This is a genomic window from Bradyrhizobium sp. 26S5, assembly GCF_036923295.1.
GTDB classification, from domain to species: Bacteria; Pseudomonadota; Alphaproteobacteria; order Rhizobiales; family Xanthobacteraceae; genus Bradyrhizobium; species Bradyrhizobium septentrionale.
Window position 1 is genome coordinate 3,604,532 of record NZ_CP145948.1, and the last position, 115,343, is coordinate 3,719,874.

General features: G+C 60.8%; 73 protein-coding genes and 6 pseudogenes (2 of these 79 running past the window's edge). 56 read left to right on the forward strand and 23 right to left on the reverse strand.

All coding sequences use genetic code 11. The annotated features are described in order from the left end of the window. Window positions 1-8,582: the 3' portion of a DUF5801 repeats-in-toxin domain-containing protein gene (locus tag V5279_RS16620; protein WP_338699106.1), read on the forward strand. The gene continues 1,153 nt to the left of window position 1, outside the view; the window shows 8,582 of its 9,735 coding nt (coding positions 1,154-9,735); its start codon lies beyond the left edge, outside the window; its stop codon occupies window positions 8,580-8,582. A 109-nt stretch (window positions 8,583-8,691) separates the two neighbouring features. On the opposite strand, the gene V5279_RS16625 is transcribed toward V5279_RS16620, so the two are convergent. The 5 genes from V5279_RS16625 to V5279_RS16645 form a co-directional block, all read right to left on the reverse strand. After that, window positions 8,692-9,705: a transglutaminase-like cysteine peptidase gene (locus V5279_RS16625; protein ID WP_338699108.1), complete on the reverse strand. Its 1,014-nt coding sequence runs from the start codon at window positions 9,703-9,705 to the stop codon at window positions 8,692-8,694. Window positions 9,706-9,925: 220 nt separating this feature from the next. Then, window positions 9,926-11,176, reverse strand: coding sequence for an HlyD family type I secretion periplasmic adaptor subunit (locus V5279_RS16630; protein WP_166294181.1), 1,251 nt, complete (start codon window positions 11,174-11,176; stop codon window positions 9,926-9,928). A gap of 12 nt (window positions 11,177-11,188) precedes the next feature. Next, complete coding sequence (locus V5279_RS16635; RefSeq protein WP_338699112.1) at window positions 11,189-13,342, reverse strand: type I secretion system permease/ATPase; 2,154 nt, start codon at window positions 13,340-13,342, stop codon at window positions 11,189-11,191. A 270-nt stretch (window positions 13,343-13,612) separates the two neighbouring features. Continuing rightward, window positions 13,613-15,325: a TolC family outer membrane protein gene (locus V5279_RS16640; protein WP_338831728.1), complete on the reverse strand. Its 1,713-nt coding sequence runs from the start codon at window positions 15,323-15,325 to the stop codon at window positions 13,613-13,615. Window positions 15,326-15,839: 514 nt separating this feature from the next. Beyond that, window positions 15,840-16,376 (reverse strand): NYN domain-containing protein, encoded by a 537-nt coding sequence (locus V5279_RS16645; RefSeq protein ID WP_338699114.1) that lies wholly within the window; start codon window positions 16,374-16,376, stop codon window positions 15,840-15,842. 778 nt (window positions 16,377-17,154) lie between these two features. Between V5279_RS16645 and V5279_RS16650 the strand changes: the two genes are divergently transcribed. The 5 genes from V5279_RS16650 to V5279_RS16670 all read left to right on the forward strand — a co-directional run bounded on the left by V5279_RS16650 (window position 17,155) and on the right by V5279_RS16670 (window position 32,067). Then, the gene (locus V5279_RS16650; RefSeq protein ID WP_338699116.1) at window positions 17,155-17,958 is read left to right on the forward strand and encodes a hypothetical protein; all 804 of its coding nucleotides are present in this window, start codon (window positions 17,155-17,157) and stop codon (window positions 17,956-17,958) included. A 376-nt stretch (window positions 17,959-18,334) separates the two neighbouring features. Further along, window positions 18,335-27,940, forward strand: a complete 9,606-nt coding sequence (locus V5279_RS16655) for a VCBS domain-containing protein (RefSeq protein ID WP_338699118.1) — start codon at window positions 18,335-18,337, stop codon at window positions 27,938-27,940. 195 nt (window positions 27,941-28,135) lie between these two features. Beyond that, window positions 28,136-29,869, forward strand: coding sequence for a type I secretion system permease/ATPase (locus tag V5279_RS16660; protein WP_338699120.1), 1,734 nt, complete (start codon window positions 28,136-28,138; stop codon window positions 29,867-29,869). Window positions 29,870-29,877: 8 nt separating this feature from the next. Further along, window positions 29,878-31,248, forward strand: a complete 1,371-nt coding sequence (locus tag V5279_RS16665) for an HlyD family type I secretion periplasmic adaptor subunit (protein WP_338699122.1) — start codon at window positions 29,878-29,880, stop codon at window positions 31,246-31,248. Window positions 31,249-31,572: 324 nt separating this feature from the next. After that, window positions 31,573-32,067: a pilus assembly protein N-terminal domain-containing protein gene (locus V5279_RS16670; protein ID WP_338699124.1), complete on the forward strand. Its 495-nt coding sequence runs from the start codon at window positions 31,573-31,575 to the stop codon at window positions 32,065-32,067. A gap of 180 nt (window positions 32,068-32,247) precedes the next feature. Here V5279_RS16670 and V5279_RS16675 read toward each other — a convergent pair whose 3' ends face one another. Next, window positions 32,248-33,591 carry a glycosyltransferase family 87 protein gene (locus V5279_RS16675; protein WP_338699126.1) on the reverse strand — a complete coding sequence of 448 codons (1,344 nt, stop codon included), beginning with the start codon at window positions 33,589-33,591 and terminating at the stop codon, window positions 32,248-32,250. Window positions 33,592-33,874: 283 nt separating this feature from the next. Between V5279_RS16675 and V5279_RS16680 the strand changes: the two genes are divergently transcribed. From V5279_RS16680 to V5279_RS16755, 16 genes are all read left to right on the forward strand, one after another. Then, entirely contained in the window at window positions 33,875-35,380 is a 1,506-nt protein-coding gene (locus V5279_RS16680; RefSeq protein ID WP_338699128.1) for a hypothetical protein, read from the forward strand. An 839-nt stretch (window positions 35,381-36,219) separates the two neighbouring features. Then, window positions 36,220-36,432 carry a hypothetical protein gene (locus V5279_RS16685; protein WP_338699130.1) on the forward strand — a complete coding sequence of 71 codons (213 nt, stop codon included), beginning with the start codon at window positions 36,220-36,222 and terminating at the stop codon, window positions 36,430-36,432. Window positions 36,433-36,522: 90 nt separating this feature from the next. Continuing rightward, a complete protein-coding gene (locus tag V5279_RS16690) occupies window positions 36,523-36,735 on the forward strand; it encodes a hypothetical protein (protein WP_338699132.1) in 213 nt (70 codons plus the stop codon). A gap of 285 nt (window positions 36,736-37,020) precedes the next feature. Next, window positions 37,021-37,527 (forward strand): A24 family peptidase, encoded by a 507-nt coding sequence (locus V5279_RS16695; protein WP_338699134.1) that lies wholly within the window; start codon window positions 37,021-37,023, stop codon window positions 37,525-37,527. Between the two features lie 15 nt (window positions 37,528-37,542). Continuing rightward, window positions 37,543-38,511 (forward strand): Flp pilus assembly protein CpaB, encoded by a 969-nt coding sequence (gene cpaB, locus V5279_RS16700; RefSeq protein WP_338699136.1) that lies wholly within the window; start codon window positions 37,543-37,545, stop codon window positions 38,509-38,511. Next, window positions 38,511-39,704, forward strand: a complete 1,194-nt coding sequence (locus V5279_RS16705) for an AAA family ATPase (RefSeq protein WP_338699138.1) — start codon at window positions 38,511-38,513, stop codon at window positions 39,702-39,704. The genes cpaB and V5279_RS16705 overlap by 1 nt, the downstream gene beginning before the upstream one ends. Continuing rightward, entirely contained in the window at window positions 39,701-41,143 is a 1,443-nt protein-coding gene (locus tag V5279_RS16710; protein ID WP_338699139.1) for a CpaF family protein, read from the forward strand. Before V5279_RS16705 ends, V5279_RS16710 begins: the two co-directional genes overlap by 4 nt. Next, complete coding sequence (locus V5279_RS16715) at window positions 41,140-42,075, forward strand: type II secretion system F family protein (RefSeq protein WP_338699142.1); 936 nt, start codon at window positions 41,140-41,142, stop codon at window positions 42,073-42,075. Before V5279_RS16710 ends, V5279_RS16715 begins: the two co-directional genes overlap by 4 nt. Further along, a complete protein-coding gene (locus tag V5279_RS16720; RefSeq protein WP_338699144.1) occupies window positions 42,072-42,977 on the forward strand; it encodes a type II secretion system F family protein in 906 nt (301 codons plus the stop codon). The genes V5279_RS16715 and V5279_RS16720 overlap by 4 nt, the downstream gene beginning before the upstream one ends. Window positions 42,978-42,995: 18 nt before the next feature. Then, window positions 42,996-43,466, forward strand: a complete 471-nt coding sequence (locus tag V5279_RS16725; protein ID WP_338699146.1) for a hypothetical protein — start codon at window positions 42,996-42,998, stop codon at window positions 43,464-43,466. A gap of 9 nt (window positions 43,467-43,475) precedes the next feature. Further along, on the forward strand, window positions 43,476-44,810 hold the full coding sequence (locus V5279_RS16730) for a pilus assembly protein TadG-related protein (RefSeq protein ID WP_338699148.1): 1,335 nt from the start codon (window positions 43,476-43,478) through the stop codon (window positions 44,808-44,810). Then, window positions 44,810-45,217, forward strand: a complete 408-nt coding sequence (locus V5279_RS16735) for a TadE family protein (RefSeq protein ID WP_338699150.1) — start codon at window positions 44,810-44,812, stop codon at window positions 45,215-45,217. The genes V5279_RS16730 and V5279_RS16735 overlap by 1 nt, the downstream gene beginning before the upstream one ends. Before the next feature lie 603 nt (window positions 45,218-45,820). Next, entirely contained in the window at window positions 45,821-47,488 is a 1,668-nt protein-coding gene (locus V5279_RS16740; protein WP_338699152.1) for a type II and III secretion system protein family protein, read from the forward strand. 11 nt (window positions 47,489-47,499) lie between these two features. Continuing rightward, on the forward strand, window positions 47,500-47,898 hold the full coding sequence (locus V5279_RS16745; protein ID WP_338699154.1) for a hypothetical protein: 399 nt from the start codon (window positions 47,500-47,502) through the stop codon (window positions 47,896-47,898). A gap of 80 nt (window positions 47,899-47,978) precedes the next feature. After that, entirely contained in the window at window positions 47,979-48,515 is a 537-nt protein-coding gene (locus tag V5279_RS16750; protein WP_414645949.1) for a tetratricopeptide repeat protein, read from the forward strand. 138 nt (window positions 48,516-48,653) lie between these two features. Next, window positions 48,654-49,190 carry a hypothetical protein gene (locus tag V5279_RS16755; RefSeq protein ID WP_338699158.1) on the forward strand — a complete coding sequence of 179 codons (537 nt, stop codon included), beginning with the start codon at window positions 48,654-48,656 and terminating at the stop codon, window positions 49,188-49,190. Window positions 49,191-49,724: 534 nt separating this feature from the next. On the opposite strand, the gene istB (V5279_RS16760) is transcribed toward V5279_RS16755, so the two are convergent. The 6 genes from istB (V5279_RS16760) to V5279_RS16785 form a co-directional block, all read right to left on the reverse strand. Next, window positions 49,725-50,567: an IS21-like element helper ATPase IstB gene (gene istB / locus V5279_RS16760; RefSeq protein ID WP_176535476.1), complete on the reverse strand. Its 843-nt coding sequence runs from the start codon at window positions 50,565-50,567 to the stop codon at window positions 49,725-49,727. Next, complete coding sequence (istA, locus tag V5279_RS16765; protein WP_422653177.1) at window positions 50,564-52,102, reverse strand: IS21 family transposase; 1,539 nt, start codon at window positions 52,100-52,102, stop codon at window positions 50,564-50,566. Before istA (V5279_RS16765) ends, istB (V5279_RS16760) begins: the two co-directional genes overlap by 4 nt. Before the next feature lie 808 nt (window positions 52,103-52,910). After that, window positions 52,911-53,348, reverse strand: coding sequence for a DUF5658 family protein (locus tag V5279_RS16770; RefSeq protein WP_338699160.1), 438 nt, complete (start codon window positions 53,346-53,348; stop codon window positions 52,911-52,913). Between the two features lie 372 nt (window positions 53,349-53,720). Further along, on the reverse strand, window positions 53,721-54,719 hold the full coding sequence (locus tag V5279_RS16775) for an acyltransferase (RefSeq protein ID WP_338699162.1): 999 nt from the start codon (window positions 54,717-54,719) through the stop codon (window positions 53,721-53,723). A 471-nt stretch (window positions 54,720-55,190) separates the two neighbouring features. Then, window positions 55,191-56,321 (reverse strand): ERF family protein, encoded by a 1,131-nt coding sequence (locus V5279_RS16780; protein ID WP_338699164.1) that lies wholly within the window; start codon window positions 56,319-56,321, stop codon window positions 55,191-55,193. Beyond that, window positions 56,308-57,138, reverse strand: coding sequence for a YqaJ viral recombinase family protein (locus tag V5279_RS16785; RefSeq protein WP_338699166.1), 831 nt, complete (start codon window positions 57,136-57,138; stop codon window positions 56,308-56,310). The genes V5279_RS16780 and V5279_RS16785 overlap by 14 nt, the downstream gene beginning before the upstream one ends. 73 nt (window positions 57,139-57,211) lie before the next feature. Here V5279_RS16785 and V5279_RS16790 point away from each other — a divergent pair, with 73 nt between their 5' ends. From V5279_RS16790 to V5279_RS16870, 17 genes and pseudogenes are all read left to right on the forward strand, one after another. Next, window positions 57,212-57,472: a helix-turn-helix transcriptional regulator gene (locus tag V5279_RS16790; protein ID WP_338699169.1), complete on the forward strand. Its 261-nt coding sequence runs from the start codon at window positions 57,212-57,214 to the stop codon at window positions 57,470-57,472. A gap of 235 nt (window positions 57,473-57,707) precedes the next feature. Further along, window positions 57,708-57,854, forward strand: a complete 147-nt coding sequence (locus V5279_RS16795) for a hypothetical protein (protein WP_338699171.1) — start codon at window positions 57,708-57,710, stop codon at window positions 57,852-57,854. 1,128 nt (window positions 57,855-58,982) lie between these two features. Next, a complete protein-coding gene (locus V5279_RS16800) occupies window positions 58,983-59,747 on the forward strand; it encodes a hypothetical protein (protein WP_338699173.1) in 765 nt (254 codons plus the stop codon). Between the two features lie 285 nt (window positions 59,748-60,032). After that, entirely contained in the window at window positions 60,033-60,284 is a 252-nt protein-coding gene (locus V5279_RS16805) for a helix-turn-helix transcriptional regulator (protein WP_338701228.1), read from the forward strand. Between the two features lie 330 nt (window positions 60,285-60,614). Beyond that, window positions 60,615-60,980: a transposase gene (locus V5279_RS16810; protein ID WP_338699175.1), complete on the forward strand. Its 366-nt coding sequence runs from the start codon at window positions 60,615-60,617 to the stop codon at window positions 60,978-60,980. Window positions 60,981-61,052: 72 nt separating this feature from the next. Continuing rightward, a pseudogene (gene istA, locus V5279_RS16815) lies at window positions 61,053-61,703 on the forward strand (IS21 family transposase); the annotation flags it as partial. 180 nt (window positions 61,704-61,883) lie between these two features. Then, window positions 61,884-63,416 (forward strand): IS21 family transposase, encoded by a 1,533-nt coding sequence (gene istA / locus V5279_RS16820; RefSeq protein ID WP_422389058.1) that lies wholly within the window; start codon window positions 61,884-61,886, stop codon window positions 63,414-63,416. Beyond that, on the forward strand, window positions 63,413-64,255 hold the full coding sequence (gene istB, locus V5279_RS16825; protein ID WP_176535476.1) for an IS21-like element helper ATPase IstB: 843 nt from the start codon (window positions 63,413-63,415) through the stop codon (window positions 64,253-64,255). Before istA (V5279_RS16820) ends, istB (V5279_RS16825) begins: the two co-directional genes overlap by 4 nt. A 118-nt stretch (window positions 64,256-64,373) precedes the next feature. Further along, window positions 64,374-65,243: pseudogene (locus V5279_RS16830) on the forward strand (Mu transposase domain-containing protein); the annotation flags it as partial. Further along, entirely contained in the window at window positions 65,243-66,106 is an 864-nt protein-coding gene (istB, locus tag V5279_RS16835) for an IS21-like element helper ATPase IstB (RefSeq protein ID WP_166107168.1), read from the forward strand. The pseudogene V5279_RS16830 and the gene istB (V5279_RS16835), both read left to right, overlap by 1 nt. A gap of 92 nt (window positions 66,107-66,198) precedes the next feature. Further along, a complete protein-coding gene (locus V5279_RS16840) occupies window positions 66,199-67,053 on the forward strand; it encodes a transposase (protein WP_338699177.1) in 855 nt (284 codons plus the stop codon). A 195-nt stretch (window positions 67,054-67,248) separates the two neighbouring features. Further along, complete coding sequence (locus V5279_RS16845; RefSeq protein WP_338699179.1) at window positions 67,249-68,013, forward strand: hypothetical protein; 765 nt, start codon at window positions 67,249-67,251, stop codon at window positions 68,011-68,013. A gap of 525 nt (window positions 68,014-68,538) precedes the next feature. Then, window positions 68,539-68,793, forward strand: coding sequence for an acyl carrier protein (locus V5279_RS16850; protein ID WP_176540020.1), 255 nt, complete (start codon window positions 68,539-68,541; stop codon window positions 68,791-68,793). Between the two features lie 74 nt (window positions 68,794-68,867). Next, the gene (locus V5279_RS16855) at window positions 68,868-70,730 is read left to right on the forward strand and encodes an HAD-IIIC family phosphatase (protein ID WP_338699183.1); all 1,863 of its coding nucleotides are present in this window, start codon (window positions 68,868-68,870) and stop codon (window positions 70,728-70,730) included. 90 nt (window positions 70,731-70,820) lie between these two features. After that, the gene (locus V5279_RS16860; RefSeq protein ID WP_338699185.1) at window positions 70,821-72,521 is read left to right on the forward strand and encodes an SGNH/GDSL hydrolase family protein; all 1,701 of its coding nucleotides are present in this window, start codon (window positions 70,821-70,823) and stop codon (window positions 72,519-72,521) included. A 44-nt stretch (window positions 72,522-72,565) separates the two neighbouring features. Next, window positions 72,566-73,744: an MBOAT family O-acyltransferase gene (locus V5279_RS16865; protein ID WP_338699187.1), complete on the forward strand. Its 1,179-nt coding sequence runs from the start codon at window positions 72,566-72,568 to the stop codon at window positions 73,742-73,744. Window positions 73,745-73,874: 130 nt separating this feature from the next. Then, window positions 73,875-77,057: a hypothetical protein gene (locus V5279_RS16870; protein WP_338699189.1), complete on the forward strand. Its 3,183-nt coding sequence runs from the start codon at window positions 73,875-73,877 to the stop codon at window positions 77,055-77,057. Here V5279_RS16870 and V5279_RS16875 read toward each other — a convergent pair. The 4 genes and pseudogenes from V5279_RS16875 to V5279_RS16890 all read right to left on the reverse strand — a co-directional run. Continuing rightward, window positions 77,047-77,844, reverse strand: a complete 798-nt coding sequence (locus V5279_RS16875) for an FkbM family methyltransferase (RefSeq protein WP_338699191.1) — start codon at window positions 77,842-77,844, stop codon at window positions 77,047-77,049. The two genes, V5279_RS16870 and V5279_RS16875, sit on opposite strands and share 11 nt — an antisense overlap. After that, the gene (locus V5279_RS16880) at window positions 77,841-78,293 is read right to left on the reverse strand and encodes a VOC family protein (RefSeq protein WP_176540026.1); all 453 of its coding nucleotides are present in this window, start codon (window positions 78,291-78,293) and stop codon (window positions 77,841-77,843) included. Before V5279_RS16880 ends, V5279_RS16875 begins: the two co-directional genes overlap by 4 nt. Before the next feature lie 33 nt (window positions 78,294-78,326). Further along, a complete protein-coding gene (locus V5279_RS16885; RefSeq protein WP_176540027.1) occupies window positions 78,327-79,127 on the reverse strand; it encodes a class I SAM-dependent methyltransferase in 801 nt (266 codons plus the stop codon). Between the two features lie 561 nt (window positions 79,128-79,688). After that, window positions 79,689-79,904, reverse strand: a pseudogene (locus tag V5279_RS16890) (YqaJ viral recombinase family protein); the annotation flags it as partial. A gap of 102 nt (window positions 79,905-80,006) precedes the next feature. On the opposite strand from V5279_RS16890, the gene V5279_RS16895 reads away from it, so the two are divergent. The 4 genes from V5279_RS16895 to V5279_RS16910 all read left to right on the forward strand — a co-directional run bounded on the left by V5279_RS16895 (window position 80,007) and on the right by V5279_RS16910 (window position 83,797). Further along, a complete protein-coding gene (locus V5279_RS16895; protein WP_224741691.1) occupies window positions 80,007-80,258 on the forward strand; it encodes a helix-turn-helix domain-containing protein in 252 nt (83 codons plus the stop codon). A 622-nt stretch (window positions 80,259-80,880) separates the two neighbouring features. After that, window positions 80,881-81,693: a hypothetical protein gene (locus tag V5279_RS16900; RefSeq protein ID WP_176540028.1), complete on the forward strand. Its 813-nt coding sequence runs from the start codon at window positions 80,881-80,883 to the stop codon at window positions 81,691-81,693. A 175-nt stretch (window positions 81,694-81,868) separates the two neighbouring features. Continuing rightward, on the forward strand, window positions 81,869-82,486 hold the full coding sequence (locus tag V5279_RS16905) for a hypothetical protein (protein WP_338699198.1): 618 nt from the start codon (window positions 81,869-81,871) through the stop codon (window positions 82,484-82,486). 807 nt (window positions 82,487-83,293) lie between these two features. Beyond that, the gene (locus V5279_RS16910; RefSeq protein WP_338699200.1) at window positions 83,294-83,797 is read left to right on the forward strand and encodes a hypothetical protein; all 504 of its coding nucleotides are present in this window, start codon (window positions 83,294-83,296) and stop codon (window positions 83,795-83,797) included. A 389-nt stretch (window positions 83,798-84,186) separates the two neighbouring features. Here the strand turns inward: V5279_RS16910 and V5279_RS16915 are convergent, their stop codons facing one another. The 3 genes from V5279_RS16915 to V5279_RS16925 form a co-directional block, all read right to left on the reverse strand. After that, window positions 84,187-85,308 carry a calcium-binding protein gene (locus V5279_RS16915; protein WP_338699202.1) on the reverse strand — a complete coding sequence of 374 codons (1,122 nt, stop codon included), beginning with the start codon at window positions 85,306-85,308 and terminating at the stop codon, window positions 84,187-84,189. A gap of 713 nt (window positions 85,309-86,021) precedes the next feature. Continuing rightward, window positions 86,022-86,570, reverse strand: a complete 549-nt coding sequence (locus V5279_RS16920) for a hypothetical protein (protein ID WP_338699204.1) — start codon at window positions 86,568-86,570, stop codon at window positions 86,022-86,024. 84 nt (window positions 86,571-86,654) lie between these two features. Further along, window positions 86,655-92,303, reverse strand: a complete 5,649-nt coding sequence (locus tag V5279_RS16925) for a glycosyltransferase (protein ID WP_338699206.1) — start codon at window positions 92,301-92,303, stop codon at window positions 86,655-86,657. A 533-nt stretch (window positions 92,304-92,836) separates the two neighbouring features. Between V5279_RS16925 and V5279_RS16930 the strand changes: the two genes are divergently transcribed. The 12 genes and pseudogenes from V5279_RS16930 to V5279_RS16985 all read left to right on the forward strand — a co-directional run. Then, complete coding sequence (locus V5279_RS16930) at window positions 92,837-93,238, forward strand: hypothetical protein (RefSeq protein ID WP_338699208.1); 402 nt, start codon at window positions 92,837-92,839, stop codon at window positions 93,236-93,238. Between the two features lie 99 nt (window positions 93,239-93,337). Further along, window positions 93,338-93,784, forward strand: a pseudogene (locus tag V5279_RS16935) (DUF4347 domain-containing protein); the annotation flags it as partial. Window positions 93,785-98,764: 4,980 nt separating this feature from the next. Next, a complete protein-coding gene (locus V5279_RS16940) occupies window positions 98,765-99,013 on the forward strand; it encodes a hypothetical protein (protein ID WP_245284994.1) in 249 nt (82 codons plus the stop codon). An 84-nt stretch (window positions 99,014-99,097) separates the two neighbouring features. Beyond that, window positions 99,098-99,985 (forward strand): hypothetical protein, encoded by an 888-nt coding sequence (locus V5279_RS16945; protein ID WP_338699210.1) that lies wholly within the window; start codon window positions 99,098-99,100, stop codon window positions 99,983-99,985. 183 nt (window positions 99,986-100,168) lie between these two features. Then, window positions 100,169-102,925 (forward strand): peptidase domain-containing ABC transporter, encoded by a 2,757-nt coding sequence (locus tag V5279_RS16950; protein WP_224741688.1) that lies wholly within the window; start codon window positions 100,169-100,171, stop codon window positions 102,923-102,925. Next, on the forward strand, window positions 102,922-104,319 hold the full coding sequence (locus V5279_RS16955) for an HlyD family type I secretion periplasmic adaptor subunit (protein ID WP_338699213.1): 1,398 nt from the start codon (window positions 102,922-102,924) through the stop codon (window positions 104,317-104,319). The genes V5279_RS16950 and V5279_RS16955 overlap by 4 nt, the downstream gene beginning before the upstream one ends. Before the next feature lie 34 nt (window positions 104,320-104,353). Further along, complete coding sequence (locus V5279_RS16960; protein WP_338699215.1) at window positions 104,354-106,120, forward strand: tetratricopeptide repeat protein; 1,767 nt, start codon at window positions 104,354-104,356, stop codon at window positions 106,118-106,120. Window positions 106,121-106,338: 218 nt separating this feature from the next. Next, entirely contained in the window at window positions 106,339-106,764 is a 426-nt protein-coding gene (gene tnpA, locus V5279_RS16965) for an IS66-like element accessory protein TnpA (RefSeq protein ID WP_224924235.1), read from the forward strand. Next, the gene (gene tnpB / locus V5279_RS16970) at window positions 106,761-107,117 is read left to right on the forward strand and encodes an IS66 family insertion sequence element accessory protein TnpB (protein WP_176529066.1); all 357 of its coding nucleotides are present in this window, start codon (window positions 106,761-106,763) and stop codon (window positions 107,115-107,117) included. Before tnpA ends, tnpB begins: the two co-directional genes overlap by 4 nt. Window positions 107,118-107,239: 122 nt before the next feature. After that, window positions 107,240-108,718, forward strand: a complete 1,479-nt coding sequence (gene tnpC / locus V5279_RS16975; protein WP_338701230.1) for an IS66 family transposase — start codon at window positions 107,240-107,242, stop codon at window positions 108,716-108,718. A 65-nt stretch (window positions 108,719-108,783) separates the two neighbouring features. Further along, on the forward strand, window positions 108,784-110,316 hold the full coding sequence (istA, locus tag V5279_RS16980) for an IS21 family transposase (RefSeq protein ID WP_422389058.1): 1,533 nt from the start codon (window positions 108,784-108,786) through the stop codon (window positions 110,314-110,316). After that, window positions 110,313-110,660 (forward strand): annotated as a pseudogene (locus V5279_RS16985) (ATP-binding protein); the annotation flags it as partial. The gene istA (V5279_RS16980) and the pseudogene V5279_RS16985, both read left to right, overlap by 4 nt. 34 nt (window positions 110,661-110,694) lie before the next feature. Here the strand turns inward: V5279_RS16985 and V5279_RS16990 are convergent. Beyond that, window positions 110,695-112,764 carry a recombinase family protein gene (locus V5279_RS16990; protein ID WP_173640842.1) on the reverse strand — a complete coding sequence of 690 codons (2,070 nt, stop codon included), beginning with the start codon at window positions 112,762-112,764 and terminating at the stop codon, window positions 110,695-110,697. Next, a complete protein-coding gene (locus V5279_RS16995) occupies window positions 112,745-112,933 on the reverse strand; it encodes a hypothetical protein (protein ID WP_207835012.1) in 189 nt (62 codons plus the stop codon). Before V5279_RS16995 ends, V5279_RS16990 begins: the two co-directional genes overlap by 20 nt. A 306-nt stretch (window positions 112,934-113,239) precedes the next feature. Here V5279_RS16995 and V5279_RS17000 point away from each other — a divergent pair. Next, a pseudogene (locus V5279_RS17000) lies at window positions 113,240-113,743 on the forward strand (ATP-binding protein); the annotation flags it as partial. A 333-nt stretch (window positions 113,744-114,076) separates the two neighbouring features. Here V5279_RS17000 and V5279_RS17005 read toward each other — a convergent pair. Continuing rightward, window positions 114,077-114,751, reverse strand: coding sequence for a class I SAM-dependent methyltransferase (locus V5279_RS17005; RefSeq protein WP_338699217.1), 675 nt, complete (start codon window positions 114,749-114,751; stop codon window positions 114,077-114,079). Window positions 114,752-115,013: 262 nt separating this feature from the next. Further along, window positions 115,014-115,343, reverse strand: partial view of a hypothetical protein gene (locus V5279_RS17010; protein WP_338699219.1) — the 3' portion only. The gene runs 477 nt beyond the window's last position; 330 of the gene's 807 nt are visible here — the last part of the coding sequence; the start codon falls outside the window, past its right edge; its stop codon occupies window positions 115,014-115,016.

The window sequence follows — 115,343 nt, forward strand, 5'->3', positions numbered from 1 at the left end:
CCGGCGGCAACTTCGTCGGCCCCCAGGATTCGCACGACACCAACGCTTCTCCGACCGTTGCTTCCGTGAGCTTTGCCGGCGCATTCACATTCGGCAATCTGAACGAGGCCGGTGCCGACGGCGGCGCAACGACGATCACATATGCGCTGCAGTTCCATGCCGGGTTCAGCGAAGGCGGCGCTTCCGGCCTGACGTCCGGCGGCCTGGCGATCCATCTGTACGAGAACGGCGGTGTCATCACCGGCTCGACGGCGCTCACGGAAGGCGGAATCACGGCGGCCAACACGGTGTTCACGTTGAGCGTAGACGCTGCGGGCGATGTGACGCTGACGCAGACGCATGCGATCGATCATACGCAGACGGACACCTACAGCGGCTCCTACATCAACGACATCAAGCAGCTCGCCGCGAACCTGATCGATCTGAAGGCAAGTGCGGTCACCACCGACGGCGACGGCGATTCGTCCCCCACAGTCACGGCGCTGCTTGATCTGGGTGGCAATATCCAATTCGGCGACGACGGTCCGCGAGCCCCGACGGTGACGGTGACGCCGACGGACTCGGAGTCGATGTCATCGGGAGAACTGCTGACGTTCGACGGCGGCCTGGCCGGCGGCAACTTCACCGGCTTCCAGGACTGGCACGACACCAACCCGTCGGCGACGATCGCGACGGAGGACTTCTCCGGTGTGTTCACCGTCAGCAATACCAATCTGTACGGTGCCGACGGCGCCGGCGCGACCATCGTCAACTACACGCTGGGCTTCCACACTGGCGTTGCCGACGGCAGCGCCAGCGGTCTGACCCATGCCGGCAGCACGATCTTCCTGTACGACGTCGGCGGTGTGATCACCGGCTCGACCTCGGCGACGGCAGGCGGCATCAACGCCGGCAACACGGTGTTCACGCTGAGCGTCGGTCTGACCACCGGCATCGTGACGCTGACGCAGCTCGAGTCGATCGACCATTCGCAGACCGATACCTACAACGGCTCGTATCTTTACGATGTCAAGCAGCTGGCTGCGAACCTGATCGACCTGAAGGCGAGTGCGTTCACGACCGACAGCGAAGGCGACAAGACGGTCCCGGTCTCGGCTTCGATCGACGTCGGCCACCAGATCCAGTTCGGCGACGATGGCCCGCAGACCCCGACGGTGACGCTTGCCGCGTTCACCGCACCGGTGCTGCTGACGTTCGACGGCGGCCTGGCCGGCGGCAACTTCACCGGCACCCAGGACTCGCACGACACCAATGCGTCGGCGACGGTCGCGACGGAGGACTTCTCCGGCGCGTTCACCATCAGCAATACCAATTTGTACGGCGCCGACGGTGCCGGTGCGACCACGATCAATTACGCGCTCGGCCTGCACAGCGGCGTTGCCGACGGCGTCGACAGCGGGCTGACCCATGCCGGCAGCGCGATCTTCCTGTACGACGTCGGCGGTGTGATCACCGGCTCGACCTCGGCGACGGCAGGCGGCATCAACGCCGGCAACACGGTGTTCACGCTGAGCGTCGGTCTGACCACCGGCATCGTAACGCTGACACAGCTCGAGTCGATCGATCACTCGCAGATCGACACCTACAACGGCTCCTATATCAATGATGTGAAGCAGCTGGCGGCAAACCTCGTCGATCTAACGGCGAGCGCGTTTACCACCGACAGCGAGGGCGACAAGACGGTGACGGCTTCGGCCTCGGTCGATGTCGGCCACCAGATCCAGTTCGGCGATGACGGCCCGCAGACCCCGACGGTGACGCTGGCCGCGTTCACGGCACCGGTGCTGCTGACGTTCGACGGCGGCCTGGCCGGCGGCAACTTCACCGGCACCCAGGACTCGCACGACACCAATGCGTCGGCGACGGTCGCGACGGAGGACTTCTCCGGCGCGTTCACGATCGGCAACACCAACCTGTACGGCGCCGACGGCGCCGGGGCGACCACGATCAACTACGCGCTTGGTTTGCACAGCGGCGTGGCCGACGGCAGCGCAAGTGGGCTGACCCATGCCGGCAGCACGATCTTCCTGTACGACGTCGGCGGTGTGATCACCGGTTCGACGTCGGCGACGGCGGGCGGCATCAACGCCGGCAACACGGTGTTCACGCTGAGCGTCGGTCTGACGACCGGCGTCGTGACGCTGACGCAGCTCGAGTCGATCGACCACTCGCAGACCGACACCTACAGCGGCTCGTACATCAACGACATCAAGCAGCTGGCGGCGAACCTCGTCGACCTGACGGCAAGTGCTTTCACGACCGACAGCGAGGGCGACACGACGGTGACGGCCTCGGCTTCTGTCGATGTCGGCCACCAGATCCAGTTCGGCGATGACGGTCCGCAGACCCCGACGGTGACGCTTGCCGCGTTCACCGCACCGGTGCTGCTGACGTTCGACGGCGGCCTGGCCGGCGGCAACTTCACCGGTACCCAGGACTCGCACGACACCAATGCGTCGGCAACGATAGCGACGGAGGACTTCTCCGGCGCCTTCACCATCAGCAACACGAATCTCTACGGTGCCGACGGTGCCGGCGCGACCACGATCAACTACACGCTGGGCTTCCACTCTGGCGTTGCCGACGGCGTCGACAGCGGTCTGATCCATGCCGGCAGCACGATCTTCCTGTACGACGTCGGCGGTGTGATCACCGGTTCGACGTCGGCGACGGCGGGCGGCATCAACGCGGGCAACACGGTGTTCACGCTGAGCGTCGGTCTGACGACCGGCATCGTGACGCTGACCCAGTTCGAGACGATCGACCACTCGCAGATCGATACCTACAGCGGCTCCTACATCAATGATGTCAAGCAGCTGGCGGCGAACCTCGTCGACCTGACGGCGAGCGCGTTCACGACCGACAGCGAGGGCGACACGACGGTGACGGCCTCGGCCGCGGTCGATGTCGGCCACCAGATCCAGTTCGGCGACGACGGCCCGCAGACCCCGACGGTGACGCTTGTCGCGTTCACCGCGCCGGTGCTGCTGACGTTCGACGGCGGCCTGGCCGGCGGCAACTTCACAGGCACCCAGGACTCGCACGACACCAACCCGTCGGCGACCGTCGCGACCGAGGACTTCTCCGCCGCATTCACGATCGGCAACGGCAGTCTGTACGGTGCTGACGGTGCCGGGTCCACGACCATCAGTTACACGCTCGGCCTGCACGCCGGCGTTGCCGACGGCAGCGCCAGCGGGCTGACCCATGCCGGCAGCACGATCTTCCTGTACGACGTCGGCGGTGTGATCACCGGCTCGACTTCGGCGACGGTAGGCGGCATCAACGCCGGCAACACGGTGTTCACGCTGAGTGTCGGTCTGACCACCGGCATCGTGACCCTGACGCAGCTCGAGTCGATCGATCATTCGCAGACCGATACCTACAACGGCTCCTACATCAATGATGTGAAGCAGCTGGCGGCGAACCTCGTCGACCTCACGGCGAGCGGATTCACCACAGACAGCGAGGGCGACAAGTCTGTCACGGCTTCGGCCACGATCGATGTCGGCCACCAGATCCAGTTCGGCGATGACGGCCCGCAGACCCCGACGGTGACGCTGGCGGCGTTCACGGCGCCGGTGCTGCTGACGTTCGACGGCGGCCTGGCCGGCGGCAACTTCACCGGCTCCCAGGACTCGCACGACACCAACCCGTCGGCGAAGATTGCGACGGAGAATTTCTCCGGCGCCTTCACCATCAGCAATGCCAATCTGTACGGCGCCGACAGCGCCGGTGCGACCACCATCAACTACACGCTCGGCCTGCATGCCGGCGTGGCCAATGGCAGCGCCAGCGGTCTGACCCATGCCGGCGGCACGATCTTCCTCTATCTCGACAGCGTGACCGGTGTGGTGACCGGCTCGACCTCGGCGACGGTCGGCGGCATCAACGCGGGCAACACGGTGTTCACGCTGAGCGTCGGTCTGACCACCGGCATCGTGACGCTGACGCAGTTCGAGACGATCGACCATGCGCAGACCGATACCTACAGCGGCTCGTACATCAATGATGTCAAGCAGCTGGCGGCGAACCTGATCGACTTGAAGGCGAGCGCCTTCACCACCGACAGCGAGGGCGACAAGACGGTGACGGCCTCGGCCTTGGTCGACGTCGGCCACCAGATCCAGTTCGGCGACGACGGCCCGCAGACCCCGACGGTGACGCTGGCCGCGTTCACCGCGCCGGCGCTGCTGACGTTCGACGGCGGCCTAGCCGGCGGCAACTTCACCGGCACCCAGGACTCGCACGACACCAATGCGTCGGCGACGATCGCAACGGAGAACTTCTCCGGCGCGTTCACCATCGGCAATACCAATTTGTACGGTGCCGATGGCGCCGGCGCGACCACGATCAACTATGCGCTCGGCCTGCACGCCGGCGTGGCCAATGGCAGCGCCAGCGGGCTGACCCATGCGGGCAGCACGATCTTCCTGTATTTCGACAGCGTGTCCGGCGTGGTGACCGGCTCGACCTCGGGGACGGTCGGCGGCATCAACGCGGGCAACACGGTGTTCACGCTGAGCGTCGGTCTGACCACCGGCATCGTGACGCTGACGCAGTTCGAGACGATCGATCACTCGCAGACCGACACCTACAGCGGCTCGTATATCAACGACGTCAAGCAGCTGGCGGCGAACCTGATCGATCTGACGGCGAGTGCGTTCACGACGGATCATGAAGGCGACAAGACGGTCACTGCCTCGGCCTCGATCGACATCGGCCACCAGATCGAGTTTGGCGACGACGGCCCGAAGGCGCCGACGGTGACGCTCTCGGGGTGTCCGGAGCCAGTGCTGCTGACGTTCGACGGCGGCCTGGCCGGCGGTAACTTCACCGGCGTCCAGGACTCGCAGGACACAAACCCGTCAAAGACGATCGCAACGGAGGATTTCTCCGGTGCGTTCACGATCGGCAATACCAATCTGTACGGCGCCGACGGCGCCGGTGCGACAACGGTCAACTACACGCTCGGCCTGCACAGCGGTGTGGCCAATGGCAGCGCCAGCGGGCTGACCCATGCCGGCAGCGCGATCTTCCTGTATCTCGACAGCGTGACCGGCGTGGTGACCGGCTCGACCTCGGCGACGCAGGTCGGCATCAACGCGGGCAACACAGTGTTCACGCTGAGCGTCGGTCTGACCACCGGCATCGTGACGCTGACACAGCTCGAGTCGATCGATCATACGCAGACCAACACCTACAGCGGCTCGTACATCAACGACATCAAGCAGCTGGCGGCGAACCTGATCGATCTGAAGGCAAGTGCGTTCACGACCGATCATGAAGGCGACAAGACGGTCACGGCTTCGGCCTCGATCGACGTCGGCCACCAGATCCAGTTCGGCGATGACGGCCCGAAGACGCCGACGGTGACGCTGGCCGCGTTCACCGCACCGGTGCTGCTGACGTTCGACGGCGGCCTGGCCGGCGGCAACTTCACCGGTATCCAGGACTCGCACGACACCAATGCGTCGGCGACGGTCGCGACGGAGGACTTCTCCGGCGCGTTCACGATCAGCAATGCCAACCTGTACGGCGCCGACGGCGCCGGCGCGACGACGATCAACTACACGCTTGGTCTGCACAGCGGTGTGGCCAATGGCAGCGCAAGCGGTCTGACCCATGCCGGCAGCACGATCTTCCTCTATCTCGACAGCGTGACCGGTGTGGTGACCGGCTCGACCTCGGCGACGCAGGTCGGCATCAACGCGGGCAACACGGTGTTCACGCTGAGCGTCGGTCTGACCACCGGCATCGTGACGCTGACGCAGCTCGAGTCGATCGACCACTCGCAGACCAACACTTACAGCGGCTCGTACATCAATGATGTCAAGCAGCTGGCCGCGAACCTGATCGACTTGAAGGCGAGCGCCTTCACCACCGACAGCGAGGGCGACAAGACGGTGACGGCCTCGGCCTTGGTCGACGTCGGCCACCAGATCCAGTTCGGCGACGACGGCCCGCAGACCCCGACGGTGACGCTGGCCGCGTTCACCGCGCCGGCGCTGCTGACGTTCGACGGCGGCCTAGCCGGCGGCAACTTCACCGGCACCCAGGACTCGCACGACACCAATGCGTCGGCGACGATCGCAACGGAGAACTTCTCCGGCGCGTTCACCATCGGCAATACCAATTTGTACGGTGCCGATGGCGCCGGCGCGACCACGATCAACTATGCGCTCGGCCTGCACGCCGGCGTGGCCAATGGCAGCGCCAGCGGGCTGACCCATGCGGGCAGCACGATCTTCCTGTATTTCGACAGCGTGTCCGGCGTGGTGACCGGCTCGACCTCGGGGACGGTCGGCGGCATCAACGCGGGCAACACGGTGTTCACGCTGAGCGTCGGTCTGACCACCGGCATCGTGACGCTGACGCAGTTCGAGACGATCGATCACTCGCAGATCGATACCTACAGCGGCTCGTACATCAACGATGTGAAGCAGCTTGCGGCGAACCTGATCGATCTGACGGCGAGTGCGTTCACGACGGATCATGAAGGCGACAAGACGGTCACGGCCTCGGCCAAGATCGACATCGGCCACCAGATCGAGTTTGGCGACGACGGCCCGAAGGCGCCGACGGTAGCGGTGAGCGCAGCGACAGTCGGTGTCGACGAAACGCCCGGCGTTCAGACCACCGGCGGTGCAAGCGACGTCCTTGGCTCGACCGCGATCACGTTCAACGGTGCGGCGAACACGGTTGCCGGACTGTTTACGACCGTCGCGAGCAAGGGCAATGACACCGATGTGCCGGCGGCTTCGCTGGACAACGGTGCGCTCAGCTTTGCCTCCACGGGGGTCAGCAGCATCCTGACGGTGACCGGAGGCAGCTACGGCGCCGACGGCGCCGGAACGACAACCTACGGGCTGTCCGTGCTCAATGCTGCGTCTGGTCTGACGTTGACGGACGGCACCGCCATCACGCTGTCACTCGATGGCAGCGGCCGGATCATCGGCACAGTCGGCACCGACGTCGCCAACCCGAGCCTGACCGGCATGGTGGCGTTTGCCATCGCCATCGACCCGGCAACCGGTCGGCTCTATGTGGCGGAGTACCTCTCGCTCCACCAGAACGACACCACCAACCCCAACGACATCGTCGCGCTGGCGGCTGGAAAGGTGGGTGCGACGGTCACGGTGACCGACTCGGATGGTGATCATGCGGTAGCCACCGCCGACATCAGCACGCACATCAGCTTCCTCGACGATGGCCCGGCCTGGGTGTCGGCAGAACACGGTGTGATTGCCAATCAGGCAGGCTTTAGCCTCGTTGGAGATCTGCAATACACGCTTGGCGCGGATGGCTTGGGGTCGCTCTATTTCGCGGGCGTATCCACCGATCCGCTACATCCCACAGCCACGACGCTCCAGGCGGGCGGATTTGCGGTCTCGGAATATGTGGATGCAAGTGGCGTCCTCCACGGTGTTGCCAATGGGGCGGACGCCTTCACCGTATCGCTCGATCCGACCACATCGACTTACGTGTTCAACCTGTTCCATACCCTCGATTCATATACACAGCAGTCCATCAACACCTCTGGTGCCGTGCACGGTTCTGGTCCGGCTTCGTACGCCGTATTGTCAGACACCAGCGCCAATCCTGTAACCATATTGACGGGCTACCACACAACCGGGGCATTCAATGTAGGGAGCTGGTTTGGTGAAACGCACGATACGTTGACGAGTGCGGCGCTGACCCAGGACACCATCAACGCAAGTTCGTCAGGCGAGGGCGTCCACAGCAACAACTTCAATCAGGGCGATTTCATGCGCTTTGATCTTGGGAGTGTCGGCGATAACAGCAATGGCGATACCTGGACGTACGGCCAGGCGCCGGGTGCATCGGCCGTGGGGACGGGAAATCAGATTTCATTCACCGTCAACGCCATCGGTGGTTCGACAATTATCGACTATGTCGTGCACAGCGTCGATGGCACGGTGACCTCCCATGTCTATAATTCGGCTACCGATGGGACCACCATTACGGCCACCGGGCATGGGAATATCGACTATGTTGAGTTGTATGACGTTTCCGGCAAGTCGAAGATCCTGCTGGCTGGAATATCCGAACTCGTCAACGATGGCGCCACCGACGTACCCTTTACCGTAGGCGTCAAGGACGGTGACGGAGACGCCGCTACGGGGTCGTTCGCTGTGAACGTGAACGGCGGAACGACGCTTTTAGGGACCGCTGGTAATGATGTCATTGTCGCCGGATCAACCAGTGAAACGCTCACTGGTGCCGGCGGGAGCGACAAGTTCGTTCTCAATCTCAGCGCCCACGACATCATCAGTGATTTTAGCAGCAATGATTTGGTCCTTCTCGACGTGGCCGGCCTGAGTCTCCCGACGGGCGCTTCAAACGCCGTCACAGCCAGTCAGTTCACGTCATCGGCAGCCACCGGCGGGACCGAGAACAACGCGAGCGCCTGGAACGAGAGCGGAAGCACGAACAAGTTCTTCTTCAACAATACGACGCATGAGCTCTGGTACTCGGCAAATGGCACGGGCACCGACAAGGTGGATCTTGCTCACGTGAGCACCGGCGTTCCGGCGGCCGCGAACGTTCATCTTTTCTAGGCCTGGCTTGCAGCAAAAGCGAAAATCCGCGGAGACCGCTCCGCGGATTTTTTCTTTGGATTTCGTCTGGGATTCTTTCTCGATTGAACGCGCCCTTACTCGGGCGCGATCACATCAGCACGGGCAGGAAGCCTGCGAGGGGGCTCGCTGCATCTAGCGGCTCCACCCCGGTCCACTCGGCGTCCGCCGCATTGGCGGCCGCCGGCGCCGCGTCGGCCTCGCCATCGAGCGGGAGACGCTTGGCGTAGGGCGCCGCAAACAGCTGCACGCCGCGGTCGTTGATCGCAAACATCGGCGTGAAGTTGCCGAGCTCGCCGTCGTCGATCAGCTCGGAGCGGCGGCTGTCGAGGATCAGCCAATGGCCATCCAGGCGCGCCGCCAGCACGGCATGATCCTGGCGGATGGCGCGATCGCGGCCCAGCACCAGGCGCAGATCCTCGCGCGGGAAGCCGGCTTCGCTGAGCGCGATCAATTTTGCGATCGCGTAGTCCTCGCAATCGCCCTTGCCGGTTGCAAAGGTGGCAAGCGGGGCGGTCCAGCGGTCGGCCTCGCCGTGCTGGGCGAAGTCGCTGACATAGCGGATCGTCTGGTTGACGGCGCGGTTGGCCTCATCCAGCCCGTCGCGTCCGGACTTGGATTTGACCGCGCCGATCAGGCGGAGGAATTGCGCGGCATGCGACGGGCAGCCGGCGGCGTTCTCGCGGCACTGCTCGAGGATGGTCCGCTCCCTGGCGAGATCGGATTCGAGGCCGCGCCATTTGTGCCAGAGACTGTTCTCCGGTGCGCGGAAGGTGAACAGGCCGAACGGCTCGGTGCCAACAGGCGGAAGCGGCTTCGCCGCAGGCATTGCGTCGGTCGCGGTATCCAGCGGGGTGAGCGAAGCGGTGCGGATCGCGTTCGGACCACGGCCGCGCTGCCGGTCGAGCTTGGCCAGAACGTCGCTGATGGTGAAGAAGGTGGCCGGTGGGCGGTTTGATGCTGCGTCCGAAGCCGGCGGGGGCTCGCCGGCGCCGTTGCCGAGCGTGAGCTCGTCCGCAGCAAACGCTGATGGCGCCGCGCAAAGACCTATCGACAGTGCAGCCACGGCGATGACCGCCGACGCGGCAGACTTCAGCGACTTCATATGACGTCCCCACTATCGGGGACCGTCAACGTCTATGCGTCGATCTGCGTCCCCGCTGTTATCGGGACGTAGACTGGCGCGCGCGCCGCTTAAGCGGGGTTAAGTGGAGGGGGCCGGTGCCGGGAATGTCGGAAAAGCGGTCAATCCAGGGTTTGCCCGTTCGTTCGAAATTGAACGATCGAAAGTCACGATCGGTTAACCACGCAAGCCGCAAGGCCGATCAGCGTTCGCGCAGGGCCTCGTCACGCAGCAGGCGCGCGGGCTTCACGATGTAGTCCAGCACCGACTTCTCGCCGGTCAGCACCTCGACCGTGGCCACCATTCCCGGAATGATCGGATGCGGATTCTGCTCGGTGCCGAGATGGTTTTTGTCGGTGCGCACCATGACCCGATAGAAGGTCTCCGGACGTTCGGTCTTTTCCGCCTTGTCGTCGACGATGGTGTCGGCGCTGATGCGTTCAACCTTGCCCTTCAGCGATCCGTAGACCGAGGAATCATAGGCGCTGATCTTCACCACCGCGTCCTGGTTGGGGCGAATGAACGCGATGTCCTGGGGACGAATCCGCCCCTCGACCAGGAGCGTGTCGTCCAGCGGCACGATATCCATCAGATTGGCGCCCGGCTGCACGACGGCACCGACCGTGCTGACGTTCAGTTTGTTGACGATGCCGTGGACCGGTGCCTTCAGGTCGGTGCGGCGCACCCGGTCCTGGGCGGACTTGATGTTCTCGTCGAGCACGGCGAGATCGCCGCGCGATTTGGCCAGATCCTCGTCGGCCTGCGAGCGGAAGGAGGCGGTGATGTTCGCGATCTTCGATTGCGCTTCGGCGAGCTGTCCCTTCATCTCGGTGGCCTGCCGGTCCAGCCGCAGCATCTCGATCTCGGGCACGACCTTCTGCTCATAGAGCTTGCGCGTCAGGCTCTGCTCGCGTTCCAGAAGCTTGAGGGAGCCGGAGAGGCGGGTGACCTGCTGATTGAGGACATCGATGTCCTGCGCGACCTTCTGGGCCCGCATCTTGAACACGCTGGCCTCGGTCGCAACGGCGGCCGGAGCCACCGTGTCGACTTGATCCGGAAAGGTGATCTCGCTTCGCCCGCGCGCCTCGGTTTCGAGCCGGGCCACCCGCGCCGCCATCGCCGCGCGGCGCTCGCGGATTTCGCCGAACTCGGAAGCGAACTTCGTGTCGTCGATGCGCATCAGGGACTGGCCCTGCTGAACGATGTCGCCTTCCCGCACCAGGATATCGCCGACGATGCCACCTTCGAGCGACTGCACCACCTGCATCTGCCGCGACGGCACGACGCGCCCGCTGCCGCGCTTGACCTCGTCGAGCACGGCAAAGTGCGCCCAGGTCAGGAACGTCACAAGCAGCGCGCAGGACGTCCACAGCAGCATGCGGGAGGTGCGGGGCGTGCGCAGCAACGCCGCGGACCGGATATCATTTGCAAACGCAAAATCGGAAGACGCCATAATATTTGCTCGTTATGCAGATTTCGGCTGGATCGTATTCTCCGGCGACGGAGCCGCGGACGCAGGCCTTCCCTGCAGCAGGGCGAGCACCTTGTCGCGCGGGCCGTCGGCAACCAAATGGCCATTGTCAAACAGCAGCAGCCGATCGACCATGTTCAGCAATGACAAACGATGGGTCGAGATGATGATGGTCATGCGATCGTCCTGGAGCCCTTTGAGCCGCTCAAGGAATTCCTGTTCGCTGCGAATGTCGAAATGCGCGGTCGGCTCGTCGAGGAAGAGCACGCGAGGCTTGCGGATCAAGACGCGCGCGAGCCCGATGGCCTGCTTCTGGCCGCCCGACAGGCTGCGGCCACCTTCCGAGATCGGCATGTCATAGCCCATCGGATGGCCGGCGATGAAGCTCTCGACGCCGGAGAGCCGCGCGGCAATCAGGACTTCCTCGTCGGTCGCTTCCGGTTTGCCGAGGGCGATGTTGTCGCGCAGCTTGCCGAAGAACAGGTCGGTATCCTGCATCGCAAAGCCGATGCCGGCGCGCAGGTCCGAAGGATCGTATTGCCGGGAGTCGACGCCGTCGACCAGGATACGGCCTTCCTTCGGCTCGTAGAATCCGAGCAGCAATCTGCCGACCGTGGTCTTGCCCGATCCCACCCGGCCGATGATGCCGACCCTTTCGCCGCCCTCGATCTTGAAGCTGACCTTTTCGAGCGCGTTGCCCGGCGCGTTGGGGTAGGCGAACGACACGTTCTCGAAGGCGACCTTGCCGTCTTCGATCCGTCTCGCGACATAGGATCGGGTCGGCGAACGTTCCCGCTCGATCGACATGATGCGGTCGATCGCCTTGAGGGCCGATATCGTCTGCGTTCCCTTGGTGATCACGGAGGCGATCCCGGCGATCGGCGCCAGGACGCGGGCGGCGAGCATGTTCGCTGCGACCAGCGCGCCGACGCTGAGCTTGCCGTCGAGGATCAGGAAGATGCCGACGATGACGAGCAGCAGGCTGGTGATCTGCTGGGCGGTGCTCGCACTCGTCAGCGACAGCGACGACCAGAAGTGAACGTCCTCACCGGATCGGGCGGTCGCTGCAACCGAACGCTCCCACAGGGTCTGCATGCGCGCCTCGGCGCCGGTCGCGCGGACGGTTTCGAGACCCGACAGGGACTCGACGAGCACGCCGTGACGCGCGGCGGATTCGGCCTGCAGGCGCTTCATGGCGCGATCGAGCGGGCGTTGCAGCAGGAAGCCGATCAGCATGACGAGCGGGAGCATGAGCAGCGGGATCCACGCCAACGGCCCGGCAATGAGGAACAGCACCCCGACAAAGAGCACAGCAAACAGCAGGTCGGTCGCGGAAACCACGCTTCCGGACGTGAAGAATTCACGCACCGAGTCAAAGTCCCGGAGCTGGTTGGCGAGGATGCCGACGGAGGTCGGCCGTTGCGCCATCTTCACCGCCATCACATGCTCGAAGATGTTGGCGGCCAGCACGACGTCGATGGTCTTGCCGGTCACGTCGATCATGCGACTGCGGACCATGCGGAAGATGAAATCGAACAGGATACCGAGCCCCATGCCGATCGACAGCGCGATCAGGGAGGGGATCGCGCCGTTGGGGATGACGCGGTCATAGACGCTCATCGTGAACAGCGGCGTCGCCAGCGCGAGGATGTTGGTCAGAAACGCGGCGATCGCGATGTGGCCGTAACTGGGCCAATGCGTCTTGACCACCGACCAGAACCAGTGGCTCCTCGGGATGTCGCCGGCGGCGACGGTGCGCGCATCGGCGTGCGCAGCACTTCTCACCAGGAACGCGTAGCCGGTGTAGTCGGCGGCGAGCGAGGCGAGTTCGACGATGCGCGGGCTGTTCGGCGTCTCAGGATCGACGATCTTGATGGTCTTGTTCGCCGTGTCCACGCCCAGAAGGATGAGCGCCGTTCCGTTCTTCATGATGAGGACAGCCGGCAAGACAAGCGCGGGAATTTCCGAAATGTCGCGCTTGACGGCCTCGGTCTCCAGGCCCGCGCGTCTGGCCGCACGGTCGTAGAGCGAGACGGACAGGCGTCCGTCCGTGATCGGCAGTCCGCCGAGCAGAGCTTCGCGGCTCACCGCGCGGCCGTGATAGGCCGCAAGATAGGTCAACGACGCGCTGAGGGGATCGTCGCCCAATGCGCTCGGCCGACCTATCGCGGCAGGCTTTGAAGTTGATTCATCCGGCGAGAGGCGGCCGGCGTCAGCCGCCGGGCTGGGAGTTCGCAATAACAATTCGAAACCTCGACAACCAAAATGGAAATGCAGAAATCGCGCATTCAAAGATTTCGCGCAGGCTACAACAAACGGCGAACAAAATCAGCGAAACTTGCTTTAAGTATTAATACGGAATCGAAAGGGCCCCGTTTGGGGCCCTTCCGGCAGTCCTGATTTTGGTTGGCGGGCCTTCTACCGAGCGGAGCTCGGGAAGGCCGACAGCAGCCAGTGGGGCTTGGTCGAGGCATAGGAACTCGCATTCGCCGAGACCGATGGATCCGCGTAGATGACGTTCGGGCCGTCGCTCGCACTCTTCTGCTGCTGCATCCATTCCGAGGAACCGGGCACGGCCGCGGTCGTCGTCGAGCCGGTCCAACGGTCGGCAAAACCGACATCTTTGCCGACCTCCTTGGGCTGGGCCGCCGCATAGGTCTTGCCGGGACGGGCTACGGGGGCCGGAACGCCGACGTGCAGCGGTTCGGACCCCGTTTGCGGCGCGTTCACGCGCAGTGTGGGAAACGAGTAGCGGGGCAGGCCAATCGAAAGCATGTCCGTGGGGGCAGCATCGACCGGCGGGGGAGCCTTCAGATACTCGATCAGGGTCCCCATCGCGGCCAGCAGCTGATAGTCGGCGAACACGACGACGCTGCGGGCAGAGGTGAGCGAGACCGACGCGTTGAAGAACTGGTTCTGCGCGTTCAGGAGGTCGATCAGCGAACGCTGGCCGAGCTCGTACTCCTTCTGGAAGGCCGCGATGGTCTTGCGGTCCGCTTCCAGCTGGCGCGCCAAGGCCGCGATGCGCGTGGCCGTAATCGTACGGGCATTCCACGCCTTGTCGATCGACTCATACGCGTCGCGCTGCAGGCGCGCGTGGCGCATGGTGGCTTCGGTAAAGCGCTCGGCCTTCTCCGACCTGTTCCAGGCATCCTGGCCGCCGCGGAAGATGTCCCAGGACATCACCACCTTGCCACTATAGTCCTCATGCGTAATGGCGGGAGTTCCGGTGGCCGCCACGTAGGGGTACGAGTTGTCGTAGTGGGTTGCCCGTCCCTCGAGATAAAACTTCGGGCCGAACGTTCCGTCCGTGGCCTTGAACGCATGCTTGGCGGCGTCGGCGTCGGACTGTGCTGCCGCAATCGTCGAATTGAACCGCAGGGTGGTCGCGAGCGCCTCGTCGCGGCTGTTCGGCAATCCCGCGAGAGGAGCGGGGAAGCGAACATTGATTGGCTCGAGGCCGACCGTCTTGCGGTACTTCGCCCTGGCATCCTCGAGGCTGCGCTGGAATTCGGCGAGTGCCGCACGGGCGGCTTCGACGCGCTCCCGGGCTTGCTCGAGGTCGCCTTCGCCGGCGCGGCCACCCGAGAAGCGGGAATTCACGTTTGCAAAGATCTTCTCGTGATTGGCGACGTTCTGCTGGGCAAGGCTGACCAGCCGGATGTAGCGCACGACGTCCATGTAACCTTCGGCGGCGTCGAGGGCCAGCAGCTCGGTTCTTTCCTTGACGCGGGAGGCCGCGGCATTCACGCGCGCCGTCTGGCGCCAGACGTCATAGATCGACGAAAAGCCATCCCACAGCAGCTGGCGCACCACCACCGATTCCTGGCTGCCATTGCGCCACGGTCCTGCACCCACAACCGGTGCCGCCTGAATGTTCGGGCTGATGAAGCCCGGCGGCTGATCGAACTTTTCCGGTCCGTAGCTGGCGTCAATCCGCACCTGCGGCAGCAGCGTGCTCTGGGTTTGCCTCAGTTCGCTTTCCGTCGCTCGACGATTTGCCGAAGCCTCGCCAACGCCCGGGTTGGTCTGCATCGCCTGGCGCAATGCATCGTTAATGGAGAAAACCTCGGCACATGCTGGCGTTGCCGCCAGGCAAAGGCACGCGACGACCGTGTATGCCGACCTCATCAATTCCGCCCCCAACTCACAAAAATATTACGTAGAATCTGCGAAGCGTAACGTACGGCGGTTCCGTAACCTATGACATTTCGGCCACACAACGGCCCTATGTGGAGCGGAGCCATCGGGCGCGGGCAAACAAAAATCTAAGATTTTGATTAAAATCCAATGTTTTGCTGCCATTGCGCTGGGATCCGGACTGGTACTAACCAGCAACACCAGGGTCCCTGAACAGGAAGGTCAGTTAAGTTTCTCTTACTGGGCGCCAGACCCTGCTTCTGTTCGCGACAGGCCGCCAGATCGGCTGCAACGAGGGCGGAGCGCTGGAATCTGACAAAGGCCGCCAAGCGGCTCGTTTACTCGGGTCGCAAGGATCGACGGAGCTGCCCCTTCCGGGCCGCAAAGACATCTGTCGTCAGCTCGGTTCCCTTGCCCTTCATCGCAACCGACGTTCCTCCCGTGACCGAGAAGGTTTGGTCATCGATCCGGTCTCGGTAGACAATGTCGGGAGGGGGCCGCGACTTCACTCTGGCGCAATCGGATGCGGCGGACGTTCGATCGATGCCCTGAGGCCCTCGAGTTCGACGAAGACATCAGCTTGCCTGCGAAGCTCGTCGGCGATCATGGGAGGTTTCGTTCGAATGCTGGAAACGACCGTGACACGCACGCCCTTCCGCCTGACGGCTTCGACAACGGCCCGCAAATCACCATCACCGGAGAACAGGAATGCGTGGTCGATGCGGTGCGCAATTTCCATTGCGTCGACCGCGAGGTCGATGCCGATGCTGCGCTTCATCCGTCGCCGTCCCTCGCCGTCGTCGTGCTGCTTGGCTGCCTTTCTTCGGACCGAATAGCCGTTGTAGTCGAGCCAATCCACCAGCGGCCGAAGGCTGCTGAACTCGTCATCGTCTCGCACGACGGTGTAGAAATATGCACGGACGAGCTGCCCATGCTTGCTGAATTCCGCAAGCAGTCGCCGGAAATCAATCTCAAAACCGAGGTGCTTGACGGTGGTGTGGAGATTCGCGCCGTCGATAAAAAGTGCAATGCGATCGGTCATCTCAAATCCCCATGACGCCCGGATCTGTCGCTGTATGCTTTTGGTTCTGGAAATGCCTCGGGTGCGTGGCGGGCGTCCTGATTGAAATGACCGATCCTAGAGCAATGACTCGGTCGGGAAAAAGCTGAAATTTTCGACACGGCGGGTGTCATGTTGATCGTGCGCTTATTGATAAGATTGCAATCGACGCGACACGGCCGGCCGTAGCGACAAATGAAACGGTCGTCGTTGAAAGGACGCCAACGTTCGCACCCGCGCTTGGACGAAGGCGCTCGGGCAGCGACGAAGAATTGTCAGCTATGGCGCTTCGTTTGTGGCGCTTCGTTGGCATCGGCCGCAATAACCGCGCGCGCAATTCCAATTCCAATCCTGATATCCGTGGACTATCAAAACAAATGAGTGCTTACGTCGTCGGGCGAGCGCCGCCGTCGACGCCAGCCAATGGTGCAGCGCACCGGTGCCGACGAGCCCGTGTGCACAAGGTGACGATTGCGTCAGATGCAAGATTACATTTAAAATTGATCACGTGTAGCGGCGCCGTTTCGCGCCGGTGCGATATTTCGAGATACCACCTTTTTGCAGACACAAGTTTTCTCGCCTCTCGGGGAGAGGACGGTTTTATTGCACTGACAGTTTGTTTTGCTGGCGGTGTGGCGGCGGCGTGTCTGCTGCGCCGCGTCGATAAGTCTTGTCGCGCTGACAGCAGCAGCGAGGACCGACGGAGCGGCATGGCTCGACGGGCAGGCAGAGGAAGTGGGCTCGCAAGGGCGAGCCCGCCGTGACCTCGCCAACCGGACGACCGATCGAGGACCGGGGTCGCGGGACTTGGCCGAAGCGTGTGAGATGCCTCGTCGTCTTTTCGCTCTGCATCCTGCTAGCCTGTTGCGGGGCGGCGCGCCCGGCCATTGAGGAGGAGGCTGAGCCGGCAGCGATCAACCCGACGCCGGTCAGCCTGAATGGCGCGCTCGCGGATTGCCGCAGCGCCTTCCCGGATCAGATCGCACAGGCGGAGGCGAGGGCGTCCTGCGTGATCAAGGCGACGGACCTCGCACGGGCGCTGCTTCCGTTTCCCGAATTGCTCGATCGGGAGAATGCCCTGCGCAAGGCGTTGGCAGGGCAGGTTCAGGCAAAGACAATGTCCCTGCTCGAGCGAAACGTGCAGATCCAGAAGCTTCATTCGCAGCTCCTCGAGGAAGAGCGCAGCAGGCAATCGGCAGCGCCGGCCGACGCCGGCAAGCCGCCGCTGGCGGTCGCGCAGTGGCGACAATCGAACCCGGAGAGTTGCGGGCGGCTCGGAGGGGAGTTTGGGGGCTGCTTTCAAGACGGACGCAAAGTCCGTCAAGGGCCTGGCTTCTTCAAAACGAGCGGTCAGATCTGGATCGCCATCGTCGTTGTCATGCAGCGGCGCCGATCGCGCCTGGAAGTCCGGCGCTGCCTTCTGGCCGTTCTTTACAGATGGATGGTTCGACAGAATGACCGTAGTTTCACGGGCGCGCGTACGACCACCGCTTGTCGTGGCTTCCCCGTAAAGCCACGGATACCACGTGTGGTGCGAGGGAACCCCTTATCGGTTCGACATTAATCTTAAAGGCGGGGATTTTGTGCGGCGCTAGACGGCCGCGCAGATTTGCGGCAAATTGCATTTAAATTAGGTTTTGGGATGCTTGCTCGCATTTTTTGCGGACACAGAGTGCAAGCCTTCCCACGACGAACGAATTTAAAGACAAGAAATTTTCATGCGTGCGGAGTTCCGAGCCGCACCGAAGCGGGCAGGGTAGTGCGTTCGAGGTCTTTCACAGCGCGGCGGACGAGCAAATAACATAAAAAAGCCTGGCAATTGCTTGTCGGTCGAAACGCTCGCAGTTTTTTTTAGACGAGCGTTTGGGTAGTTTGATGAATTGATTTTCGGCTGCAATCACACCTGCTCTGCGTCGGCAGAGTTATTAGGAGTGTGTGTATTGCGTCGCGTAAATTGCATCCCGAATGCTAAGCCATCGATCAAGTGGGCCGAGGTTGAAGCGCATTTCCACGAGCGTTCGAGCTCAAACTCTTCGACGTCAATCGATCTTCCGATCGAGCCCTTGCTTTCCACAGCGAACGATCCGCCAGTGCTGATTGATCAGCCGGCGTCGAGGGGGTCCATCGCCCTGACAGAGCGCCGCCAATCGCCGCGCGCGACCCGTTTAAAGCGCTGTCGTTCCGGCAGCAATCTCATCCGTATAGACGTTTTTTTTAGCACCAGCCGATTGCAGGACAGCATCATGCTCGCTCAATCCAAAGTTGCGTCGACCTCTTCGAACATTTCGGCCATCGCGGGGTTCCGGCTCAATCATTGCCAATGGGGAGTGTTCACGGGTGTAAGCTTTAAACGCGAGGTCGCCTTCATCGATCGCGGCATCGATGACCTCGAAACTCTACTTGCGGGCATCCGGCCAGATGTTGAAGCAATCCTGCTCTCTGATGATGAACCGGCTGTCCGCCAGATGGCGCGGGCGGTCAAAGGCAGGAGCGGACTGGAAGCAATCCACATTGTCGCCCACGGACAACCGGGAGAGATAGCTTTTTCAGCAGGGCTGCTATCGCTTGACACCATGGATCGTGTCGAGCGTGATCTGGCGCATCTGGGCAGCGCGATCACACAGGGCGGCGAACTACGGTTGTGGAGCTGCGCAGTCGCGCAGGGTGAGTACGGCGCGGCCTTCATCGACGCGATCGCGGCCGCAACCGCCGCCAAGGTGGTGGCGTCGGCCCAGCGCGTCGGTGCCGCCGTACGTGGCGGCAGCTGGGCCCTTTCGTCGCTCGACGGCTCAACTCTTGCTCCGCCGCCGATTACGACCACCGGGTTGAGGGCCTATGCGGGCGTGCTGGACACCAACAACACCACGATCTCCGGCAACAACAGCACCAACACGCTGACTGTGACCGGAAGCAACGATAGGGTCAGCGATGGCAACGGAACCAACTCGGTCACGGTCACCGGAAACAACAACACCGTCTCTGACGGAAACGGCACTAACACCGTTACGGTAAGCGGAAACAATAATACCGTTAGCGATGGCAACGGCACCAATACCATCACGGTCTCGGGCAACAACAACACCGTCAGCGACGGCAACGGCTCCAACACCATCATCGTCAGTGGCAGCAACGCGACCATCAGCGATGGCAATGGCGGCAACCTGATCTATGCGGCCAACACCACCGGCACCAACAGCATCAGCGACGGCAACGGCAGCAACGTCATCGTTGGTGGCAACGGGACCGATACCATCAATGCGGGCAACGGCAGCAATATCATCTATGGCGGCGCCGGGAACGACACCATCAATGTCGGCAACGGCAGCGACGTCATCATGGCGGGAGCCGGCAGCGACACCGTCACCTCTGGCAACGGCAACGACCTCTTTATTTATGCGCTCTCGGACCATTACACGGTCACCGGCAGCGGCGCGACCGCGACGCTGCATAGCATCGCCAACGACGTTGACACCTATGTCGCCGGCGGCGGCACCGATACGCTTCGCATCGTCGTAACCGCCGATGAATACGCGGTAATACAGTCCCAGCTTACCGCCTATGCCACCTGGCTCTCCACGCATAAGGGGAGCAGTGCGAGCTATTCGTTCAACTTCGCTGCCGCAGGCGGCCTATCCGTCAACGGCTTTGAGGCGCTCCAGGTTCAGGTCGTCAACACCGGCACGGTCAACCTGGCGCTGAATGCGACTTCGAGCAGCGGGTCGCTCAACAGCCTCAATCTCTTCAGCAACACGGTCGGCACGAGCTCGACCAACTTCACCGACACGTTCAAAATCGTCGGCCTCGCTGCCGGCAACAGCGGCTCGGGCGCCACGACGCTAGACCCGTCGCTCACCGTCGCGCAGTACCTCGACGGCACCGCGACCCTGCCGACCTCCTATACGGTGACCGGTGCGGACGGAACGCTAACTGTCAATGCCAATGGCACTTACAGCTACACGGTGACGTCCCACGTCTCTCTCACTGACACGTTCACGCTGACGACGCTCGACCAGAACGGCTTCGTTACCACGACGACGCTGACTTTCGGGGTGCCCAACCACGCGCCTGTCCTTTCGGGCGTTACCGCAACCGATCCGACCACGGTTGCCGAACTCACCGACGCATCCGCCCAGAACCTTGCGCCCATTCACGGCACGTTGACGGTGACCGATCTGGATGCCGGCAACACGCTGACTGCATCCGTAGTTGGCTCGCCGTCCGTCACGGTTAGTGGCGGTGGCACGGCACCCGCAGCGGTCGTGACCGCCTTGACCTCGGGCGCGCTGTCGCTCGGATCGGTGGTTGCCGACGGCGGCACCAAGACCATCGCCTGGACCTATGACGCCGCGACGGCCAACCTCGACTTCCTGAAAGCGGGCCAGACGCTCACGGTGGATTATACCGTAAAGGTCAATGACGGCTTCGCCGACAGCGGCACGCAGCACATCATCATCACGATCACCGGCACCAACGATCAGACGGTGCTGACCTCCGTGAACACCGGCTTGGTGTCAACTGCAGTTGGAGAGTCGACCGGTGATTCCTCAACGCAGGATATCGCCCCGATCGCCGGCAGCCTGGCCTTCAGCGACAAGGATGTCGGCGACAGCCTGACGGCATCGGCGGGCGCGCCGACGATCGCGCTCAATGGCGGCGCGTTGCCGGCAGGGGTCGATGCGACAGCGCTTAAGTCAGCGCTCGATCACCTGAGTTTCGGCGCCGGCGTAACCTCGAACGGCGGGGGCACCCAGAACATATCCTGGACCTGGGATCCGACTGCAGCCAACCTCGACTTCCTCAAGGCCGGCGACCAGCTCACCGTGACGTATGCGATCAAGGTCGGGGACTCCACGACCCAGAACCTGACCTTCACCATTACCGGCACCAACGACCAGACGACGCTGACGTCAGTGAACAGCACGGCGGTGTCGACGACGATTGCGGAATCGACCGGTGATTCCTCGGCGCAGGACGTCGCCCCGATCGCCGGCAGCCTGGCCTTCAGCGACAAGGACATCGGCGACAGCCTGACGGCGTCGGCCGTCAGCCCGACCGTGCTGATCAATGGCAATGCACTGAGCAGCGAGCTCAGTGCCTCTGCGGCAAGCGCGTTAAAGGCGGCGCTCGACCACCTGAGCTTCGGCGCGGGCGTCACGTCGAACGGCGGTGGCACCCAGAACATCTCCTGGACCTGGGATCCGACTGCAGCCAACCTCGACTTCCTAAAGGCCGGCGACCAGCTCACGGTGACGTATGCGGTCAAGGTCGGCGATTCCGCGACGCAGGACCTGACCTTTACTATCACCGGCTCGAACGACAACGCCACCATCACCGCCTCGGCGGCCGAGGACACCTCGGTCACCGAAGCCGGCGGCCTGGCCAATGCCAGCGCCGGCGATCCGAGCGCATCGGGTCAGCTGACCGTGCACGACGTCGACACCGGCGAGGATCATTTCGCAACCCCGGCCTCGCTCGCCGGCACCTACGGCACCTTCACCTTCAACCCCACCACGGGGGCCTGGACCTACACGCTCGACCAGGGTCTCGCCGACCACCTGACCGACGGCCAGCACGTCACCGACACGCTCACCGTGAGCTCGTTCGACGGCACCGCCTCGCAGGACATCGTCGTCAACATCACCGGCTCGAACGACAACGCCACCATCACCGCCTCGGCGGCCGAGGACACCTCGGTCACCGAAGCCGGCGGCCTGGCCAATGCCAGCGCCGGCGATCCGAGCGCATCGGGTCAGCTGACCGTGCACGACGTCGACACCGGCGAGGATCATTTCGCAACCCCGGCCTCGCTCGCCGGCACCTACGGCACCTTCACCTTCAACCCCACCACGGGGGCCTGGACCTACACGCTCGACCAGGGTCTCGCCGACCACCTGACCGACGGCCAGCACGTCACCGACACGCTCACCGTGAGCTCGTTCGACGGCACCGCCTCGCAGGACATCGTCGTCAACATCACCGGCTCGAACGACAACGCCACCATCACCGCCTCGGCGGCCGAGGACACCTCGGTCACCGAAGCCGGCGGCCTGGCCAATGCCAGCGCCGGCGATCCGAGCGCATCGGGTCAGCTGACCGTGCACGACGTCGACACCGGCGAGGATCATTTCGCAACCCCGGCCTCGCTCGCCGGCACCTACGGCACCTTCACCTTCAACCCCACCACGGGGGCCTGGACCTACACGCTCGACCAGGGTCTCGCCGACCACCTGACCGACGGCCAGCACGTCACCGACACGCTCACCGTGAGCTCGTTCGACGGCACCGCCTCGCAGGACATCGTCGTCAACATCACCGGCTCGAACGACGCGCCGGTCGTCAACGCCAATGGCGGCTCGCTGTCCTACACCGAGAACCAGGCGGCGACCGCGATCGACACGGCCCTGCTGGTATCCGACGTCGACAGCACGAATCTGACCGGCGCGACGATATCGATTACGACCAATTTCACCGCTGGCCAAGATGTCCTTGGCTTCACCAGCCAGAACGGCATCACCGGCAGCTACAACGCCTCGACCGGCGTCTTGACGCTGAGCGGCGCGGCGACGGTTGCCCAGTATCAGGCCGCGCTGGAGTCGGTGACCTATTTCAACTCGAGCGACAATCCGTCGGGCGCGACCCGCACCATCAGCTACCAGGTCGATGACGGTTCGGCGTCGAACCATGCCAGCAACGTCGCAAATACGACCATCACAGTAACACCAGTTGATGACGCGCCCGTGGTCAGCAACGTCACGATTAGTGCAAACTCGATCAGTTTTGTTGCCAGCGACGTAGACAATCCGACACTTTCGTTGGCCACTCCCTTCGCGGCGGCATTCGGAAACCCGACGATCACGGGTGGCAGTACAACTACCCTGACGCCAACGGCTCAAACTACGGCGGTTTCGGGAATACTGCAGGTCACCGACGGTGTGCTTTCGGCCTCTGTCACCGGTCTCTTCCTAGGCACGAGCGGAGACGATGGTTTCACCGCGGGCGGTTCGGACACCGCGATCTATGGTCTCGACGGAAATGACGTCTTGAGAGGTGGAGTAGGTGCCGACTGGATCTTCGGTGGTAATGGTAACGACACCATTATCGGCGGGTCAAACGATCATCTGCTCGATGGTGGCGCCGGTACCGACACGCTGCAGGAAGATCAAAATTTCACCAGCGCGAGCGATGCTCAGATCGTGAACATAGAGAAGGTCCTGCTCACGAATCCGGTGACAATAAATCTTTCAAACCAAACCGAGGGCTTCACGATAACTGGGTCGACCGGCGCGGATAGCATTACCGCTGGTTCCGGTAATGACACGATCGTGGGGGCACAGAACGATACGCTGCTCGATGGCGGCGCCGGCACTGACACCTTGCAGGTAGGAGCGAACTTCACCAGCACCAGCGATTCGCAAATCGTGAACATTGAGAACGTAACGCTGACATCGGCTGCGACGCTCAATCTAGCCAACCAATCAGAAGGTTTCACGATAACCGGATCAACGGGAGCGGATACCATCATCGGTGGCTCTGGTGCCGACACGCTGACTGGCGGAGCCGGCAACGACACGCTGACCGGCGGCGCGGGTGCTGACACGTTCAATGTCGATGCGGGCACCGACACCATTACTGACCTCGGCGCCGGTGGCACCGACATCCTGGTGGTGTCGTCGGGTGCGACGGCGAATGCGACGGCAGCGGCGGCCTGGACGGCGAGCGCAGCGACCAGCAATGCGGGTACAGCTTCGATCACGGCATCGGGCTTCAACATCAATGTGTCAGCGGCCACCGGGGCCAACGGGTGGACTGTGACCAATGCCGGCAATGCGACTGCGGTGACGCTCACCGGCTCGGCTCAGGCCGACACCATCATTGGCGGCTCTGGTGCCGACACGCTGACTGGCGGTGGCGGCAACGACACGCTGACCGGCGGGTCTGGTGCAGACACGTTCAATGTGGATGCGGGCACCGACACCATTACCGACCTCGGCGCCGGCGGCACCGACATCCTGGTGGTGTCGTCGGGTGCGACGGCGAATGCGACGGCAGCGGCAGCCTGGACAGCGAGTGCAGCGACCAGCAATGCAGGTACGGCGTCGATCACGGCATCGGGCTTCAACATCAATGTGTCAGCGGCCACCGGAGCCAACGGGTGGACTCTGACCAACGCCGGCAATGCGACCGGGGTAACGCTCATCGGATCGGGCCAGGCCGACACCATCATCGGTGGCTCTGGCGCCGACACGCTGACCGGCGGAGCCGGCAACGACACGCTGACCGGCGGCGCGGGTGCTGACACATTCAATGTCAATTCGGGCACCGACATCATTACCGACCTCGGCGCCGGCGGCACCGACATCCTGGTGGTGTCATCAGGTGCGACGGCGAATGCGACGGCAGCGGCCGCCTGGACGGCGACGTCAGCCAGTAGCAACGGTGGCGCTAATGCCGGAAGTGCGACGGTAAACGCAGGAGGCTTCAACCTCAATGTATCGGCAGCGACTGCAGGCATATTTGGCTGGACTTTGACAAATGCCGGCAATTCAACTGGCGTGACACTGACGGGCTCAGCTGGGGCCGATCTACTGACAGGTGGAACGGGCAACGACACTCTGATTGGGGGCGTTGGGAACGACGTTCTGACCGGGGGGGCGGGCAACGACACAATGACCGGGGGGGCCAATATCGACTCGTTCGTCGTCGACGCGGGCACCGACACCATCACGGACCTTGGCGCCGGCGGCTCTGATTCGTTGCAGGTGTCGTCAGGCGCTACGGCGAACGCCACGGCAGCAGCCAATTGGACTGCAGCAGCCACTATCAATCAAGGCACCGCGGTGGTCACGGCATCAGGCTTCAACATTGACGTCTCGGGTGCCCTAGGCACCAACGGCTGGAATCTAACCAATGCCGGCAACGCAACTGGCGTAATCCTTACCGGCTCGAATTTTGCTGACACGATTTCGGGCGGCTCTGGTTCCGATACGCTCAGTGGTGGCTCTGGTGCCGACACGCTGACTGGCGGAGCCGGCAACGACACGCTGACCGGCGGCGCGGGTGCTGACACGTTCAATGTCGATGCGGGCACCGACACCATTACTGACCTCGGCGCCGGTGGCACCGACATCCTGGTGGTGTCGTCGGGTGCGACGGCGAATGCGACGGCAGCGGCGGCCTGGACGGCGAGCGCAGCGACCAGCAATGCGGGTACAGCTTCGATCACGGCATCGGGCTTCAACATCAATGTGTCAGCGGCCACCGGGGCCAACGGGTGGACTGTGACCAATGCCGGCAATGCGACTGCGGTGACGCTCACCGGCTCGGCTCAGGCCGACACCATCATTGGCGGCTCTGGTGCCGACACGCTGACTGGCGGTGGCGGCAACGACACGCTGACCGGCGGGTCTGGTGCAGACACGTTCAATGTGGATGCGGGCACCGACACCATTACCGACCTCGGCGCCGGCGGCACCGACATCCTGGTGGTGTCGTCGGGTGCGACGGCGAATGCGACGGCAGCGGCAGCCTGGACAGCGAGTGCAGCGACCAGCAATGCAGGTACGGCGTCGATCACGGCATCGGGCTTCAACATCAATGTGTCAGCGGCCACCGGAGCCAACGGGTGGACTCTGACCAACGCTGGCAATGCGACCGGGGTAACGCTCATCGGATCGGGCCAGGCCGACACCATCATCGGTGGCTCTGGCGCCGACACGCTGACCGGTGGAGCCGGCAACGACACGCTGACCGGTGGCGCGGGTGCCGACACTCTTGATGGCGGATCGGGGCAGGATACGTTCCGTTATGCCTCCGCAAACGATTCAAGTGCTGGTTCGCTCGATATCATCAATAACTTCACTACCGGCACCGGCGCTACACATGATTTTCTAAGTTTCGCTTCGGCATTGGGGCTAACAACCTTCCAAACGTCAGACGCTGGTAATGGGAATTTCACGATCGCAGCAAAGAACGTTGTGTTCCATGTGTCTGGCGGAAATACGTTTGTCTACGCAAACACGGACACCTCCAGTCATAAGGTGAACGACAATGATTCTCACGTAATCGTCGTGGAACTTGCAGGTACGACAGGGCTGGTTACCCAGGACGTTGTTCTTTCCGGTTTCCCTGCGGGGGTTGTCGGCAGTCCGATGAACTTGGGGCTGACCACGACAATTAATCCGAATGGCCTTGCCTCCGTAACAATAACTGATGTCCCGACTACGATATCCCTTAATGGCGGGACCCAGTTGGACGCATCAACGTGGACCTTGCAAGACGTCGATCTAGCTTCTGTAGCAGTGACTTCGCAGGCGGTTGGAGCCGAGCTGTTGCATGTGACTGTTAATTGGACCGATCCCACTGGTGCGGCAGTCACGCAATTCATCGCCAGTAATCTTGAGACATTTAATCCCGGTTCACCCATCTTCGCATGGTCCGGCGACGACACGCTAACCGGTTCGAGCGGCCACGACACGTTCGTGTTCTCGCAACCGATCGGCAATGACGTCGTGCACAACTTCGAAGTGTCATCGGACGTCATCGACCTGATCAGCTACGGTTGGCAGAGCTTCAGCGACGTTCAGGCCCATACCGCCGACGACGCCAACGGAAACGCCGTGGTTACGCTTGCTGATGGCCAGACAATCACCCTGGACGGGGTCCACACGGCAGACCTGACCGCAGCAAACTTCGAATTCGACGTGACGCCGACGGTCGAAAATCCGGGCGCGATGACGATCGGCGACGGCGCGATGCTGCCGCTGTCGGGCGTCATCCACAACACCGGCGAGATCGACCTGCAGGCCTCCGGCGACGACACGCTGCTGCAACTGATCCAGACCGGGATCACGCTCAACGGCGGCGGTCATGTGGTCCTGTCCGACGATGACCACAACGTCATCGCCGGAACGGTCTCGAACGTTACGCTCGACAACGTCGACAACGTGATCTCCGGCGCAGGCCAGATCGGGCAGGGCAGCCTGACGCTGAGCAACGAGGGCATCATCGATGCCACGGGCAGCCATGCCCTGGTGATCGATACCGGTACCAACGTGATCGCAAACGCCGGTACGCTGGAGGCGACCGGTACGGGTGGGCTGGTGCTCGCCAGCGCGGTGGCCAACAGCGGACTGATCTGGGCCAATGGCGGCACGGTCACAGCAGAGGGCGAGGTTACCGGGATTGGCAACGCTTTGATCAGCGGGGCTGGCACCATCGAGTTCGGGTCAGCCTCGGCGGCAGGCGTCACCTTCGACACGACCGCCGCTGGCCACCTGATCCTGGATGATGCGTTCCACTTCTCCGGCACGGTGAGCGGCCTCGATGGCAATGACGACATCGACATCAAGGGCATCAGCTTCGGTGCTGGCACGACGTTGAGCTTCACGGAGAACCAGGCGGGGACCGGCGGCACTCTGACGGTGTCGGATGGCGTCCACACGGCCAACATCGTCCTGCTCGGTCAATACGATCCGACCGGCTTTGCCGAGAAGGCCGACGCCACGAACGGCACGGTGATCACCTATGATCCGCACCACATCGCCTGAGAGACGTGAACTTCACGGGGCAAGAGAAATGATCGGGGGAGAAGCCGAACCCCGTAAGTTTACCCTCCTGCCGTTTTTGCGCCGGCAGCGGCTTTGGCGCGGCCGCCGGCTATGCTAAGCAGGATAGATTGGATGATTGATTTACTTGGACCTTTTGGCTGCCGCCTAATGGCTGCCGCTCATCATTTTTAGGGGATGGCTTCGGCCAGGTTCCGCGTGAGTACCCTACGTAAAAGAGCGGACGAATTCCGGCAGGCGCTGCGGGCCTGCCAGGGCTATTTTGTGACTGCAGCCATATTCAGCCTGGCCATCAACCTGCTCTATCTGGCCGGCCCGCTGTACATGCTGCAGGTCTACGACCGCGTGATCTCGAGCGCCAGCGAGATCACGCTGCTGATGCTGACGCTGGCGCTGTTGCTGGCGTTCATGGCGCTCGCGGGTCTCGATGCGGTACGCGCTCGTGTGCTGACGCGCACCAGCATCCGGCTCGATCGGAAGATCGCGCCGCGGGTGATGACCGCCATCATCGACCATTCGACAAAGATCGGCGGTGCCCGCAGCCAGCTGCTGCGCGATTTCGATACTTTCCGGCAGTTCATCACCGGGTCCGGAATTCACGCGATCTTCGACCTGCCCTGGGCGCCGATCTATATCGCGGTGATTTTCGCTCTGCACCCGTTCCTGGGCGCATTTGCGCTGGGGTGCACGATCATCCTGGTGCTGATGGCCCTTTTTAGCGAATGGATCGTCAAGCCTCCGCTTTCCGAATCCAGCGAGGCGGCAAATCGAAATTACAGTTTCACCGAGATGAGCCTGCGCAACACCGAAGTGGTGCGCGCAATGGGGATGACCGCCGGCCTCCTCAAGCGCTGGGGCCGGGACCGCGACCGTATGCTCGAGCGCCAGGTCGCCGCAAGCGATCGCGCGGCCACGATGCAGAGCTTCATTCGCTTCCTGCGTCTTTCGATGCAATCCCTGATTCTCGGTCTCGGCGCCTATCTCGTGATCGAGCGGCTCACCACCGCTGGCGCCATGTTTGCCGCCAGCATCTTGCTTGGCCGCGCCCTGCAGCCGGTCGAACAGATCGTTGGGTCATGGCGCAGCCTCAACTCCGCCCGCGGTGCATTCCTGCGGGTGCGCGAGCTGTTGGCCGCCAATCCACCGCGTCAATCGGGACTGATCCTGCCGCGGCCCGAGGGCCGCGTGTCGGTCGAAGGGCTGTCCTTTGCCGCGCCCGGAACATCGAGGCCCATTCTGCGCGGGGTTACCTTCCAGGTCGAACCGGGTGAGGTCCTCGGGATCATCGGCCCCTCCGGAGCCGGCAAATCCACGCTGGCGCGCCATATCGTCGGCGTTCAGGCGCCGTCCGCAGGTGCCGTTCGCCTCGACGGATCTGATGTTTCGACCTGGATCAGATCGTCACTCGGCGAGCATCTCGGCTATCTTCCGCAGGATATCGAGCTATTTTCCGATACGGTGGCCGCCAATATCTGCCGGTTCAAGGACGGAGACGACAAGGCCATCATTCTGGCTGCGCAAATGGCCGATGTGCACGAGATGATCCTGCGGCTCGCTGACGGCTACGATACCCAGGTCGGGGAGGGGGGCGCGATCCTGTCAGGCGGCTACCGTCAACGCATCGGTCTCGCACGCGCGGTCTACGGCCATCCGAGCCTGGTTGTGCTGGATGAGCCGAGCTCGAACCTTGATGCCGAGGGCGACGCAGCGCTGGCCGACTGCATCACGCAGCTGAAGAAGCGCGGGACCACGGTGGTGATCATTTCCCATCGGCCGGCCACAATCGGCGTGGTCGACAAGATATTGGTGTTGCGCGAAGGCGTGGCCGAGATGTTCGGACCGCGGAGCGAAATCCTGGCGCGCCTCACGCGGCCTGTGCCGGTTCCTGCAGTTCGGGGAGCGACCGGTTAGGAGAAATCATGACGTTGCTTGATGTCACAGACCTGTCGATGCGCCCCGGAGCCGCGCCGCGCGGGACAAAGGGCACGAACAATGCTGGCATGCCAAACGACTCCATTCGCAATGTCGCCGGAGCGGGGTGGTTGATCATTGCCATCTTCTTCGGCGGCATCGGCGCCTGGGCGGTGACGGCGCCGCTCAACGGGGCGGTGGTCGCCAATGCGGTCGTGAAGGTCGATGGCAACCGCAAGAGCCTCCAGCACCTCGACGGCGGTATCGTCAAGGAATTGCACGTCAGGGAAGGTGACAGGGTGCTCGCCGGTGATCTGCTGATCGTGCTGGACGAGACCCAGGCTCGCGCAGAGCACGAGGTGCTAACGCAGCAATATGCCGTGCTTCGTGCGTCGGAAGTCCGGCTGCTGACCGAACTTGACCATGGCTCCCAGCTTGTCATGCCGCCGGATCTGAAGGCGCGCTCCGACGATCCGTATTTCAAGAGCGTCTGGAACGGACAGCTCAGCCAGTTTGACACCCGCAGGGCGTCGCTCGAAGGGCAAAGAAGCGTCGTCCGCGAAAAGATCAACCAACTGGGATCGCAGATCGTTGGTGCGGAAGCGCAGGTGAAGTCCTTCACCAACCAGATCGACTCAGTTCGCAAGGAGGCCAAGGACGTCGCTCCGCTCGTGGAGCGAGGGTTGATCGCCCGTCCCCGCATCCTGCAGCTGGAGCGGACGGCGTACGGTCTCGAGGGCCAGATCGCTGATGCAAACGCCAACATCGCCAAGGCCCGCCAGGCGATCGCGGAACAGGAGCAGCAGATCGCCCAATTCGATAACGACCGGATGACCGACGTCACCAAGGACTTGCGCGACACCCAAGCCAGACTCCTGGAGGTCATCCCGAAGGCGATGAACGCCAAAGCGGTGCTGGGCCGGATGGAAATTCGCGCTCCCTATACCGGGCGGGTGGTTGGCCTTAGCGTGTTTTCGATGGGAGGCGTGATTCAGCGCGGCGACAAGATTTTGGACATCGTGCCTGACGAAGATTCGCTGACAATCGAAGCCCAGGTCGCGGTCGAGGACATCAGCGACGTGCACCCGAACACACGTGCCGAAGTTCACCTGACGGCCTACAAGCAGCGGATCGTTCCGATCATTCACGGCGACGTCATTCAGGTCTCGGCGGACCGCTTGACGGATCCCAAGACCAACAATCCCTATTACACGGCCTACGTTCGGATCGACCAGGACGAACTGGCGACCATGCCCAACATCCACCTTTATCCGGGAATGCCGGCAACTGTGATGATCCCGACGATTCAGCGAACCGCGTTTGATTACATCGTGGGACCGCTGGTCATGTCGTTCAATCACGCGTTCCGGCAGAAATGATTGCCTCCAATTGGCGCTCCGCTCAGGAACTGCGGAAACCAGCGCGTTCGGCGTCCTCAATGCTTTGTCCGATTATCTCAAAGGTGGCGGTCGCCCGGTTCGATCTGGGCCCCGTGACGTCTTGGCCCTGACGAAGAAGCTTGAGGCCGCCCCAAGAACCAAGCGGTGTGCTGGATCGACAGGAAAGCTTTGGCGAACTCCGTGGGGCCGCTGCAGCCTGCTGCAAGTCGGCATGGGGCGGAGTTCTTTCGGGGATTGAATTTGGACCCGTCCTCAAGTACCGTCCTAAGATTCGTAAATTGCTATAATTTTGGATAGACCAAAATGCGTAGTTTGGTGCTCGGCTGGGCCATCAGCGCCGCTCTTCTCATTGGCAGTTCGAATGCGCAGCCCCCGCAGGAGATTATTGCGGTCGACACGATTGAACTTAAGGCCGGCCAAGCGCGGTCCTTCAGTTTCGACCAGGCGGTTGGCAAGATAACCACCGGCGCCGAGGGCGTTGCGGAAGTCATCCCGGACACCGATCGTACGTTCACCATCAAGGGATTGGCGCCCGGCCAGGTTATGATGACGGCCTATGCCCCAGACGGCAAGGTCATCCACCGATCGAATATCGCTGTCTCGGCAAACTCGACCGTCATCAAAATCTTCGGCGACAAGACCGCCGTAGGGGGCTACTCCACCTATTATTGCAGCATTCCCGGCGGTTGCAGCCGCGCCAATCCGGAGATTGCGCCGCTGCCGTTCTCGACATCGATCTCCGAGACCCGGAGCAAGGGCGATGGGGCCAGTGAATCGAGGGTACGGGAATATCGATAACCTAGTCATCCTGATGACAGACAGGATGCAAGTCATATTTGACGTCTAGAGTTAGCTTGGTGTTTTCGCAACGTTCGCGGCCGAAGCTTTGATTCCCGTCCGTAGGACTATGGGATCGGGATCAAAGCACGCATCCGCACCGAGCGGTTCTGGCATAAGCCAAGAGCCTTGTTCTTATCTTCATGACCGGCTGGCTCCCGCGCTTGCCGCAGCTCCGACTGGCTCACGCCGCCACCACGAACCGGCGCGACTGAGTACGAGGATTGAAACGATCAACGTGACGCCGAGCCCCGTCGGTATGGCGGCGAAGTAGCAGGCAATGAGAACGAGCACGCCGCCCAGTGCCGGAAGTTCGTAGCTGTAAAAGCCGGTCCTTAATCCGATGCGAACCAGGAAGGCGACGGGAATGGCGAGCACCACCATGTCGTAGATGGCGACATAGGGTGTGGCCAGCAACGTCCCTGTGGCAAGAGCGGCGGCCTTCAAGGTATAGGGCACGCGGCTCCGCCACATCAGCGCCAGCCCCACCGCAAGTACCGCGGTGAGGACAAACTGGAATGCCCAAGCCAGTTGCTCAGGGCCGCCGAAATAACGCACCATCGAGTAGACGCTCTGCAACTTCCACCATGTCGCCTTGCCCTCGGTCAATATCGCTTGCGAGGATTTGGTCATCCATTGGAAGAACGCGAGCCAGCTCTCACTGCCGAAGGCGAGCCACGAAAGGGCGAACATCGCGATCGCGGTGACGGTGGCGCTGACGAATACGCGCCATTGTCCATCCGCAATCAGGACAAGCGGAAACAGCAGCCCGTATTGCGGCTTGTACGTCAATAGTCCTAGGCAGATGCCGGCAAGCACCGGGCGGATCGGAATCAGATAGAGAGTGCCGCCGATCAGCGCTGCAGTGAGGAAGCCCGTCTGCCCGACCAGCGCATTGATGGAAACAAATGGAGCGGCGAGTGCGAGCAGAACACCGAAGTTGTGGCCGACGATCGCGCGCACGACGGCAAGATAAGGCACGATGCTGGCGAGAATCCAGCCGAGATGCGCCACCGAATAAGGCAACAGCGCCAGCACGGACGCGACGAAGAGGAATGGCGGCGGGTAATGCCAGGGAAAATCGCCGCTAAAGTCCTGACCGAGCTTGGTGACCTCGATCCGCTTCAGGATGTCCCAGTCAAAGGCCTGTGCCGGAAAGCCATCGAGTGCGAGACGCCCAGCAGCCCAGAAGCTGACAAAGTCCGTCGGGATGCCGAGACCGTTCTTATCGTAAATCCACGCCCGCGAGAGATACGCCATTAGGCAAAGCGTCAAGTTCATCGCGCAAAGTGCAAAACATGCCTTCCGCAGCCGCGCGGGAATTTCGATTTGGCCTGGGGCAATTTCTACGGGAGCGCGGGAGGCGGCCATGCGAGATCCTTGCTCGGAAACGCTTCCTGTTGGAAAGCGCACGCGCCAAGCAATAAGGGGCGCAGAAAGAAGTGTCCAGAATTCGCAGAAAGAAGCATCAAGAATCTTGGACATTTTCGATCCATGGCCTCGACCTCGCCTCCGGTGCGCCGCCTGTCTATCATCAGCCACTTTCGCGCATAGCTCGGGTCAGGAGCTGCCGCTGATCTGTTTGGCGCTCACGCGGTGATGTTCTGCAGGAGAAAGCCTCCACCGCGGTTCAGTCAGCCACCGCCAGAGCCAATGAGAAGCCACCGCCGCTATCGTTAATGCTGGCGTCGGCATTAAGCAGCTTGAGAACTTTCCGTTGCGCAGATAGGCCGAAATTGACAATGGTGGGCATCCCGGGACAGAGGCCATGCCCTCAGGCAATAATTCGTTTCAAGCAAGTTCGGAAACCAGGCTCGGCGTGTCGCCTATGCGCAGCGATCATCTTCGGGCTTGGCTACCACTCATATTCGGGGCCACGGCCTATCTGACGCTCATCGGCAGGATCGACAGCCTGTTGAGGGATACGGACATCTATTGGCACATCGCGGTCGGCCAGTGGATTATTGATCATCGTGCCGTGCCTCACGTCGATCCTTTCTCCTTCACGATGCGCGATGCGCCTTGGATAACCAGTGGGTGGTTATCGGAAGTGCTGTATTTCGCAGCGTTCAAACTGGCCGGGTGGCCGGGAGCTGCGTTCCTTGCCGCACTGTCGGCGTCGGTCGCGTTCTTCCTGCTGACACACCTGTTGCTGAAACGGCTGCCGAACACACCGGTCATGATCCTCGTTGGCGGCGGACTCGTCATGACGGCGTTCCACATGCTAGCCCGGCCGCATGTCCTGATCTTTCCCCTCATGGTGGTGTGGGCTAATGCGCTGGTTCAGGCGAGCGAAGAGCGACGTGCACCTTCGTTCGTCTATCTCCCGCTCATCACGCTGTGGGCGAACCTACACGGAAGTTTTACGCTGGGCCTGGCGTTGATTGCGCCATTCGCCCTGGAAGCGATTTGGACTGCAGACAAGTCTGCCCGTGTGGCGATCGCACTGCGCTGGCTTGGATTTGGCGCACTGGCACTCGTCGCCGCCTGCATCACTCCGTATGGACCGGAGTCGATCCTGGTTACATTCCGCATTTTGGACCTTGGCCCAATTCTTTCTACGATCGGCGAATGGAAGCCGGCGCTGGACTTCGGCACGCTTAATCCCATTACGATATGCTTCATCGCCGGGATGGCCTATGTGCTGTACAGCGGCCTTAAGTTGCCTCCGATCAGGATTGCTGCGCTGCTGGCCGTGGTTTCCCAGACGCTTGCCCACGTGCGTTATGTTGACGTTTGCGCGCTGGTTGCGCCGTTCTTTACTGCAGGTCCCTTAGCGCAGCATCTCGGCTGGCCGCAATTGCAGCACAACCGCAAAATCGTCCCCGTGTCACGGACAGCGCTTGTCATCGCGATCGCTGGCCTGGCGATCGTGACCGGCGTGATCTTGGGGACGGGGGACCACACGCCACCACGTGCTCCGCGCGTTGCCGTGGAAAAACTCAGGCAGTTAAATGCAGGCCGAATATTGAACGACTACTCTTTCGGAGGGTATCTGATTTCCCAGGGCAGTCCGACGTTCATCGATTCACGTGCCGAGTTGTATGGGCCAGTTTTTCTCAATCGCTATTTGCGTACCGTGTCGCTCGATGATCTGGCCGATTTTGTCAAATTGCTCGATGAGTACAAAATCGACGCAACGCTGCTGTTTCCGTCGACTCCGGCCATAGCTCTGCTTGACCGAATGCCAGAATGGGAGCGGACCTATGCCGATGACATAGCCGTCGTCCACGTTCGGAGAATGCGTGCAGGACGCGCGGATTCCCTGAACTAGCCCGCTTGTCCGACGTTTTCTGACATGCTGCCGGCGGATTGCGAGCGGCGGCGTACGCGCGAGCTTAAGCGGGCGAGGGTTGACCGACGTTCAGCAAGGTTCTTTCGACCGACGCCAAGCTCCTCCACGCGACGATCACGACCATCGCGGGGCGACGCCCGATTAGCTGGGTTCTTTTCGATCCCTTAGCTCGCAGCGCTGCACCGGGTACGCAAACTACCGACAGCGTCGCTGTCGTACTCCCGGATCGTTGCTCCGTATTTGTACGGGAGGATGAGCTTCAAGTCCGGAAGGTCGCTAGAAATTCCGAGTTACCCCCAGTGCCGCATCCCTGATAGCCATTCGCGCGTCTGCATTGACCCAATCTGGGAGACGGTTCTTTCGTGATAAGCAACCCGTGAGTGTCAGTGTTTGTCGAGGGGGATGTCGCTTCGAAAGAGAGCGTCCGCGTCCGGCAGATTAAAGGTAGTCCTTAGCCCAAAAAGATACGGCGGCGCAGTGGCTTATATCACGACTTGACCTGCAAGTCACTGGCCGACTCGCGCGCTGTCGTGCACCCAAAGGTTGATGAAACATATTGCCGCTTCTTCCCGGAATTGTGGACCGGCCACATAAGCATGCTGGCAGTTTCAACCCTCAGGTTTTTACGGCCCAACTTGCCGTCGCGCGCCGCTTATTTTTCCAGTATTTCCACGGGGGAAGCGCGACTTTGCGGGTAAGGTTAAGAAACGATTACCGAGTGACAGCTTTCGGGGGCGAGATTATAAACGTTTTCAGTTGGCACCGGATTAGTCCGCCAACCTTTTAGTCCATTTCATCATCAAAAGGGATTTTCTCCTATGTTGAAGTATTACATCGCGACCACGGAAGCCCTGAAGCGTCTGCGCAACAATGAGGACGGCGTTGTGTCGTTCGAGTACGTCATCGTTGCGGCTTGCATCGTCGCCGCCGTTGCCGCTGCGTTCGGCAGTGGTGGTACCGGCCCGATCTTTACCGCGCTGAGTGGTGCGATCTCGAGTGTCGCCAGCAAGGTCACTGCTGCCGTCGCATAACACGGCCGCCTGACTCGGGCAGGGGGGCCATTCGCCTGTGCTCCCCCGCCTCATTTTACAACATTCCATAGTTCAACGAGAGGGATTCCTATGTTGAAGTATTTCATCAAGGCTACGGACGCTATTGCGCGTCTGCGCGCGGACCAGGATGGCGTTGTGTCGTTCGAGTACGTGATTGTTGCCGCCTGCATCGTCGCTGCCGTTGCCGCTGCGTTCGGCACTGGTGGTACTGGTCCGATTGTCGACGCTCTGAGCGGTGCGATCTCGAGTATCGCCAGTAAGGTCACTGCAGCGGTCGCGTAACACGGCTGTCTCGCTCCGGGTGGGGCATCGAACTGTGCCCCGCTCCGGCGCTCCGATAAAGTCGGCGCGGTGTCTCCGAAATGCGTGACTGTAGCGGGCGCCGGATTCAATGCCGAGCCCGGTGGTCCCGACAAGCAGACGTCGACGACTGCGGCGAACAGCAGGATCGGCACCGTCGAGGCGAGTGCAGTCTGAAGAACCTGCGGCCAGCTGATTTAGGGAGCACGGGGATTTGCCATCTGCCTTTTAAACGCGTGCATTTGATTTTTTAAAGGCGTGCATTTGATGAGTTGGATTATTCCCATAACCTGGTTTCTGGAAATCCTGTTGCTGCTATATGTTGCAACGACCGATATCGCGGCACGGTTGATCCGAAACGAAATTTGTCTAGCGCTCGTAATCCTCGGGATCGCTAGGCAACTGGCCGATCCAATGCAAGTTGCCCAGTCGCTGATCATTGCTGCGATCCTGTTGCTGCTGCTGCTCGTCATCTACCAGCGGGGAAAGATCGGCGGCGGCGACGTCAAGCTGCTGGTAGCTCTGGCAGTTGGTCTACCGCTGACGGGCGTGGTGCAGCTGTTGACTATCACCGCGCTGGCCGGTGGCGTTCTTGGCCTGGTGCATCTAATGATGCGCGCCCTGCCATATCCCAGGTTGGCGCCTGCCGGATCGTCGCTCGTGCGCCGGGTTTATGCAGTCGAGCGCTGGCGGCATTTGCGACACGCACCGTTGCCTTATGGGGTCGCCATCGCGTGTGGTGGTATTTGGACGATTTTGAGCAAAGCATTTTGAGCAAAGGATTTTGATATGTCATCCGCCTTGCGTCTTTCGATTATCATGGTGCTATTGCTGGCAACGACTGCGCTCGGACTTATTGCCTATAACATGAACTTACCGAAGCACGCTCCGGTGGACGTCACTGCGACGGCGCCTACGCCTACGCCGGCGCCTGCGACTGTCGGGTACTTTGTTGCGACACGTCCCCTCCCGCGAGGTACGCTCGCGCGAGACGAAGACTTCACGGTACGCTCGGCGCCGCCGGAACGCGTTCCAGCAGGGGCGATCCTTGAAACGCCCGACTCCAAGGCCGGGCTTCCCGGTTCTCTGGTTCGCAAATTCGTTGAAGCCGGCAGTCCCATCACATTGCACGACATACTGCGCCCGAAGGATCGGGGATTCCTCGCCAGCGTCCTGGCCCCGGATAGCCGGGCCATCAGCATCAAGGTTGACGAGGAGACTGGCGTCTCGGGCCTGATCAGGCCGGGCGACAATGTCGACGTAGTGTTGACCCAGGTTTTCGAGAAGGCAGATCCCGCGCGTCGCGCCCTGAGCGAGACCGTTCTGCGCAATGTTCGGATCATTGCGATCGACCAGGAGATTGCACAAGGCGGGCGAGCCATTAGCGCCGCGGTGGGCAAGATAGCCCAAACTGTTTCGTTGGAGCTTTCGCCGGAGCAGGTCAAGAAGGTCACGGTCGCAAAACAGCTCGGAACGCTCTCTCTCGCCGTTCGTTCAGCAATCGATCAGTGGGAGAAAGCAGACGCCGGCGCGATGTCGAGCTGCGATGTGTCGCCGGAACTTGCCCGTCAGAACGCTATTGCCGGCCAGAGTGCGGCGGTGGTGGTTCATTCTGGTGGTGAAGTCAAGCAATACCAGGTCAGGAAACAAGACGCGGACGAGAGCGACATTGCCGTTAGCTGCGACGGCTCGCCGGAGGCCGCCCGCCGTGGCGCAACAATGGTGGTTCAGGCAGTCAAGGCATCGGAGAAGCGTTGATGAACATCGCCATGGTCAGTCCGCCTGAAGCGACATCTGTTGTAACGCGAGACCGAATCGTCTGTTTCGTAGATGACGAGCTCAGTGCTGCGGCTCTGCGCAAGGGCCTCGAAGGTGGCAATCTATCGATCAGGCGCGGCACGATCCGCAATGCCATCCGGATGCTCGAGACCGACACCGATCTATCCGCGCTGGTGACTGATATCAGTGGAATCGAAGATCCATTTGCCGAGCTCGAAAGACTGGCCGGCGTCTGCCCACCCGATGTCCGGGTGGCTCTGATCGGCGAGAGCAGGGAGATCACATTCTACCGCGAGTTGATGGATATCGGCCTGACCGAGTACCTTCCCAGGCCGCTCACGCGGGACATGGTGCTGGACCAGCTGCGTCCGAAGCTGATCGGCGATGTGGCGCACAGCCAGCCCGACCGCGGTGGCCATGTGATCTCGATCTGCGGTGCGCAGGGGGGGGCCGGTGCAACGAGTATCGCCATCAATCTCGCGCTGCAACTGGCCGAGACCACCAAAGCCAAGGTCGCGCTTCTCGACCTTCATCTCCAAAACGGCGAGACGGCCGTCATGCTCGGTGTCCGGCCCGGGCCGGGGCTGCGCATCGCTCTGGAAAACCCGATGCGCGCCGACACCTTGTTCATCGAGCGCGCCGCAATCGATGTCAACGAGCGGGTTTGCCTGGTTTCCGCCGATGAGGAGCTGGATGCGCAACTCGACATCACGGAAGCGGGCGTGAGACACGTTCTGAGTCTGCTCCGGCAACGGTTCAATTACATCGTCGTCGATGTCCCGGTCCCGTTCCCGCCATCCATCCATCCGGTACTCACTGTTTCCCGTCACGTGCTGGTGTTGCTGGAAGCCGAGGTAACCGGACTTCGCAACGCCCATGCACTCCGCACCGCCGTCACTAATATCGCCGGCAAGGATCGGGTCTTTACATTACTCAACCGTGCCGATCGGGCCGGGGGTCTTCCCAGGGCGACGATCGTCAAGGCCCTGGGCGCGGAGCCGGACATGGTGATCCCTGATCTCGGAAAGGGGATGACCCAGGCGGTCAATCTGGGAATTCCCGCGCTGAAGCACGTGTCGGCACTGCGGCGTTACCTCGCTCCGATTGTACGGGAGATCACGGGTGTTGGCGCCGAGCCGAAGGGACGGTTGAGGAGGCTGCTCGGGCTATGAAGAAATTTGGTAGGCGCGAAGACGACGCGGATCGTTTACCCGCATTGATGCCAAGCTTGCCTGCAGCTGCGCCAAGCTTGGTCACAGCTGCATCAAGCCTGATTACAGCTGCGCCAAGCGCGCCTGCGCCCGAGCCGAGCCCGGTCGCACCTGCGATGAGGCGGCCCGAACCCTCGAGCCAGCACTCCGCTCTCGCGGCTTCGCTGCGCGAACGCGTCATCGAGCAGATCGAGCCCGCGGCAGCCGCAACGGTCTCACGCGACGTGCTTCGACGGCAGATCGAGGAGATCATCCACGGAATAGCCAACCAGGAGCGGCTCGAACTGTCAGGACGCGAGCAGCTTTATCTGGCGGAAGAAATTGCCGACGACATGACCGGCTACGGGCCGCTCCGTCCGCTTCTGCTGGATGAAACGATCAACGACATCATGGTCAACGGACCGAGCAATATTTACGTCGAGCGACGCGGCAAGCTGGAGCGGGTCGCGGTTCGTTTCCGTGACAACGAACATATTGCATCCGTGGCACAGAAGATTGCGGCGCAGGTCGGCCGGCGCGTCGACGAGTCCAGCCCGATGGTGGATTGCCGCCTTCCGGACGGCAGCCGCGTCAATATCATCTTCCCGCCGCTTTCGATCCACAGTCCCTGCATCTCCATCCGCAAGTTTCCGAGCCACCGCTTGGACATAGCCGGAATGATCGCAAACGGCTCAATGACCGCGGCGATGGGACAGTTGCTGGAAATTGCCGCTCGGTCCCGGCTCAATGTTCTGGTCTCGGGTGGTACCGGCTCGGGCAAGACGACGCTGCTGAACGCGCTGAGCCAATTCATTGATCACAGCGAACGCATTGTTACGATCGAGGATGCGGCGGAGCTGCAACTTCAGCAGCCGCATGTGATCAGCCTGGAGACGCGGCCTGCCAGCATCGAGGGTACGGGGCAGGTGACGCAACGCGATCTCTTGTGGAATGCCCTGCGCATGCGCCCTGACCGCATTATCGTAGGCGAAGTACGCAGCGTTGAAGCGTTTGACATGCTGCAGGCGATGAACACCGGCCATGACGGCTCGATCTCCACGGTGCATGCCAATAGCGCCCGCGATGCGCTGACCCGCGTCGAAAACATGGTGCAGATGGGACAGGTCAACCTGCCACCACGGGCGATTCGAGCTCAGATGGTCGCTGCGCTGGATATCATCGTGCAAGTCGAGCGCATGAGGGACGGACAGCGTCGCATCATCCAGATCACCGAGGTGATCGGTCTGGAAGGCGAGGTGATCACCACCAATGACATCGCCGTGTTCCAGTACCAGGAGGAGGATGTTCACGGCCGGATATCGGGCACCTACAGGTCTACCCAAGCAATCCCGAAATTCAAGAGCCGTCTTGTCTATTATGGGCTTGATCGTGCCTGGGCCGAGGCCATGAGGCAGATATGATACCGTCGTATGTGATCGCCACTGTCCTGTTACTGCTGCTGTGCGCATCGGGCATATCGTTGTGGCTCGACGCCCGGGAACGACGCATGGATCGTCATCTGACGATAGCTTTGCCAGCCTCGCACTCGGCCAGCCTGATTTCTATTCGTCGCTCGGAGACAGGGTCCCGCTCGCAGCTGCTGCATCGGCTGGCCAATTACAGCCCCGAGGTCGTTTACGCCTGGCAGCCGGTCTACACGCTGCTTGCCGGTGTCCTCGCAGCAGCGGCAATCTTTTATGTTAATAACCGGCTGCTGCAGTTGCCGACCCTCAACGTGTCCATCGCGGCCGCAATCGTGGCCTTCCTAATGGTGCGCGGCCTGTTTGGATGGCAGCAACGTCGGTTCGCCAATCAGCTTTTCCGACAGTTGCCTGACACGATCCAACTGGTGACGAGCACCGTCCGGTCGGGGCTGCCCGTGAACGAGGCATTTCGCACCATCGCGCGCGAGATGCCGCAGCCGACCGCCGGACAGTTTGCGATGGTATGCAGCGAATTGAATCTAGGGAGACCTCCGGAAGAGGCGGTGGAAGCCATCTATCGGCGGACGCAGGTCGCCGAGTACGCGATGTTTGCGGTGACGCTGGCCGTCCAGTTGAAGTCGGGCGGCAGCCTGGCCGAAACCTTGCAGACACTTGGAGAGACCGTTAGTCAGCGTGTTGCGCTGGCTGCGCGCGCCAAGGCTCTGGCAGGAGAGGTAATCTTCTCTTCGCGCGCGCTTTCGCTCTCGCCCCTCATCATCGGTGGGTTGCTGTACTGGATCAATCCGAAAACAGTCGATCTGCTGTTCCACGATCCGACCGGAAACATGCTGCTGGCTTACGCGGCAGGGTCAGTGCTCGTCGGGCACCTGGTGATACGCTGGATGATCAGAAGGGAAACCGCGCTATGAGTGCCGGTCTCGGTTTGGTGACCCTCGCGATCGCGGCTGCAACCGCGACCCTTCTGTTGATCATCCGCGAAGTACACCTTCGTACATTGGACGTGCGGGTGTCGAAAGCCGTGTTGGGCCTTCCTGGCGAGGCGGCATCGTCGCAGGACATGATCGGCTGGTTTTCGTCGATCGGCACGCGGTATCGGCGCTTTTATGCCGAGGAGAACCTGGAGCAACTTCGGACCATCCTCCAGTCGTCGGGCTTCATCAATTATCGTCGCACCTTGCCGATCTGGATCGGCGTCAAAACCGTCAGCATGTTCTTGTTTCCGATCCTTGCCATGCTTCTCGCGCAGCTTTCGGGGATGCAGCCGATGGATGTGCTGATCTACGGGCTGTTCGGCGTGGTGTTCGGAATTATGGGGCCTCGGTTCATTTTGTGGGTGCTGAAGCGACGGTTTGACGCGGCGGTTCGGCTCGGCACGCCGGATACCATCGATTTGCTGGTTGTGTGCAGCGAGGCCGGAATGGGTCTTGAGAGCGGATTGCAACGCGTGGCGGAAGAGATGGGCACGTCCAATCCCGCAATGGCGCGGGTCTTGCGTGGTCTTCTTGACGATCTCCGGATAACGCCGAATCGTGCAGAGGCATTCGAGAGATTGGGATCCGTGTCCGACGGACTTCGCCGGTTCGGCACCATGGTGAGCCAAAGCCTGCAATATGGCACGCCGCTGGCCCAGGCACTGCGCAGTATTGCCGTGGACCTGCGTCAGGAACGCATCACCAAGCTGGAAGAAAGAGCGCACAAGCTCGGCGCCAAGCTGACCATTCCGATGGTTCTGTTCCTACTTCCAGCCATGTTCGTGATCTTGGGAGCAAGTCCGTTTCTGCATCTCATTCGTTCGTTCAAGGGCATCTAGGTAACGGGGATAGGAGCCATGAGCAGGGTTCACGCCTGTCGAGGTCGGCCAATCAACCGCAAAGGGTCTTTGCTCAGGGATCAGCGCGGCGCCGTCGCGTTCGAGATGCCCATTGTCTATCTCTTTCTGATCATGACCCTGCTCCTGCCGATGGCCGATCTTGCGATCGCCGGCTTTCAGTACATATCCGCGTGGGAGGCGTTGCGGGCCTTCGGGCAATCGATCCAGTACTCGCCGCCACCGGACGTCACCAGCGCCTCGACTTGGAAGACGGCCGCGGCCGCCAAGGCTGATTCCAAGTATCCGATCTCCAATTTCCAGATCATTTGCGGTGAGGGCGGCGCCGCCTGCGCCCCAGGCAATGATATTCCCCCCAGGTACTATTCGTACACGACATCGGTCACCCTGAATCCCATGGTGCTGACGTCCATATTGTGCACGGGCGGCTCGTGTACGTACACGCTGCCTTACTCGGAACGGTTTCAATAGGGGTATTCCATGCGCAATTTCCTCCGCAGCCGTCGAGGTTCAGTCGCATTCGCAACCGTCGTCGCCCTGGTGCCGCTGATCGGAGCGCTTGCACTCGGAGGCGAGGCGGGGACGTGGTACGTCACCAAGCAACACGCGCAGAACGCCGCCGATGCGGCCGCTTATTCGGGCGCTGTCCAGCAGGCATGCCTGAACTCGCCGCCTTGTCTGGTCACGAATACGGTGGACTATCGCGCCAAGCAGTTTGCGGCACAGCACTCTTTCTGCAACACCGGCGACGGCACCGCCTATCCAGGCTCGCGGTGTCTTAGCAGCCTTCCGAGCGGGACGACGCAGACCGTCACGATTGCATCGCTCACCTCGTGGCCCGGGGCCAGCGGAACAAATTTCGTTCAGGCCACAATCACACAGCAACAGCCGGTATACCTCGCAACAGTACTTGGTATGTCCAATGTCAACATAGGCGCGACAGCCGTCGCCGCAGTGCAAGGACTTCCGAAGTCGCCATGCGCCCTGTCATTGACAACTATCAGCTTCCAGGGCAGTCCGAACATCAATGCGCCGAATTGCGGCATGGCCGCGAATGGCACGGCCGCCAACGCACTGAACTTCACCGGCGGCGGGATGACCATGAACCTTGGGTCGCTATCGGCTGCCGGCGGCTGCACGGGTGCCTCGCAATTCTGTAATTCCGCGTACACTTATATGCCGCCGGTCAATAATCCGTTCTCCGTGCTGGATGCGGTTACGCTGCCGACGCTAGCGAATTGCTCAACCCTCGGCTTCAGCGATGGAAGCCTAACCGCTTATAGTGCAACGAAAACTGCGACCACGGGACCATGCACGAACAACAATCTGGACCTGAAGGGAAACAACACGATCACGCTGACGGGCGGTGTCTACTTCATCTCCGGCACGATGAGCCTCAAGGGTACCACCGCAATCGCGGGAACCGCGCTGTTCATCCTGTTGCCCGGGGCAAGCTTCAGCATGAAGGGCACTGGCAACATCACCGTCACCGGTAACGCGTCGGTGTCGACCTCGCAGCTCCCAACTGTGCTTCAGCCCTACGCCAACCTGTTCGCCAACATGGTGCTCTATTATCGGAGCAGCACTGCCGTCCAGATCGGAGGTAACAGCAACATCACGCTTAATGGCAATATGTATTTGCCGAATGCGGACGTGACATTCCAGGGCAATCCGACAGTTGCCTTGAGCGGCGGCGCCTGTGGCGAATTGATCGCCAAATCGATCGCGTTCAATGGCAATGCCACCTTCGACAGCACGGGGTGCTCTTCGGCTACGAAGCTGCCTAGCACCCAGTACGTCAGATTGGTGCAGTGATGAGACGGCTCGATCAGCGCGGCATGGCGGCGCTGGAGTTCTGCCTCGTCTCCGTGCCGATTTTCATGTTGATGTTCGCCATTTTCGACTTCGGTCGATATGCGATCACCATGCAATCGCTGCGGAGGCTTGCCGACGCCGGTGCCCGGTCAATCATGATTAACTGCTATGCCACCGCCGTAATCCAAAAGACCACTCCCAGCTGCAGCGGCGACCCCCTGTCCGATACTCAGAAACGAGATGCCGCCCCTTACCTGTATATCAACGGCAGCTCCACACCGTCGGTGAATGCGACAGCGGGCCCACCTATCACCGTGACCGCATCTCAATCCGGCTTCTCGATGATCATGCCGATCTGGGGCACGACATTGAACGCGCCGAGCGCGTCCACCAAAATTCCCTACTAGCTGACATCATCCCGGTCGCTTTGAGCGACGGCGGGCACAGCCGTTGCCGGCCGTCGAGACCGATCGTCCTACCGGTGATGCAGTCTCTGCCAGCGCATGGCTGCAGAGCGGAGGGCAGGCGGCCCAAACCGGCTGCGGATTGGCAATGCAGGCTCCAATTGGCAGGAGCGCTGGACCATGCAAGCCGGTGGCGCGATTCGATCCTGTGGTTGATCGGGGCTTGTCATCTGTCGGTTGCAGCCACCGCCAGGGTGGTCGCGTTGCGGTCTTCCGGGCAGTCGGGAAAAAGTGGTGCTCGTCAGCAACATCCGCATATTTTCGGAGGGCTTGCGACCTCCCGGCAAGGGTCTCGCCTTGCCAACGCGGCGCGTAGCGGATGATGATCTCCGGACCGCGTTTTGCGGCCGGCGGGAGAGGTGTCCCCAGCGGAGCCCGTGCTGACTTTGTGCGATAGATCAGCGCACGCCGGATATGGAATTGCAAAGTAACGATTTTATAGTGGGACAATAGTAATCTCGACGGCGTGGTGCGTGCAGGGGAGTTGCCAGGGTGCCGAGGCCGTAAATTTACGGGATGAAATTGGATCGCGGCGAGGGGAAGCGAATGAGTGGCGGTCGCGTTTCGGGCAGGGGAAGTGGAAAGCTTGTCGCCTTCAGCGCGATAGCGCTTGGCGCGACGCTCGCGTCATTTGGGGCAGGCGACCGCGCAGCCGCTGCTGACCGGCGGACATCGAGCGGCGTCTTCGTCAGCGACATGAACGACGTCCAGCGCGTCAAGTTGACCCTCAACAAGTCGCGCACTTTCAAGGTCGATCAGGCTTTTGCGACAATTGTCGCGGGCTCCCCCGAGATCATCGATGTGAAGTCGCTGAGTGACCACCTGATCTACATCCAGGGCAAGCAGACCGGCACCACCAACGTTATCCTGTTCGATTCCTCGATGAAGCAGATCGGCATCCTCGACGTTGAGGTTGCGATCGATACCGGCAATTTGCAGCAGAATATCCGTACCAGCACCGGCATGCAGGGGATTCGCGTCTCTTCCTCCGAGGGGCAGGTGGTGCTCAGCGGAACGGCCGCCGACGCGGTGGCGGCGGAGCGGGCCATGGCGATCGCCACCAGCACCGTTGCGAAGGGCGCAGTCGTCGTCAATGCGATGAACGTCGCGGCGCCGCAGCAGGTCATGCTCGAGGTGCGCTTCCTCGAGGTCAACCGGGCGGCGGGACGCGACCTCGGCGTGAACCTCTATGCGGCGAATGCCAACGGGACCAATGTCGCGAATTCGGGAGCCGGCGGTGTAGCCATCGCTGGTCGATCGCCGATTGGTGGTATCAATACCACTCCCGGTCTCATTGGTACTGGAGGATCTCCTGCCACTGCTGCATCCGTCGGCGCGGCTCCCACAGGCAGCCTTCCCCTGCTTGGAACGATCGGGACGCTTGTCGGTTCGGCCGGCGGCGTATCTCCGACCCCGTTCGGCAGCCTGCTGACCAGCATCTTGAGGACCAGCAACGGAAGTTCGGTGGACCTGCTGATTACTGCACTGGAAACGAAGGGACTCGCCCGTCGACTGGCGGAGCCGAATTTGACCACGCTTTCCGGCGATGCCGCGCGCTTCCTGGCCGGCGGCGAATTTCCCGTTCCGATCCCCAACACGACGACGAATGGTTTTCCTACCGTGACGATCGAATACAAGAAGTTCGGTGTTGAGCTGGCTTTTGTTCCCACCGTGCTCTCGCGGGGCGTAATCAACCTCCGCGTCGAGCCTTCGGTCAGCGAGCTTGACTTCGCCAACGCGATCACGATCCAGGGCACGAGCGTTCCCTCGCTGACCCGCCGCGACGCGCGCACCACGGTCGAATTGCGCGACGGCCAGAGCTTTGCCATCGCTGGCCTGCTGCAAACCCGCAACCAGCAGGACATTTCGCAATTGCCCTGGATTGGCTCGGTGCCTGTGATTGGAACCTTATTCAGCAGCAAGTCGTACCAGCAGCAGGAAACGGATCTCGTCATTATCGTAACGCCGCGCCTGGTTGCGCCGGCAGCACCCGGCCAGCAACTGGCATCGCCGCTCGATTCCCGCCTGCCGGCCAACGACGTCGACTTCTTCCTCAATGGCCAGATGGAAGTTCGCAAGCGTTACAACGATTACGTCAATTCCGGCGGCGAGGTGAAGGGACCCTATGGTCACATCATCGCGCCGGACGCGATTGCGCCCGCCCCACCACCGGCCGTTGGTGCAAACCAGCCGGTCGTGAAGACCCTGAACTAGAGGAGGCGAGGATGACCATCAGGTATCTGGCTCTGCTCGCACCCGTCCTGCTCGGCGGCTGCTACGGCGTCTACGGGCATGACGAAATGGACCGCTATGTCCAGCGCTCCGACACCATCACAATGAGCGCGGGCAACGCCAAAGAGGTCAACGCCGTTACCCATACGATCCATCCATGGCCGCGATACGTCGGCGATCGCCGGCTCGCCTACGATGCCCGGCGTGTCGGTAGTGCCGTGACACGCTACAGCACTCAGCAAAGGCCGCTGGACCAGCTTCCCAATATGGGCCAGCCGACGGAAGCGATGGGCCAGCCGCCACCTCAGACCTCGACCGTCAACGTGAATGGATTGCCGCCTGGAACGTCTTCGGGAGTATCGGTGCCGGTCGGCGGGATAGGGGGCAGGTAGCGGTTCTTGGTTAGTAAGAGTAGCGATGATATTTACGAACGGTTGCAGTGAGTCCGCTGGGCCGCACGGGGGCAAAGATTATGCGGCGTGCAATTCTGATGCTGACCTATTGCTGGCTAGGGACCGGCCTAGCGGCATGTGACTATACGACGAGGGAGGCCGCGATCGTGGCCCCCGTGGATCCGCCGGGCGGAGACCCCGTGCAGGAGCCGACCGACGTCAAGTATTACCCGTCGGACGAGTCTGTGCGGCTGGGGCTGGAGCAATTCAACCGCGGCAGCTACGGAATAGCCCAGCGCTATTTCAAGAATGCGGTCGAGAAATCGCCGAAGGACGTGACGGCCTGGGTCGGGCTGGCGGCGAGCTATGACCGGTTGCGCCGCTTCGATCTCGCCGACCAAGCCTATGCGCAGGCGATTCGGCTGGGCGGCGAAACCGTTCAGATCCTCAACGATCAGGGCTATTCGTACATGCTGCGCGGCAATCTAAGCGGGGCGCGGCGGAAGTTCGAGAAGGCCTATTCGCTCGATCCGGGCAACCCGGTGATCGCGAACAACCTCGAGCTTCTCAATGGAAGCCGGCAGTTCATCGAAAGGCCGCCGAATAATCAGCCTTGAATTAAAGGCCTAGCTACCTGATTTTGTTTGGCTTTTAATTGGCGCCGGAAGGCGCCCTTTAGTGCGAGGAACCCTTAAGGGAAGTTCAACGTTTTTGACGTAAGCCAACTGGCATTTCCTAACCAATGGCTTCGTCTCATGGACCGTTTTTTTAAGCTGCAGTTCCTCGGACCACTAGCGCTTTTTGTTGCCACGCTTGGGGCCGAGTTGGCTGCACGCGCCCTTCAATATGCACCCAGTTCCGAGCTTCTCTGGTTCATCAATCTAAGGATGTTCGGCATCTTTCAGCGAAGCTACGCGCAGCTGAGCGACCTGGTTGCGTTTGACGGATTTCAGCTCTTCGGGATTGCGCTTCCGATCTTCGCGCTGGCCTGCTTCGGGCTAGTGGCGAAGTCCAGGTTGCCGTTCACGGTCGCAACCCACTTGAGCGCTGCCTATGCCGGCTTTCTGGTCATCTCCTGGCAGGCTGGCGTGCCCGAACTCTCACAGCAGGCTTCGCTTGTACCCGTTGCGGTCCCGTCGGGTGCCGGTCTGTATGTGATGGCGACCATTTTCGGGACTTGCCTACTGTCTTTTGCAGTCACGCACCTGCTGTATTTCAGCGCGGTGCGCAAGGAATTATTCGCTTTGGCAGGTTGGCTGCGAACTGTCCTGTCTCGTCCAACGACTGCATAGTCGCCTCGGATTGTGTGATCGGATCAGCATTCCTCCGTTGAAGGGGATGCCGCAATTGGCGGGCTCTATAACCTACGCTCAATATCCTACGGTCTATGGCAAGAGGTCTACGTTGCCGGCCTCGCCGACGGGAAATTCCTTATGCCTTGAACGATGCCGTCGACGACGAGTTCACGGAACGGCCGGTCGTTCGGATCTGGTCGACGATCTTCGTTGTCATCTCATCTACTCGCAGGCGCTGGTGTTCCTTTTTCCATTCGTGCTCCTCGCTGCGACAGATCAGCCTCGGTGACATCGCGCCTGCTGGGATCGAGGGGGCTGCACTTTCTCGGCATCATTTCCTACTCGATCTATATGACGCACGGCATCCTTTTGTCCTGTTCATCCGTGCGTTTCGAACGCCGGACGCTTGGCTATAGCGCGACAATCAGGATGAGAGCGGCGCGTCAATCAAGATGAGACGAGGCGGCCGAGTCAGGAGATAATTGACGCTGGCCGCCTACTTGGCAAGCGTTGATTGACGCTGCGCGACAATCAAGCGGCGCTGCCAGCGTCAATCACAGTCTTGTCGAGTTCGTTGGGGGTCGTGTGAACAGGTGGCCGGCCTGGACCGCGCTTGCGATCGAGGGCAACTTTTCGACGGTAACTTTCGACGTTCATCTCGAGGATCGTGGCGTGGTGGACCAAACGATCGATGGCAGCCAACGTCATTGCCTGGTCCGGGAAGATACGCCCCCATTCGCCAAATGGCTGATTGGCCGTGATCAGCAGCGAGCGTCGTTCGTAGCGGGCGGCGATCAACTCGAACAGCACACTGGTTTCCGCCTGATCCTTGCTCACATATGTGATGTCGTCGAGGATCAGGAGGTCATAGCGATCGAGTTTGGCGATCGCGGACTCCAGCGCCAGCTCGCGCCGCGCGACCTGCAGCCGTTGCACCAGATCAGTGGTGCGCGCGAAGAGAACGCGCCAACCGTTCTCGACGAGAGCCAGGCCGATCGCCGTGCCGAGATGGGTCTTGCCGCCGCCCGGTGGACCGAACAAGAGCAAATTGGCGCCGGCCTTCAACCAGGCGTCGCCAGCGGCGAGCGCCATCGCCTGTGCCTTTGATAGCATCGGCACGCTTTCGAAGTCGAAGGTGGCGAGCGTCTTGCCGGCGGGCAAACGCGCTTCCACCATGTGTCGCTCGATCCGACGGCGGGTGCGATCGGCCGCCTCGTGCTCGGCAAGGGCGGCGAGGAAGCGGGCGGCAGGCCACCCTTCCTTGTCCGACTGTGCGGCGAGCTTCGGCCAGATCGCCTTGACGCCCGGCAGGCGGAGCTCATTGAGAAGCAGCTCGACACGGGCAGCATCGACGGAGGTAGCGATACCGGTCATGCTGCCTCTCCCAGGTTCGAGCGGCCCGACATGACGCTGACGGAGGCGAGTTCATCGTAGACGTCGAGCGGCGCCAGCTTGACGGCGACACGCGGGATCGAGGCCGCCTCGGGTCGGAAGCGGTCGCGCAGCGCGGCAAGATCGGGTAACTGTCCGGCGTCCAGATCCATCGCGATCACCTCGGCGAGTTCTGCTTCGCAGGCGCGCTCGTGAGCCAGCGCCAGAAGCTCGACCGTCACCTTGCAGGCGCGCCGGTCATCACCATGCTCCCGCAAGGTCTCGAACAGACGTTTGTAAGCTGCACGCGGGAAGAGTTGGTCGCGATAAACGAGATTGAGGAGCGCCATCGGCTTGCGCCGCAGGGCATGGATGACGTGCCGGTAATCCACAACATGACCGCCCTGGCTCTCGGACACAGGCCGACCGCGCCGCAGCGTCACGACCGGCGTGACGCCAAGGAAGCATTCGAGCCGGTCGTCGAAGATGCGCACACGCAGGCGATGGCCGATCAATCTTGAAGGCACGGTGTAGAATACGCGCCGCAGGATGAAGCCGCCTGACGACGTCACCGGGATCACTTTCTCCTCGAAGTCGGTCGTGCGGCCTTTTGGCAGCGGCGCCAAGGCCTCCTTCTCGAGCGCGATCGGCTTGGCGAGGTTGGCGTTGCGCCGGCCGACAATCTCGTCGACAAAAGCCCGGTACGCATCGAGACTGGCGAACTCGCGCGTCCCCCGCAGCAACAGCGCATCTTCCAGTGCCCGCTTGAGATGGCCGTGCGCGCTCTCGATCGAGCCGTTCTCATGTGCGATGCCCGCATTGTTGCGCGTTGGCGCCATGCCATAGTGGCCCATCAGCCCGGCGTAGCGCTGCGTCAGATCCCCCCGTGCGTCGGCGGCCAGATTGCGGAATGCTGCCGACAGGCTGTCGCTGCGATGCTCCCGCGGCACGCCGCCAAGCGCCCACAGCGCGTTCTGCAAGCCCTCCGCCAGGGCGACGAAGCTTTCGCCGCCGAGCACGACATGGACATGCTCGAAGCCGGAGAACGCCAACCGGAAGTGATAGAGCCGGTGATCGAGCGGCTCACCCGCGATGGTAATACCGAGCGCGCTCACGTCGGTGAAGTCGGACAGACCCAGGCGGCCGGGCTCGTGCTGCTGGCGGAAGATCACGTCCTGTTCGGGGCCGTTGAGCGCCCGCCAGGCGTTGATGCGCCGCTCCAGCGTGCGGCGGATGTTCGGGTTCAAGTCATGATGCCGTCGGCGCAGCTCGTCCAGCACGCCGATCACGCGGATGCCGGGCGCAGCCTTCAGGATCGGAACGATCTCGGCGTCCCAATACTGCCCGAGCGGATCGGACCGGCGCCGGCCCCTCGGCGTCTTCTTCTGCGATGGCGGGCGACAATCGCCCTCGATTCGATACGCGCTTGCCTTCGAGAACCCCGCCTTGGCCGCGGCGGCCTCGGGGGACAGTGTCAGTCGGTACGTCATGTACAGCCTCATCTGGTGGTCGGTGATGTGGGAGGCCAGGCAAGGCATCGATTCCCTCTTGTCGAGACGAACCAACAGCTTGCACCAGCCGCACCCGGCCGCCAGACGGGTCCAAAAACGCGCGACGCCGATGGGGACGGTCCTCCGGTCGGGCTGCGCCCTCCCTTCGGTCCGTCCCCATCGGCGCAGTCTCACCTTGATTGTCGCTGGAGTCTCACCCTGATCGCCGCCGCGCACTTGGCCATTGTCAATTTACCTTCTGCTGGTCGCGACAACATTTGTCGTCTCAATCGGCACCTATTTTGCGATCCAGATGCCGGTGCGCAACGCTATACGGGGCCTCCCGTGCGTGCGCCTCGTTGGGAGAAACACGTAGCGTTGTCTGTGACACCTTAGTCCATTGGATCCTACGGGCCGCAACGGGTGCGGTCGTATCGAGAGCAGTTTGAATCCGCTTGCCCATCGCTATGAGAACGCAGGCGCACGATGGGCAACTCGCTATTGGCGTGGGATTGTGAAAATCGTCTTCCCGTCATCGTTCGATTTACACGGATGGCCGAACAGCCGGAGAGATTGCGCTGAAACCAGGGGGCTAATTCCGAGCCTTTGCTCCAGCTGATCACTTTATCTGCATGATGCAGCTCGCAGAAGAAGTAGGCTTTGTGGCGGACTGGCTTTGCGTTTGGGGCCGGAATACGACGACCGTCTTCGCCGCAGTCTCGTTCGAAGCCGGGGTTCTTTATGACCACGACGGCCGCGTCATTTCGTACGTGGCAACGCGGCAGTCGCGCGATTTTAGTAACGTTGGTTCGTTTGATGTTACACGAGATGGCTTCAGTGCACTGTTGCTAGCGCTTCAGTGCGAGCTGGCGATGATAACGAGATTGTTTAATACCGGCGTACAGCAGAATGCCACCACGATTGCGATGTTGTAAGGGTTGTTGCTGCGCCAAAGCAACCACATCATGAAATAAGTCAGGCCTAGCTTCGGGATAAGCCACCAGGGGCCGAGCCACGTCTGAGCGACGTGCATGAACGGGTTCAGCTCGCCGAGACCGAGATTCAGGATCGTGTTCGTGGTGTAGAGGTCGGCGACTCCGAGAAGCAGGACGGAAAGTACCAGGAATGTCTTAGCCAAATAACGCCGCCCTAAAATGATCTCGTAAGCAAACGCGACGCCTACGTGGTCGGTTTCGTCAAACCAAGCCCGAGCGGCCTCGTTGGTCGCGAAAACCTTCAGGTGCTCTGGGTCGCCAACGGCTTTGCTCTTATCAGTGAAAATCCAGACCTTCATCGCATCATCTCGACCAGCTCCGTCACCTCGCTAACCGTAGTTTAGCGCCGAGCGGCAGCTAGTCTACGGCTGATCGAGGTTGCTTCTTGCAAATCCAGCCCGTGTCGTGGCTGAGGACGCAGCGGTTCGCTCATAGATCCTCTCGCACACACCGGAAGAATGGATGCCGCACGCGCACCTACAGAGCAAATTGGGATGTGAGGTCGTCCTAGCAGCCTGATGGCCGCCCGTTTCTGGCCTAGGTTCCTTCGTCAGTGCCGAGCGCCGGATTTTGTCGAGGCAGCTTCAGGCGCCCGAAGTGTCGCACCGCGCTGCGCGCCGGCCGCTCGATCGCAAAATAGGTGCATGTCGATACGATCAGTATTGACCCAGTCAGCAGGATGTAAATCGATATCGGCCAGCTATCGATCGCTGGCCATGTCCACAAGAACAGGGTGAGGACATAGGAAATGTGTCAGATAGATTGAATAAGAGATGACGCCGAGGAAGTGAGGCACTTTCGATCCGAGCAGGCGTGATGTCGGCGCCGCCGAATTCGTCGCGGCGAGTACCACGAAAGGAAAAAGAAACACCAGCGCTTGCGAGTGGACGAAGCCGGCGTACCATAGGATCAAGATCGCAGTGAAGCTCAGCCAGATCGGCGTGGCATGCCTTGTCGCGCTGCTCGTAGCTGGCGAAGGCGAGCCATCCAGCAATGAAGCCGCACATACCACGGATCAGACTTACCCAATAGCTCCATTGGCTTTTTGCCGTGTAGAGCTCCGGGCTCGTAATGTGCTCATCGAAGTAGGCCATAAACAGACGATAGGAGACAATCGAGAGCGCGATGATGCAGATCAGCCGTGCTGCTGTCGAGCGAGGGGCATTTTGCGTGAGCAGCAGCGGAAATAGCACGAGGTAGCAAAACCACTCGATCGAGATCGACCATGCTGGGAAATTCCAGTGCACGCCGGAACCGACGATCGGCCGCGCATTCAACATGAGCGCTTGCCGAAAAAAATCGGATAGTGCTGTTCCGGCTGGATAGGTTAGCGGATTGATCATCAAGGGCCAAACATAGAGCGCGCCGGCAGCGATCAGGGTGACGAGATAAAGCGGGTAGACCCTGGCGATACGAGCCGTCAGGTAGCCTGAAAACCGAAATGTCCTGCGCTTGTAGACGTAGGACAGAGTGAAGCCGCTCAGGCAGAAGAATAGATCGACGGCCGCATTCTGCCACAACAGGAAAACAGCGAGGTCGTAGGGAAGGGGCGGCCGGAAGTGCGCCAGGGCGACGACGGTCGCGGCCACGCCGCGAAGGCCTGTTAGCGCTCTCAGCTCTTGATGTGGATTTTGATTAGGGCTGCCGCGGCCAATATGCTGAACGTCCACTCTGCCGGCCCCCGCCCGAGACTAGGATAGGTATCACTGCGAGCGGGGGCGCACAACGGGACCGGGTCCATTAGCCCCAGCTCAAACCCCGAGCTCGGGCGACGGCTTTTTGACTCCTCTCGGATTGGGCAACCTGTCAACCCATACTGATCCGGAAATCCGTTTGCTCCAGTTTTTTCAAGCAACGGCGGTGGCGTCTGGGGGCGCTTAGTGGGTGATGGGGCGGGCCCCGGCGATGATGCGTATCGCCGGGGCTCCAATTCGCGGTGCCGCAGCAATTGCAGATCACATACTTTATATCCGAAACCAATAGAGCAGGACAAACTGGCAATAGCGTGCCTGTGCCCACCATCGCGGCTGCTGCTGCTTCCAAGTACCCCTTGCGCCCAGCTCCACGCCCTTGGAGCAGGGGCTCTTCTTTCGATCATGTGAAACTGGGGCTCGGCCGAAAGTAGGGCCTCGCCGAGCCGTTCATCGTGGGGAAGTCTCCGACCCCCGGCGTGAGGGAGCAGTCGCGCCGACGACGGCGGCGGTGAGCGGACTGTGGATCGAACTTGTCGCCCACAAGTCATGCGCCACCCGCAATGGCTCGATCTTCAGGTTCGCCCACCAGGCCCTTTCATTTCCCTGTCGATGCAGCTCGTGGTGATGGGCGCGACATAACGGAACGGTGAACTCGTCGCTGACCTTGCGGCCGAGAGCCCTGGATTGAGCGAACTTCAAATGATGGGCATCGCACGGACTTTGCCGGCAAACGAGACAAGGCTGTTCCCGGACAAAAAGCAGGTGAGCCTTGCTGCGCTTGCGCACGGATTCTTTGGGAAATGCGAGATTAGCCGTCGCATCGCTTGGGGTGTCCTCGACGGACGCATCCGGTTTTAAGCTATCGCTTGTGTCAGGAAGCACCTGCTGCACGGCCGCCAGCTTCTCGAGATAGGCAGACTCAAGGGCGCGGGCATCTGGCACCAAGAGGGTGTTCTTTCTGGGCAGCCCGACTTGGGCCCATGCGAGAAGGTCGTCCTCGCTCGTTAAGCAGTTGAGCTCCGCCAACATCTGCTCCCTCGTTTGGGCTGATCGATCCAGGCTGAGTAGCGGAGGCCGTTGCGTGGCGCCTTTGTTTCCTTTGACGTCGGGCCGATTGCCGGCCCGAAACTCGGGGGGCGGCGGGGCCGCTGTGGCGTCCGGCGCATCCAAGTCGTCCTCGCCCGCGATACCCACAAGGGCAAAGAGAGCGTATCGCCGGGCATAAGTAAGGGCAGATCCCATTCGGTGGGGAGCGTTAATTTCGCTGACGGCACACACCGGCCACTCCGAAGACATCCATTCTCCGGACGAATGCGCGAGGACCGTTGTCAAACGAACAAGGTTCGTGGCTTGGTCTATACTTGTCGTTTGAACCGTTGCAATCTCATGGTTCCCTAAGCACTTGCGAACCAGATCCAGTCCGCTCGCTAGAGAGGCGTATCTGAAGCTGCGAGCCTCCTCGCGCGGAAAGACTGCAGGGATGGTCGCGGTCAGCGCCTTTTCGGGGTTGGAAAGTTCGAGTTGGGCCTTGGCCAGTGCGCCGGCGATCGCGCCGATCGTTTCGCTAGACTGCTGCATGACCGGCCTCCTGAATAACATGAAAGCTGATTGAACCGGATTTCGAGCGGGTGGCCCTAAGGCCGTGGCCAGCCGCTTCTTTTGCGTCTTCTGGCATCAACTTCTTCAGCTCAGATTTTGCCGTATCGTGCTCGAGATGGGCGGAGCGCGTCCGATGAAAGACCCCGGCAAACTCCGCCCAGGCATTGGAGGCGCTCATATCGACCGTTCGGACCGCTTCAATCCGAGGTCGCGGGGGTTCAATGCCGAACAGCCGAGGGGCCTCGCCGGTCTCGGCGCAGCGCCAGAATTTCTTTTCCGCCGTCAGCAGAAGGTGTTGATACAAGGGATCGGCCGGAATGGTGATCTCTACCCATTTGCCGCCGCCGGTGATGATCGAGAGCACCGCGGTCCTCGAAGCCGTGACCCACATGTTGTGCTGCAGTTGGGCCATGTGTTTTTCAGCGGCCGTTTCTTCCGAGAACGACCATGGCAGCATGAACTTCGCCTCGAATACCGCGCTGGCGGCCTCCACCATGCCGTCGAGGGTTGCCGCCATCCAGCGCTTGACCGGATGAAAGACCCGCTTCTGCACGTGAGTTACAACTTGGCCAGTATTCTTCTCGTACCAATGCCGATTCAGCGGCTCGGTCGCTGTGCCCAGCTGTACGATCAAGTTGCTTGATAAGTCCTCCGGCTCGATTTCGCCTCGCTTCTCTCGCCAGAGACGGACCAAAGCGGCTTCATCACTCCCCATGATAATGCGGGCATCGGATCCGCCTACAAAACGACGACGATCCGTCTTAAAAGTAATGTGAGATTTTTGATTGGGAATCATTGCATTCTCCACTGTATCAAAGCAATCAACATAAAATGTTGATATGCGATTGAATCAGGATAGTCAACATAAAATGTTGAAATTCATTTCCCCTGCTCAATGCCGCGGAGGAAGGGCGCTGCTCGATATGACCCAGCCTCAGTTGGCGTCGATCGCCAGCCTCGGCCTCTCGACGGTCGTTGATTTTGAACGGCAGCGGCGAACTGTGTCGGAAGAGGCGGTTCGGAAAATGCAGGAGGCGCTCGAAAAAGCCGGAGTCCAATTCATCCCTGAAAACGGTGGCGGACCAGGCGTGCGCCTTCGAAAGCCAAAACCCGAGGAACGGAAAGGCTAGACTTTTGGTGGCGCGGCATCGGCGAGGCGGTAGGGGTGTGCCGTGTGGGGCCGCAGCTCGGGATTGATGATTCCGACGTCTCGCAGTTGGTCGAGAAGCGGGACTCGAGTTTCCGCCGCGATCGTGTGCTCGATCACAAATTGCTGTGGATAGATTTGTGCTGGCGGCCGGCTCCTCGGGTCCTGGAGTACCCTGCGGATTCAATTGGGTTTGTCTTCTCGCGTTCCATTCTCGCATGGGTTTCGTCGCTCCGGAACTGGAGCGCGGCGAACACCCGATGTGGAAGGTCGACCGAGGAGCGATGGTGCCCGAGAAGAACAAGCGAAGCTTGCCGGCGGGGCGCCTGACCATTGTGTTTGAAACAAAAGCAATGCGCTGCTGAAATCCGAGCGCCGATCACGAGACGAATAGCATGCCTCTGACTCACAAAGCTCAACTCATCGAAACGGCTACGCCCATGCTGTATCTCTGGGCCCTAATGGAAGCTGGGCTGCGTTCCCGCGCTCCCACTATTCTCGAAGTGTTGAATTACTCCGCTGAGCGTGATTTGGAACCTCGCGGTGCGGGTTGGTGCGGCCCACTCGATAAGGACGAAGTAGAAGAGCTAGGTCCAGTCATTCGAGCGCTTATGGATGCAGCGATGGCCAGTGAGGCTATGCCGGATCGAATCATCATCGCAACTCTTCGAAAAATCGCGCGAGATCCCGCACACTTCTGTTTGGCTGATACTCCAGCGGCCGTGCAATGGGAGATGGCTTGCGACTACAAGCGTGGGAACGAGAACGCTAGGACGTTCTCGCTGGATATTTGGGGGAGCGAGCAAACACGCTGTCCTTATCTGATCGAAACGCCTACCGACTATAACATTGCGCGGGCCGCACTGGCGTCGCTCCATCGCATTAAGTTGAGCCAGAAGCGAGGTCGCCCCCATAATTGCGCGAACCAACTCGTCGCAGAGCGGTTAGGAGCGATTTTCCGATCGACCGGTCGCACGATCAGGCGTCATCATGAGCCAGTCGCAATGGCGAAGGGAAGGGTCGTGTACGCGGAGAGAGGCTCGTTCAAGGAATTCATCGAACTCGTATTGCCCCCATTGCAAGAATTTCTTCGCGTGCGAGGTCTCAGTCCAATTACAGTGGATTCGGTAGTCCGGCTGGCTGCAAGGGGCGCTAAAACTCCAATAGCTCGGCCATGGCGGTCGACCCCTAAGTAGTTCTCAGCCAACTGCTCTATTCAGATTGCCCGTTCGCGGCGTGGCGAAGGCCGAGCACGATATCGAGCTTACACTTCGGCAAGCTTGAATACCTTCCTGCCAGTGAACTCTCTCGCTGGCAGCGAAACTCTCGCATTGCGAGGGGCACTATCCATGTGATCACAATCGAAAAATGTCCGTGTGCCGGCGAGACGCGATGGCACCCTATTTCTCCCACCACGGGACGCTTCACCGCGGAGCATTTGCTGACTTACCTAGGCCCTGCTCGCGGCAATCGCGACAAACCGAGGTAGAACAATGCAAATCGAGGTTACGGAAGAGAATCAACCTGACGACAACCAGGCTACGCCGAGCAGCAGCGAACAAAATTTGCAGTCAACTGGAAGGGGCACGACCGAGGATCGGGACCTGGTCAGCCAGGGTGACAGCCGGCTGGCAGATCCCGATGAAGGTTGGGACGATACCGACTACACTCCTGATTTTATTGAGGATTTGCTTGACGATCCTCCGATTTTGCCAAACGAGGATAAGGACAAGTTCAACCAGCTGTTCGAATCATTCGAGCAAAACCAGCAGCGACCCAAAACAGACTTCGAATACCTTTTGACTTTCCAAGCTACGATCGCCGCATGGGAGCTCATGCGATATGAGGGCCTCAAGATTGCGATCATCGCGAAGGAGCGGCCCGGAGCAGTCAAAGCACTGTACAGACGTTATGCGGTGGACAAGGTCGCTCAATCAGAAGTTGATCAATCAACGCTATCAGCTCGCAATGACGCAATGAGGCATTTCGTCGATCCGGAATATCAAAAAGTGTTTATGCAGAAGCTTGAATGCGATGGGTTTGGCAGAAGCGCTGTTGACGCTGAAGCGTTTGGTAGGGCTCTAAATTCACTCTCCGCGATCGATCTTCTAATCCAGTCTGCTGAGAAAAGACTTGCGGACTGCCTAAAGCGATTGGAGGAAGCGTACCGCGGTCGCGATCCGGAGCAGCCGATGCCACGAAGTATGGCGGCGCGCAGGGCAGATGATAGACGTAGGAAGCGATATGGCCTCTGCTAAGCAAGTTGCCGCGAACCGGAAAAATGCTATTAAAAGTACCGGTCCACGAAGTCCTGAGGGCAAAGCGCGGTCGCGGAATGAATGCACTTCGTCACGGGCTCGCGGCCATGCAGCCCAACAACGATTTTGCCCGGGAGCGCGGCCAGCTCGCCTTTGAACGAGCTCTGGCGCGATTGCGGCAAGTAGAGCCGGGTCAGCTGAAGCTTCTGCGATCGCTCGATAGTCTGTTGGTTGAAGGATCGCGCGCACGATGTGCGATCGGTTTTCAAGCGCCCCGCATATGGCATGATAAATCCAGCGCAGTATCGGGCAGCTCGAGGACTTCTAGCTTGGAGTCAGCAGGACCTTGCGCGTGCGGCGGGGGTCGGAGTCGTCACTGTTCATCAACTGGAGGCTGGATCGGCCGCACCGCGACGCGCGACCCTCGAGGTAATCCAGCGCGCGTTTCAAGCTGCGGGGGTCGAGTTCATCGACGAGAACGGCGGCGGACCAGGAGTGCGCCTTCAAAAGCGAAAGCCCGAAGAACGGAACCGCTAGATTCTTGGTGGCGCGGCTGTCAGAGCGGGGCAGAGGCGCCGAGAGGGTTACAGCTCAGGACTGATATTCCGTTTCTCGCAGTTGATCGAGAAGCTGGACTCGAATTTCCGCGAGGGTTGGGTACCTGTACGCAAATCGCGGAGCCCAAATATCCGCAGTCTTCGAATTGCAAATTGCAGTGGATAGGCCTCTGCTCGCCGCTAGGAGCTTGTCTGGATAGTCGCTGTTCAAATCTGGTCGGGTCTGATTCAACATTGGGCGATGAGCAAGTATTTTCGGCCTTGGAACATCGATCAGACGCTGCTTCTGCCGCCGAATGTGCAGGACTTCGTGCCGAAAGGCCATGTCTCGCGGTTTATGGTTGATCTGGTGCGGGAGAGCCTCGATCTCAGGGAGATCATGGGCAGCTATGTGAGCGGGCTTGGGCAGCCGCCGTTTGATCCGCGGATGATGGTGGCGCTGCTGCTGCATAGCTATGCGAGTGGGCTGTATTCGTCGCGTCGGATTGCCAAGGCCTGCCGGGAGCGGAACGATTTTGTGATGATCGTGGCGCTGGATGCGCCGGATTTTCGGACGATCAGCGACTTTCGCAAGCGACATTTGAAGGCGCTCGGCGCGCTATTCGTGCAGGTTCTGAAGTTGTGCGAGACGGCCGGGTGTGTTTCGGCATGGAATAAGGACCCCGTTTCGGGGTGATCGGCATCCAATCGGGACCCCGGGATAAGGGTCCACAGTGGCTTCCATCGAGTCATGGAAGCCGAGGTTGGGATGCTGGTGGTGGAGACGATTGGTAAGATCCGTCGCGCCTACTTTGTTGATGGTCGTCCGATCAAGGCGATCTGCCGAGAACTTGGCGTATCGCGGAAGGTGGTTCGCAAGGTCATTCGTTCTCAAGCGACGGAGTTCCGGTACGAGCGCGAGACGCAGCCGCTCCCGAAGATGGGTGCCTGGAGTGCCGAGCTTGATCGGTTGCTGGCAGGGAATGAGAGCAAGGCGGCGCGGGAACGGCTGACGCTGATCCGGCTATTCGAGGAACTCCGCGGCCTGGGTTATGCCGGCGGCTATGATGCGGTTCGTCGATACGCCCGACGGTGGACCAAGGAACGCGGCACCTCGACAGCGTCGGCTTATGTGCCGCTGAGCTTTGCACCAGGCGAAGCCTACCAGTTCGACTGGAGCCACGAGGTGGTCCTGCTGAGCGGCACCACGGTGATGGTGAAGGCTGCTCATGTTCGGCTCTGTCACAGTCGCATGCTGTTCGTGCGGGCCTATCCGCGGGAGACGCAGGAGATGGTGTTCGACGCCCACGACCGGGCATTCGCCCTGTTCAAAGGCACCTGCACCCGCGGCATCTACGACAACATGAAGACCGCGGTGGAGACGATCTTTGTCGGTAAAGGCCGTCTTGCGCGGCGGCGATCAGGGTGAGACTCCAGCGACAATCAAGGTGAGACTGCGCCGATGGGGACGGACCGAAGGGAGGGCGCAGCCCGACCGGAGGACCGTCCCCATCGGCGTCGCGCGTTTTTGGACCCGTCTGGCGGCCGGGTGCGGCTGGTGCAAGCTGTTGGTTCGTCTCGACAAGAGGGAATCGATGCCTTGCCTGGCCTCCACATCACCGACCACCAGATGAGGCTGTACATGACGTACCGACTGACACTGTCCCCCGAGGCCGCCGCGGCCAAGGCGGGGTTCTCGAAGGCAAGCGCGTATCGAATCGAGGGCGATTGTCGCCCGCCATCGCAGAAGAAGACGCCGAGGGGCCGGCGCCGGTCCGATCCGCTCGGGCAGTATTGGGACGCCGAGATCGTTCCGATCCTGAAGGCTGCGCCCGGCATCCGCGTGATCGGCGTGCTGGACGAGCTGCGCCGACGGCATCATGACTTGAACCCGAACATCCGCCGCACGCTGGAGCGGCGCATCAACGCCTGGCGGGCGCTCAACGGCCCCGAACAGGACGTGATCTTCCGCCAGCAGCACGAGCCCGGCCGCCTGGGTCTGTCCGACTTCACCGACGTGAGCGCGCTCGGTATTACCATCGCGGGTGAGCCGCTCGATCACCGGCTCTATCACTTCCGGTTGGCGTTCTCCGGCTTCGAGCATGTCCATGTCGTGCTCGGCGGCGAAAGCTTCGTCGCCCTGGCGGAGGGCTTGCAGAACGCGCTGTGGGCGCTTGGCGGCGTGCCGCGGGAGCATCGCAGCGACAGCCTGTCGGCAGCATTCCGCAATCTGGCCGCCGACGCACGGGGGGATCTGACGCAGCGCTACGCCGGGCTGATGGGCCACTATGGCATGGCGCCAACGCGCAACAATGCGGGCATCGCACATGAGAACGGCTCGATCGAGAGCGCGCACGGCCATCTCAAGCGGGCACTGGAAGATGCGCTGTTGCTGCGGGGGACGCGCGAGTTCGCCAGTCTCGATGCGTACCGGGCTTTTGTCGACGAGATTGTCGGCCGGCGCAACGCCAACCTCGCCAAGCCGATCGCGCTCGAGAAGGAGGCCTTGGCGCCGCTGCCAAAAGGCCGCACGACCGACTTCGAGGAGAAAGTGATCCCGGTGACGTCGTCAGGCGGCTTCATCCTGCGGCGCGTATTCTACACCGTGCCTTCAAGATTGATCGGCCATCGCCTGCGTGTGCGCATCTTCGACGACCGGCTCGAATGCTTCCTTGGCGTCACGCCGGTCGTGACGCTGCGGCGCGGTCGGCCTGTGTCCGAGAGCCAGGGCGGTCATGTTGTGGATTACCGGCACGTCATCCATGCCCTGCGGCGCAAGCCGATGGCGCTCCTCAATCTCGTTTATCGCGACCAACTCTTCCCGCGTGCAGCTTACAAACGTCTGTTCGAGACCTTGCGGGAGCATGGTGATGACCGGCGCGCCTGCAAGGTGACGGTCGAGCTTCTGGCGCTGGCTCACGAGCGCGCCTGCGAAGCAGAACTCGCCGAGGTGATCGCGATGGATCTGGACGCCGGACAGTTACCCGATCTTGCCGCGCTGCGCGACCGCTTCCGACCCGAGGCGGCCTCGATCCCGCGTGTCGCCGTCAAGCTGGCGCCGCTCGACGTCTACGATGAACTCGCCTCCGTCAGCGTCATGTCGGGCCGCTCGAACCTGGGAGAGGCAGCATGACCGGTATCGCTACCTCCGTCGATGCTGCCCGTGTCGAGCTGCTTCTCAATGAGCTCCGCCTGCCGGGCGTCAAGGCGATCTGGCCGAAGCTCGCCGCACAGTCGGACAAGGAAGGGTGGCCTGCCGCCCGCTTCCTCGCCGCCCTTGCCGAGCACGAGGCGGCCGATCGCACCCGCCGTCGGATCGAGCGACACATGGTGGAAGCGCGTTTGCCCGCCGGCAAGACGCTCGCCACCTTCGACTTCGAAAGCGTGCCGATGCTATCAAAGGCACAGGCGATGGCGCTCGCCGCTGGCGACGCCTGGTTGAAGGCCGGCGCCAATTTGCTCTTGTTCGGTCCACCGGGCGGCGGCAAGACCCATCTCGGCACGGCGATCGGCCTGGCTCTCGTCGAGAACGGTTGGCGCGTTCTCTTCGCGCGCACCACTGATCTGGTGCAACGGCTGCAGGTCGCGCGGCGCGAGCTGGCGCTGGAGTCCGCGATCGCCAAACTCGATCGCTATGACCTCCTGATCCTCGACGACATCACATATGTGAGCAAGGATCAGGCGGAAACCAGTGTGCTGTTCGAGTTGATCGCCGCCCGCTACGAACGACGCTCGCTGCTGATCACGGCCAATCAGCCATTTGGCGAATGGGGGCGTATCTTCCCGGACCAGGCAATGACGTTGGCTGCCATCGATCGTTTGGTCCACCACGCCACGATCCTCGAGATGAACGTCGAAAGTTACCGTCGAAAAGTTGCCCTCGATCGCAAGCGCGGTCCAGGCCGGCCACCTGTTCACACGACCCCCAACGAACTCGACAAGACTGTGATTGACGCTGGCAGCGCCGCTTGATTGTCGCGCAGCGTCAATCAACGCTTGCCAAGTAGGCGGCCAGCGTCAATTATCTCCTGACTCGGCCGCCTCGTCTCATCTTGATTGACGCGCCGCTCTCATCCTGATTGTCGCGCTATACCGTCTCTACAATCGCCGCTTCCTGCAGATGTGCAGCCACTATCTGGTCGATCCGGTCGCCTGTACGCCAGCGTCGGGCTGGGAGAAGGGGCAGGTCGAGAACCAGGTCGGGCTGGTCCGGGAGCGCTTCTTCACGCCGCGGCTGCGGTTCAAAAACCTCGACGAGTTAAACGCCTGGCTGCTCGACAAGTGCATCGCCTACGCCAAGGCTCATCGCCATCCGGAGCTGGTCGATCAGACGATCTGGGACGTGTTCGAAGCCGAACGCCCCAAACTCGTTCCCTATGCCGGCCGCTTCGACGGCTTCCATGCGGTGACAGCATCGGTCTCGAAGACCTGCCTGGTGCGCTTCGACAACAACAAGTACTCGGTCGCAGCCAGTGCAGTCGGACGACCGGTCGAGGTTCAAGCCTATGCCGATCGCATCGTGATCCGTCAGGATGGACGTATCGTTGCCGAGCACCCGCGATCCTTTGGCCGCGGCGATACCGTCTACGACCCCTGGCATTATGTGCCGGTGCTCGCCCGCAAACCCGGCGCCTTGCGCAACGGTGCTCCCTTCAAAGACTGGGTGCTGCCGGCCGCGATCGAGCGGATCCGGCGCAAGCTGGCCAGCACCGACGATGGCAATCGGCAGATGGTCGACATCCTCACCGCGGTGCTGACTGACGGTCTGTCCGCGGTGGAAGCGGCTTGTGCCGAAGCGCTCAGTCACAGCGTCCATTCCGCCGATGTCGTTCTCAATATCCTGGCCCGTCAACGTGAACCCGCCCCACCGGCCAACATCATGACGCCGGCCGCACTGACGCTCCGTCATGCACCGATCGCCGATTGTGCCCGCTACGACAACCTCCGGAGGACCATCTGATGGAACGAACCCAAATCTTCGACCTCATGGGCGAACTTAAGCTCTACGGCATGAAGGCTGCCTTCGACGAGATCATGGCAACTGCCGTCAAGCGCCAGCACGAGCCTCAACGCATTGTCGGCGACCTGCTCAACGCCGAGATCAACGAGAAGCAAGCCAGGTCGATCAAATACCAGCTCACCATTGCCAAGCTGCCGCTCGCCAAGGACATCGCCGACTTCCAGTTCGACGGCACGCCGATCAATCAGACTCTCGTCAATGATCTCGCTGGCGGCGGCTTCATCGCCCAACAACGCAACGTCGTGCTGGTTGGCGGCACCGGTACAGGCAAAACCCACTTGGCCATTGCCATCGCCAGAAGTTGCATCCGCGATGGCGCCAGAGGACGCTTCTACAACGTAGTCGACCTCGTCAACCGGCTCGAGACCGAGACCCGCAACGGTCGGCAGGGACGGCTCGCCGAGCATCTGACCCGCATGGACTTCATCGTTCTCGACGAGCTGGGCTATCTGCCGTTCGCGCAATCCGGCGGTCAGCTCCTGTTCCATCTCATCAGCCGGCTCTACGAGCGCACCTCCATCATTGTCACCACCAATCTTGCGTTCGGCGAATGGCCCAGTGTGTTCGGTGATGCCAAAATGACCACCGCGCTACTCGACCGATTGACCCATCACTGCGACATCGTCGAGACCGGCAACGACAGCTGGCGATTCAAAAGCCGCGACGATGTTCAAACAACCCGCGCTCGCGCCGTCTCCGCAACCCCGACCAGCTCCGACGACCCGAGCGCTACCAGCAGAGCACGCCGATCAAAGGGGTCCCTTTTGGATGCCGATAGGGGGTCCCAGTCGAACGCCGATTGACAGCCGGGCTGGTCAAGCTCGGTCATGTCGCGCTGGATGGTACGAAGATCAAGGCGAACGCGTCGAAACACAAGGCGATGAGTTATGAGCGCATGAAGAAGCGCGAGGCGGAATTGAAGGCCGAGGTCGCTCGCATGCTGGCGGCCGCCGAGGCGGCGGATGCCTCGGAGGATGAGACTTTCGGCAACAGCGACGAACTGCCGGACTGGACCGTCGACAAGCAGAAACGGCTGGCGAAGATCCAGCAAGCGATGGCGGCGCTGGAAGCGGACGCCAAACTGGCGGCGGAGGAAGAGCGCCGCATCGAGGCCGAAAAGGAACAGCAGCGCCAGGCCGAAGGCCGCAAGAAGCCGGGCAAACCGGCGGCGCTGCCATCGGAGGAACCCAATCCCAAGGCGCAACGCAACTTCACCGATCCGGAAAGCCGCATCATGAAGTCGAAGGATGGCTTCGTTCAGGCCTATAATGCCCAGGCGGCCGTCGATGCACATGCCCAGATCATTGTCGCGCAAGAACTGACCCTGCACGGCAGCGATCAGGGCCAGTTGGTGCCCCTGATCGAGGCCATCGAGAGCAATCTTGGCCGCAAGCCGCGGCAGGCCTCAGCGGATTCCGGCTACTGCAGCGAAGCCAATCTCGAAGCGCTCGACACACGCAGCATCGATGGCTATGTCGCGCCCGGACGCGCCAAGCACCCGACAGTAGCGAACGGAAAAGTCGGCGGCCCGCTGACACAGGCCATGCGAAAGAAGATCGACGATGGCGGCTTCGAAACACCCTACCGATTGCGAAAGCAAGTGGTGGACCCGGTGTTCGGGCAGATCAAACAGGCAAGAGGCTTCCGCCAGTTCCTGTTGCGGGGCATCGAGAAAGTGCGCGCCGAGTGGACAATGATCTGCACCGTCCATAACCTCCTCAAGCTGTTCAACCTCGCAAACGCAGCCTGAGCCTGCTACTCTACAACAAATGCCCGTCACGAAAACATATCTGGACGGGCTCCTAGGCGATCTGATCTCGAGTATCCTACGAATTCGATTGGGTTTGTCTTCTCGCGTTCTATTGTCGCCCTGCGTCACATCGCTCCGGGAAATTGAATCGCAACGGACACCCGATGTTCTCAAGTCGACCGAGGATACCGAGCGATGCTGCCCGAAAAGAAGAACAATCAGAGCGTGCCGGCGCGGCGCCTGCGCAAGCCGAACGCACTCAAGCATGGGGCTTACTCTTCCGTTCAGCTTTTGCCGTGGGAGGATCCGGACGCATTCCAGGAACTCCGCCGCGCGATCTGGCAAGAATGGCGCCCCGAGGGACCAATCGAAGTTGATTGTGTGGAAACCATCTTAATCTGCCAATGGCGCAAGCAGCGCCTACGCGCAAAGCGGAAGCTGGATACGGCAGTCGCTCTCGACAAGGTGCAGAATCGGGTATTCAACGAAAGGCCGCCGCAAGTCCTCGAGGTTATAAAGGATGCTCTCACAGAGAAGCGCAGCTATCCGCGCGACGACTACGAGCGCCTGCTGCACTTCAGCGCTAACCTCCATCGCGAGTCGGACGTAAGATTCTTGAGATTGGGAATTTCGTTCTTGTCAACCGAATGCCGAGACCATCTCAACTCAAACGTGCGCGAAGACAGCTTTGAGACTACGGAACTCTGGATCATTGCTTTGAAAAAGGAAGTCGACAACGTTCTGATGCCTCGTATCCGCGAGCGCCGCCCCGATCCCAATGGATATCTTCCGGCCGCCGCGGAGTTTCTTGCCGCCGATAAGACCATAGACGACCTCGCGGTCGAGGAGCGCTTGGATGCTGCCATAGATCGTGCATTGCGTCGGTTGCTTTGGGTGAGGGCGCAGAAACAGCTCGATCGTGCGGCGAAGGCGAGGGTCGTTAACGGCAAGGCCAACTAGCGAGATCGCGAGCCGCTACACTACCTTAGATAGAATATATCAATCTGAAAGAACTGCATGTGCGGTTTGCAATGGCCCTTTCATCATTGGAAATTCCTCACTGCTCGAAACCGTGGTCGCCGTTCGAACATAACCGCCTCGATCAGCCGCCGATCCGCCGTCCGGACTGAGGTAACCGCTGGTCAAGTGCCTGCTCGTGCCGCGGCGGCAGCCGCATTCAGTTCGAGGGCGGACGATCCATCCGCAGTACAGTGACGGCATCGCTGCCGACAATTTCTTTGGCGCTTCGGGGCCTCTCTCCAGCCGACCGTACACGGGCCGGCGGCTGGTTCCCTGCAGGGGTCGGCAGGTCGAGCCTGCAGCAGGCTGCGGGACCTCGAGACCGCGCGAAGGAGGCTCCACGGAGGTCCATTGCTGCTCCTCGCAGATCGCCTTAGTTCCGACAGGATGGCACCCTTGCCGCTTGAGATAATGGCCGCGGCAAGGTAACTAGGCGCCTGTTTTGGGGTAGGACAAGGTATCTGGATGACGTATGAAGCAACGATGGATCGACTGTTGCCGATTTTTCGGGACGTGTTCGATAATGACGAGATCGTGCTGGGACCGGAATTGACCGCAAGTCAGGTCGAGGGTTGGGATAGTCTGGGCCATGTCCGATTGATCGTGGCAATCGAGCAGGCGCTGGACATCACGCTTTCCACGGTCGAAATCACGGGGCTGGAAAATGTTGGCCAGTTGGCCGGGTTGATCGATCGCAAGCTCGGTAAGGGGAAGAAGTAGAGCCCAGCGAGACCCGACGGAAGAGCGGAAGAAACGCCATTGCTTGACTGACCTGGAAACACGACCGTCACCTGATGCTCACCCTGTTATCCCATCTACCTGAAGCGCCTGAGGATTTTCGTAAGCGTTGCCGCGAAGCAACGGACGCAAGGAGCCTGGTCCGCCTCGCCGGGTACAGGCTCGACGGTACCCGGCTGGAACAACTTGCGCGCGCGAAATCGCGACTTGAAGACGGGATGTCGCTGGATCGGTTTCGTCTCGGTGTCCTGTCCAATTCGACGACCGATTTTTTGCCGGCAGCGTTTGCCGCTACCGGCTTGCGATACGGACTCGACGTGGATATCGCCGTTGGGGAGTATGGTCGGCTACTGAGCGAAGCGGTCGATCCATCGTCACGCATCTATCATCCGCCCTGCGACGCCGTCCTGCTTGCGCTGGACCATCGGGGTTTTCCGGCAACTCTCCAGGCCGGCGTGAGTCATCGGGAGCAAGTCGAAACCGCGGTGGATTTTCTCGTCCAGACCCGGGACGCAATCAAGGCCGCGAGACCGACCGTCGTTATTTTCCAGACCGTCTCGTCTCCGCCAGAGCCTGTCTTTGGCAATGCCGATCTCGTGCTCAATGGCAACGTGCGGGCTTTCGTCCAGGATCTGAATTCCGCTCTTCGCCAACTCGTTGCGCAATCCCCGGGCGATCTCCTGCTTGACGTCGAGAGTCTTGCCAATGCTGTTGGAGGGCTCAACTGGCATGCGCAAACCCAGTGGAATTTGGCGAAGCTGGCATTCGCCCAGCAGGCCCTTCCGGTTTACGCCGATCATGTGGTCCGACTGCTTGCAGCCATGCGGGGCAAGAGCAAGAAGTGTCTTGTGCTGGACCTCGACAACACCCTGTGGGGTGGGGCAATCGGAGACCTAGGGGTCGACGATATCGTTCTCGGTCAAGGCAGCGCGGCCGGAGAGGCCTTTCTCGACGTCCAGCGAATGGCGCTGCGGCTCCGCGAACGCGGTATCATTCTCGCGGTGTCCTCCAAGAACAACGAGGCCACGGCGCTGGAGGCCTTCCGAAAGCACCCCGAAATGCTTTTGAAGGAAGAGCACATCAGCGTTTTTCAGATCAACTGGATTGACAAAGCGACCAATCTCGAGGAGATCGCCCGCGCGCTGGATATTGGCGTCGATAGCCTTGTGTTGCTGGACGACAATCCGGCGGAACGCATTCAGGTTCGCGAAACCCTCGACGCCGTAGCGGTCCCCGAACTTCCCGACGATCCCAGCCTGTATCCGCGGGCAATGTTGAATGCGGGCTATTTCGAAGCGTTGAGTTTCACCAGCGAGGATTCCAAGCGCGCCGATCAATATCGCGCCAATGCGAGCCGCTCGAAACTGCAACTGGTATCGCGCGACCCTCACGAATTCCTGAAGGCGCTCGAGATGAATATCTCGTTTGCGCATTTCGACCGCATCAGCCGCAGCCGCATCGTTCAGCTGATCAACAAGACGAACCAGTTCAACTTGACCACCCGTCGCTATACGGAAGCTGAAGTAGAGGCGATGGAAGGTGATCCGGACATCTGGACACTGCAGGTGCGCCTGGCGGACAAGTTTGGCGACAACGGCATGATCAGTGTAGTGATCTGCAGGGACGCTGGCCCCAAGACCTGGGAGATCGACACCTGGCTGATGAGTTGCCGTGTGCTCAGCCGGCAGGTGGAAGAGGCGACCATGAAGCAGGTCCTGGAGCACGCGCGAAAGGCCGGAATAGATACCGTCATGGGCCGCTATCGGCCGACCAAGAAGAACGAGATGGTGAAGGATTTTTACAGACGCCTTGGGTTCGATTTGGTCGAAGAGAGTGACAGCGGAACGGTGTGGCGATCCGGTACGGCGCGGGAGTATCCGCTCGACCTGCCCATGGTGGTGCTTAGCAGCCTCGGGTGAGATGTCGGGATTCCGCCAGCACGCCATGCTTGATTGCCGTTGCTCCATCGTGAAGCGACCGCGACACTTTAACTTACCGAAGGAACGGCGATGAAATCTGCTGCTCTTACCAAGACGATCGAGGGGCGATTGCTGTGGATCGCGGGGCTCGTGGCCTTGCTCGTGTCGATCGCAGCGAGCGGGGTGGCGCATGCCGCCGGCCCAGAACGTCTGGAATTGAAGCCGACTGATCGCGTATTCTGGAAGGGTAAGGGCGGCGAGAACTATCTCATCCTGAATGTCTTCGACAAGGATGCTCAGCTCAAGGCTCTGCCAAAAACCGACCAGAACGTTCTGCTGCTGAATACCGCGCTCGTCGAAGGCGCGCGCTTGTTCGCCCGCCCCGAACACAAACAGCTCGGCTCGGTCAGCGTTCTGCTGGTGAGCATGAAGGATATGAGCGAGTATGGGGGTGCCAAGGGGGGCTGGACACAGGTTGGCTTGGCCACCTTGCTCAAGAGAGACACCACGCTCCAGTTGAAGGATGTCAAACTCGATGGAGCGCTTCCTTCGCCGCTACCGACACTTCCTTTCCCGTTCCAGGAAACGAGCACCTCGGCGGCACCCAATGCCGTCGGGTTTATGATGCCGGAAAAAATCTATCTGGTGGCGGGGACCAGCCAGCAGGTGTTCTATGACGATCTCGTCCTGGTGAAAGTGTTCGACGATGTGCTGTTCGTGCCCGAAGGGGATGCCCTCGGATTCGCGGCGCAAAATCGCCGAAGCCTCGACTTTGCTCCAACAGAGGCGAATGTCGGCGACCACGTCTTGAAGATCAAGGTCACAGATTGGGACGGCAAGATCATCGCCGAAGGTTCGACCAAAGTCGTTGTCGTCCCCGCAAATGCCGGGCAGGAAAGCGAGAAGGCTGACCCGCTGCGGATCCTGATCGTGGGACACAGTCTGCCGTCGATGTATTGGCCGGCCTATTTCGCCGACTACCTGTCCGGCCCGGGCAATCCCAAGGTCGAATTCATCGGCGGCATCAAGTACTGGTATGGAAACTATCCCGATTTCCAGAACCATCCGCCGCTGGACTCGATGTATCACCAGGCAAGCCCTGGCTACAGCGTGCAGACCATGCTCACCTTGTACTCTGACGAGCCGCCGGCGAACCCGAACATGCCGAGCAAGAGCCCGTTTATCTTCAAGGATGGCAACGGGCCCCCGCATCTCGACATGCGCCGCTATCTCAAGGAGGCGCTGCACGACAAGGTGCCAGATATTGTGCTGCTGAATATCGGCGATAATGACACGTTTAACCTGGATCCCGATGCGGACAACTCGGCGGTCGAACGACAGTTCATCGCCAACATGAATGAGTTCCTCAACCATTTGCGTGAAATCGCGCCCAAGGCGATCTTTGGGGCGGTGATGCCAAACAGCTACAACTATTCGGAACGGTCCTTCATCGTCAATTATGGTCCCACGTACACGCGCTGGCGTCAGCTTCGCAATCGCCATCGATATATCGAGCTGATGGCTGAAGTCGCCAAATCGCGCAGCGACCTGCAGATCATTCCAAGCAACCTTGTCGTCGATGGAATCGATGGCATGCCCTACAACAGCGGAACGCATTTCAACAATCGCGGTGCGCGTCAGTTTGCAGGCGCCAGCTACGCCTGGCTCAAGGCCCAGTTCCCACAGCGCGGTGCTGCGACAACTGCGGCCGCTCCAGCTCCGGCTGCAGCTCCATCGCCCGTGCTGCGCGTCGGCTGGCTTGATCGCATCAAGGGCTTCTTCGGGAAATAGGGCCCGGTGCGGCGTTTGCAACCGCTCAAGAAGAGGACGAAGCAGTGACGTTGAATTCGGCGCCGTTTCTGCTTTTGGCGGCGGCTGCAATCGTTCTTGCGCGGCTGCTGCAGAGCCCGTTCCAGCGCCGGCTGCTGATCCTGGCCTTGAACGTTGTCTTTCTGTCAACCTACCTCACGTCGATCGGCGCCTGTGGTTTGCTCGCAGGCCTGCTGGTGGTCGTCTACCTGGCGGGATTGCGCAAAGTACGTACCGCGCTTCGCTGGTCGGGATGGAGTCAGGCAGGCGTCATCGTGGCGCTTTGGGCGTTCCTTTTTCTGCTGAAGGATCCGACATTACTCGCTCCGGTCAACCCGTTTTTTCGTTTTCCGATTACCGTCATCGGCATCTCGTATCTAGTGTTTCGTTCAATCAGCTATCTGATGGAGGTTGAACTCGTCGAACGATCGGGCTTTCTCGACTACCTGAACTACATGCTGTTCTTTCCGACGGTGCTGGCCGGTCCCATCGAGCGGTACAAGCCGTTTGTCGAACAGTATGGCGTTCCGCTCGGCGGCCCGGGAATCGTGCTACCCGCGCTGCACCGCATAGCGAACGGATATATCAAGAAATTCGTGATTGCCGACAATCTCACTGCGTTCAGCGTCGCTGGCGTCACCGATCCCGCGAATACGGCGACCAGCGTCCTGTGGATTGCCGCGCTGTTGCAACTGTTCCTGATCTGGCTCGATTTCAGCGGTTACTGCGACATCGCAATCGGCATTGCTTCCCTGATGGGAATCCGTATTCGGGAGAACTTCAACCGGCCGTTCAGCAGCGTCAACATAAAGGAGTTCTGGGAACGATGGCACATATCGATGAGCTCGCTCATGCGGGACTACATTTTCACTCCGATTTGCAAGGTCATTCTTTCAAGGACGCGACGGACGATGCATTGGCCGCTGATCACCGCAGCCTATTGCATGATCATGATTCTGATCGCCCTTTGGCATGGCACTGCCCTGGGATTTTTCGTGTTCGGCCTGCTTCATGGCCTGGTGTTGGTGGCAATACAGGTCCGCCAGCATTGGCGTCCGCGCGGAGCAGTTCAGGCGCTGAGCGTGGTTCAGCACGCCGCATGGGCGGTTTTGACCTATGTGTTTGTTAGCATCAGCCTGGTGCTCTGGATGGCGACTAACGGCAGGTGGTTGGAATATTTCCGTGCAATGCTAGGTGGTGCATGATATGCGTCTTTCTGTGAGGAGTCTTGTCTCGTTGGGCTGGCTGTCGATCAAAATATTGATCGTGCTTTATCTCATGAACGGAGGCGGGAAGCCGTTCATCTATCAAAACTTCTGACTGGAAATGCATCAGGTGTCGAGCGAAGAAGCGAGGAAGCGTACCAAATTCGGCGTCCTAGTCGGCCTGCTTGTCGCAGCGGTCGTTGTGTCCGGATTTCTTGTGTTGTTCGATACCCTGGCCCGACGCATCGAACGTTCGTCGAAGGTGTTGGACGTCGTCGACATCCAGTCGCCATCGACGCTCGCGCTTAAGGTTCGCCGGCTGGCCGCATTTCCGGGCCGGAAGGTCGTTCTGCTGGGCGATTCCCTGGTCGCGGGGCAGGTCCTGGCTGAGCACGGCGACAAGGATTGGCGGCAGCACACCATTTCGAAGCTGCTGCAAGAGCGCTATGACGGCGTTCAGCCCGGCAGCACGATGGTCATGAATTTGGGGATGAACGGCATTCTGCCGGCCGACCTCGAGACCTTGTCCGACTCCCTGATCGAGCTACGGCCCGACGCCGTGATCATGGACATCAGCTTGCGATCGTTCTCGATGGACTTTGCTGCCGCGGACGCGATGTGTAGTCGTCCATGGCTCAGACCTGGTTTGAAATTCGATCAGGCAGGGGGGCTGGTTTCTCTGTCGGATGCATCGGGCATAAGCAGTTTCGATCGGGCGCTGATCGAGTTATGGCCGAGCTATCGAATTCGCGACTTCGTGCAGGCGCGGTGGCTGAAAGGGGAACCGAAGGATCTGGCGTGGGCGTTGCGCAACCGGATCGAGAAGAGCGGCGCGGAGCAAGAGACCGCCGGTCCGGCCGCAGAGATGCGACTATTGCTCCAGGTCCGTGGTCGATATGCCTCCGCGAATCTTGAGGCGGCGAACCCGCAATTCGAAGCCTGGCTTCGTACACTGCGCAAGCTGAAGGCGGCCAAACTCAAGACGATTGTGTTCTATGCCACCGAAACACCCCGCCTGCTGCCCAGTCTCATGGAGCCGGAGCAGTATAATCTTCTGGCCGGAAAGTTGGAACGATCGGCCGGCGAGGGAGCTCCTATAGTTTCTTACCTGCCTGCGAACCCGGTACTAACCGACGACCAATTTTTGGATCACGTGCATGTCGATGCTGATGGCAATCGGATCTACGCGGCGAGTCTTTGGCGAGCGCTTACGGGCGCTCCGGCAGCGTCTCGTAGCCTCGAATTGGATATCAAGCCGTTTATCGAAACGATCGTTCCTGATCGCGTCGAGCTTGGTCGGCTAACCGACTTTCGGCTTGCGGCTTCCCCCGACTTCAAGGAGACCAATCCGCGATTCGATCTTCAGGATTATCCCGTGCTCTCGGTCGAGTCGCGCGGGCCGAGGCCGCCTCGCGAGATCATTTTCTTCTATCATTGGTGGGACAAAAGTGGTGCTACGATGGGAGGGGCGCACGACAGCTATCACATGCTGCGGTCGCCTCCGGACGAAGATGACCTACGGCCGCCGGCAGTTGGCGACCCGAGCGGGCAACAGGCCTCCGAGAAGACCTATATTGATCTTTACTCTGGGATTCCCTCGCGTCGTAACGCACAGAAGGTTGCATTCTTTGTTCAGGATGTCTTGCAACGCGGTGGCAGTCACAACACCGAAGCCCAAATAACACTGTTTGGGCAAAAGATTGCCCGCTCGGACCTGGCAGAGGGTGCCGAGGTCGTGAAGTCAACGCAGCAAGGTTTGCAAACCGGCGATGTTGCTCAGGACGTCGTCTTTGGAAAGATCGCCGCCAAGGACATCGTCGGGCAGGGCGCCCATTTTCAGATAAGCGGTGTTTCGACGGTCTATTGCCTTAAAGGAAATCACGACATCGAGCGGGTGGCTTCCGAATATTTGATTGGATCGATGCTGCCTCAGGTGGTCGGCTATCAAACGAGCGATGGCGAGTTCAGAACGCTCTATTTTTCCAATGCTGATCTAGTGGAATTGCATTTCGATCAAGTTCGCGGATTGTTGGACGTGAACGCGTACTCCTATGATTTTAGGGAGAGGACGACCCGCGTCTCCACCGAAGATCGCGATGCAGATCTTCGGCGCGTTCATCGCAATCTGGGTGTTGTAAACAAACTTCCAGACGCAAAACTTGGCATCGTACATACCCGCAGCAGGATCATGGCGTTTCCGCTCTGGCAGCCGAATGGCAATATGGCGGCCTTGGCCATAACCGAGCATGCCGATTATACGGGCGTTTCGCAGGATATGCTGACGATGTATGGTATGGATGCGCCGAAGCTCGTCGAAGGCCGCGGCATTCTCGGCAATCACATTCCAGTAACCAAATCAATGTTTCCGGTTGGACCGGACATAAAGTTTACAGGCCGCACGCAGAGTAGTCCGACGCAAGGAATGTTTGTTCAATCTTCGCTCGAAGGGTCTGCCGAACTCCTTGCCCAGGTGCGAGAGTACGAAGGGGCCGGACATGAGGTGGAGGTTGGCATTCACTGCATTTCTTCTTCGTGGCCAAACAACCAGCGAACGCCCGAGGCTCTGGACCGGGTGTTGACCGAGTTCGCTGAATTCAAGCCCGTTACCTGGGTTGATCATGGTGGGCCTGAATGTCTTTGGGAGTCGGGCTGGGATTCCAACTCGAAATATTACATCGTCCCTGTGTTGAAAAAGCACGGCGTCAAGTATCTGAATTCTCTTGGCGATAAGTACAGCATCCGAACGAACATGATCGCAGACGATGGGCCGTCCAACATTCTGTTCTACAGTCCTGGTTTGGACGATGACTTCGACGATGACTGGAAGCCTCTGTTCTTCGCGACGGCGCAGTTTACCTTTGGCAAGGGTGATTTCACTAAGGATCATATTCGCGATATCGTTCGGGCTCGCGGCGTGATCAACGTCCACACCTACCTGCCCTACGCGGCGCTGATGTTCGAACCCGGTGCAGAGGGGACCGTCAATCTGAAGGACAACCCTTGGTACAACGACCAGCTCAGCAACTTTGCCGCAGCAGGCAAGGAAGGGGATCTATATCTTGCGACCAACCGAAAGCTCAACGGTTACATCTGGCAGGTGCGCGGCATCAGCTATTTCACCAGCGGCGGGACTATCCATCTGCACAATCCGAGCAAAGCGCCTGTCGACGGCCTGACGGTTGGATTTCGCGACCTCGCTCCGCCTAAGCGAGCCAACAAGCCCACCATTGCAGGCATATCGCCGATCGGCCAGCGCGAGCGCGACGGGGTATCTTATGCTTGGTTCAATCTGCCCGCGGGCTTCAGCGAATGAGTTGGCGTTTGGCCAAGGCGACGTAGATATCGGAGTTTTTCAGCGTCGGTTCGGTAAACAGCGATGTTTGGTAACCGCGGCGATTGAGCATGTCGATCATCAACTCGTGTTCGCGGTTGCCCTGATCATGCACCTCAACGACCAACTGATCGATTTTCGGCCAGTCGGCATCGTCAATGCCGGCTAAGATGGCGTTCTCCGCCCGCTCCACGTCGATCTTGGCGAGGCTGACGTGACCGATGCCCTCGGCTGCCATGATGCGGGATAGCGTTGTGATCGGGCAGCGGAAAGTCTGCTTTCCCTTGAGCTTGGAGCCAACCAGCAGATCGAGTTCGCGTTCGCTGGGCCTGGTTCCGTAACGCTCCCGGTACTGGGTCGCCGCGCCAGCGCGCAACACCATGAGATCCTGCTGCTCGTTCGCAAACATGCCGCTGATGATGGAATAGTGAGGATAGTAGGAAAATTCCACCTCGCCCTCGGTGTCGCCAAGCGCGGTCGGAAAGATACGGACGGCTTCGCCAAACGGCGCGGTGTTGATCCGCAACCGTTCCAGGCAATGCGGCGCCGGCTCGAAGCAGTAAATCCGGATGCCGGGGAATTTTTGCAGAGCATACAGGCTGAACATGCCAATGTTGGCACCTACGTCCAGCACGATCCCGTCCGCCGGCACGCGCAGATCGTAGGCCGCATAAACCTCCTGCACGAAGATTTCGTCGTAGAGAAACTTGGTCTCGTCGCCGTTGATCTCGGCGATCTCAAGTCCATTGGCCAGCCGGGTAAATCTCATGGATTGCTCACTGGCAGCGGCTGCTCGCGCTGAGGTCGATCGAGAGGGCCCGCAGAGCCTTCGATGATTTCGAGTAGCATGCCGTTAGGCTGGTAGAAGAACTGCACCAGGTGTCCGGCGAAGGCGACGCCAGGTTTCGGCTCGGTGACCGGAAAAAAGCCCTGCTCGCGTAATTCCCTGGCCTTTTCGCTAAGATCGGCACAACGATAGCAGACGTGATTGATGATGTTTTTTCGCGCCTTCAGGCTTGCGGCTATGGGCGAACTGGCAGAGTTGGGCTGGATAAGCTCGTAGACGAGACCATCGACGGTGCGCCCAAAACGGGCGGTCACATCCTGCAGCGGATCGACGATCCGCACACTCCACTCGATCCGGCCGAACAGTCGCTCGAAAGCGACCATCTCCCGCTCGACGTCTTCAGTCAGAAAACCGATATGATCGAGTTTCATCGGCGGTATCGAACTCCTTGCGGCGCGCCCATCTCAATCCGCCGGGGTTGCGACGACCACGGTAGTGATCGTCGATTTGGTCTTTCGAGCCCGTTCGATCGTCATGTTAGTCTGGGGTGCGAAGTGCGTGTCAACAACGCGATAACCGCAACCGGCGATGAATTCCACCACGTCCTCCGGCGTCGGCAGCAAGAACAGATGGTCGGGTGCCGGGCTGTTAATCGGCATATTGACGTATAGGCGCCCGCCGGGCGCCAGCAGCTTCCTGAGCTGGACCAGTGCATCGCGCGGATGCTCGAGATGTTCGAGTACTTCGCTCAAGGCAATGCTGTCGAACCGGGAGCTCTCGGGCGGTGTAGCGAAGATGTCCTGGACCCGTAGAGCGACATCGCGTACCGCGCCTAGTCGGGCCATCGCGTGCCGCGTCTTGTCGATACTCTCGGCGGAGACGTCCCAGGCCTCAATCCTACGGCACAGCGGTTCGCTGGCTGCAAGATAGAGCAGAAGCCCGTGGCCAGGTCCGATCTCGAGATGGTCGAACGACTGGTCGAATTGTCCAAGGAACCTGTCGATGTAGAACGTCATCGCTTCGGTATGGTTGGACCACCAGACCTGCGTCATCAGCAGGCCATTCATGTAGTGTTCCATCAATTTGTCGTTCGAATAGACCTGTGCCACGGCGTCGGCGAACGTCTTCAGGCGATAGCTCCCGTTGCGGCGGAAATGCAGTTCCTCCTCCAGTACGAGATTGCAAATCCAGTCGTAGTCGCGCACGACCTCGTCGAGATTGTCGCCCGCGAGCGTTGCCACCCAGCCGGCGATCTTGTCGACCATCGCAAGCTCCAGCGGGCCGCTGGTTGAAAGGCGTTTGTCGAGCGATGCCCGATGTCGGGGCGTAAGCGAAATCTGGCGCGAATAAAGCGCTGCCAGGGTCGGGTAGGGTCCAATAATGTCGTCGACAGATTTAGAAGCCGCCAATTGCACAATCTTATCCAATCAGACGAAGAGCCGCTGTAGGAGCTCGGTGGGAAGTCCCGGCGGGTCAAGGCTCGCCTCTAGTTGATGATCGAATTAAGTGCTATGGTTGGCAAGTCGAATTTCGACCGGGCCAGCCGGCCGCAGACGGCGCCAGCGCCGGAATCCCGACCGATATCTTCCAGCGGCTGCTGGAATTCTCGCTCCCGAGAAGACCATAGAAGACCTTGCAGTCGAGGAACGCTTGGATGGTCTCATGGATCGTGCATTGCGTCACTTGTTTTGGCTGAAGGCGTAGAAACAGCTTGAGCGCGAAGCGAAGGCGAAGGTCGTTAACGGCTAGGTCAGGTGAAAATTATCAAGAGGTAGAGCTGACATTCGATGGCAGATCGCGGCGCCAAGTCAGCGAAGATCGCCTGGCGTATTCTTCTCGTACCAGTGCCGGTTAAGCTGCTCAGTTACGGTGCCGAGTTGTACGATCAAGTTGGCTGAAAAATCCGCCGGCTCGGCTTCGCCCCGCTTCTCATGCCAGAGACGAAGCAGGGCGGCTTGATCATCGCCCATAATGGTGCGTGCGTCAGACCCACCTATAAAACTGCGTCTATCTGCTGAATCAGGTACCATTCGCGGTTGCATGTCCATTCCTCCAAATCGAACAATCATGTTTTTGATACGAAAACAGTACATAGATACGATAGATGGAAAAGCAGACATTGCAACCGAAATCGATACATTGTTATGATTTTTTTGCCTGTTCAATGCCGTATGGCCCGGGCTGCTTTGGGACTAGGCGTTCGAGAACTGGCCGCCGCGGCCAAGGTGTCGATCGATACCGTTGCTAGGTTTGAGCGTGGAGACGAATTAAAGGAACGCACGATCGAGGCATTGCGCCACGCATTAGAAGCTGGCGGGGTCGAGTTCATCGACGAGAACGGCGGCGGACCAGGCGTGCGCCTTCAAAAGCGAAAGCCCGAGGAACGGAAAGGCTAGATTGTCCGGAGGCGCGGCTGTCAGAGCGGGCAGGGTGCCGTGAGGGTTACAACTCTGGACTGATATTCCGACGTCGCGCAGTTGATCGAGAAGCGGGACTCGAGTTTCCGCCACGGTCGCGTGGTTGCACGCTAGCTGGCGCTTGAATATCCGGCGACGACACTCCTCAAATCAAATTGCTGTGGATAGATTTGTGCTTGCTGCCGGCGCGTCGGTCTCGAGTAACCTACGGATACGGTTGGGTTGGTCTCCTCGCGTTCCATTCTCGCGCTCCGTTTTGTCGCTCCGGAAAGCTGAATAGAGCGGACACCCCATGTGCTCAAATCAACTGACGACGTCCGGCGATGCTGCCCGAGAAAAACAATGAGAGGGTGCAAAGCGAAGCGCCTACGCAAGCGGAACGCGCTCAGCTATGGGACTTACACCTCCATTGAAATCGGTTGCCGTGGCAAGACGCTGAGGCTTTTCCATGCGGGCGCCAGATAGATTGCCAAGTTTCGAAAATGCCGCACATCTGCCTTATGTGGTGATTGATAGTCTCCGATGATCCGAAACTGTTCGGCTTAGGGCGCTGACCTGGGCTCGAGCGGTTTGTCGCCAACTAGGGTTTGAGCACTCAAACATGAGAGTTATGAACTTGCCGGGCCTGCAACGCGTCGACCGTTTGGAATTTGCGCGCGGTCTCCATGCGTCACGTCTTGCCAATATTCAGAAGGGTGAAGGCCAGTCTCACGCCGGCTTGGGGACTCCGCACGAAATCTCTCGTTTTTTGATCGCGTACATGGGGTGGCCGGACGATGAAAAAATCCGAAATCAGTGGATCGCCGCGATCATGTCTCGCTCTATCGCGAGCGACGAGGAGCCCAGCGACAAAATCGGATCCGTCTTCCGTAGCTTTGGGGGACTAAATTCGATCGCGGAGCCAGCATTCGACGTGGCAGCAAACGCAATCGTGTCGATTGAACCCGGATGGCGGGTCGTGGCTGACATTTTCACAACGCTGGTTGCGCTGAGTGACGATAAGATAGTTCTTCGACGGGGTCCGAGCTTAGCGAAGGCGATCGATCTTTGCGTAGCCCACGGGAATTACAGGCGGACGCAACTGCAAAAGCTCTGGATGCGATATCGCGACGTCGCTCACATCCTCGCCGCCGCTCTCGAATTGGCCAGGGAGCACGGAGACCATTCCATGTTCCTGGCGAGTTGGTTATCGCCAGATGCCGTAATGGGTATCGCCGACGGGTTTGAGGAATTTGGGCTCACCTTAAAGCCTCATGGGCAGATTGAGCCAGTGCTCCGACCCGAGATGGTGTGGCGCATTCCACCGTACCTCAGGAACGAGAAGAGCTACTTAATCAGGCGGCCCCTGTCAGAACGCCAGATCAAGTTCCTGTCGTCCCGCAAGGCACGCAAAGAATATATCTCCAAGTCTTAGCCGAGTGCCTCACTTTCAAAGTGAGACGGTTATTCGGGGTGAGTTTCCGAGGCAGACTCGAATTGTTGGCGCCAATCAATGAGCGTCGAATTCTTCGCGAGTCCCCATGATTTGCGGACTTGTCTATTTCAGCTGTGCCGCACATTCGGTGCCGGCCCAGCTTAGGGGAAAGCATATGTCAGTCGATCAGCCGAACAAGCCAGACGTCAAAGACAACCAGCAAAACGCCGAAAGCCAAAAAGACACCGTCGAACGCCTTCCGCTCTTTGTGCGGACTTGGCTCAAAAACCCACCTCTGTTGCCGGGTGAAAGCCGGTCCGACTTAGTCGAGATCTTTGGCTCTTATGAGCTGACTCACGCCGGCAAGGCAAAAACAAATGCGGAATATTGGATGGTCTGCCGGGCGACGACGTTGACGTTAGAGATTATGCGTTACGAGCGCATGAAGGTTGCAATCATGCGTCTGAAGGAACGTCCGGCCGTCGAATCGATGCTGCGGAAGACCCATCCGGGTGCCGCCATGGCCGACGCGGCCGCGGGTGTGCAAGCGATGTGTCACCTCGACGCAGACAAGTACTATGCGGACCCGAAGCAGAAGGAGAAGTCATCCAAAGCGTTTGAATCGGCGGGCTTTGGGTCGGGCGCAGTCGAGGGAGAGGCGTTCCTTCTTTCTTTGCCGCCGTTGGCAACGCTCGAGAAGATGATCGCTTCAAAGGAAAAGCGTCTACATAATATCTCCAAGGAACTAGAGGCTCGGTATTCGATACGCGCCAAACAGCGCCCCTCAAGCTGATCGGGTAAGACTTATGGCCACCCAAAAACAGATCGAAGCTAACCGGCGCAACGCGCTTAGGAGTACGGGGCCCCGCACAAGAGAAGGCAAAGCGCGTTCACGAATGAACGCGCTTCGCCACGGATTGGCATCCACAGGGGAGAAATTTACCGCCGCAACCGAGGAGGCAAATTCAAGCTCAGAATACGCAGGCGCTGCTGCCACCTCGCACGCTAGGTTGGGTCAAATTGAGTCCGTGCGAAGCAAAATTCTTGCTGAAATTGAAGATTTGCTGCGCCAAGCCGAACCTCATGCTGTCCATGCTGCCATAACGAGGCTTGGCGCCCTCGAATGGTACGAGCGTCGTGCGTACGCCTGGCTAAAAAAGGAGGCCAGCTAAACAGAGCCTGTCACCGGACTACAAAATTTGGCAGAACGAACCCAATTGGCGAGAGTACCTCACCATCCCGGCCACGCGTCAGATCTACGCTGGGCGCAGCTGTCGAGTAACTCGAAGGACACAAGGGTTGATCCATCAGCACTGCATCGACGCGACGGCTGTTTCGTGTGCCGATGATGATCTCGTCGTTGCGGGTCACAATTTCGCACCGACGAGTTCTGCCTCGCGTTTGCTTGCGATCCTTCACACGCTCCAATTGAGCCAGAATAGGAATTCATAGCTCATTAGCATATGTTACTGCTTTGGGTGCGTGGGCCGCTGTTAGCCCTAAGACATCAGCTTCAAATCTCTGCGTAGAGGTGCTTAAATCCTCAGGAACATAATTGGTCCTCATGTGGTCGCGGCGGGGGCTTTGGAGATCTAGCGGAATGAGCATCTTCAACAGGCAGGGAAACCTTGTTCCGATCCATGCTGATAACGCAAAGACACGGGATTGGCTTATCTTGTTGGAAGCGGCGACTATCGTCGGTCATCAACGCGAAAAGCTCCGAGTTGCGCTTACAACGCAGGAGCGTAAGCTCGTAAAGAAGCGGAGGTTTTTTGGTAAGACCGAGTACTATTTGATTGTCGATGGCTATGATCCGCGAATACACGCGCTATATTTCTGTCCCCAACTCTTTAGGAACGAGGGTGGCACGCTTGTTCCTTTGACTGGGGCCGAGATTGGGCAGTTGATGGCGCAAGCCCTTGAGGGAGGAGCTATCGAAAAAATGCCTTGGTATGCGCCAGCCGAAAGCCTGCCAAAAGAGCCGATCATAAAAGCGGCGCCCGAAATGGAATTTGACAGCCTGGTTGTAGACACCCCGACGCCCAAAGCGAAATCTGCGCTACGGGCCGTGTCTCTCTCCGACAAAGAAAACACGAATAAGTAGTTATTTTAACTGTGATCGATCGCGCACCTTCAGTGATTCTTGGTCTCCTTCTCAAAGCGGTACGGGCATGGCTCTGCGTTTGCCGGCGCCGGTCGCGAGGCATGGCAGGTCGTCGACGAGACGCAGTCGAACTGATCGTCTAATTCGCGGTGCAGGGCATTCGCGGCAGCTCGACTAAAAGTGCAGAGCCTGATTCAGGTGACCGCGCGACAGCGCGCTTCGAACTTCACAAAGCCCGGCCTTGCGCCGGGCTTTGTCGTTACTAAATAGGTCGCGTGGTAGCGCTTGGCGCTGTCGCTCGCCCTCCTTGGGCGTTTCCTCCCTAGACTTGGGCCGCTTGTGCATCCGCGCGGGCGGCCTTTCCTTTGCGCCGCTCGACCGAAACGCAACTATGACAGAAGGCTAAAATTCGCTGCAGTGACCGAGCCAGCGGTCGCGCCGTTCAGCCAGACCGCGGTGCCGCCGTCGACCTGAATGACGAAGTACGCGCCGTTCTGGTAGGAGTGTGACAGCACATCGCTGAGCGAGCCGAAGCCGCTACCGTTGAACTGAACGACATCCGTAGCAGCGTTCCAGTCTTGAACCACCTCGACGCCCGGCACTCTGCGCGAGACGAACGTGTTGCTGCCGCCGCCGCCGAAATAGTAGTTCACGCCGGTGCCACCGTCGAAATAGTCATTGCCGGCGCCGCCGAGCAGAACGTCGACGCCGTCGCCGCCATACATGACGTCGTCGCCATTGCCGCCATAGAAATAATCGTTGCCATTGGCGCCGTACATGATGTCGTTGCCGTCGTCACCGATCTCGACTGCCCGGCCATTGGCGACGATGACATCATTACCTGCTCCGCCGTACGCCGAGCCGCCGTCTGCGGCGCCCATGTAGATCCAGTCGTCGCCGGCATCGCCTTCGAGCAGATCGACGCCGTCGTCCGCCACCAGCGTATCGTTGCCGTTGCCGCCGTACGACGTGTCGTTGCCGCCGCCTCCGAACAGCACGTCATTGCCGTCGCCACCGAAGAGCAGGTCATCGCCGTTGCCACCTGACAGGACGTCGTTGCCGCCGTTGCCATAGAGGCCCGGCGCAATGGCGGTGCCGGAGGCCACCAAGATGTTCGTTCCGCTGTCGTTGCCGTCGCCGCCATAAATCGTATCGCCGCCGGCCGAGCCATACAGCGCGTCGCGTCCGACACCACCGTCGATGTAGTGGGACTGCGTTGTCAGCGCGCCGCCATCCTGAATATAGTCGTCGCCATTGCCGCCATACTCGAATGACGTGTTGACCGAATTGCCACCCTGAATCCAATCATTGCCGCCGCCGCCATACATTTCGCCAAAGGCCAGGCTGGTCCATTCCGCCCTCAGGAAATCGTTGCCCTGGCCTCCGTCCCAATAGTCGTTGCCGGCAATGCTGCTTGCCAGCGTGTCATTGCCCTGACCGCCATAGAGCGCGTCGAAACCAGCGGAAGAGAGGACGCTGTTATCCGTGCTATCGCCGTAAAATGCAGGCATAGAATACGTTCCTTTCTGCTGAAACCATTTCGGGCTAGGCGCCGTCCCAAAACCCGATATCCAACCCGGCACCCCTATCGGGAAAAAGTGGCAACGCATATTCTCTGTTTGGGTTCCTTATGTCGCAGCAACCGTGGAAGGTCTGGTACAAACTCGCGCGATGGCGGGCGTCGCGCCTACGCATCTTCCTGCGTGATCTCTACACCTGCCAGCACAGGGCATGCGGCAGCATTGAACTGAATACGGCACTCCCGGTCCGCGACCACATCGCTCCACATCGAGGTGATGAACTTCTGTTCCGGGACGAGGGCAATCTGCAGACGCTATGCAAGCCGTGCCACGGCAGCGTTAAGCAGGCCGAGGAGCAAGCGAGCCTACACACGCGCGGCGTCTGGGATTGAGGGAGGGGGTATTTCCTTCGCGGGTTCCTCTCCGCGGACCGGCCCATCTTACATTCACGGTTTTTTTTCATCATGGCTGAAGTTTTGGACGTGTTCGGCGATCCGGTGCCGTCCAACTGGGGATAGCGTGGCCGGCCGGAGCATTGTCGCGACGAAGCAAAGCCGGAATCGTGTCAATCTGTTAGTCGCGCTCGGCTGGAGTAACGCGCATCGCGTCGGCGCTTTTCATCACGCAGCCGACGCTGCGGAAGCATTACTTTTCAGAGCTCAACTGGGCGACCGCGACACGCAGATATCACCCACGAGCAAAATTCAGTCCTCTACCACCAGACCTGACGGAAAGTAAGCGAGCAACTTTCCGTCCGGTGGACCGTACTTCCAGAAGCGGGCAGCGCGGTGAAAGCCGTCGATCAATATCGGAAAGCTGAACGAGCGACCAAACGTGATCGGATCTGTGGGAAATTCATAGCTCGGTCCTTTGGGAAGGACGCTTCGAGGATCGTCGAGTTTGACGCCTGTCGTTGTCATGTATTCCTCAAACGAAACGAAACGCCCCTCGCTTTCGGGATACCAGACATTTGGTGGCACGAGCAACGAGCCCAATCTCGCTCGCCCGACTTTAATGACATCAAACGAAATCACTCCGGTCAGGAACGCGAGTAGGACGGGTCGAGCGCACGCGGTACCAAAGGCGAGTTCATACTGCTCGGCCTCAGAGAGCAGCTCGAATAAAGTCCCGCTTGATCGCTTCGCGACGAGATGGCCTAGATCCGAATAGTGCCGGGCGGCCGGAGAATCGGTCAACTCGCTGTAACCCCATCGGGCTTGAACTTCCAACAGCGGAACATTTTGCAGCCTCAAGTCGCTCCCCTTGTTTCTAGAGACACCACTCGCAACTGTTTTCAGCTATGCTCAATGGCCGAGCCGCATCGACAGGATCTGCGCCTATCTGCTCAAGCGGTCGCTGATACCTTCGTCGCGCTGGACGACGAGGGGCGGCACACAAACAAAACTGCGCATAGCTTGGTAAGCGGTGTTCATCGCACCATCAATCCCCTGATCCTCGATTACGATCGGTGTTCCAGGAAACGGTATGAACTGCTTCTTGAGAGGCAACACGGCACTAAGCAGGCGGCTCGCTCCGCGTGGGCTAATCGAGTATGCCTGCGTTCCGAAGGCGTGTCTGAGCCGGTGGGGACGATAAATGGGTCGGCCGTCCGAGGTATCGCTCCAGGCAAAAGGTTCGGTTCGATCGTAAAATCGGAGTTCCGCAGCTGAAAATCCGAGATCGATCCAAAGAAAAAGCGGATCGTAAACATAGCCCCATAAGATCACGTCCCAGTCGGCGGGAAGTTGTGCCAACACAGCTGATCGATGCTCATCGAACGCGGGATGGCTAACCGCATCGTCCTCGAAAACCGTCATAGGTTGATCCTGGGACGCAGCCTTTTGCCAAAGTTGGACGTGAGAGAGTGCGCAACCCAAGGCTCCGGCACTGTAATCAAGTCCGGGGGCTATTAGCCCCTGTCTTTCGAGCTGCGAGCGATCCAGCTTGCTCCCGTCAATCGCGGAGATTCGTTCAAATCTGCCTAAGTGGGCATTGCGGGTTCTGAACTTGTCCCAGCGACCGGTGCTTTGGTCCAAGTTGAGTACACAAATCTCATCCTTTGACTGCCTGTCCTTCTCCGTGGGGCGGCCAGGAACGCTTGCTTCCTTCGCGAGCAAGAACGAACCCAAGCCATCTGCCACGATCGAGCGAGCCACGACCTCGGCGCCGACCGAATTTAGGTGAAAGGCATCCTGATAAATATCGGCGCGGCTAGCCAGCTTCGCTTCCAAATCGCACAAGGTGTGCCCTCCCGCCCGAGCGGCCACGCGCGTCGTCTCGTTGATGGATATGCGAGTGCGGGTCACGGTTGGATCGACCCCTTCGCCTTGCAAATGGGGAATGGTCGCGAACCATAGCTCGATGCCAAACGATCGAGCGGCAAGCGAGAAGAGATCTAGCAGCCGACGACGATCATCGAACTTCGGAGTAGGAAGCAGGTTACGGTCCCGCCACGAGTTGCTCGTGTTGAGGTCAACGATCGGCTCGAGCCAACAGTCACGGCTCCAGAAGCTGGCCTCCAGGCTCGCCACGTCAACATCGACAATTCCCGTCATCAGAATGACGAGGTCGGGCTTGAGCGGCATGATCTTGTTAAGAAACAGATTCAGCATGTGGAGGGTTGTCGCTCCGCTGTAGCCACCGTTTCTTACAATGACATCTAGAGCACTCTCATTGCGCAGAATCGTCTCCAGCTTGGCGCAAAACCGGTCATCGGGGTCGAGATACATGCCCTCGACCACGCTGTCGCCGAGAACGATCACAGTTCGAGCCGCCGTAGCCGGAGACTGTGACCCGCGAATGAAGCCGAGGGCGTCAGTCTCCAGGATATATGGCTTCTGGACAAGGGCACCCTTGCGACTCTCGACGTATTCATCTGAAGGCGTATGAGACAAGGATACGTTCGCAGGATACTCCTTCAGCCGTATCGTTCTTTTTCCACTAACAGTCGAAGCGGTGTCCTTCCTCGATGCTTCCTGTGCCGATTTTCCGGCAAGATCTCCAGCAATGAGCGGTCGAATTGCCTCTCCGTCAGGTGCGAACGTCAGCCAGCCATAAATTTCGCGAGTGTCCAACGTTTGCGAAATGCCAGCGCGACGCGCGCTATGCGAAAATACGACATATTCATAGCGGCCCGAACCATCATCGTAGGTCAGTTGCGGTATGGCGTCTGCGCGAACCAGATATGTGCAATGGACCACCGGCACCTCGTGGAGCCCTGGCGACGAGCGGCTGAGGATATTGTTGTATTCCTCGCTGGGCAGAAAATACCCGTTCGCGTCGATCTTCTGGTGGTAGTTCGAATACAGCGGTCGGTCGGCGTCGGCGCATTTGAGCAGCGGCGCCACAATCGGACGATTCACATCTACGAGGCATCGCAGGGTGAGGGGGCGCAGATAGTTGTCGACGTCGACCACGAAATAGTAGTCGCATCCGAGAGCCAAAGTCCGGTTCATGCTGTGCTGGCGAATTCGACCCAGCACGGAGAAGCGAGTGGCATTCCACTCATGGTCGGCAAAGTCCTGGACGCGTTCCGATACGTCGCTGTCGTCGAACTCTACGTGCGAGTACCGCGGTCCGACACGTTTGAGCCAGTCTCGGAGAATTTGGCCGGAGTCGTCTTGATTGTTGTTGGTCCGGATGTGAATCGCAATTCGATCCGGCGGATAGTCGAGCGCCTCAATGCATTCCAGGAACAATGGCAGATGGCCAGCCTTGTTTTTTGCGAGAATTGCAATCAGCACCCTGGGAAGAAAACGCGCTGCGCCGGGCTGCCTGGGCACATCCGCAGGCTTGACCTTTTCGGAAATCCGGTCCTTCGCAAAACGCAGATTGTCCTCTACGCGTTTCCTCAGACCTTCATCGATTGATGGAATTTGAAGGATGCGACAGCAGGCGTCGATGCAGCCTTGATAATCGCCAGACCAATAGGCATTGACCGCGAATTCGTCGAGGAGCCCGAACTCATAAATCCATTCTTCGACGAATAGCGCTCCAATAGGCATCGGCAAATCGATGCCACGGCGAGCGAAGTCAGCTCCCTGCTTGTTGCGGCCCTTTAGACGACAATAACGGCTAGCTCCGTGTAACGCTTCAGCTCTCGCGGGCTGGGAGTCGCTGGCTCGCTGATAAGCCGCAATGACGTCCTCTTCAGGATGGGCAAGAGCTTCCTTAAGCCGCGCCGCACCATAAAGGGAAATGAAGACCTCTTCTTGCCAAAAGCCCATTTCAGCTCGGGCCAGGTAGTAGTTGAGTGCTTTCTCGGGCTCATTGCTGTCACGATAGCTCTGAGCAAGGTAGAAGGTATAACGAGAGCGGAGGAACGCGTCCGTCTCGGTCTGCAGCGCGCCCTCTAACAGCGCAGCATCTTTACGGTACTTCTTGGGATCTTGGCTGCGCGCGCCGCCGCCACCGATCTGGATCGCAAAGCCGGAGGCGGTCTCCCGACCGTGCGCGTCGGCCGGCGCCTCCACGAACTCGTGCAGGACGCCCCGAAAATAGAATTCCTTTCTGTTGCTGCATATGTGCGGTCGATAGTGACGGATGCCGCTGTGGTTAATGGTCACGTCATAGAGGTCTGCGGTCATGCCGGACTTGAAGGCGGCGACGTCAAATCCCGGCTCGATGGTGAGCACGTCGTCGGCGTCGATGATGAGGGCGTAGTCGACGTCCGGGTTGCGGCGCAGGCAAGCGAGCGCATGCGATCGGTTGTACGCGAAATCCCGCCAGGGTTCGTCGATGACTTCGCCTGCCAGTCCATTTTCGTCGAGCCACTGTCGTATGACGGCCTGCGTGCCGTCGGTTGATCCAGTGTCTTCGATCAGCATATAGTCGATCATCGGTCGAACGCTGTCGAGGCAACGGAGGATGACCGCCGCCTCATTCTTGACGATCATGCATAAGCCGATCGACTTTCCGTTTCGTTGCGACAATCCAAACTCCTTAGTTACCTGCTCTTTGCTTTTGCGCGCGTTCTCGAATGGTAGGGGAGGCGGCGCAGCAGAAACCTCGGCCGGCGACACCGGATCACTCTCAAGCGCGGCGCGGATCTCGGCCGCATCTATCGAGGCGATCCAGGACTCGCTGTCGGCGACCCCGTAGGATACGAGCAAGCGACGGCTGTCCGGATGCCAAGCCAGACCAGCCGCGAACTCGACCCCTTTGTCCTTAAAATAGAACGGGCGACTAAGCCGGCGCAGACCATTATCGCGATCGAACCAGACAAAGCGATGCTGATAGAACCTTCGACCGGTTTGCCACTGAACTTCATGAACGAGCGCGAGCCAGCCATCGTCAAATTCAATGAGTTGCGTTCCGCCTCGGAAATGCTCGACGGCGAAGTTGGCAACACTGTCTGAGATTACGTCGCCTCGGTCGTTTACGATCCTGGTCGGGTCGCACGAGTAGACGCAACGCAGATTTGCGCCGTTGGCCTGTGGCATCCAGTTCTTTTCGTGCAGTCGTGGACCTTCAGGGCGAAGCACGCGCCACTCAGTGAGCCGGATTTCGGAGCTGCTTTGCTGTTCAATCCGGGCGATTAACTGCTCGCACCAACCTTCAGCATTCAGCTCGCGCACGCATGCGCTGCCCCACAATGAGCCATTCCAACTGAACAGACGGATATCCTCAAGCCCTTGCACTTCTGCGAATTGGGCTTTTGGGAAATCGGCGGGCGGCAGGATCTCGGCCGCCGTTTGAACTCCAAGATCGGTATTGAGCCGTAGCAGGAAGTTGCGCGTCCGAATGGGCGCATCGTTGTCCGTCTCATATGTGCCGTCCTCGCGCAGAAGAAAATTCACCGCGCGCTGCACGAGATAGAGGTCATCCCCATGACGCGAAACGGAGGGATTGGTCGGCCAATAGCCTTGAGGCACATCGTAATCCACCGGCCGGGCGGAAAACGATGCAAAGAGCTTTTGGGCTGGCTGCAGGTAATAAAACAGGTTTGTCCGAGCCAGCTCACGCGGGCCGTCCGGAATTGCCCGGTTGACGGCTAGCCCGTTGCAGATCGAGAACCCGCGGTCCCAGCGAGCCGTGTCCCGGCTGTAGTTTGCAGCAATCGAAAATTCCTCGCGTAGACCGGTCTGATAGACATCGGTTTCGATGAAAAGGATGTCGTTCTCAGGCGCCGATATCGAAAGTCCACGCTCGGAAAAAAGCAGGCTCGTCTCATGCATCCCGCGTTCCCGATAGTACCGTGCGAGATCGTACAGAGGCTCAGCGCGTGCCGGCCGTTGCTTGAACGCTTCGAGCGCCTTGCCGACGAACCCGTCTTCGTCGCCTAGGTCTCGCAGGCAGCGCGCGTGCTGCAGCCGCGCCATCCACGCCTCTTCGTCCCAGCCTCCCATATCTTCTCGCCTGGCAAAGGCTGCCGCGGCTTCGGCATACTGGCCGGCATCTCGATACGACCACGCAAGATAAAACCAGTATCGGGCGTTATCGGGCTCGCGCTCGAGCGCAGCTTTGAGCAGTCGGATATCCCGCTCCGATTTATCTCCGCGGTTCGCCCCGCTGGCGTGATCGATATACCAGGCGCCGCGCAGTTCAACGACGTCTCCGGGGACGTCGATATATTCGTGTGTGACACCAACGTATCTCGAGCCGCTGTCACACCGCACCAATCGCGTATTCCAATAGCTCAACCCGCCCGACGCGCGTTGCAGGAGGCGGTAGCCGGGACCGGCAAGGGATTGCCGGAACTTGGGGTCGTCGACAATGAACTCCATATCGGCGTCGTTGAACAGGACATAGTCGAAATCGAGCTTTGAAGCGCAGGCACGATCGAGCGCGTCGTTCCGGGCCTGCCCGAAATCGTGGAAGGGAATCGTATGGAGTTCACCCGGAAGATTGCGCCGGGCAAAGAATGTTCTGATGAAGTCCTGCGTGCCGTCGGACGAGCCAGTATCGCAAATGACCCAGCAAGAGATGTGATCAGCGACCGCCGACAGGCAGCGCTCGAGATTTGCCATCTCGTTCTTGACGATCATGTTCAGGCAAATGCGTTTGTTTTCTACCACCGCCGAACTTTTTTGGTTGCTGCAAGCAATTGAGAGAAGCTCAAATTAGATGAAATTGATCTGCTGGACGCGCGATGTGGCGCGGATCTTTGGTTCCATCAGCGGACCTCACTGAAAGCGCTAACAACTTAGCTGAAAATGTTCGGGCAGCAAATTCAGCAGGTTGTCGCCTTGATGCGACATCAACTCGCTGCTTAATGGAACTCGTTACGGAAATAATTTGACTTAAGTCGTGTTCGATTCTGAATTTTCTTGCGCTGTTTTTCCCAATCTGCTTATGCTTAAAGAATAATTAATTTTTCGCGATCCGTCTGCGCTTCAGGCGGGGTATTTGGAATGACGTTCAATCTTGGAATGTGGTCGTCGGCTCGTTGCTGATGGCTTAAGTGAGTGTAGCGAGCAACTACCCAAGGTTGAATCACTGTTTTGTAGTTGGTTCGAGGGCGATCTCCGGACGTACGTGCTCCGGGCGTCGACCTCGTCCGTACGTTGGGTGGTATCGTATGGTTAAGTCAGGTCGAGCCGACAAGTCGGCGATTTCCCAGAGCATTCCGTCCATTGCACCTCCGATAACGGCGCTAGGCGTTGCCAAGTATGCAGGGCTTCTCTCTGCGGGCATCCCTAACGAGATCCTGGTGACCGGATCGTTGCCGCGAGGCGAGACCACCCAAAACGTCACCTACTTCGTCGTCGACCAAGCTACGAAGACGATCGTTTCCCAGGTCATTCTGCCGGACGCGTCCGATCGCTTTAACGCGGTTGAGATGCGAGTGAAGGTCGGGCGCTATGCGAGCGCCTACGACATCGGCACCTTTGATGCGAACGGAGAGTTTGCGGTTTGCCCGTTCCTGTCCGTACGCAGTTCTCTGAATCTATCACCACCTGGCGGACCGAGCAGCGGATGATCTGACCGCGCTACGGGAGCGTCTGCAGTTTGATTTTTGGGTCGAGGCGGCACTCCGCGCTCGGCGCGAATTGTTGCAAGCTAAAAAAGGACCAATTTCATGGCCCACTCAGAGCTTCTGTTCGTCGATCCATTCGTCCCCGATCTAGATACACTGCTGAAAAATCTGCGCCCCGAGGTTCGGGCGATCGTGCTCGATTGCGAACGGACCGCCGCATCGCAGATGGCAGAAGCGCTGAGTGGCGCTGAGCAACTGGACGCGATCCATGTTGTTGCACATGGCGCACCGGGCCGAGTGGTCTTCAGTTCAGGAGAATGGTCGGCGGCGACGCTGGCGGGCGAGGAGAATGAGCTTGCTACGATCGGCCGAGCGCTCAAGCGAGGCGGTGACTTGCGCCTGTGGAGCTGTCGTACAGCGCTTTCTGACGAGGGCGACCGTTTTATAGATGCGCTCGAAGATGCAACCGGCGCTGTTGTTCATGGCGCAAGCAGCTCTATCGGAGCCGAGACGCTAGGTGGTCGCTGGACGCTCGACTCCAGGAGCAGCGATCTCACAGCGGAAGCCCCGATGACCGCGGTTGGCGCAGAAAGCTATCGAGGGTTACTGGCCGCAGTTTTGACGCTCAACGGCACGCTCGGATCTGCGGGACCGACTGACATCAACACCTTTTACGTGGTTGATCTCAGCACCTTTACAATTGTGTCCTCGTTCCAATTGCCATCGAAAGGCTTCGGCGCGGGCACTGGTAACGTCCAAGCGTTCAGCATTGAGGCCGTTCTCCCAAGTGCGGCGGGCACCTACGGAGTTTACTACAACACCACCGGGAACGCCTACATTTCAGTTGCAACCATCACAAACGGGGTGTTCTCGGGAGGTGGTACGGCGAACGGTGATACGTTCACATCGGGTAGCGTTTCGACCTCACTAGGTGCAACGGGCGCGACTGGTCCGACGGGCGCGACCGGCGCAACGGGTGGTACCGGTGCAACCGGCACGACGGGCGGCACGGGTGCCACGGGTGCCACGGGTGCAACTGGCACGACGGGCGGTACGGGTGCCACAGGTGCGATCGGCGACACGGGTTCGACGGGGGCCACCGGAGCCACAGGTGCGACTGGCGACACAGGTTCGACGGGAGCCACGGGTGCGACCGGCGATCCAGGCGCGACTGGCGCCACAGGTGCGACCGGCGCCACGGGTACGACGGGTGACACCGGTGCAACAGGTTCGACTGGTGCTACGGGTGTTACCGGAGCCACGGGTGCGACGGGCACGACGGGTGACACCGGCGCCACAGGATCAACTGGCGCCACAGGTGCGACTGGCGACACAGGTTCGACGGGAGCCACGGGTGCGACCGGCGATCCGGGCGCGACTGGCGCCACAGGCGCGACCGGCGCCACGGGTACGACGGGTGACACAGGCGCAACAGGTTCGACTGGCGCTACGGGTGCGACGGGCGACACCGGCGCAACCGGAGCCACGGGTTCGACTGGCGCGACGGGCGACACCGGAGCCACAGGTGCGACCGGTGCCACGGGTGCGACGGGCGACACCGGCGCAACCGGAGCCACGGGTTCGACTGGCGCAACGGGTGACACCGGTGCGACCGGAGCCACAGGTGCGACTGGTGATACCGGCGCCACGGGTGCGACGGGCGACACCGGCGCAACCGGAGCCACGGGTTCGACTGGCGCAACGGGGGCGACGGGCGATACCGGCGCAACCGGAGCCACAGGTGCGACGGGGGCGACGGGCGACACCGGCGCAACCGGAGCCACAGGTTCGACTGGCGCCACGGGAGCGACGGGCGACACCGGAGCGACAGGTGCGACCGGCGCAACCGGAGCCACGGGTTCGACTGGCTCGACGGGAGCTACGGGCGCGACCGGAGCCACGGGTGCGACCGGCTCGACGGGTGCAACGGGAGCTACCGGCTCGACGGGAGCAACGGGAGCTACCGGCGCAACCGGAGCCACGGGTGCCACCGGCTCGACGGGTGCAACGGGAGCTACCGGCTCGACCGGAGCCACAGGTGCGACCGGCTCGACGGGAGCTACCGGCGCAACCGGAGCCACGGGTGCAACCGGTTCGACGGGTGCAACGGGAGCTACAGGCGCGACCGGAGCAACCGGTTCGACGGGTGCAACAGGCGCCACGGGTGCAACCGGCTCAACGGGAGCTACCGGAGCCACAGGTGCGACCGGCTCGACGGGCGCAACAGGCGCCACAGGTTCGACCGGAGCCACGGGTGCAACCGGTTCGACGGGTGCAACGGGAGCAACGGGCTCGACCGGAGCCACGGGTGCGACCGGCTCGACGGGAGCTACTGGCGCAACCGGAGCAACCGGCTCGACGGGAGCAACCGGCTCGACGGGAGCAACCGGAGCTACTGGCGCAACCGGAGCCACGGGTGCGACCGGCTCGACGGGTGCGACCGGAGCAACGGGCGCGACCGGAGCAACCGGCTCGACGGGTGCGACCGGAGCAACGGGCGCGACCGGAGCAACCGGCTCGACGGGTGCGACCGGAGCTACTGGTGCAACCGGAGCCACGGGTGCCACCGGCTCGACGGGTGCAACGGGAGCTACTGGCTCAACCGGAGCCACGGGTGCGACCGGCTCGACGGGTGCAACGGGTGCTACTGGCTCAACCGGAGCCACGGGTGCGACCGGCTCGACGGGTGCAACGGGTGCTACTGGCGCAACCGGTGCCACCGGCTCGACGGGAGCAACCGGAGCTACTGGTGCAACCGGAGCCACGGGTGCCACCGGCTCGACGGGTGCAACGGGAGCCACTGGCGCGACCGGAGCCACGGGTGCCACCGGCTCGACGGGTGCAACGGGAGCCACTGGCGCGACCGGAGCTACTGGTGCGACCGGCTCGACGGGTGCAACCGGAGCTACTGGCGCGACCGGAGCCACGGGTGCGACCGGCTCGACGGGTGCGACCGGAGCCACGGGTGCCACCGGTTCGACGGGAGCAACCGGAGCCACGGGCTCGACGGGTGCGACCGGAGCGACAGGTGCAACCGGCTCGACGGGTGCAACCGGCTCGACGGGTGCAACGGGAGCCACTGGCGCGACCGGAGCCACAGGTGCGACCGGCTCGACGGGTGCAACGGGAGCCACTGGCGCGACCGGAGCCACAGGTGCGACCGGCTCGACGGGAGCAACGGGAGCTACTGGCGCAACCGGAGCGACGGGTGCAACCGGCTCGACGGGTGCAACGGGAGCTACTGGCGCAACCGGAGCGACGGGTGCAACCGGCTCGACGGGAGCAACGGGAGCCACTGGCGCGACCGGAGCCACGGGTGCCACCGGCTCGACGGGAGCAACCGGAGCTACGGGTGCCACCGGTTCGACGGGAGCAACCGGAGCCACGGGTGCCACCGGAGCGACAGGTGCAACCGGCTCGACGGGAGCAACCGGAGCTACTGGCTCGACCGGAGCCACGGGTGCCACCGGTTCGACGGGTGCAACGGGAGCTACGGGCTCGACCGGAGCCACGGGTGCCACCGGTTCGACGGGTGCAACCGGAGCAACGGGCTCGACCGGAGCCACGGGTGCGACCGGCTCGACGGGTGCAACCGGAGCAACGGGCTCGACCGGAGCCACGGGTGCGACCGGCTCGACGGGTGCAACGGGAGCCACGGGCTCGACGGGAGCAACGGGAGCCACTGGCGCGACCGGAGCCACGGGTGCCACCGGCTCGACCGGAGCAACGGGCTCGACCGGAGCCACAGGTGCGACCGGCTCGACGGGAGCAACCGGAGCTACTGGCTCGACCGGAGCCACGGGTGCCACCGGCTCGACGGGTGCAACCGGAGCTACGGGCTCGACCGGAGCCACGGGTGCCACCGGTTCGACGGGTGCAACGGGAGCTACTGGCGCGACCGGAGCCACTGGTGCGACCGGCTCGACGGGAGCAACCGGAGCTACTGGCGCAACCGGAGCCACGGGTGCGACCGGCTCGACGGGAGCAACCGGAGCTACTGGCTCGACCGGAGCCACGGGTGCGACCGGCTCGACGGGTGCAACGGGAGCCACGGGCTCGACGGGAGCAACGGGAGCCACTGGCGCGACCGGAGCCACGGGTGCCACCGGCTCGACCGGTGCGACCGGAGCAACGGGCTCGACCGGAGCCACAGGTGCGACCGGCTCGACGGGAGCAACCGGAGCTACTGGCTCGACGGGAGCAACGGGAGCTACTGGCGCGACCGGTGATCCTGGTGCAACCGGCGCAACGGGCTCGACCGGAGCAACTGGTTCGACGGGTGCAACGGGAGCTACTGGCGCGACCGGAGCCACGGGTGCCACCGGCTCGACCGGAGCAACGGGCTCGACCGGAGCCACAGGTGCGACCGGCTCGACCGGAGCCACAGGTGCGACCGGCTCGACGGGAGCAACCGGAGCTACTGGCTCGACCGGAGCCACGGGTGCCACCGGCTCGACGGGTGCAACCGGAGCTACGGGCTCGACCGGAGCCACGGGTGCCACCGGTTCGACGGGTGCAACGGGAGCTACTGGCGCGACCGGAGCCACTGGTGCGACCGGCTCGACGGGAGCAACCGGAGCTACTGGCGCAACCGGAGCCACGGGTGCGACCGGCTCGACGGGAGCAACCGGAGCTACTGGCTCGACCGGAGCCACGGGTGCGACCGGCTCGACGGGTGCAACGGGAGCCACGGGCTCGACGGGAGCAACGGGAGCCACTGGCGCGACCGGAGCCACGGGTGCCACCGGCTCGACCGGTGCGACCGGAGCAACGGGCTCGACCGGAGCCACAGGTGCGACCGGCTCGACGGGAGCAACCGGAGCTACTGGCTCGACGGGAGCAACGGGAGCTACTGGCGCGACCGGTGATCCTGGTGCAACCGGCGCAACGGGCTCGACCGGAGCAACTGGTTCGACGGGTGCAACGGGAGCTACTGGCGCAACGGGAGCCACGGGTGCCACCGGTTCGACAGGTGCGACCGGCTCAACCGGATCGACGGGAGCGACCGGACGTACAGGCGCCACCGGCGCGACTGGGCCAAGGGGACCGACCGGGCCGACAGGCCCACGAGGTCACACCGGTCGTACCGGCGCCACCGGTGCAACAGGTGCTACCGGATCGACGGGAGCAACGGGTGCCACCGGAGCAACTGGTGCTGGCGGTACCGGCTCGACTGGAGCCACCGGTTCGACCGGAGCAACAGGCTCGACGGGTGCAACCGGCACGAGCGGGTCGACCGGAGCAACGGGCTCGACTGGTCCACGTGGTCCGACGGGTCCGACAGGTAGTCACCGTCACCATGGTCACACCGGCCCGACGGGGGCAACGGGCGGCACGGCTGGAGCAACTGGTGCGACTGGAGCAGCAGCTGCGAGCGGTTCGACCGGAGCCACTGGGGCGACGAGTGCTGGCGGTGCGACGGGCTCGACCGGCTCGGCAGGTGCAACCGGAACGACTGGTGGTCATCAAGATCAGTCGTCGCTGACCACGAAGATCGACACCGACACGACCGTTGGATCGTTGAATCCGGTGCTGCTGCGTTTGGAGGCTGCAGTTGCGGACCTGGCGCTTGCAATGGCCGGAGGGTCGATGAACGGCCAGCAGTTGCAAGCTGATCTCACGACGATCAAGGGCTTGGCCCAGATGCTGTTGTCCCGTATCGGCAACACAGATGGCGGCTCAGCTTTCGATCAGACACGTCCAGGAGGTGCTGGATCGATGGGTCAATTCGATCAATCAAACCGGCCCAACCTCAATCTGCCGAAAAACGACCATTAAGGTCGGCGGCTGAAGAAGTGACGAACAAGGAAGCCAGGGATCGCGCATCCCTGGCTTCCTCTCTGACCAGGCCTGGAATAGCTGATGGCTGGCACTCCCGTGATCGACCGCCGACGCTTCCTCGTTCTCGCGGGCAGCGCGGCGGCTCTTTTCGTCGAGAGCGGAAGGTCTCTCGGACGCGAGATCGCGCCGACAGAAGGCCTCCTGAGCTCTCCGATCGAATTATCGGGAGATTGGCATGCGGCACCGACCGATGCCGTGATGCGTGTGCTCACCCGGATCCGGGAGGTCGAACTGTCAGGTTTGCGATTGCTGTCGGATCGGCAACCCAAGAAGATCCGTATCGAAAATCGCGACGAAGTCACGCCGGCAATCTGGTTGCACAGCGACCAACCTGACATGGCGGCGATCATCGTGAACGTCGGCTATGCCGATTGGTGCAGGCTTGCCTATCAATTCGGTCACGAGCTTGGGCATGTCCTGAGCAACAGCTGGCAGTTTTCCGCCAAGCCGCAACCTCCGACACAATGGCTCGAGGAGGTGCTGGTGGAGACATTTTCGGTTCGCGGTCTGCGGTTGCTTGCCGGCAGTTGGGAGAGATCGCCGCCATTTGCGGGAGACGCAGGTTTTGCCCGCGTCATTCGTCAATATGGCTCAGCGCTGCTGGACAAGTTCAAAGCGGACGATCTTTCACCGTCCGAGTGGTTCCGTACAAATCGGGCGAAGCTGGAAGTCAGATCTGGAAAGGGCGTTCCGTGGGGACCAGCGGTGGTCGGCATCCTCCAGATCTACGAGGACGTCAAAGCAGGGAAACCGACCTGTCTCGATGATTTGGGAGCCTTGAATCGCTGGCCGGAGCGGACGTCCGTTCCGATCGAGCGCTATCTCGATTTGTGGGCGGAAAGCTGTGTTGCGATTGGTTCCACCGGTGAATTGCCGTCCCGTCTACGGCAACTGTTCGCGATCGCGTGAGATGTGGGACCAGGGCCGTAATCGCATCAACCAAGTGCAGGGATTTCGGTGTCGCGCCCTGCCGAATTCGTCTAGATTGCCGCGACATAGTGAAGAATTTTATTCCGTAATCGATTTTGGAGGGTGACCGTGGACCCGCATAGGGGAGCCTTTGGGGAGCCTGGGCCCGACAAGTATGTCCGCTTGCTGCAGAAGGCCATTGACGACCTTCATGCGAGCGATGAGGCGTCGCGCAATGCGCTTTACAGCCGGGCACGCACCTTATTGGACAGCCGACTAGCCGCCAGAAAAGATCTGTCGCAGGCCGAAATCGACAATGAGAAGTTTGATTTCGACGAGGCGATGTGGCGCGTCGAAGGGCAGGTCCGCCTCTGCGCAACGGAACAGGCCAGGACTCAGTCGCATGGTGTGCACGGCGACCTGCACATTATCCCTGCGCAGGAAAGCGACACACCGCAGCTGGTCACATCGCCCGATGTTGTGCATCCGCGTGTTGCTAAAAGGTCGACCAAATCGCGAGGTGCTTCCTGGCCGGCGGCGAAAGCGCTGCGCGCGTCCATGGACGTCGTCCGTGGAGGCTCCGAGTTATTGACTGATCTCGGTGTCCGCGCACGTCTCTCCGTGCAACAAATCCGCACTGAGTTTGCCGCAAAGGCTCAATCAAAACGGCACGTCATCTCACCCGAGCGGAAGTCAAGCGATCTAGCTTCGCAGCAGGGGCATTCGATCGACCGCCTGGAGGCGCAACGCAGCCCGCAATACCAGGCGCGATTGCAAGCGGTTGTCCAGGTCGCGCGTCATCACGGCGTCGAGCTCGACGTCGCCGAGTTGAGAACCGGTGAATCCGAAATCTATCCATCGGCTGCAGCGCTCTCGGCCTGGGCGCAGAATGCGGGCCTATGGTCTCGCGCGGTCCGAACGAGTTGGCGCCACTTGCTCGGGATGAGCGAAGCCGGGCCCGTCATCTTGCTGTTTGCCGACGGTAGCGCCGCGCTCATGGTTGGTGCGAACGCCGATCAGAATATCGTCGTGCTCAGGGATCCAGGCGCCTCCGCAGACGGAGCCGTGCCCGTCGACGAGCTGCGGCTTTCTCAGGTGTGGAACGGTGAGGCCATCCTGGTGCGCGCGAGCCGAAGCCGCGTTGCAGCCGACGCGCCGTTTGACCTGCGCTGGCTCTTTGATCTCGTTCTGCACGAAAGGCGCTTGTTACGGGACATCGGAATCGCCTCGCTCACCATCAGCTTCCTGACCATCTTCCCACCGCTCCTGGTGATGACGATGGTGAACAAGGTGCTGCAATTCCACAGTACGTCCACCTTGGTCATGCTTGCCGCCGTCATGGCGGTCGTAGTCGTCTACGAAGCCCTGTTGGGCCATGCGCGACGTCTTATCATCGCGGTCGTTGGCGCCAGACTCGACGCAAAACTCAATCTGCACGTCTTCAATCGGCTGCTTCGCCTGCCGCTCGATTACTTCGAGCGTCATCCTGCGGGTGAAACGATGTACCGTATCGCGCAGGTCTATCGTGTTCGCGAATTTCTGACCGGCCGCCTCCTGACGACATTTCTCGACTTGATGACGCTTTGCGTCCTGCTCCCGTTCCTGTTCTATCTCAGCCCGATCCTGGCGAGCATTGTGCTCGGCTGCGCCGGCGCAATCCTGTTGATCATCATCGCATTCCTGAAGCCGATGCGAGAGATGTACGGACGGGTCACTACGGCCGAGACGTGGAAGTCGGCAACGCTCGGCGAGACGATCGTGGGCATCAAGACGGTCAAGGCGTTGGCTCTCGAGCCACAACGTCGCGCTCTTTGGGACGAGCGGATTGCAGAGGCCGGGAAATGGCGGCTGGAATTCGGCCGTCTGTCCAACTGGCCGCAGACTCTGGTTACTCCGATCGAGCGCTTTATGGTGCTCGGCACGACCATGCTCGGTGCGTATCTCGCGATGAACGACTCGTCAGGCTACATGGTGGGCGGATTGTTCGCGTTCCTGATGCTGAGCGCCCGGGTCGCCCAGCCACTCGTTGGGCTGGCGCGATTGATCGAGGACTATGAGGAGGTCGCGGCGGCGATCGGTGAGGCAAGTTCCGTACTTAATCGGCCAGCTGAGAGCAGCGCGCGAGCGGCGGGCTTGAGACCGAAGTTCGCAGGCGAAATAGCTTTCCAGGACGTCAGCTTCACGTACCTCAATACGACTGTCCCAGCGCTCGACCGGATCAGCTTCTCGGTTCCGGCCGGTTCGACGTTGGGGATCGTCGGTCGCAGCGGGTCGGGCAAGTCGACGGTTACGCGCCTACTGCAGGGAATCAATCGTGACTATAAGGGATTTGTGAAGATCGATGGCGCCGACCTACGCGATGTTGATCTGCGTCACCTTCGGCAAAGCCTCGGCGTCGTCTTGCAGGAGAACTTCCTGTTTCGTGGCTCCATTAGAGATAACATCATCTCCGGTCGACCGGGCCTGACGTTGTCGGATGCTGTCTATGCAGCAAGGCTAGCTGGCGCTGAGGAATTCATCGAGCGGATGCCCAATGGCTTCGAGACTTACATCGAAGAAGGATCTCCCAACCTGTCTGGCGGACAACGGCAACGGCTGGCGATCGCACGAGCGCTCATCACGGATCCGCGCATCCTGGTACTGGACGAAGCGACCAGTGCGCTCGATCCCGAAAGCGAAGCTGTCGTGACAGGAAACCTCGAACGGATCGCGAGCGGACGGACGATGATCATCGTTTCGCACCGGCTATCGTCGTTGGTTGGCTGCGATCAGATTCTGGTACTCGATCAGGGCAAGATCGTCGATTGCGGTGCGCACAATGTTTTGGTCGAGCGTTGCGCGATCTATCGACAGCTTTGGAACCAGCAAAACCGCCATAGCGAACCGACGCGCCAGTCCGTTACTCCGAAGCTGGTCTCGGGCGGAGCGAACGAACCATGAGCGAAGTCCAGGCCAATTTGCTGCCACTACCGTTCAAGTCGAGGAAGAGCGATCCGACGTTGCCGGTCATCCTTGAGTTCCAGCAACCGTCAACGGCCATCATCAATGCTCCTGTACCGCGCGCGGCCCGTGGCACGATTTGGATCGTCTCCAGCATGGTCGCCGCCTTGGTTCTGGTTGCGGGGGTATTGCCCGTCGATCAGGTCATCACTGCGCGCGGCCTGGTGGTCTCGCAATCTTCCACCATCCTCGTGCAGCCGCTGGAAACCGCAATCGTGCGTTCGATCGACGTGAGCGAGGGCCAGCATGTGCGGGCGGGCGATGTGCTGGCGCGTCTCGATCCGACCTTCGCCGAAGCAGATCGAGTGGCCCTCGATGGGCAATTGAACAGCCTTGAGCCCGAACTCGCGCGTCTGCATGCCGAGGCGGATGGCCAGCCCTTCACATACTCCGGCAGTGATCCAAACTGGGTCTTGCAGGCTTCCATTTTCAGTCATCGCAAAGCGCAGTTCGACTCCAAGATCGAAAACTATGAGCACCGACTGCAGGAACTGAATTCCGTGATAGCGAGATCGGAATCCGATGCTGTGGGCTATCGCGAGCGCCTCGGTGTGGCACAGAGCATCGAGGATATGCGCAGGCAGCTGGAGGCGACCCAAACCGGAAGCCGGCTGAACTCGCTGATCGCCAAGGATACACGCGTTGAAATGCAGCGGTCGCTCTCCAACGCGGTCGCGACCGGCGAGGGCGCGAAGCGCGATCAATCGGCGCTTGCTTCGGACCGCGACGCCTACGTCCGCGGCTGGAAGGCGGAAGCTTCGCAAAAGTTGCAGGAGATCAGTGTCAAGGCAGCCGACACACGGGAGCTGCTGACCAAGGCTAACCTGCGACGCAAGTTGGTCGAGATCCGCGCCGGGCTTGATGCGATCGTGCAATCCGTCGCAAAGGTTTCGGTGGGTTCCGTCATGCAGTCGGGGCAGCAATTCATTACGCTCGTGCCGGCAGACGCGCCACTTGAGGTCGAGGCCAACATTGCGGGCAAAGATAACGGCTTCGTGCATGTGAAGGATCCCGTGTCCGTCAAGTTCGACACGTTTCCGTTCTCGCAGTACGGGATGGCCGAAGGAGTCGTACGCATCGTAAGTCCGGATAGCTTCAATGCTCAGGTTGAGGCGCGCAATCCTACCAGTGCCGTTCCGACGACGAACCTGGAGCCGTTTTACCGCACTCGGATCAGTATTGATCGCGTGGCCCTGCACGGCGTGCCGGCTGGTTTCCAACTCACGCCAGGTATGCCCGTAACCGCCGATATTAAGGTTGGTCAGCGGACCGTGCTAACGTACCTACTCGGCCTGATGCTTCCGGTGACGCAGGAGGCGTTGCGCGAGCCGTGAGCGATTTGGCTCTGCTGTCGGATGGATTCGGGAAATGCTCTTTGATCGCTTGATCGGAAAGGCGTCGCCCGAAACGGGGCTGCGCCGGGCGATCGCTCTTATCGAGAAAGAGCGGTTTGCTGAAGCGCTGCCGCAGCTGGCCCGAATGGCCGAAGCGGGCAGCGCGGAAGCTGCGTATCACATCGGAAGGCTTTACCTTCAGGGCGCCGGCGTACCGTTTAGTCGGACGGAGGGCGCGCGCTGGTTGGAACGCGCGGCGTTGAACGGCAACGCCGAGGCGCAGTCTATGCTGGCATCGCTCTTGCTCCAGGGGCTCGGCTCGCAGGCGCGAGAGGACCGCAGCGGCGCCGCAGCGCGACTATTTTCGCAGGACAGCACGGCAAAGCCAGATTTCGACGCTGCCCTGAGATGGGCTCGTATGGCGGCTGACGCCGGGTCTCCCGACGGACAGGCTCTGCTCGCTTACATTCTAACCTATGGTCCGTCACCGCTCAGAGACCAGATACAGGCGAGAGAATGGTATCGCCGCTCCGCCGCCGCAGGCTGCGCCCAAGGACACTTGGGATATGCGCTGTCGCTCGCTGGAGACCCGAACCGGGCCGCTCACAGGGACGAGGTCGTCGAACACATGCAAGCAGCGGCGGCCGCTGAAATTCCGACGGCCGTCTTTATGCTGGGTGTGCTTACGGAAGGAGGGATCAGCGGCAAACACGATCCGACTGCAACCGCTGAACTCTACCGCAAAGCTGCTGAGCTGGGACACCGCGGTGCGCAGATTAAATGGGGGACGCTGCTGATTGAAGGTACCGTCGTTGCCAGGGATCTGGTGTTGGGCGAGACTTGGCTTCGTCGTGCTGCCTTGGCAGGTGACGCTCGTGCCGCGGAACTGGTCGGCAACCTTTATGCCAAGGGCGGAGCATTGCCGCCGAACTATGTGGAAGCGGCAAACTGGTATCGTCGTGCGGCAGAGGGTGGAAACGCGGCGGCTGCTCGGTCGTTGAGTTCGTTCTACATGACCGGAGCCGGAGTACCTCGGGACAGCCATGAAGCGGCCCGCTGGTTGCGCATCGCTGCCGAGGCCGGAAATTTGGATGCTCAGGTCGACGTCGGAAACGACTTGCTGGAACGAGCGGCCAGTGGAGAGGAATCTCCGCCGGTCGCGGATTGGTTCATGCAGACGGCGCAACGCGGCAATCTTGTCGCCGCGTTCAATCTTGGCGTTTGCCTTCTCCAGGGCATAGGCGTTGAGCGCAACGAACAACAAGCAGCGGTCTGGCTGAGGCGTGCGGCTGAAGGGGTCCCGGAGGCGCAATTTATGATCGGTCGTCTTGTTGCCGATGGGCGTGGTGTGCCGGCCGATCCGAGAGCAGCGCGCGATTGGTTCGCGCGTGCGGCGCAGGGAGGGATCACCGATGCGCAGGTTGCCCTGGCCGAGATGCTCGTGAACGGTCGCGGGGGCCCGCAGGATGCTCCCGCCGCGCTTAAATTGTGCGAGCAGGCCGCCGCCCACGGCCACGCTGGAGCAATGTTTGCACTCGGCGCTATATATAGCGGCGGCCATGCCATTCCCGTTGATCGAGCCAAAGCCGAGCATTGGTTTCGAGCAGCCGCAGAACGCGGTCATGGTCAAGCTCAACTCATGCTTGGGCGTTATCTGCGAAGCGGTGCGGCGGGGCACAGCGACCTCAAGCAAGCGAGTCACTGGTTGGAGATGGCTGCCGCCCAAGGCATTGTCGAAGCAGACTCAGAACTGGCGTGCGCGGCGGCGATCAGGGTGAGACTCCAGCGACAATCAAGGTGAGACTGCGCCGATGGGGACGGACCGAAGGGAGGGCGCAGCCCGACCGGAGGACCGTCCCCATCGGCGTCGCGCGTTTTTGGACCCGTCTGGCGGCCGGGTGCGGCGTAAGCGCTGTTCAGCGGCCACCTTCCGGATGACGGGGTGATCTGCGAGTCTGCGGTTCGGTTTGGACCGTTAGGCTTAGAATGGACACAGAGCATAGTGCTATCACGGAGCCGGTGCGGCGGCTTGAAGTCTTCACCGGAGCCGGCCGTCGGCGGAAGTGGAGCAATGGGGACAAGGCGCGGATCGTTGCGGAGATCGTGGCGAGCGGCGACTCGGTCTGTTCGGTAGCCCGACGGCATGGATTGTCACCGCAGCAGTTGTTTGGCTGGCGACGTCAGTTGCGAGAAGCAGCAGGCGGTCATTCCGCAATAGAAGAAGTACAGTTTGTGCCGGCGGTGGTGGATGCCGCGGTGCCGGCGCCCGCTGTTGACCGGGAGCGCAAAGCGGTGCGCTGCAAGGCCAAAGCGGATACCCGGGCTCGCCGTTGCGATGCCGGGATTATCGAGATCGAAGTCGACGGCATCATGATCCGGGCCGGTCGTGGTGCGGATACGACGATGGTTGCGTCGATTGTCCAGGCGCTGAAGGCGAGCCGGTGATCGGTCCGTCGGGTGCGGTCCGGGTGATGGTGGCGACCAAGCCGGTGGACTTCCGTAAGGGGATGGAAGGGCTCGCGACCCTGGTGCGCGAGAGCATGCGGGCAGATCCATTCTCGGGAGCTGTCTATGTGTTCCGGGCCAAGCGGGCGGATCGGATCAAGCTGGTGTTCTGGGACGGAACGGGTCTGTGCCTGTTCGCCAAGAGGCTCGAGGATGGGATCTTCCGCTGGCCGAAGATCGAGGACGGCGTGATGCGCCTGTCGGCGGCGCAATTGTCGGCGCTGCTGGAAGGGCTCGACTGGCGGCTTGTGCATGAGGCGCGGGAGACGTCGACGCCAACGCAGGCCGGATAGCTGTTGGCAGCGCTGCGGCGAAATGAATCAGGAGCGTCGGACGCGTCGCCAGATGGCGGCGAATATGCTCTGAATTGGGTGTGAGCGACGCCCTGCCTGACGATCCCGAGACGCTGAAAGCGATGCTGCTTGCCGAACGATGCGAGAGCGAACGGCTGCGTCAGATCATCAAGGAATTGCAGCGGCATCGGTTTGGCCGGCGGGCAGAGACGCTGCCTGAAGATCAGATGCTGCTGGGCTTGGAAGACGTCGAGCAGGTTGCCGCATACAACGAGACGGCACAGGACGTGAGCGCACCTGAAGGCCGTGAGGCGCGGGCTCGCACGCGCCGCGGCAACCGTGGCGCCTTGCCGATGCACCTGCCGCGGATCGAGGTCGTCGTCGACATCGAGGGCAAGACCTGTCCCTGTTGCCAGGGCGAGTTGCACCGGATCGGCGAGGATAGAAGCGAGCGGCTGGACCTGGTCCCGGCGCAGTTCCGGATCCTCGTGACCAGGCGTCCCAAATACGCCTGCCGGGCTTGCGAGGACGGGGTCATGCAGGCGCCGGCCCCGATTAGGCTGATCGAGGGCGGATTGCCGACCGAGGCCACCGTCGCCCACGTCCTGGTCTCCAAATATGCCGATCACCTGCCGCTCTACCGGCAGGCGCAGATTTACGCCCGCCAGGGCATTGAGCTCGATCGTTCGACGCTGGCGGACTGGGTAGGACAAGCTGCCTTCCACCTGCGTCCGCTGCATGACCGTCTGCTCGGCAAGCTCAGGCAACGGCCAAAGCTGTTCGCCGACGAGACGACGATGCCGGTGCTCGATCCCGGCCGCGGGCGCACCAAGACCGGTCAGCTCTGGGCCTATGCAGCGGACGACCGGCCGTGGGGCGGTGCCGATCCGCCGGGCGTTGCCTATGTCTATGCCCCCGATCGCAAAGCCGATCGGCCGATCGCCCATCTCGCAGGCTTCGAAGGGATCCTGCAGGTCGATGGCTATGCCGGCTATGGCAAGCTCGCCGAGCGTGGCGATGTCCAACTTGCATTCTGCTGGTCGCACATGCGACGTAACTTCTACGAACTTGCCACACCCGGTCCCGCGCCCATTGCCAGCGAGGCGCTCAAGCATATCGCCGAGTTCTACGCCGTCGAAAAGGACATCCGTGGTCGCGGCGCCGAGGAGCGCCGTCTCGTTCGGCAGCAGAAAATCCGGCCGCTGGCGGAAGCCTTCGAGCGATGGCTCCGCGCAAAGCTCGCGTTGATCAGCCAAAAGGGCAAGTTGGCCGACGCCATTCGCTATGCGCTCTCACGCTGGGAGGGCCTGACGCGCTTCATCAATGACGGCCGCATCGAGCTCGACAACAACGTCGTCGAGCGCTCGATCCGTCCGATCACGCTGAACCGGAAAAATGCGCTGTTCGCAGGCTCCGACGGCGGCGCCGAGCACTGGGCCACCATCGCCTCCCTGGTCGAAACCTGTAAGCTGAACGACGTCGATCCGCTCGCTTACCTGACCGACGCCCTCACCAGGATCGTCAACGGCCATCCAAACAGCGACATCGATCAGCTGCTTCCGTGGGCCTATTGTCGTCAAGACCTCAAAGCTGTGGCCTGAGAACGACGCTTACCGTGCGGCTGGTGCAAGCTGTTGGTTCGTCTCGACAAGAGGGAATCGATGCCTTGCCTGGCCTCCACATCACCGACCACCAGATGAGGCTGTACATGACGTACCGACTGACACTGTCCCCCGAGGCCGCCGCGGCCAAGGCGGGGTTCTCGAAGGCAAGCGCGTATCGAATCGAGGGCGATTGTCGCCCGCCATCGCAGAAGAAGACGCCGAGGGGCCGGCGCCGGTCCGATCCGCTCGGGCAGTATTGGGACGCCGAGATCGTTCCGATCCTGAAGGCTGCGCCCGGCATCCGCGTGATCGGCGTGCTGGACGAGCTGCGCCGACGGCATCATGACTTGAACCCGAACATCCGCCGCACGCTGGAGCGGCGCATCAACGCCTGGCGGGCGCTCAACGGCCCCGAACAGGACGTGATCTTCCGCCAGCAGCACGAGCCCGGCCGCCTGGGTCTGTCCGACTTCACCGACGTGAGCGCGCTCGGTATTACCATCGCGGGTGAGCCGCTCGATCACCGGCTCTATCACTTCCGGTTGGCGTTCTCCGGCTTCGAGCATGTCCATGTCGTGCTCGGCGGCGAAAGCTTCGTCGCCCTGGCGGAGGGCTTGCAGAACGCGCTGTGGGCGCTTGGCGGCGTGCCGCGGGAGCATCGCAGCGACAGCCTGTCGGCAGCATTCCGCAATCTGGCCGCCGACGCACGGGGGGATCTGACGCAGCGCTACGCCGGGCTGATGGGCCACTATGGCATGGCGCCAACGCGCAACAATGCGGGCATCGCACATGAGAACGGCTCGATCGAGAGCGCGCACGGCCATCTCAAGCGGGCACTGGAAGATGCGCTGTTGCTGCGGGGGACGCGCGAGTTCGCCAGTCTCGATGCGTACCGGGCTTTTGTCGACGAGATTGTCGGCCGGCGCAACGCCAACCTCGCCAAGCCGATCGCGCTCGAGAAGGAGGCCTTGGCGCCGCTGCCAAAAGGCCGCACGACCGACTTCGAGGAGAAAGTGATCCCGGTGACGTCGTCAGGCGGCTTCATCCTGCGGCGCGTATTCTACACCGTGCCTTCAAGATTGATCGGCCATCGCCTGCGTGTGCGCATCTTCGACGACCGGCTCGAATGCTTCCTTGGCGTCACGCCGGTCGTGACGCTGCGGCGCGGTCGGCCTGTGTCCGAGAGCCAGGGCGGTCATGTTGTGGATTACCGGCACGTCATCCATGCCCTGCGGCGCAAGCCGATGGCGCTCCTCAATCTCGTTTATCGCGACCAACTCTTCCCGCGTGCAGCTTACAAACGTCTGTTCGAGACCTTGCGGGAGCATGGTGATGACCGGCGCGCCTGCAAGGTGACGGTCGAGCTTCTGGCGCTGGCTCACGAGCGCGCCTGCGAAGCAGAACTCGCCGAGGTGATCGCGATGGATCTGGACGCCGGACAGTTACCCGATCTTGCCGCGCTGCGCGACCGCTTCCGACCCGAGGCGGCCTCGATCCCGCGTGTCGCCGTCAAGCTGGCGCCGCTCGACGTCTACGATGAACTCGCCTCCGTCAGCGTCATGTCGGGCCGCTCGAACCTGGGAGAGGCAGCATGACCGGTATCGCTACCTCCGTCGATGCTGCCCGTGTCGAGCTGCTTCTCAATGAGCTCCGCCTGCCGGGCGTCAAGGCGATCTGGCCGAAGCTCGCCGCACAGTCGGACAAGGAAGGGTGGCCTGCCGCCCGCTTCCTCGCCGCCCTTGCCGAGCACGAGGCGGCCGATCGCACCCGCCGTCGGATCGAGCGACACATGGTGGAAGCGCGTTTGCCCGCCGGCAAGACGCTCGCCACCTTCGACTTCGAAAGCGTGCCGATGCTATCAAAGGCACAGGCGATGGCGCTCGCCGCTGGCGACGCCTGGTTGAAGGCCGGCGCCAATTTGCTCTTGTTCGGTCCACCCGAGTCCGATTCATACTGCTCACCTCGCTATGCCGTTATAGTTCAAGCTCTCTTTGGCGCAGATCGTCGGACGGCGGCCGCCGGAAGCGTCGCGCCTGCGCGGCCTTCTTGACCTCGGGTTGCTCCAGATCAAGCGCTTTGATCACCCAAGGTGCGCCTTTGCACAGCTGGTGCGCAGGTAAGCTCTGCTCCGCGATCAGACGGTGAACCGTCGATGGGCTGACCTGCAAGGCTGCGGCGGCTTCATCCAGAGTGATTTCTCCTCTCTCCTTGCGTTCGCCCTCTCGGTAGGGCGCGATAGCCTGCTGGTTGCGCAAGTGGCAAACGCGGGCGCGGGTCCAATTGTTACCCCGCCCCGTCGACTTGCCGGCCCGGTTGAGGACTGCCGCGATCGTGTTGTCGGGCATCTGCCGTGCCAGAACACGCACGAGATCGATGGCATCCGCGGACGTCCTCCAGCGGTGTTGACCCGTACGGTTCTTCCTGGTCTTCAGTGCTGTATGATCGCCGCCCTGCCAGTGGATGACAAGCTCGATCGCCTCATCGTGGACGCGCACAACGATCTCGCGGATCACAGTTCGGATGATCCGCTTGCGCGTCGCAGGCGTCGCCCCAGGGCTGTTCCAGGCTCGCTCCAAATCGGAGCCAAGCGCGAGTAACCGCTCGCGATCCGCCTCGCTCAGAGTCGTCTCCGGCTTGGCTAAAAACGCCCCGCGCTCATCCTCGAGCGCGCGGACAGCCAGCAGGCGTTCATTCCAACGCCGCTCCAACTCGCCAGCTACCAAGCGATGGTCGGGATCGACGGCCTCATAGTGCCGACGAGCACGAGTGGCCTCATAGCGCGCTTGCTCCAGAGCCAGTTCAAGTTGGCGCAGCTTCTCGGCGTGCTCACGGCCGCGAGCCTCCATGGCAGCCAGCGCAGCCTTGACACCGAGCGGCTGCAAACGTGCGATGACTTCCGCGCTGATTGCGCGATCCACGCGCAGGCCGCCGAATGAGATGCACGGATCTCCGCCATGGTTGATCTGGCTACCGCGGCAATGATAACGCCCAACAGTGCCGTGCGTGCCACTGTAGGCAACGTGAAGTTTGCGACCGCAGTGACCGCAACGAAGGAGCCCTGCAAGAAGGGCCTCGCCGCAGCGGACCGAGCCACGACTCATGAAGCTCTTCCCATTGGCGTTATCGGTGATCAAGCGCTGATTCCTCTCGAACTCCGCCCACGTAATGTAGCCCTCATGGTGATCCTTGATCAAAACTTCCCAGTCGCTGCGCTCCCGCCGGAAGCCCCGCACGATCCTCTTGCGGCCGGCCTCGATCGTCACCCGACTGCCCGAGCGCCCGAAGGCGTAGGCGCCAGCATAGATGGGATTGGTAAGGATGTGATAGATCGTATTGTAGACTGGTAACTTCCACTCGACGTGGCGACCCTCGGGGCCATGGCTGACCGCGGGCAAAGTGATTCGTTCTTGCCGTAACCACAGGTGGACCTGGCGAAGTGTCTGCATCTCAGCAAACCTGGTGAACACGAGTGCGAGCGCCTCCTGAATGCGCCGATCAGGGTCCTTCTCGATCCGATCGTGGGAGACTTTGAGATAACCGATTGCAACGTTGAGGAAGAGCTCCCCCCTGCGGGCCTTCTGCTTCAAGGCTTCAAGCGAGCGCTGCCGAAAGATAGACAGCTCCATCTCGCTCATTGTGCCCTTCATGCCGAGCAGAAGGCGATCATTGGGGTGGCGCGGATCATAGACGCCGTCCTCATCGGCGATCAGTGTTCCGACGAGCCCGCAGAACTCCAGGAGCGTATGCCAATCCCTGCCGTTGCGGGCCAGCCGAGAGGCCTCAATCGAGACCACAGCGCCAACTCGCCCTTCGCAAATGGCGGCAAGCAGCTTCTCGAACCCGGGACGCGTGGTGCCGCCACCAGAGCGACCGAGATCATCGTCGATCACGACCACCTCGCTCCAGCCCAGCTGCCGCGCACGGTCGGCCAAGCCGTACTGGCGGCGCTGGCTCTCTCGGTTGTTGATAACCTGGTCGGCCGTCGACTGACGAACGTACACGACGGCCTGGCGAGCAAGGTGCTCAGGCGTGATCTTGCTCACCGCTGTCCTCCCGGTTCACGTCGTTTGCGTCGACCGCGCTGTCGGTGAGTGCTTCGGTCAGAAGCTCCTTCAACAGCTCCAACATTTGCTGGTGGGCTTCGATTGGAATGCTGCTGTATTTTGGAGGGCTCCCGAAAAGATCCCCCTGACGACGTGATGCGTCCGCCATGACCGCCTCCTCGCGATTGGGACGATTCCCTGGGAGAGGAGGCTAAGACCGCGTCGGCAAGAACGCGCGCCTCCAGCAGACGATCCACCGGAAGCCGCGGATCAGCCGTCAGTCGGAAGGAAGCGGCGGCGGGGGCCGTCATCCATGCCGGCAGAAGCGTTAACGTCGCATCAGGTTGTCTGATAACAAAATGCGTCTCACTCCCGAGCCGCTTGCGGGCGACAACGACGACTAACGCTCCACATCGCGGATGAAATGGGTAGAGGATCTCAACCTCAGATCCCAGACACCCGGCATTATGACGCTGGCCCGCCGGGCGGCGGCAAGACCCATCTCGGCACGGCGATCGGCCTGGCTCTCGTCGAGAACGGTTGGCGCGTTCTCTTCGCGCGCACCACTGATCTGGTGCAACGGCTGCAGGTCGCGCGGCGCGAGCTGGCGCTGGAGTCCGCGATCGCCAAACTCGATCGCTATGACCTCCTGATCCTCGACGACATCACATATGTGAGCAAGGATCAGGCGGAAACCAGTGTGCTGTTCGAGTTGATCGCCGCCCGCTACGAACGACGCTCGCTGCTGATCACGGCCAATCAGCCATTTGGCGAATGGGGGCGTATCTTCCCGGACCAGGCAATGACGTTGGCTGCCATCGATCGTTTGGTCCACCACGCCACGATCCTCGAGATGAACGTCGAAAGTTACCGTCGAAAAGTTGCCCTCGATCGCAAGCGCGGTCCAGGCCGGCCACCTGTTCACACGACCCCCAACGAACTCGACAAGACTGTGATTGACGCTGGCAGCGCCGCTTGATTGTCGCGCAGCGTCAATCAACGCTTGCCAAGTAGGCGGCCAGCGTCAATTATCTCCTGACTCGGCCGCCTCGTCTCATCTTGATTGACGCGCCGCTCTCATCCTGATTGTCGCGCTATACTGGCGGAACTGGCAAGAGCTTCACCACGATAAATCTTACGAACGGGCGGGCCGTCCTGGCTCCGAGATTTCGAGCCATGCCGACTAACGGTGGGCACCGAAAATAGATGAGATCTTGGGACTTCGAGTGAACGCCGCGCACTTCAAACGAAAGCTCACGCATCTTCAGTGCTTCCGCACAATTCCATATTCGAGGCGGGCGCCGTGATGTTATCAAAGCCGGCCAGAATTGACGAACATCAACCCGCTTTGCTGCATGTAAGCAGCTCCGTCCTTTTCAGCGAGATTCCTGATGCGACGTGTGTCAGCTTCAAGATACTCGCACCCTTTCCGGTGCAGATGGTCAATCCAGTATTCTGACGTCTGCAAGTTGACGTGGTGATACCCGATTTGCCCAGGAACGGCATGGGTCATCAGGATGTATTTGCCACACGTGAGACTGAGGAGGACATTCTCCAGGTATCTTTCGTCAATGTGCTCGACGACCTCTTGGCAATGAACCAAGTCTGTTCGAGTGACGATCGGGGCTTGGGTAATATCCTGCTGAAACGCCGGGTAAGTTGATTTTTCAACGCTCTCTGGAAATCCATCGGTCGCCAACACCCTGAGACCGGCTTTGTGAAAGTAATGAGCAGCGTTTCCACATCCACTGCCAAGGTCCAATACCGATTGAATACAAAATCTGGAAATTACGTAGTCCCATACCAAGGGACAGTAGGTGAAGGGATCGCCAGCCTTGATACTTCCGCCAAGATGCGGCGTGTTTTGGTCTGCAGCGTTTTGCAGTCCGCGATATGTAATGGGTTCCATTTTCAGCATCCAACTCAAAATGAAAGTTTGATACTCGCAATAAGCGGTTGCCGCGTCTAGAGCTTCCTTGGCCTCCACCGGCATTTCGGCGGAACACAGCCAGTAGCGGAGGAAGTGAGCAGATTTGCAGCGCCGGAGCACGCACGATTGATTCCGCGCTCGTTGGGCGCATTGCGACTATCATCGCGGGCGATCGGATCTGCATCGGGCTACTGTTTGTCGTGGGCGCGCAGTCGCTTGCTCACCGGTATGTCTACGGAGCATCAAGCGAGAACGTTGTGCAGATCCCGCAAACAAGCATGGGCGAAAAAGACAACTTCGCTCCACGCGTTGGCCCAGGTCACCTTAGAAGCTCTTGAAGCCGACGGGGCAAAGCCGGCGAAGCCTGCAGTTTTTTGCAGCTATCCGTCCAAGCCTCCAGATATTGCTCGAGCGGGATGGCGCTGCGGCCACCCCATCGATTCAGCGCGCCAAGCGCTTCAATGCTGGCAGGGTTGCGTTCATATTCTTCGAGGATGAAGAGAGATGCCGCCTGTGCAAACGCGTTCAGGCAGGGATCTGCCTCCAACGCGGCACGATGCTGCCTGAACCAAGCGCTGGGGTTCTTTGAATTACCTTGTTCAGTCGCCAGTTTTCCGTACCGCTCGACAGCATTTTGTCGATAGACCGC

Excerpts from the sequence above, each read along its gene's own strand:
- V5279_RS16625 (WP_338699108.1), bottom strand. The coding sequence starts at position 9,705 with ATGAAGTCGCTGAAGTCTGCCGCGTCGGCGGTCATCGCCGTGGCTGCA.
- V5279_RS16630 (WP_166294181.1), bottom strand. The coding sequence starts at position 11,176 with ATGGCGTCTTCCGATTTTGCGTTTGCAAATGATATCCGGTCCGCGGCG.
- V5279_RS16640 (WP_338831728.1), bottom strand. The coding sequence starts at position 15,325 with ATGAGGTCGGCATACACGGTCGTCGCGTGCCTTTGCCTGGCGGCAACG.
- V5279_RS16645 (WP_338699114.1), bottom strand. The coding sequence starts at position 16,376 with ATGACCGATCGCATTGCACTTTTTATCGACGGCGCGAATCTCCACACC.
- V5279_RS16660 (WP_338699120.1), top strand. The coding sequence starts at position 28,136 with ATGGCTTCGGCCAGGTTCCGCGTGAGTACCCTACGTAAAAGAGCGGAC.
- V5279_RS16665 (WP_338699122.1), top strand. The coding sequence starts at position 29,878 with ATGACGTTGCTTGATGTCACAGACCTGTCGATGCGCCCCGGAGCCGCG.
- V5279_RS16670 (WP_338699124.1), top strand. The coding sequence starts at position 31,573 with ATGCGTAGTTTGGTGCTCGGCTGGGCCATCAGCGCCGCTCTTCTCATT.
- V5279_RS16675 (WP_338699126.1), bottom strand. The coding sequence starts at position 33,591 with ATGTCCAAGATTCTTGATGCTTCTTTCTGCGAATTCTGGACACTTCTT.
- V5279_RS16680 (WP_338699128.1), top strand. The coding sequence starts at position 33,875 with ATGCCCTCAGGCAATAATTCGTTTCAAGCAAGTTCGGAAACCAGGCTC.
- V5279_RS16685 (WP_338699130.1), top strand. The coding sequence starts at position 36,220 with ATGTTGAAGTATTACATCGCGACCACGGAAGCCCTGAAGCGTCTGCGC.
- V5279_RS16690 (WP_338699132.1), top strand. The coding sequence starts at position 36,523 with ATGTTGAAGTATTTCATCAAGGCTACGGACGCTATTGCGCGTCTGCGC.
- V5279_RS16695 (WP_338699134.1), top strand. The coding sequence starts at position 37,021 with ATGAGTTGGATTATTCCCATAACCTGGTTTCTGGAAATCCTGTTGCTG.
- cpaB (WP_338699136.1), top strand. The coding sequence starts at position 37,543 with ATGTCATCCGCCTTGCGTCTTTCGATTATCATGGTGCTATTGCTGGCA.
- V5279_RS16705 (WP_338699138.1), top strand. The coding sequence starts at position 38,511 with ATGAACATCGCCATGGTCAGTCCGCCTGAAGCGACATCTGTTGTAACG.
- V5279_RS16710 (WP_338699139.1), top strand. The coding sequence starts at position 39,701 with ATGAAGAAATTTGGTAGGCGCGAAGACGACGCGGATCGTTTACCCGCA.
- V5279_RS16715 (WP_338699142.1), top strand. The coding sequence starts at position 41,140 with ATGATACCGTCGTATGTGATCGCCACTGTCCTGTTACTGCTGCTGTGC.
- V5279_RS16720 (WP_338699144.1), top strand. The coding sequence starts at position 42,072 with ATGAGTGCCGGTCTCGGTTTGGTGACCCTCGCGATCGCGGCTGCAACC.
- V5279_RS16725 (WP_338699146.1), top strand. The coding sequence starts at position 42,996 with ATGAGCAGGGTTCACGCCTGTCGAGGTCGGCCAATCAACCGCAAAGGG.
- V5279_RS16730 (WP_338699148.1), top strand. The coding sequence starts at position 43,476 with ATGCGCAATTTCCTCCGCAGCCGTCGAGGTTCAGTCGCATTCGCAACC.
- V5279_RS16735 (WP_338699150.1), top strand. The coding sequence starts at position 44,810 with ATGAGACGGCTCGATCAGCGCGGCATGGCGGCGCTGGAGTTCTGCCTC.
- V5279_RS16740 (WP_338699152.1), top strand. The coding sequence starts at position 45,821 with ATGAGTGGCGGTCGCGTTTCGGGCAGGGGAAGTGGAAAGCTTGTCGCC.
- V5279_RS16745 (WP_338699154.1), top strand. The coding sequence starts at position 47,500 with ATGACCATCAGGTATCTGGCTCTGCTCGCACCCGTCCTGCTCGGCGGC.
- V5279_RS16750 (WP_414645949.1), top strand. The coding sequence starts at position 47,979 with ATGCGGCGTGCAATTCTGATGCTGACCTATTGCTGGCTAGGGACCGGC.
- V5279_RS16755 (WP_338699158.1), top strand. The coding sequence starts at position 48,654 with ATGGACCGTTTTTTTAAGCTGCAGTTCCTCGGACCACTAGCGCTTTTT.
- istB (WP_176535476.1), bottom strand. The coding sequence starts at position 50,567 with ATGACCGGTATCGCTACCTCCGTCGATGCTGCCCGTGTCGAGCTGCTT.
- istA (WP_422653177.1), bottom strand. The coding sequence starts at position 52,102 with ATGCCTTGCCTGGCCTCCCACATCACCGACCACCAGATGAGGCTGTAC.
- V5279_RS16770 (WP_338699160.1), bottom strand. The coding sequence starts at position 53,348 with ATGAAGGTCTGGATTTTCACTGATAAGAGCAAAGCCGTTGGCGACCCA.
- V5279_RS16780 (WP_338699164.1), bottom strand. The coding sequence starts at position 56,321 with ATGCAGCAGTCTAGCGAAACGATCGGCGCGATCGCCGGCGCACTGGCC.
- V5279_RS16785 (WP_338699166.1), bottom strand. The coding sequence starts at position 57,138 with ATGATTCCCAATCAAAAATCTCACATTACTTTTAAGACGGATCGTCGT.
- V5279_RS16790 (WP_338699169.1), top strand. The coding sequence starts at position 57,212 with ATGTTGAAATTCATTTCCCCTGCTCAATGCCGCGGAGGAAGGGCGCTG.
- V5279_RS16795 (WP_338699171.1), top strand. The coding sequence starts at position 57,708 with ATGGGTTTCGTCGCTCCGGAACTGGAGCGCGGCGAACACCCGATGTGG.
- V5279_RS16800 (WP_338699173.1), top strand. The coding sequence starts at position 58,983 with ATGCAAATCGAGGTTACGGAAGAGAATCAACCTGACGACAACCAGGCT.
- V5279_RS16805 (WP_338701228.1), top strand. The coding sequence starts at position 60,033 with ATGATAAATCCAGCGCAGTATCGGGCAGCTCGAGGACTTCTAGCTTGG.
- istB (WP_176535476.1), top strand. The coding sequence starts at position 63,413 with ATGACCGGTATCGCTACCTCCGTCGATGCTGCCCGTGTCGAGCTGCTT.
- istB (WP_166107168.1), top strand. The coding sequence starts at position 65,243 with ATGGAACGAACCCAAATCTTCGACCTCATGGGCGAACTTAAGCTCTAC.
- V5279_RS16840 (WP_338699177.1), top strand. The coding sequence starts at position 66,199 with ATGAAGAAGCGCGAGGCGGAATTGAAGGCCGAGGTCGCTCGCATGCTG.
- V5279_RS16845 (WP_338699179.1), top strand. The coding sequence starts at position 67,249 with ATGCTGCCCGAAAAGAAGAACAATCAGAGCGTGCCGGCGCGGCGCCTG.
- V5279_RS16850 (WP_176540020.1), top strand. The coding sequence starts at position 68,539 with ATGACGTATGAAGCAACGATGGATCGACTGTTGCCGATTTTTCGGGAC.
- V5279_RS16855 (WP_338699183.1), top strand. The coding sequence starts at position 68,868 with ATGCTCACCCTGTTATCCCATCTACCTGAAGCGCCTGAGGATTTTCGT.
- V5279_RS16860 (WP_338699185.1), top strand. The coding sequence starts at position 70,821 with ATGAAATCTGCTGCTCTTACCAAGACGATCGAGGGGCGATTGCTGTGG.
- V5279_RS16875 (WP_338699191.1), bottom strand. The coding sequence starts at position 77,844 with ATGAGATTTACCCGGCTGGCCAATGGACTTGAGATCGCCGAGATCAAC.
- V5279_RS16880 (WP_176540026.1), bottom strand. The coding sequence starts at position 78,293 with ATGAAACTCGATCATATCGGTTTTCTGACTGAAGACGTCGAGCGGGAG.
- V5279_RS16885 (WP_176540027.1), bottom strand. The coding sequence starts at position 79,127 with ATGGTCGACAAGATCGCCGGCTGGGTGGCAACGCTCGCGGGCGACAAT.
- V5279_RS16895 (WP_224741691.1), top strand. The coding sequence starts at position 80,007 with ATGATTTTTTTGCCTGTTCAATGCCGTATGGCCCGGGCTGCTTTGGGA.
- V5279_RS16900 (WP_176540028.1), top strand. The coding sequence starts at position 80,881 with ATGAGAGTTATGAACTTGCCGGGCCTGCAACGCGTCGACCGTTTGGAA.
- V5279_RS16905 (WP_338699198.1), top strand. The coding sequence starts at position 81,869 with ATGTCAGTCGATCAGCCGAACAAGCCAGACGTCAAAGACAACCAGCAA.
- V5279_RS16910 (WP_338699200.1), top strand. The coding sequence starts at position 83,294 with ATGAGCATCTTCAACAGGCAGGGAAACCTTGTTCCGATCCATGCTGAT.
- V5279_RS16915 (WP_338699202.1), bottom strand. The coding sequence starts at position 85,308 with ATGCCTGCATTTTACGGCGATAGCACGGATAACAGCGTCCTCTCTTCC.
- V5279_RS16925 (WP_338699206.1), bottom strand. The coding sequence starts at position 92,303 with ATGATCGTCAAGAACGAGATGGCAAATCTCGAGCGCTGCCTGTCGGCG.
- V5279_RS16930 (WP_338699208.1), top strand. The coding sequence starts at position 92,837 with ATGGTTAAGTCAGGTCGAGCCGACAAGTCGGCGATTTCCCAGAGCATT.
- V5279_RS16945 (WP_338699210.1), top strand. The coding sequence starts at position 99,098 with ATGGCTGGCACTCCCGTGATCGACCGCCGACGCTTCCTCGTTCTCGCG.
- V5279_RS16955 (WP_338699213.1), top strand. The coding sequence starts at position 102,922 with ATGAGCGAAGTCCAGGCCAATTTGCTGCCACTACCGTTCAAGTCGAGG.
- V5279_RS16960 (WP_338699215.1), top strand. The coding sequence starts at position 104,354 with ATGCTCTTTGATCGCTTGATCGGAAAGGCGTCGCCCGAAACGGGGCTG.
- tnpC (WP_338701230.1), top strand. The coding sequence starts at position 107,240 with ATGCTGCTTGCCGAACGATGCGAGAGCGAACGGCTGCGTCAGATCATC.
- V5279_RS16995 (WP_207835012.1), bottom strand. The coding sequence starts at position 112,933 with ATGGCGGACGCATCACGTCGTCAGGGGGATCTTTTCGGGAGCCCTCCA.